General features: G+C 61.5%; 81 protein-coding genes, 1 tRNA gene and 1 pseudogene. 26 read left to right on the top strand and 57 right to left on the bottom strand.

The annotated features are described in order from the left end of the window. Window positions 1-429, top strand: a 429-nt coding sequence (locus tag RRF64_RS17865; protein ID WP_323847289.1) for a hypothetical protein, incomplete at its 5' end; no start/stop codon positions are given. On the opposite strand, the gene RRF64_RS17860 is transcribed toward RRF64_RS17865, so the two are convergent. From RRF64_RS17860 to RRF64_RS17805, 12 genes are all read right to left on the bottom strand, one after another. Continuing rightward, window positions 421-510: transfer RNA gene (locus tag RRF64_RS17860), tRNA-Ser, on the bottom strand. The two genes, RRF64_RS17865 and RRF64_RS17860, sit on opposite strands and share 9 nt — an antisense overlap. A 301-nt stretch (window positions 511-811) precedes the next feature. Continuing rightward, window positions 812-1,006 carry a carbon storage regulator CsrA gene (gene csrA / locus RRF64_RS17855; protein ID WP_091391203.1) on the bottom strand — a complete coding sequence of 65 codons (195 nt, stop codon included), beginning with the start codon at window positions 1,004-1,006 and terminating at the stop codon, window positions 812-814. Between the two features lie 213 nt (window positions 1,007-1,219). Then, window positions 1,220-2,467, bottom strand: coding sequence for an aspartate kinase (locus RRF64_RS17850; RefSeq protein WP_323847288.1), 1,248 nt, complete (start codon window positions 2,465-2,467; stop codon window positions 1,220-1,222). Window positions 2,468-2,602: 135 nt separating this feature from the next. Next, window positions 2,603-5,248, bottom strand: coding sequence for an alanine--tRNA ligase (gene alaS, locus RRF64_RS17845; RefSeq protein WP_323847287.1), 2,646 nt, complete (start codon window positions 5,246-5,248; stop codon window positions 2,603-2,605). Window positions 5,249-5,447: 199 nt separating this feature from the next. Continuing rightward, window positions 5,448-5,810, bottom strand: coding sequence for a histidine triad nucleotide-binding protein (locus RRF64_RS17840; protein WP_323847286.1), 363 nt, complete (start codon window positions 5,808-5,810; stop codon window positions 5,448-5,450). A 4-nt stretch (window positions 5,811-5,814) separates the two neighbouring features. Further along, entirely contained in the window at window positions 5,815-6,000 is a 186-nt protein-coding gene (locus tag RRF64_RS17835) for a Trm112 family protein (RefSeq protein ID WP_323847285.1), read from the bottom strand. A gap of 123 nt (window positions 6,001-6,123) precedes the next feature. Continuing rightward, window positions 6,124-6,963 (bottom strand): alpha/beta hydrolase, encoded by an 840-nt coding sequence (locus tag RRF64_RS17830; protein WP_323847284.1) that lies wholly within the window; start codon window positions 6,961-6,963, stop codon window positions 6,124-6,126. Window positions 6,964-7,043: 80 nt separating this feature from the next. Then, on the bottom strand, window positions 7,044-8,060 hold the full coding sequence (locus tag RRF64_RS17825) for a class I fructose-bisphosphate aldolase (protein ID WP_323847283.1): 1,017 nt from the start codon (window positions 8,058-8,060) through the stop codon (window positions 7,044-7,046). A gap of 48 nt (window positions 8,061-8,108) precedes the next feature. Continuing rightward, the gene (gene glpK, locus RRF64_RS17820) at window positions 8,109-9,599 is read right to left on the bottom strand and encodes a glycerol kinase GlpK (protein WP_323847282.1); all 1,491 of its coding nucleotides are present in this window, start codon (window positions 9,597-9,599) and stop codon (window positions 8,109-8,111) included. A gap of 110 nt (window positions 9,600-9,709) precedes the next feature. Further along, window positions 9,710-10,225: a regulatory protein RecX gene (locus RRF64_RS17815; RefSeq protein WP_323847281.1), complete on the bottom strand. Its 516-nt coding sequence runs from the start codon at window positions 10,223-10,225 to the stop codon at window positions 9,710-9,712. Beyond that, on the bottom strand, window positions 10,226-11,275 hold the full coding sequence (recA, locus tag RRF64_RS17810; RefSeq protein WP_323847280.1) for a recombinase RecA: 1,050 nt from the start codon (window positions 11,273-11,275) through the stop codon (window positions 10,226-10,228). Between the two features lie 286 nt (window positions 11,276-11,561). Continuing rightward, on the bottom strand, window positions 11,562-12,080 hold the full coding sequence (locus tag RRF64_RS17805) for a CinA family protein (protein WP_323847279.1): 519 nt from the start codon (window positions 12,078-12,080) through the stop codon (window positions 11,562-11,564). Window positions 12,081-12,174: 94 nt separating this feature from the next. Here RRF64_RS17805 and mutS point away from each other — a divergent pair, with 94 nt between their 5' ends. The 4 genes from mutS (at window position 12,175) to RRF64_RS17785 (ending at window position 16,466) form a co-directional block, all read left to right on the top strand. Next, on the top strand, window positions 12,175-14,805 hold the full coding sequence (gene mutS, locus RRF64_RS17800) for a DNA mismatch repair protein MutS (RefSeq protein WP_323847278.1): 2,631 nt from the start codon (window positions 12,175-12,177) through the stop codon (window positions 14,803-14,805). A gap of 209 nt (window positions 14,806-15,014) precedes the next feature. Next, window positions 15,015-15,338 carry a ferredoxin FdxA gene (fdxA, locus tag RRF64_RS17795; protein WP_323847277.1) on the top strand — a complete coding sequence of 108 codons (324 nt, stop codon included), beginning with the start codon at window positions 15,015-15,017 and terminating at the stop codon, window positions 15,336-15,338. A 95-nt stretch (window positions 15,339-15,433) separates the two neighbouring features. Further along, a complete protein-coding gene (locus RRF64_RS17790; RefSeq protein ID WP_323847276.1) occupies window positions 15,434-16,108 on the top strand; it encodes a polysaccharide deacetylase family protein in 675 nt (224 codons plus the stop codon). Between the two features lie 190 nt (window positions 16,109-16,298). Continuing rightward, window positions 16,299-16,466, top strand: a complete 168-nt coding sequence (locus RRF64_RS17785; protein WP_323847275.1) for a DUF1328 domain-containing protein — start codon at window positions 16,299-16,301, stop codon at window positions 16,464-16,466. Window positions 16,467-16,573: 107 nt separating this feature from the next. Here the strand turns inward: RRF64_RS17785 and RRF64_RS17780 are convergent, their stop codons facing one another. After that, window positions 16,574-17,113, bottom strand: coding sequence for a carboxymuconolactone decarboxylase family protein (locus RRF64_RS17780; RefSeq protein WP_323847274.1), 540 nt, complete (start codon window positions 17,111-17,113; stop codon window positions 16,574-16,576). An 88-nt stretch (window positions 17,114-17,201) separates the two neighbouring features. Here RRF64_RS17780 and dinB point away from each other — a divergent pair, with 88 nt between their 5' ends. The 4 genes from dinB to RRF64_RS17760 all read left to right on the top strand — a co-directional run bounded on the left by dinB (window position 17,202) and on the right by RRF64_RS17760 (window position 19,782). Further along, window positions 17,202-18,284 carry a DNA polymerase IV gene (gene dinB / locus RRF64_RS17775; RefSeq protein ID WP_323847273.1) on the top strand — a complete coding sequence of 361 codons (1,083 nt, stop codon included), beginning with the start codon at window positions 17,202-17,204 and terminating at the stop codon, window positions 18,282-18,284. Window positions 18,285-18,413: 129 nt separating this feature from the next. Next, the gene (locus RRF64_RS17770; RefSeq protein WP_323847272.1) at window positions 18,414-18,707 is read left to right on the top strand and encodes a DUF6116 family protein; all 294 of its coding nucleotides are present in this window, start codon (window positions 18,414-18,416) and stop codon (window positions 18,705-18,707) included. A gap of 98 nt (window positions 18,708-18,805) precedes the next feature. Further along, window positions 18,806-19,342 (top strand): RNA polymerase sigma factor, encoded by a 537-nt coding sequence (locus RRF64_RS17765; protein ID WP_323847271.1) that lies wholly within the window; start codon window positions 18,806-18,808, stop codon window positions 19,340-19,342. Then, entirely contained in the window at window positions 19,339-19,782 is a 444-nt protein-coding gene (locus RRF64_RS17760; protein WP_323847270.1) for a hypothetical protein, read from the top strand. The genes RRF64_RS17765 and RRF64_RS17760 overlap by 4 nt, the downstream gene beginning before the upstream one ends. A gap of 54 nt (window positions 19,783-19,836) precedes the next feature. Here the strand turns inward: RRF64_RS17760 and RRF64_RS17755 are convergent, their stop codons facing one another. From RRF64_RS17755 to RRF64_RS17715, 9 genes and pseudogenes are all read right to left on the bottom strand, one after another. Continuing rightward, complete coding sequence (locus RRF64_RS17755) at window positions 19,837-20,814, bottom strand: NADPH:quinone oxidoreductase family protein (RefSeq protein ID WP_323847269.1); 978 nt, start codon at window positions 20,812-20,814, stop codon at window positions 19,837-19,839. Between the two features lie 106 nt (window positions 20,815-20,920). Continuing rightward, window positions 20,921-21,055: pseudogene (locus RRF64_RS17750) on the bottom strand (acetyl-CoA C-acyltransferase); the annotation flags it as partial. A 97-nt stretch (window positions 21,056-21,152) separates the two neighbouring features. Then, window positions 21,153-22,076: an SDR family NAD(P)-dependent oxidoreductase gene (locus RRF64_RS17745; RefSeq protein ID WP_323847268.1), complete on the bottom strand. Its 924-nt coding sequence runs from the start codon at window positions 22,074-22,076 to the stop codon at window positions 21,153-21,155. 34 nt (window positions 22,077-22,110) lie between these two features. After that, window positions 22,111-22,569, bottom strand: a complete 459-nt coding sequence (locus tag RRF64_RS17740; protein WP_323847267.1) for a MaoC family dehydratase — start codon at window positions 22,567-22,569, stop codon at window positions 22,111-22,113. Window positions 22,570-22,616: 47 nt separating this feature from the next. Beyond that, window positions 22,617-23,390, bottom strand: a complete 774-nt coding sequence (locus tag RRF64_RS17735) for an SDR family NAD(P)-dependent oxidoreductase (protein WP_323847266.1) — start codon at window positions 23,388-23,390, stop codon at window positions 22,617-22,619. Window positions 23,391-23,392: 2 nt separating this feature from the next. After that, window positions 23,393-24,169, bottom strand: coding sequence for an SDR family oxidoreductase (locus RRF64_RS17730; protein ID WP_323847265.1), 777 nt, complete (start codon window positions 24,167-24,169; stop codon window positions 23,393-23,395). 112 nt (window positions 24,170-24,281) lie between these two features. Further along, on the bottom strand, window positions 24,282-25,331 hold the full coding sequence (locus RRF64_RS17725; protein ID WP_422732645.1) for a phosphotransferase: 1,050 nt from the start codon (window positions 25,329-25,331) through the stop codon (window positions 24,282-24,284). Between the two features lie 2 nt (window positions 25,332-25,333). Next, a complete protein-coding gene (locus tag RRF64_RS17720) occupies window positions 25,334-26,575 on the bottom strand; it encodes an acyl-CoA dehydrogenase family protein (protein ID WP_323847264.1) in 1,242 nt (413 codons plus the stop codon). Between the two features lie 24 nt (window positions 26,576-26,599). After that, window positions 26,600-27,283 carry a histidine phosphatase family protein gene (locus tag RRF64_RS17715; protein WP_323847263.1) on the bottom strand — a complete coding sequence of 228 codons (684 nt, stop codon included), beginning with the start codon at window positions 27,281-27,283 and terminating at the stop codon, window positions 26,600-26,602. Between the two features lie 107 nt (window positions 27,284-27,390). Between RRF64_RS17715 and RRF64_RS17710 the strand changes: the two genes are divergently transcribed. The 3 genes from RRF64_RS17710 to RRF64_RS17700 all read left to right on the top strand — a co-directional run bounded on the left by RRF64_RS17710 (window position 27,391) and on the right by RRF64_RS17700 (window position 31,188). After that, window positions 27,391-28,281 carry a LysR family transcriptional regulator gene (locus RRF64_RS17710; protein ID WP_323847262.1) on the top strand — a complete coding sequence of 297 codons (891 nt, stop codon included), beginning with the start codon at window positions 27,391-27,393 and terminating at the stop codon, window positions 28,279-28,281. 297 nt (window positions 28,282-28,578) lie between these two features. Next, complete coding sequence (locus tag RRF64_RS17705; protein ID WP_323847261.1) at window positions 28,579-30,609, top strand: NADPH-dependent 2,4-dienoyl-CoA reductase; 2,031 nt, start codon at window positions 28,579-28,581, stop codon at window positions 30,607-30,609. Between the two features lie 27 nt (window positions 30,610-30,636). After that, a complete protein-coding gene (locus tag RRF64_RS17700) occupies window positions 30,637-31,188 on the top strand; it encodes an isochorismatase family protein (RefSeq protein ID WP_323847260.1) in 552 nt (183 codons plus the stop codon). Between the two features lie 74 nt (window positions 31,189-31,262). On the opposite strand, the gene RRF64_RS17695 is transcribed toward RRF64_RS17700, so the two are convergent. Beyond that, a complete protein-coding gene (locus tag RRF64_RS17695) occupies window positions 31,263-32,546 on the bottom strand; it encodes an MDR family MFS transporter (RefSeq protein ID WP_323847259.1) in 1,284 nt (427 codons plus the stop codon). An 889-nt stretch (window positions 32,547-33,435) separates the two neighbouring features. On the opposite strand from RRF64_RS17695, the gene RRF64_RS17690 reads away from it, so the two are divergent. Both RRF64_RS17690 and RRF64_RS17685 read left to right on the top strand, forming a co-directional pair. Then, window positions 33,436-35,010 carry a carboxylesterase/lipase family protein gene (locus RRF64_RS17690; RefSeq protein WP_323847258.1) on the top strand — a complete coding sequence of 525 codons (1,575 nt, stop codon included), beginning with the start codon at window positions 33,436-33,438 and terminating at the stop codon, window positions 35,008-35,010. A gap of 13 nt (window positions 35,011-35,023) precedes the next feature. Beyond that, on the top strand, window positions 35,024-35,572 hold the full coding sequence (locus RRF64_RS17685) for a histidine phosphatase family protein (protein ID WP_323847257.1): 549 nt from the start codon (window positions 35,024-35,026) through the stop codon (window positions 35,570-35,572). 49 nt (window positions 35,573-35,621) lie between these two features. Here RRF64_RS17685 and pepN read toward each other — a convergent pair whose 3' ends face one another. Together pepN and ggt are read right to left on the bottom strand one after the other, a co-directional pair. Beyond that, complete coding sequence (pepN, locus tag RRF64_RS17680) at window positions 35,622-38,252, bottom strand: aminopeptidase N (RefSeq protein ID WP_323847256.1); 2,631 nt, start codon at window positions 38,250-38,252, stop codon at window positions 35,622-35,624. Window positions 38,253-38,561: 309 nt separating this feature from the next. Further along, window positions 38,562-40,202, bottom strand: coding sequence for a gamma-glutamyltransferase (ggt, locus tag RRF64_RS17675; protein ID WP_323847255.1), 1,641 nt, complete (start codon window positions 40,200-40,202; stop codon window positions 38,562-38,564). Window positions 40,203-40,384: 182 nt separating this feature from the next. Here ggt and RRF64_RS17670 point away from each other — a divergent pair, with 182 nt between their 5' ends. The 3 genes from RRF64_RS17670 to RRF64_RS17660 all read left to right on the top strand — a co-directional run bounded on the left by RRF64_RS17670 (window position 40,385) and on the right by RRF64_RS17660 (window position 43,966). Continuing rightward, on the top strand, window positions 40,385-43,351 hold the full coding sequence (locus RRF64_RS17670; protein ID WP_323847254.1) for an intermembrane phospholipid transport protein YdbH family protein: 2,967 nt from the start codon (window positions 40,385-40,387) through the stop codon (window positions 43,349-43,351). An 83-nt stretch (window positions 43,352-43,434) separates the two neighbouring features. Then, the gene (locus RRF64_RS17665; RefSeq protein WP_323847253.1) at window positions 43,435-43,629 is read left to right on the top strand and encodes a YnbE family lipoprotein; all 195 of its coding nucleotides are present in this window, start codon (window positions 43,435-43,437) and stop codon (window positions 43,627-43,629) included. Window positions 43,630-43,636: 7 nt separating this feature from the next. Continuing rightward, on the top strand, window positions 43,637-43,966 hold the full coding sequence (locus tag RRF64_RS17660) for a YdbL family probable chaperone protein (RefSeq protein WP_323847252.1): 330 nt from the start codon (window positions 43,637-43,639) through the stop codon (window positions 43,964-43,966). A gap of 91 nt (window positions 43,967-44,057) precedes the next feature. On the opposite strand, the gene rpoS is transcribed toward RRF64_RS17660, so the two are convergent. From rpoS to tilS, 12 genes are all read right to left on the bottom strand, one after another. Next, complete coding sequence (gene rpoS, locus RRF64_RS17655; protein WP_323847251.1) at window positions 44,058-45,104, bottom strand: RNA polymerase sigma factor RpoS; 1,047 nt, start codon at window positions 45,102-45,104, stop codon at window positions 44,058-44,060. A gap of 215 nt (window positions 45,105-45,319) precedes the next feature. Then, entirely contained in the window at window positions 45,320-46,165 is an 846-nt protein-coding gene (locus RRF64_RS17650) for a peptidoglycan DD-metalloendopeptidase family protein (protein WP_323847250.1), read from the bottom strand. A 113-nt stretch (window positions 46,166-46,278) separates the two neighbouring features. Next, window positions 46,279-47,244 carry a DUF368 domain-containing protein gene (locus RRF64_RS17645; RefSeq protein ID WP_323847249.1) on the bottom strand — a complete coding sequence of 322 codons (966 nt, stop codon included), beginning with the start codon at window positions 47,242-47,244 and terminating at the stop codon, window positions 46,279-46,281. Further along, on the bottom strand, window positions 47,241-47,912 hold the full coding sequence (locus tag RRF64_RS17640; protein WP_323847248.1) for a protein-L-isoaspartate(D-aspartate) O-methyltransferase: 672 nt from the start codon (window positions 47,910-47,912) through the stop codon (window positions 47,241-47,243). Before RRF64_RS17640 ends, RRF64_RS17645 begins: the two co-directional genes overlap by 4 nt. Window positions 47,913-48,050: 138 nt before the next feature. Next, the gene (truD, locus tag RRF64_RS17635; RefSeq protein ID WP_323847247.1) at window positions 48,051-49,031 is read right to left on the bottom strand and encodes a tRNA pseudouridine(13) synthase TruD; all 981 of its coding nucleotides are present in this window, start codon (window positions 49,029-49,031) and stop codon (window positions 48,051-48,053) included. Beyond that, the gene (ispF, locus tag RRF64_RS17630) at window positions 49,024-49,524 is read right to left on the bottom strand and encodes a 2-C-methyl-D-erythritol 2,4-cyclodiphosphate synthase (protein ID WP_323847246.1); all 501 of its coding nucleotides are present in this window, start codon (window positions 49,522-49,524) and stop codon (window positions 49,024-49,026) included. Before ispF ends, truD begins: the two co-directional genes overlap by 8 nt. After that, window positions 49,524-50,222 carry a 2-C-methyl-D-erythritol 4-phosphate cytidylyltransferase gene (gene ispD / locus RRF64_RS17625; protein WP_323847292.1) on the bottom strand — a complete coding sequence of 233 codons (699 nt, stop codon included), beginning with the start codon at window positions 50,220-50,222 and terminating at the stop codon, window positions 49,524-49,526. Before ispD ends, ispF begins: the two co-directional genes overlap by 1 nt. A gap of 32 nt (window positions 50,223-50,254) precedes the next feature. Beyond that, window positions 50,255-50,542 (bottom strand): septum formation initiator family protein, encoded by a 288-nt coding sequence (locus tag RRF64_RS17620; RefSeq protein ID WP_323847245.1) that lies wholly within the window; start codon window positions 50,540-50,542, stop codon window positions 50,255-50,257. A gap of 101 nt (window positions 50,543-50,643) precedes the next feature. Beyond that, window positions 50,644-51,930 (bottom strand): phosphopyruvate hydratase, encoded by a 1,287-nt coding sequence (gene eno / locus RRF64_RS17615; protein ID WP_323847244.1) that lies wholly within the window; start codon window positions 51,928-51,930, stop codon window positions 50,644-50,646. Between the two features lie 255 nt (window positions 51,931-52,185). After that, a complete protein-coding gene (kdsA, locus tag RRF64_RS17610) occupies window positions 52,186-53,031 on the bottom strand; it encodes a 3-deoxy-8-phosphooctulonate synthase (RefSeq protein WP_422732644.1) in 846 nt (281 codons plus the stop codon). Between the two features lie 63 nt (window positions 53,032-53,094). Beyond that, window positions 53,095-54,729 carry a CTP synthase gene (locus RRF64_RS17605; protein ID WP_323847243.1) on the bottom strand — a complete coding sequence of 545 codons (1,635 nt, stop codon included), beginning with the start codon at window positions 54,727-54,729 and terminating at the stop codon, window positions 53,095-53,097. A gap of 148 nt (window positions 54,730-54,877) precedes the next feature. Next, on the bottom strand, window positions 54,878-56,197 hold the full coding sequence (gene tilS, locus RRF64_RS17600) for a tRNA lysidine(34) synthetase TilS (RefSeq protein WP_323847242.1): 1,320 nt from the start codon (window positions 56,195-56,197) through the stop codon (window positions 54,878-54,880). Window positions 56,198-56,409: 212 nt separating this feature from the next. Here tilS and RRF64_RS17595 point away from each other — a divergent pair, with 212 nt between their 5' ends. After that, window positions 56,410-57,318, top strand: coding sequence for a DegV family protein (locus tag RRF64_RS17595; protein WP_323847241.1), 909 nt, complete (start codon window positions 56,410-56,412; stop codon window positions 57,316-57,318). A gap of 206 nt (window positions 57,319-57,524) precedes the next feature. Here the strand turns inward: RRF64_RS17595 and accA are convergent, their stop codons facing one another. The 6 genes from accA to RRF64_RS17565 all read right to left on the bottom strand — a co-directional run bounded on the left by accA (window position 57,525) and on the right by RRF64_RS17565 (window position 65,502). After that, window positions 57,525-58,481 carry an acetyl-CoA carboxylase carboxyl transferase subunit alpha gene (accA, locus tag RRF64_RS17590; protein ID WP_323847240.1) on the bottom strand — a complete coding sequence of 319 codons (957 nt, stop codon included), beginning with the start codon at window positions 58,479-58,481 and terminating at the stop codon, window positions 57,525-57,527. Window positions 58,482-58,748: 267 nt separating this feature from the next. After that, on the bottom strand, window positions 58,749-62,291 hold the full coding sequence (gene dnaE, locus RRF64_RS17585; protein WP_323847239.1) for a DNA polymerase III subunit alpha: 3,543 nt from the start codon (window positions 62,289-62,291) through the stop codon (window positions 58,749-58,751). A 224-nt stretch (window positions 62,292-62,515) separates the two neighbouring features. Further along, window positions 62,516-62,719, bottom strand: coding sequence for a DUF1289 domain-containing protein (locus RRF64_RS17580; protein WP_323847238.1), 204 nt, complete (start codon window positions 62,717-62,719; stop codon window positions 62,516-62,518). Continuing rightward, entirely contained in the window at window positions 62,719-63,249 is a 531-nt protein-coding gene (locus RRF64_RS17575) for a gamma carbonic anhydrase family protein (RefSeq protein WP_323847237.1), read from the bottom strand. Before RRF64_RS17575 ends, RRF64_RS17580 begins: the two co-directional genes overlap by 1 nt. Window positions 63,250-63,508: 259 nt before the next feature. Continuing rightward, complete coding sequence (locus tag RRF64_RS17570; RefSeq protein ID WP_323847236.1) at window positions 63,509-64,009, bottom strand: methylated-DNA--[protein]-cysteine S-methyltransferase; 501 nt, start codon at window positions 64,007-64,009, stop codon at window positions 63,509-63,511. Further along, window positions 64,006-65,502 carry an AlkA N-terminal domain-containing protein gene (locus RRF64_RS17565; RefSeq protein WP_323847235.1) on the bottom strand — a complete coding sequence of 499 codons (1,497 nt, stop codon included), beginning with the start codon at window positions 65,500-65,502 and terminating at the stop codon, window positions 64,006-64,008. The genes RRF64_RS17570 and RRF64_RS17565 overlap by 4 nt, the downstream gene beginning before the upstream one ends. Window positions 65,503-66,223: 721 nt before the next feature. Between RRF64_RS17565 and RRF64_RS17560 the strand changes: the two genes are divergently transcribed. After that, on the top strand, window positions 66,224-67,843 hold the full coding sequence (locus RRF64_RS17560) for a thrombospondin type 3 repeat-containing protein (RefSeq protein ID WP_323847234.1): 1,620 nt from the start codon (window positions 66,224-66,226) through the stop codon (window positions 67,841-67,843). Between the two features lie 588 nt (window positions 67,844-68,431). Next, window positions 68,432-70,642, top strand: coding sequence for a thrombospondin type 3 repeat-containing protein (locus RRF64_RS17555; protein WP_323847233.1), 2,211 nt, complete (start codon window positions 68,432-68,434; stop codon window positions 70,640-70,642). A gap of 241 nt (window positions 70,643-70,883) precedes the next feature. Here RRF64_RS17555 and RRF64_RS17550 read toward each other — a convergent pair whose 3' ends face one another. The 5 genes from RRF64_RS17550 to RRF64_RS17530 all read right to left on the bottom strand — a co-directional run bounded on the left by RRF64_RS17550 (window position 70,884) and on the right by RRF64_RS17530 (window position 79,949). Next, window positions 70,884-72,617 (bottom strand): dipeptidyl-peptidase 3 family protein, encoded by a 1,734-nt coding sequence (locus RRF64_RS17550; RefSeq protein ID WP_323847232.1) that lies wholly within the window; start codon window positions 72,615-72,617, stop codon window positions 70,884-70,886. 158 nt (window positions 72,618-72,775) lie between these two features. Beyond that, window positions 72,776-74,575, bottom strand: a complete 1,800-nt coding sequence (locus RRF64_RS17545) for an ABCB family ABC transporter ATP-binding protein/permease (protein ID WP_323847231.1) — start codon at window positions 74,573-74,575, stop codon at window positions 72,776-72,778. 185 nt (window positions 74,576-74,760) lie between these two features. Then, window positions 74,761-75,372, bottom strand: a complete 612-nt coding sequence (locus tag RRF64_RS17540) for an NUDIX hydrolase (protein ID WP_323847230.1) — start codon at window positions 75,370-75,372, stop codon at window positions 74,761-74,763. A gap of 108 nt (window positions 75,373-75,480) precedes the next feature. Beyond that, the gene (locus tag RRF64_RS17535; RefSeq protein ID WP_323847229.1) at window positions 75,481-78,657 is read right to left on the bottom strand and encodes an efflux RND transporter permease subunit; all 3,177 of its coding nucleotides are present in this window, start codon (window positions 78,655-78,657) and stop codon (window positions 75,481-75,483) included. 20 nt (window positions 78,658-78,677) lie between these two features. Then, window positions 78,678-79,949: an efflux RND transporter periplasmic adaptor subunit gene (locus RRF64_RS17530; protein WP_323847228.1), complete on the bottom strand. Its 1,272-nt coding sequence runs from the start codon at window positions 79,947-79,949 to the stop codon at window positions 78,678-78,680. A gap of 199 nt (window positions 79,950-80,148) precedes the next feature. On the opposite strand from RRF64_RS17530, the gene RRF64_RS17525 reads away from it, so the two are divergent. The 4 genes from RRF64_RS17525 to RRF64_RS17510 all read left to right on the top strand — a co-directional run bounded on the left by RRF64_RS17525 (window position 80,149) and on the right by RRF64_RS17510 (window position 85,084). After that, window positions 80,149-81,582: a basic amino acid/polyamine antiporter gene (locus RRF64_RS17525; RefSeq protein ID WP_323847227.1), complete on the top strand. Its 1,434-nt coding sequence runs from the start codon at window positions 80,149-80,151 to the stop codon at window positions 81,580-81,582. A gap of 27 nt (window positions 81,583-81,609) precedes the next feature. Beyond that, window positions 81,610-82,878, top strand: a complete 1,269-nt coding sequence (gene arcA / locus RRF64_RS17520) for an arginine deiminase (protein WP_323847226.1) — start codon at window positions 81,610-81,612, stop codon at window positions 82,876-82,878. Between the two features lie 157 nt (window positions 82,879-83,035). Beyond that, the gene (nhaC, locus tag RRF64_RS17515) at window positions 83,036-84,502 is read left to right on the top strand and encodes a Na+/H+ antiporter NhaC (protein WP_323847225.1); all 1,467 of its coding nucleotides are present in this window, start codon (window positions 83,036-83,038) and stop codon (window positions 84,500-84,502) included. A gap of 42 nt (window positions 84,503-84,544) precedes the next feature. Continuing rightward, window positions 84,545-85,084 carry an NUDIX hydrolase gene (locus RRF64_RS17510; protein ID WP_323847224.1) on the top strand — a complete coding sequence of 180 codons (540 nt, stop codon included), beginning with the start codon at window positions 84,545-84,547 and terminating at the stop codon, window positions 85,082-85,084. A 97-nt stretch (window positions 85,085-85,181) separates the two neighbouring features. On the opposite strand, the gene RRF64_RS17505 is transcribed toward RRF64_RS17510, so the two are convergent. The 6 genes from RRF64_RS17505 to RRF64_RS17480 form a co-directional block, all read right to left on the bottom strand. Continuing rightward, window positions 85,182-85,499 (bottom strand): YqfO family protein, encoded by a 318-nt coding sequence (locus RRF64_RS17505; RefSeq protein WP_323847223.1) that lies wholly within the window; start codon window positions 85,497-85,499, stop codon window positions 85,182-85,184. Window positions 85,500-85,759: 260 nt separating this feature from the next. Continuing rightward, complete coding sequence (trxA, locus tag RRF64_RS17500) at window positions 85,760-86,614, bottom strand: thioredoxin (protein ID WP_323847222.1); 855 nt, start codon at window positions 86,612-86,614, stop codon at window positions 85,760-85,762. Between the two features lie 120 nt (window positions 86,615-86,734). After that, window positions 86,735-87,115 carry an MmcQ/YjbR family DNA-binding protein gene (locus RRF64_RS17495; protein WP_323847221.1) on the bottom strand — a complete coding sequence of 127 codons (381 nt, stop codon included), beginning with the start codon at window positions 87,113-87,115 and terminating at the stop codon, window positions 86,735-86,737. 9 nt (window positions 87,116-87,124) lie between these two features. Beyond that, window positions 87,125-88,519 carry a hypothetical protein gene (locus RRF64_RS17490; protein WP_323847220.1) on the bottom strand — a complete coding sequence of 465 codons (1,395 nt, stop codon included), beginning with the start codon at window positions 88,517-88,519 and terminating at the stop codon, window positions 87,125-87,127. A 50-nt stretch (window positions 88,520-88,569) separates the two neighbouring features. Next, complete coding sequence (locus RRF64_RS17485; RefSeq protein WP_323847219.1) at window positions 88,570-89,976, bottom strand: flavin monoamine oxidase family protein; 1,407 nt, start codon at window positions 89,974-89,976, stop codon at window positions 88,570-88,572. After that, complete coding sequence (locus RRF64_RS17480; protein WP_323847218.1) at window positions 89,973-91,115, bottom strand: carbon-nitrogen hydrolase family protein; 1,143 nt, start codon at window positions 91,113-91,115, stop codon at window positions 89,973-89,975. The genes RRF64_RS17485 and RRF64_RS17480 overlap by 4 nt, the downstream gene beginning before the upstream one ends. Window positions 91,116-91,213: 98 nt before the next feature. Here RRF64_RS17480 and RRF64_RS17475 point away from each other — a divergent pair, with 98 nt between their 5' ends. After that, window positions 91,214-91,954, top strand: coding sequence for a Mut7-C RNAse domain-containing protein (locus tag RRF64_RS17475; protein WP_323847217.1), 741 nt, complete (start codon window positions 91,214-91,216; stop codon window positions 91,952-91,954). Window positions 91,955-92,110: 156 nt separating this feature from the next. Here the strand turns inward: RRF64_RS17475 and nhaA are convergent, their stop codons facing one another. Next, window positions 92,111-93,610 carry a Na+/H+ antiporter NhaA gene (nhaA, locus tag RRF64_RS17470; protein ID WP_323847216.1) on the bottom strand — a complete coding sequence of 500 codons (1,500 nt, stop codon included), beginning with the start codon at window positions 93,608-93,610 and terminating at the stop codon, window positions 92,111-92,113. Between the two features lie 268 nt (window positions 93,611-93,878). On the opposite strand from nhaA, the gene RRF64_RS17465 reads away from it, so the two are divergent. After that, window positions 93,879-94,643 carry a TlyA family RNA methyltransferase gene (locus tag RRF64_RS17465; protein WP_323847215.1) on the top strand — a complete coding sequence of 255 codons (765 nt, stop codon included), beginning with the start codon at window positions 93,879-93,881 and terminating at the stop codon, window positions 94,641-94,643. Between the two features lie 109 nt (window positions 94,644-94,752). Here the strand turns inward: RRF64_RS17465 and RRF64_RS17460 are convergent, their stop codons facing one another. Both RRF64_RS17460 and RRF64_RS17455 read right to left on the bottom strand, forming a co-directional pair. Then, window positions 94,753-95,214 carry an OsmC family protein gene (locus RRF64_RS17460; RefSeq protein ID WP_323847214.1) on the bottom strand — a complete coding sequence of 154 codons (462 nt, stop codon included), beginning with the start codon at window positions 95,212-95,214 and terminating at the stop codon, window positions 94,753-94,755. A gap of 118 nt (window positions 95,215-95,332) precedes the next feature. Then, complete coding sequence (locus tag RRF64_RS17455; protein ID WP_323847213.1) at window positions 95,333-95,563, bottom strand: DUF1272 domain-containing protein; 231 nt, start codon at window positions 95,561-95,563, stop codon at window positions 95,333-95,335. Between the last annotated feature and the right edge of the window lie 70 nt (window positions 95,564-95,633).

Here is a 95,633-nt window from a genome sequence, read left to right as displayed (position 1 = left end):
AACCGCGGGACGCGTATTCTACACATCCACTCTGCTGAAGCAAGTGCTTTTTGCAGACTTTTTCGAGGCTTCCGGTGCGACTCGAAAGCCTTCCGGACCCTCCGGATCACCGCTTCCGGCGACCCTCGAAGTGGCGCGCATTATAGCGACCGCTTCGACCTTGGCAAGCTCTTTTTTGAAGAGCTTTTCGCTTTCAAAAACACCTTTAAAAAGGCCTTTTTGGAAGCGGCGAATCCGTTGCCGGCTTCGCTCAAGGTGGCGCGCATTATAGCGAGCCTCTTCCTCCCCGCAAGCACTTTCTCAACTATTTTTGAGAGCCACTTGCGAGGCAGTTTGCAGAGTGGTCTTCCCGGCTCCGCGACCCGGAACCGATCGCCCCGAGTCAAAAAAAACACCCTCTCGAGAGAGGGCGTTTTTAGATGGCGGTGAGAGAGGGATTCGAACCCTCGATGAGTGTTAACCCATACGCCCTTAGCAGGGGCGCGCCTTCAGCCACTCGGCCATCTCACCTTGTAATCCTCTTGCCCCGCAGAGCTGATAACCAGCACCGGGAGCGACCTCACCTGGAGGTCTTGAGCCAGCGGACACATATTGGGTGACCGCTGAAAGTGGACGGCATCATACCAACGGCGAGACAAAAATCAATGGGGAATCAATAACTTTTTGACACTCGGCGGGCCGACAGCACACTTATTAAGCAATCCAAATGTGGCGGAGCGGCTGCCCTCGGCAGCAGGGAGAAATACCGGCTCCCCCGAGCCCCAAACAAAAAAGGCCGGGTTATCCCGGCCTTTTCTTTCAGTAAGCGCGACTACTCGTTGCCGCCCTCCTCCGAGGACTGCTTTTCGCGCTGGATACGCTGGTAGATCTCTTCGCGGTGTACGGCCACCTCTTTCGGCGCATTCACCCCGATGCGCACCTGATTGCCTTTTACCCCCAGCACGGTAACCGTCACATTGTCACCAACCATCAGCGTTTCGCCAATCCGGCGGGTTAAAATCAACATTACCTACTTCTCCTTGATCATCCTGTGATAGAGCGCAGCGGGATGCTCCCTGGGGCTGCGCTTATGGTCATCATAACCGGATGGCGGTGCAAAAGGTCAAAGTCTGCCCATCACACTATTGAGTATTGACCAGTCAATCAAAATCTCAACAGGTTGGACTCTACGCCAAATGACCGAATTGCTATGGAAGGCTCTTCCCCGCCTTAATTCTGGTTATAGTTTCTCTTTCGCTTCCCTCGGTTCCGAAAGCTCAAACTCGCTGTGCAGCGCCCGCACCGCCAGTTCCAGATATCGCTCGTCGATAATCACCGAGATCTTGATCTCGGAAGTGGTGATCATCTGGATATTGATATTGTCTTCACCCAGAGCGCTGAACATGCGGCTCGCCACATTGGCGTGAGAGCGCATACCCACCCCCACAATAGACACCTTGGCGATCTTGTCATCCGTGACCACCTCTCTGGCGCCCAGTTCCTCTGCCACCCGCTCCAGCACTTCCCGCGCCTTGCCCAGGTCGTTGCGGTGCACGGTGAAAGTGAAATCCGTGGTGCCATCGACAGAACTGATGTTCTGAACGATCACATCCACTTCGATATTCTCCGCGCCGATAGGCGCGAGGATACGGCAGGCGACGCCGGGGGTATCCGGCACCCCGCGAATGGTCAGTTTCGCTTCGTCGCGGTTAAAGGCAATGCCGGAAACGATTGGGTGTTCCATCTCGCTGTCTTCCTCATCCAGACTGATCAGTGTGCCCTCACCCTCTTCGAAGGTAGATAGCACGCGCAACGGCACCTTGTACTTGCCGGCAAACTCCACGGAGCGGATCTGCAACACTTTGGAGCCGAGGCTGGCCATTTCCAGCATCTCCTCGAAGGTGATGCGGTCCAGGCGACGCGCGCTGTCCACCACACGTGGGTCAGTGGTATAGACGCCATCCACATCGGTATAAATCTGGCACTCGGTGGCATTGAGCGCCGCCGCCAGTGCCACACCGGTGGTATCGGAGCCGCCGCGACCGAGGGTGGTGATATTGCCCTCTTCATCCACACCCTGGAAGCCGGCCACCACAATCACTTTGCCTGCGTCCAGATCCCTGCGCATACGCTCGACATCAATCCGCTGAATGCGCGCCTTGGTGTGCGCGTTGTCGGTGAGAATCTTGACCTGGCCACCGGTATAAGAGCAGGCGTCATAGCCGCGCTTCTTCAACGCCATGCTGAGTAGGGCGATGGTGACCTGCTCGCCTGTAGAGACCAGAACGTCCAGCTCGCGGGGATCCGGCTTTTCCTGGATTTGATAAGCGAGATCGATCAGGCGATTGGTCTCGCCGCTCATCGCGGACAACACCACCACCATCTCGTGCCCCTGGGCACGGAATGCAGCCACTTTATCGGCAACCGCTTCGATGCGCTCAATCGAGCCCACCGAAGTGCCACCATACTTCTGCACGAACAAACTCATAGGTTTCAGTGTTTCCTTACTACTGCCGTGTAATGCGCTCGCAGTACCAATTCGCGCAAGCCGCGCACTAAATCACCAAACTTTGGCGAAATCAACTTGACACCTGTCTCTTGGCGCCAACTTGGCCGAAATTAACTAGTTGAGATGCCCCTCAACCCAGGCCGGCACCTCTTTCAACATGGCCGGCAGTGCGGCCACATCAGTACCGCCACCCTGCGCCATATCCGGACGGCCGCCGCCCTTGCCTCCGAGCTTGCCAGCGGCAAACCGCATCAACTCACCGGCGGACACCCGACCGGTCAGATCCTTAGTCACCGCGGCCACCAGTGCGACCTTGTCTTCCGCGGGCGCCGCCAACAACACCACACCGCTGCCGAGCTTGTTCTTCATCTGGTCGGCCAGGTCGCGCAGGGACTTGGGATCGGCGCCGTCGATGGATACTGCCAGCAGTTTCAGGCCGGCCACTTCCACCGCCTGGCTGGAAAGGTCGCCGCCGGCGCCACTGGCCAGTTTGGTCTTCAGCTGCGCCAGTTCCTTCTCCAGTTTGCGGTTACTGGCGAGCAGCTGCTCGACCTTGTCCGCCAGGTTGTCCGGGCGCGTCTTGAGCAGGGTCGAAACATGCTCCAGTCGCTGCTGTGCCTGATCGAACAGTGCCAGTGCGTGGGCGCCAGTGACCGCCTCGATGCGCCGCTGGCCGGAGGCGATGCCGCTCTCGCCGACGATGCGCAGCAGGCCGATATCACCGGTGCGGTTGACGTGGGTGCCGCCGCAGAGTTCCACCGAGAAGGCGCTGCCATCGTCGATTTCTCCCATGGACAGTACGCGCACGCTATCGCCGTATTTCTCACCAAACAGGGCCATGGCGCCCTTTTGCTTGGCGGTTTCGATATCGGTTTCCTCGGTGTGCACCGGGGTATTGGCGCGGATCTGGGCGTTCACCAGCGATTCGATCGCGTGCAGCTGCTTGGCGGTAACCGCCTCCGGGTGGGAGAAGTCGAAGCGCAGGCGCTCGGAATCCACCAGGGAGCCCTTCTGCGTCACATGTTCGCCGAGCACCTTGCGCAGTGCGGCGTGCAGCAGGTGGGTGGCGGAGTGATTCAGCGCCGTCGCCTGGCGCACATCGGACGACACATCCGCACTGACCTTGTCGCCCACGGCGATGGCTCCGGCCAGCATCCTGCCCTCGTGCAGGTGGTGCGCACCCTGCTTGCTACAGTCGCGCACTTCGAAGCGGCTGCCGCCGGCGGGCAGAGCGCCCGCGGCTGGAGCGCAAGCGACTGACAAATAACCGCTGTCGCCGACCTGGCCACCGGACTCAGCATAGAAAGGCGTGCGATCCAGGACCACGGCACCCTCTTCGCCCTCTTCCAGGCGCGCCACCTGCTCGCCGCCCTTGATGATCGCGACGACGGTGCCTTCGGCCTCGGTAGTGTCATAGCCGAGAAACTCGGTGGCCCCCTCCAGCTCCAGGGCACCCGTATAGTCCTGTTTGAACTTGCCGGCGGCGCGCGCGCGGCTCCGCTGGGCTTCCATCGCCGCCTCATAGCCCGCCATATCCAGCGACAGGCCGCGCTCGCGGGCGATGTCCTGGGTCAGGTCGGTGGGGAAGCCGTAGGTGTCATGCAGGGTGAACACCAGTTCGCCGGGAATCTCGCTGCCCTCGAGGGACGAGAGTGCGTCTTCCAGCAGGGCCAGGCCCTTGTCCAGGGTCTTGGCGAACTGCTCTTCCTCCTTGCGCAGGGCGTTTTCGATGATCGTCTGTTTCTCGCGCAGCTCCGGATAGGCGTCGCCCATCTGCTCCGCCAGCGCCTCGACCAGCTTATAGAAGAAAATCTCCTGGTGCCCCAGCTTGTGGCCGTGGCGCACGGCGCGGCGAATGATACGGCGCAGCACGAAACCGCGCCCCTCATTGGAGGGCATGACGCCGTCGGCAATCAGGAAAGAGCAGGAACGGATGTGGTCGGCAATCACGCGCAGGGATTTCTCCTCCAGGTCGCCGCAGCCGACGATCCCGGCGGCGGCCTTCAGCAGCGCCTGGAACAGGTCGATCTCGTAATTGGAGTGCACCCCCTGCATCACTGCGGCGATGCGCTCCAGGCCCATGCCGGTATCCACTGACGGTTTGGGCAGCGGGTGCAGCTCGCCGTCGGCGGTGCGTTCGAACTGCATGAACACCAGGTTCCAGATCTCGATATAGCGGTCCAGATCGTCGTTGTCGGAACCGGGCGGGCCGCCGGGCACGTCCGGGCCGTGATCGTAGAAAATCTCCGAACTGGGTCCGCAGGGGCCGGTGTCGCCCATCTGCCAGAAATTGTCTTCATCCAGACGCGAGAAGCGCTCGGCACTGACCCCCACTTCCTTCAGCCAGATATCCGCCGCCTCGTCGTCGCTGATATGTACGGTTACCCAGAGGCGCTCCTGCGGCAGTTCGAGTACCTTGGTCAGGAATTCCCAGGCGAACTGGATAGCCTCGCGCTTGAAGTAGTCGCCGAAGCTGAAATTGCCCAGCATCTCGAAAAAAGTGTGATGACGGGCCGTATAGCCGACGTTTTCCAGGTCGTTGTGCTTGCCGCCGGCACGCACGCAGCGCTGGGAGCTGGCCGCGCGGACATAGGGGCGCTGCTCCTGGCCGAGAAAAGCGTCCTTGAACTGCACCATGCCGGCATTGGTGAACAGCAGGGTCGGGTCGTTGCCCGGTACCAGGGAGCTCGAGGGCACGACTGTGTGCCCCTGCTCGGCAAAGTATTTCAGAAAGGCGTCGCGTATCTGTGCGCTTTTCATCCGGCGTAATTCCACTTCGTTAGTCAATTTCAATTGGTTAATACTATTGGTAGTGCAGGCAGCCAGCTTCAAGTTGCCATCCATGGCGAGGCTATGCGTGTTCGATCAGGCTCCGGCCCCGCCAGTCCGGCCGCTCCATGCATTCGCGGCGCCTTCGGCCCCTGGCGGGTCGCCTGCCCGCGCACAAAGCTGTGCTTTGTCAGCGCGCGGCCAGGCCCTGCTCCGGCATTTCCTTCTGCGCCAGCAGGTGAATATGCAGGTGAAACACCGTCTGCCCCGCACTGCGGCCGTTGTTGACCACCAGGCGAAAGCCCTCGAGACCCAGCTTCCGGCCCAGTTCCGCCGCCACCCACATCAGGTGGCCAAGCAGCGGCTTGTCCTCCGTGTCCGCGTCGGACAGATTGAGCAGCGGCTTGCGCGGGATAATGAGCAGATGGGTCGGGGCCTGCGGGGAGCGGTCCGGGATGACGATGCACTGATCGTCCTCGTAGATGCGCTCGACCGGAATCTCTCCGGAGATGATCCTGCTGAAGACGCTGGGTTCAGGCGACGACTCGGGCATAGGACTACTTTTCCAGCTTTTCTTCGGTCGTCAGCTGGCGCGCCTCTGACTCCAGCATGACCGGGATGCCATCGCGCACCGGATAGGCCAGGCCGCTGGCCTTGCACACCAGCTCCTGGGTGTCCTCCCGGTACTCGAGCGGCGCCTTGCTTACCGGGCACACCAACAGGCTCAGCAACTTCTTATCCATGTTCCACCCCACAAAACCCCACAGCCCCGTGGCTGCGGGTCAAAAATGACCGCGTATAGTACAACGGTTGGTGGGGTTTTTCACCGTATCCGCGGCAGCTTCTGCGGTTTTGTCATGCCGCCGTCAGCTGAGCGCGGCCGCTTCCGGCATGCGCAGAAACGACTGGAGGTGTCGCACCAGGAGTTCGCGGGCACGGGCGCCTTCCTCCACCTCGTTGAACACCTCGTGGAAGGCCTGCGGGAAGACTTGCAACTGCTTGGCGCCGCTGCCGAGGCGATCGAACCAAACGCGGCTGGCGGCCGCGTCGACCAGCCGGTCTCCACCGGGCAGCAGCATCAGGCAGGGTACGCGGATCTGCTCCAGGCGCGTATAGAGGTGTTCCCGCTCGCGCAGGAAAGAATCGAACCACTGCAGCGACACACGCCCGTGCACCAGCTCATCGGCGCGGTAGGCGGCCACCACCGCATCGTCGCGACTGATCCAGCGGATATTCAGCCGGTTGGGGAGAGTCAGCCGCGGCACCAGCTTCACCAGCCGCTGCAGCAACCACAACTCCAAACCCCGCGGCTCTTTGCAGCCGCGAAACCCGGGCGCCGACAGGATAAGGCTATCGATAGCATCAAACCGAATGGCGCAGCCACAGGCGATGACACCCCCCATACTGTGGCCCAGCAGGTGCAGGCCGGTCTCCGGGTTATCCCGCCTGACCAGCCGGATAAACTGATGCAGGTCCTCACTATAGAGGGCGAAGTCATCGATATGGCCGCGCTTGCCGTCGGACTGACCGTGACCGTAGTGGTCCAGCGCGTAGACGCTGAAACCCGACTGATTCAGGTAGCGGGCCAGCTCGCGGTAGCGGCCGCTGTGCTCGCCGAGCCCATGGGAAATAACCACGACTCCCAACGCTTTCTCGACCCACCAGCGTCGGTAGTGGAGGCGGATTCCACGCGTGACAAATTCCATTACTCTCTCCTCATCAGTTTATTGTTATTGTTGTCTGCCGAAGTTTTGGGCCTGGTAATGCTTATTGCCGGGCTAATATCTCATTCCCGCTCCAGGCCGTCCCGATACTCCCCCAGCATCGCCAGGTGATTCAGCCGTGCCCGCTTCAGGAGGGCCTGCTGCGCGGCGGACCCATTTTCCGGCTTGCCTTGCCAGGCCTTGAGGGCCGGTTCCTGCAGAGCGCGACCGTAGGAAAAGCTCAGCTGCCAGGGTGCCTGCCACAACTGATTGAGCGCATTCAGATTGACCGTGGCCTCTTCCGGCCCCTGCCCGCCAGACAGGAAATTGATACTGGGTACGGCCGCCGGCACTGCGCGGCGCAAGCTGCGCACGGTGTATTCAGCCACTTGCTCCGGCGGTGCCTTGGCGCAATCCTTGCCCGGCGTCACCATGCTGGGCTTCAGGATCATCAATTCCAGCACCACGCCGTGCCGATGCAGGGCGCGGAAGACTTCATGCCACACCTGCTCATTCACTTCCGCATCGCGCTCGATACTGTGGTCGCCGTCCATCAGCACTTCCGGCTCCACGATCGGCACCACGCCGACCGACTGGCACACCGCCGCGTAGCGGGCGAGCATTTCCGCGTTGGCGGTCAATCCCAGCCGGGTCGGGTTATGCGCACTGACCGGATAGACTTCGCGCCACTTGGCAAAGCGTGCACCCTGCGCCTTGTAGCCGGCCAGACGCTCGGCGAGGCCGTCGAGGCCGTAGGTGATCATATCGCCGGGGCTGCCGGCCAGCGGACCCTTGCCCTTGTCCACCTTGATACCGGGGACGATCTTCTGCGCCGCCGCCACCTGCGGCAGCGGCGTCCCCTTCTCGTTCACCTGCCCCAGGGTTTCCTCGAACAGGATCACCCCGCTGACAAACTCGCCGAGCCCCTCAGTGGACAGCAGCGTCGAGCGGTAGAAGCGCCGGTTTTCCTCTGTCGATTCCACGCCAATCGCATCGAACCGCTTGGCGATGGTGCCACTGCTCTCATCTGCCGCCAGTATGCCGCGGCGGCCGTCCACCATATCGTCGATGGTGCTCTGCAATTCGTCATTCACGGACATGGTTTCGCCTCCATTCCTTTCCCTGGTTTAGAGAATAGGCGGCTGAGCTCAGAATGCGCGGCAGGCGGCAACAGCTCTGTGCCAGCCGCTGAGCAGCTGCTCCCGCTCCTGCTCGGCCATTTTCGGCAAAAAATCCCGCTCTATCTCCAACAGGCGCGCCGGCAGATCGTCGGCGCGCCAGATGCCGGCGCCGATACCTGCGAGCAGCGCAGCCCCCACGGCGGTGGATTCAATCTGCTTCGGGCGCTCCACGCGCAGCGCGGAGATATCGGCCTGGAACTGCATCAGGAAATTATTGGCGCTGGCGCCGCCGTCCACGCGCATGTGGCTGATCGGCAGCTCCAGGGCCTCGCGCATCAACTGCGCCAGCTCCTCGCTCTGGTAGGCAATGGACTCCAGGGTGGCGCGTACCAGTTCTGCACGGCCGGCGCCGCGACTCAGGCCGCATATAGTGCCGCGGGCCGATGGATCCCAGTGCGGCGCACCCAGGCCGCTAAACGCCGGCACCATGTATACGCCGCGGGTATTCGGCACGCTCTGCGCAATCATTTCGGTTTCTGCCGCCTCCCGGATCAGCCCCATCTCGTCCCGCAGCCACTGCACCGCCGAGCCGGCGGTAAATACGGCGCCCTCCACCGCATAGGCGGGACGGCCGGAGGCATCGCAGGCGATAGTCGCCAATAGTCCTCTCGGCAGCTGCGGCCGTTCCGCACCGGCAAAGGCCAGCATAAAACAGCCGGTGCCGTAGGTATTCTTGACCTCGCCCGGGCGGGTGCAGCCCTGGCCGAACAGTGACGCCTGCTGGTCGCCGGCCACGCCGCAGATTGGCACTTCGGCGCCAAGGAATGCCTCCGGATCGGTGACCGCGAAGTGGCCGGCGGAGGGCAGGATTTCAGGTAGCAGGCCCGAAACCTGGGGTTCGGGGCAGCCGAACAGCGCCAGCAGTTCCGGATCCCAGCTTTGCTGCTCGAGGTTGTACAGCAGTGTACGGCTGGCGTTAGTGTGATCAGTCAGGTGGGCGCGGCCGCCACTCATATTCCAGATCAGCCAGCTGTCCACCGTGCCGAAGCAGAGCTCGCCGGCGCGGGCGCGGTCCAGCAGCTCGGGCTGGTTGCGAAATAACCACTGCAACTTGCTGGCGGAGAAATAGGCATCCAGCACCAGGCCGGTCCTCTCGCGCAACCACTCGGCCTTGCCGGCCCGCGCGAGTTCCGCGCAGATGTCCGCTGAGCGACGGCACTGCCACACGATGGCCGGGCACACCGGTGCGCCGGTCTGCCGGTCCCAGAGGAGGGTGGTCTCCCGCTGGTTGGTGATGCCCACTGCGGTCAGCTCGGAGGCACGGATGCCGGCGCGCTCCAGAGCGGCCGCGCAGACACGCAGGGTCACCTGCCAGATTTCTTCGGCACGCTGCTCGACCCAGCCAGGCTTGGGGTAGTAATTGGGGAGTTCGGAGTAGCTGCGGCCTATCAGGGCGCCGCTGGTATCGAAGACGAAGGCGGTGGTGCCGGTGGTGCCCTGGTCGATAGACAGGATCATAGGGGCTTCTCGCGCTTATTATTGTTCCCTCATCATCCTGTAGGAGCGGCCCATGGCCGCGATCGGTGTTCGGGGCTATCCGAAAATCTGATCGCGGCCATGGGCCGCTCCTACAGATCCTGATCAGAGTATAAGTCGCTTTCCTTCACGTCCAGCGCCCAGTTAATGGCATCGGCGGGAAAACCGCGATAGGCGAGATAGCGACTGCGCCGCGCGCGCTCCTTGAGCTGCTGTGCCCGCGGCAGTGCAGCACTGACGGGTGTGCGAAACTTGCGCTGCATCTGCTCGGCAGCCAGCGTATACCAGTCGGCCTCGAGCTGTTCCAGCGCGCTGGCAATCAGGTCATTGCCGATGCCGCGCTGCTGCAGCTCACGGCGAATGCGCAAGGGACCCTGACCGCGCTGGACGCGCGAGCGGGCGAAGACTTCGGCGAAGCGCCGGTCAGACTGGTAGTTGAGTTCCTGTAAACGCGCGAAAAGCGCCTCGAAATCGGCACTGGGGAATTTGTCCGCGAGCTTCTGCCTCAATTCGAGGCGGGAGTGCTCGCGGCGGGAGAGCAGCTCAAGCGCCGCGCCGAACAGCGCCTGAGCCGAATCCGTGGTAAAGGAAAGGCCCGAGGGAGACACTTACTCTTCCGGCTCTTCCACGGCCTCTGCGGATTTGACTGCCGACTTGGCTGCCGGCGCCATATCGCCCAACATCTGCGCGCGCAGCTGAGCCTCGATCTCGTCGCGGATTTCCGTGTTCTCCTTCAGGAACTTGACCGCATTGGCCTTGCCCTGGCCGATCTTGTCGCCCTTGTAGCTGTACCAGGCGCCGGCCTTGTCGACCAGACCCAGCTTGACGCCGTAGTCGACGATCTCGCCCAGCAGGTTGATGCCCTCGCCGTACATGATCTGGAACTCGGTCTGCTTGAACGGCGGCGCCACCTTATTCTTGACCACCTTCACGCGGGTCTCGTTGCCGACCACCTCATCGCCCTCTTTCACCGAACCGATACGGCGGATATCCAGGCGCACGGAGGAGTAGAACTTGAGCGCGTTACCGCCGGTAGTGGTCTCCGGTGAGCCGAACATCACGCCGATCTTCATGCGGATCTGGTTGATGAAGATACACAGGGTGTTGGTGTTCTTGATGTTGCCGGTCAGCTTGCGCAGGGCCTGGGACATCAGGCGCGCCTGCAGGCCCACGTGGGAGTCGCCCATCTCGCCCTCGATCTCGGCGCGCGGGGTCAGGGCCGCCACCGAGTCGATCACCAGCACGTCCACGGCGCCGGAGCGCACCAGCATATCGGCCACTTCCAGGGCCTGCTCGCCGGTATCCGGCTGGGACACGATCAGCTCGTCGACGTTCACGCCGAGCTTCTCGGCATAGATCGGATCCAGCGCGTGTTCGGCGTCGACGAAGGCACAGGTGCCGCCCTTGCGCTGGGCTTCGGCAATGACCTGCAGGGTCAGGGTGGTTTTACCGGAGGATTCCGGACCGTAGATCTCGACAATACGGCCGCGCGGCAGACCGCCGATACCGAGGGCCACGTCCAGCCCCAGGGAACCGGTGGAGATCGCGGGAATACGCTCGCGCCCCTTTTCCCCCATGCGCATTACCGTACCCTTGCCGAACTGGCGCTCGATCTGCGAAAGCGCCGCCTGCAGTGCCTTGTCTTTGTTGGAATCCATGACCCTACCCGTGTGTTTGAGCGTTGTAAGTTGGGGGCAAGCTTAGCGAAGGATTACTGTATAAGCAACCAGTGATTTGAGATTGGGATGGGGGATAACCACCTTGTGGAAGCCAGCCCGGCTAACGAAACGAACCCCACTGGCAACGCCGGCCCAATCGCCTGCAGGGCAGGCTCCCACAACAGCGTCGAGGCCACTGGAGCATTGTGGGAGCCGGTCCCGCCGGTATCAGGACGCTGCCGGCAACACCAACCCGATCGCCTGCAGGGCAGGCTCCCACAGCGCGTCAGGGTACGGGGTGGGCCCGCACCAGCTCCAGTATCCCCTTCAATGCCTCCGCCACCGTCTGCCGCTGAACCGCCGCGCGGTCGCCGCCGAAGTGGAAGCGCTTGGCATCGATATCCACGGGCTCCTGCCCCTCCGAATGTGCCCAGGCGATCCAGACAGTGCCCACCGGCTTCTCCTCGGTGCCGCCGTCCGGGCCGGCGATACCGCTGACCGCCACCGCCACATTGGCGTCCATCAGCGCCAGCGCGCCGCTGGCCATCTGCCGCGCCACCTGCTCGCTCACTGCGCCAAATGTCTCCAGGTCCTCTCCCGACACCCTCAACATGTCGCGCTTGATACGGTTCGCGTAGCTGACCACAGAACCCTCGAACCAGTTTGACGCGCCGGGCACCGAGGTGATCGCCGCGGCTATACCACCGCCGGTACAGGACTCCGCGGCCGTGACATGCCAGCCGCGCTTTTCCAGCTCTTCGCCGAGCGACTGTGCCAATTGAAAAATCTCCGAGTTTTCAGTCATCTATTTAATCTCTGCCAGTGGACTCGCTAGAATAGCGCCTTGGCGACACCACCATCAAAACACACACGAACAAGTCAGAAGAAGTAGCCCCTCCATGCCGCAAGCCGCGACCGCCGACAGCAACAACTCCCAGGCCCAGCACACCCCGATGATGCAGCAGTACCTCCGCATCAAGGCCCAACACCCACAGGAGCTGGTGTTCTATCGCATGGGCGACTTTTACGAACTGTTCTACGACGACGCCAGGAAGGCGGCGGAGCTGCTCGATGTGACCCTGACCGCCCGCGGCAAGTCCGGCGGCCAGCCCATCCCGATGGCGGGCATTCCCTACCACGCCGCCGAAGGCTACCTGGCGCGCCTGATCAAGGCCGGTGTTTCTGTGGCCATCTGCGAGCAGATCGGCGATCCGGCCACCAGCAAGGGGCCGGTGGAACGCCAGGTGGTCCGCATCGTCACACCGGGCACGGTAACCGACGAGGCGCTGCTGAACGAGCGCCGCGACAATTTGCTGGCGGCCACCGCGCTGCTCGATGATACATTCGGCCTGGCCCTGCTGGACCTGGCCACCGGCCGCTTCGTGGTGCAGGAAGTGGACAGCCTCGAAGCCCTGGCGGAACAGGTGCAGCGCCACAGTCCCGCGGAACTGCTGGCGCCGGAGGACCTGAGCCTGCCCGCCGAGATCGAGCGCCGCCCCGGCCTGCGCCGCCGCGCGCCCTGGGAGTTCGAACGGGAAACCGCGCTGCGCCTGCTGAACCAGCAGTTCGGCACGCTCAATCTGGAGGCCTTCGGCTGCAGTCATATGCACGCGGCGGTGGTCGCGGCCGGCTGTCTGCTCCAGTACGCCCGCGACACCCAGCGCACCGAACTGCCCCATATCCGCAGCCTGCAGACGGAGAGCAGCGACGACACCGTCGCCCTCGACGGCGCCAGCCGCCGCAACCTGGAGATCGACCAGAACCTGAACGGCGGCGACCAGCACACCCTGCTGTCGGTGTTCGACAGCTGCAAGACGGCCATGGGCAGTCGCCTGCTGCGCCGCTGGCTCAACAACCCGCTGCGCCAGCTCACCACATTGAACAGCCGCCAGGGCGCCGTCGCCACCTTGATCGACGGATACCTGTTCGAGCCGCTGCGCGAGGCGCTCAAACCGGTGGGCGATATGGAGCGCATACTCGGCCGTCTGGCACTGCGCTCCGCCCGCCCCCGCGACCTGGCGCGGCTGGGCCAGTCGCTGGCGCAGTTCCCGCAGATCCAGCAACAGCTGGCGGGAACAGACGCAGCCCTGCTGCAGGCGCTGACGCGGGAGATCGGCGAATGGCCGGAGACCGTCGAACTGCTGGAGCGCGCGCTGGTGGAGAACCCGCCGGTGGTGATCCGCGAAGGCGGCGTGATTGCGACGGGTTATGACAGCGAGCTGGATGAGCTGCGCGCCATCAGCGAGAACGCCGGCGACTATCTGGTGCAGCTGGAGATCCGCGAGAAGGAGCGCACCGGCATCCCGACCCTGAAGGTGGGTTACAACCGCGTACACGGCTACTTTATCGAGATCAGCCGCGGCCAGAGCGACAAGGCCCCAGCGGACTATATCCGGCGCCAGACGCTGAAAAACGCCGAGCGCTTCATCACCCCGGAACTGAAAGAATTCGAGGACAAGGCGCTGTCCGCCAAGAGCCGCGCCTTGGCGCGGGAAAAGGCCCTGTACGAGGAACTGATCGACCAGCTGAACCAGTCCCTCGCAGAGCTGCAGACAGCGGCGGCCGGGGTATCGCAACTGGACGTGTTGGCCTGCCTGGCCGAGCGCGCCGACAACCTGCGCCTGTGTCGCCCCGAACTCGGCACCGGGCCCGGCCTGCATATCAATGCAGGCCGCCACCCGGTGGTAGAACAGGTACTGGACGAACCCTTCGTCGCCAACGATATCGAACTGCGCGACGACCGCCGCATGCTGGTGATTACCGGCCCGAACATGGGCGGTAAATCCACCTATATGCGGCAGACCGCGCTGATCGCCCTGCTCGCCCACGTGGGCAGCTATGTGCCGGCGGACTCGGCCAGGATCGGCCTGCTGGACCGAATCTTTACCCGTATCGGCAGCGCCGACGATCTGGCCGGCGGCCGCTCCACTTTTATGGTGGAGATGACCGAGACGGCCAACATATTGCGCAACGCCAGCGAACACAGCCTGGTGCTGATGGACGAGATAGGTCGCGGCACCAGCACCTACGACGGCCTGTCCCTGGCCTGGGCCTGCGCCCACTACCTCGCCGACAAGGTGCGCGCCTTCACGCTGTTCGCCACCCACTACTTCGAGCTCACCGATCTGCCGAACCAATGTCCCGAGGCGGCCAATATCCATCTGGACGCCACCGAGCACGGCGACACTATCGTCTTCCTGCACCGCATCCAGGAGGGCCCGGCATCGAAGAGTTATGGATTACAGGTGGCCAAGCTGGCGGGAATTCCCGGCGACGTGCTGGTCGAGGCGCGGGTGCGCCTGCAGGCACTCGAGGGCGGCGACAGGCCGGTTTTCGATCGCGCTGAGGAGCTGGCACCATCGGCGCACGCGGTCAAGCTGCAGCCTCCGGCGCCCGCCTCACCCCAGCAGGTGGACCTGTTCGGTGCTCCGAGCCACCCGGCTGTTGATGCGCTGGAGGAGCTGGATCCGGACGATCTGACGCCGCGGCAGGCATTGGAGAAGCTGTACGCGCTGCGGAAGTTGCTCTGACTCCCGCGGTGCGCACGGCGCACCCTACTGGCTCCGAGGTAGGGTGCGCCGCGCGCACCCTACTCCGATCACGGCCTTGGGCCGCGGCTGCGACGCTCCCGGCGGTTATAAGCACCCAACCAATTCGACTCAAAACTCACTACAATTCGCGCCAGTAATTGCTAAAATCCGCTGCTTCACCGAAGCAGCAGGACTATCGAGGGACAAGCATGACATTCGTAATTGGGGAAAATTGCATCAAGTGCAAATACACCGACTGTGTGGAAGTTTGCCCGGTGGACTGCTTCTATGAAGGCCCCAACTTCCTCGTGATCCACCCGGACGAGTGTATCGACTGCGCCCTGTGTGAACCCGAATGCCCGGCCAACGCCATCTACTCCGAAGACGAGGTGCCGGAGGACCAGCAGGAATTTATCGAACTGAATGCGGAACTGGCGGAAATCTGGCCCAATATCACCGAGAAAAAAGAACCGCTGCCGGACGCCGAAGAATGGGATGGCAAAAAAGGCAAGCTGGACCTGCTTGAGCGCTGACCGATTCATTGAGTAAAAAGCCGTCACTGACGGCTTTTTTATTGCCGACTCGGGCATGCCCGCCCACGGGATAAAGAACAGTTCACCAGACCCCCATGAAAATCCTTCGCATTCTGCTGCGCCGCACCCTGGCTATCGCCCTGCTCAGTGTGCCCACCGAAGTACTGCCTGGCGAAGACAGAAAAATAGCCCTGACCTTCAGTGACAATTCGGTGCCAGGCACTTCCGAGACACTGCTCGACGAGCTGGACAGACTGCAGATCAAGGCAACCTATTGTCCCGACGACGAGCAGAAGCGCGTCCAACAGCCGTCGCGGGCAATCGCCGACGCCGCCCGCGGTGCCGTCAAAAAGGGCGACGCCCCCCTCGGCCTGGTCGAGTTGGCGACACCCCAAGGCCGGGAGGTCATTGCCGGTGCCGCCCGCATCCTGCGCGAACTGCATTGCGATGACCTGACGCTGGTCCACTCTTCTTTCAGCTTGCCGCCGCTCCCGGGGACGCAGGTTGGTGCGGGTATGCCGGCGGAGGAAGGGATTCTGCCACCTGACGTCGACACGGCGATGGATGATCCTCAGGCCATCGCCGACTATTTGACGGAAAATGCCTTCCCCGGAGCCATAGTGCTGTTGCAGCCTGTGAATGGCCAGCGGCGGCAGGCCGCGAACGCCCTGCCGCTGATCCGAGAACGACTGCACGCCGAGGGCTACCGGTTCGTCACCCTGTCGGAACTGATTGAAGAGGATAGCGCCGGGACGGCCGGCGATGGATAAATGGCGAAAGTGGCCCCTGGCAACTGCTGGCGATTAATTCCCCTACGCCAGCGGCAAAAAAGTGGCAAACACTGCAAAGTAACCCTATAAATTAGAACGATTGGCTCCGCCCGTCGGTTGGCGGCGTCGGCCATTGGTGACCGGGCCAGCAGCGCCCGGTTTTTTCCCTGATGCCACAGGAGACAACACCATGTTGCGCTGGGCCATTATCTTCTTAGTCATCGCCATAATCGCCGCATTCTTCGGGTTCGGCGGCATCGCGGGAACAGCGACAGAAATCGCCAAGATCCTGTTCTTCGTGTTTCTCGTGCTGTTTGTGCTGGCACTGATTTTCGGCAAACTCCGCCCCCCAAAGTAGCCGGCCCTGCATGCGCTGAGCATTCCGTTCACAATCAGAACTGGCGGCCATAGCCGCCAGTTCTGATTTCCCGCAAAATCCAGGCTAGCCGTTACAACCTGGGTACGTCATTCCTCCCGGTCTCTCTGCGGATCCAGTCCGAGTATATCGGCCGTATGGTTAAAGCCCGCCACCAGCTCGCTTACCCCGAGGGCCTCGACGATTTCATCATCCCGCGCTCCCAGTTTGCGCGCCGCCGCAATCAGGCGTTCGCCGTGGTCATCGGGGGACGAATTGGCGTGACGGGCCAGGTCGAACAATGCCTGCTCCTTGGCCGAGAAGTGAATATGCTTCGGGTCGACACGGATTCGCATCACCTCTTTGGGATCCACACCCAAGTTCTGCAGGGTGACGCTGTGGTGGTAGATGCCGTAGTCGCAGTGATTGTCCGCCGAAATCACCAGTCCCATACCCTCCTTGAGCTGTGGCGACAGGCAGCCGTGGATCATCAGCGCCTTGAACTTGTGCCAGTTGGCCTCCAACAGCGCCACGTGCTGGGCATAGGCGCGGAACAGGCTCGGGACTGCCCCTAGTTGATCCTTGATCTCGGCGAAGAGCTGCAGGGCCCGATCTTCTGCCGGAGTATCCACCAGTGGAATACGGCTCATAATTTACCTACCTGACCTGTTTCCAGCGATTTCCGCATCCCTCGACAATGGCTATCCGCAAGACCGGGATACTGTATATAATCCCAGCATGAGAAAGATCATCCACTGCGATTGCGACTGCTTCTACGCGTCGGTCGAAATGCGCGACGACCCGAACCTGCGTGGCCGTCCGCTGGCAGTGGGTGGCGCCAGCGACCGGCGCGGGGTTATCTCGACCTGCAACTATGAGGCGCGCAGCTATGGCGTGCGCTCCGCCATGCCGACTGCCCAGGCGAAAAAACTCTGCCCTGATCTGATTGTAGTACCCGGAAACATGAAAAAATATCGAGAGGTCAGCCAGCAGATCCGCGATATTTTCCTGGAATACAGCGAGACAATAGAACCCCTGTCCCTGGACGAAGCCTACCTGGATGTCAGCGACAGCGGCCGCTGCCACGGCAGTGCGACGCTGATCGCCGAAGAGATACGGCGCCGGGTGCGCGAGAGTCTCGGCATTACCATTTCCGCCGGCGTGGCGCCGAACAAGTTCCTGGCCAAGATCGCCAGCGACTGGCGCAAGCCCGATGGCCTCACGGTGATCACGCCGGATGCCGTCGACCAGTTCGTGTTGCGGTTGCCGGTGGCGAAGATTCACGGTGTCGGGCGTGTCACGGCGGAAAAGATGCACCGTCAGGGCATCCATACCTGCGCCGACCTGCGCCGCTTTTCCCAGATTGAACTGATTCAGGCCTACGGCAAGTTCGGCCGCCGACTCTTTGAACTGTGTCGCGGCGTTGACGAGCGACCGGTCGACAGCGAGGGTTCCCGCAAAAGTGTCAGTGTTGAACACACTTTCAGCGAGGACCTCTGCACGCTGGACGAATGGCGGGAACAGCTCACAACCCTGTATATGCGCCTGCTCGAGCGGCTCGAGAATCTGGATCCGCGCTACCAGATCAGCGGCGCTACGGTAAAGGTGAAATACGCCGATTTTTCGATCAGCACCCAGGAGCGGGCCAGTCAGGCGGGCCGCATCTCGGAGTTCAGACAACTGCTACAGCAATGTTGGGACAGACGACCAGCCCCAATCCGCCTGCTGGGCGTAGGCGTGAAACTCAGGGATTTGCGCGCCGAGCTGGGCCCGGAACAACTGCCCCTGCCGCTGCCGGAGTGGAAGCGCCTGTCCGCTTAGCATCGGACACCCCCAAGAAACCCTTCTGTACTTGCTAGTCAGCAAATCTGGCGTCGCCCCATACCCATATTCCGGAGCCGGGTGTAGCCGCCGTCTATAATCCCCAAACCGACGGCGAAGAGCGGGCCGATGAAAAGAGTGCTGCCCAGTGCCCTTGTTGGCTGGTTCCTGAATTACGCTAAGAAACTGGAACACCCGCAGCTGTTCAAGTGGATCTGCGCGATATTTCTTGTGGATCTGTTTATCCCGGACCTGCTGCCGTTTGTCGACGAGCTTCTTCTGGGAATGGCCACTCTCTATCTGGGAAGTAGAAAAAAGAGACGTTCTGACAGTCACCATCAGCAGTCTAACGAAAAGTTTGCTGGCAGAGGTAAAGGCGAACGGGTTAAGGACAGCCCAGACGCCGAGAATCGCGGTGAATAGCCGCACCGCGAATTAGATCAAAATATTAACAGTTCAAATAATGCTCGCTGTGTTCAGCCGTTCGAACCTGTATCACCCCCGCATGGAGGCGCGACGTTTTGTCACCCAACGACTTTCAGCACCTGAGCGACGAGGCACTGCTCGATTTTTATCACGCTACGCGGAATATCAACGCATTCCGCCAGCTGTATCAGCGCCACAAGGACGTCCTCTATCGCTACTGCTCTCAGATGAACTTCGCCGGTGCTAGTGGTGTACTGCAGGCGCTGTGGAACAACCTGCTCGAACAGCCGCCGGAACTATCGGGCCGTCAGCTCCGCAGCTGGCTATTCATTCAAGTGAACAGGCTGTTGCGCAATTGTGCCTCCCAGGACCCGGACGCCCAACAACAGCTGGCCGACCCGGAAAACAGAGTGCTCGCGGGCATCCAGCGGCTGTCCCGTATTGAACGCAATATCTTACTGCTGTACACGGACTGTCAGTTGCCGCTGGCCACGGTGGCGGACATCGAAAAAATATCGCTCAAGAAGTGCAGAGAGTACTACCGTACTGGCAAGGAAAAGCTGGAAGAATTTTTATATGGACCGCAAAGACAACCCTGGCGCATTGCGGAAGTCGAAGAGGTAAGCGTATGAGCGTTCTGGAGCATCAGTATCGGGAAGCGGTAGCGGGAATCACTTCCCCGGGATCTCTCGATGAAAAAATCCTGCAATATGCCCGGCAATTCAAACCAGCAAGATCGGACAACCTCTGGCTTTCCAAGGCCGCAAGCAGCGGTGCCGCGGTAGCCATCGTAGTGCTGCTGATTCATCCCGCCCAGTATCTGGGTGCCCTGACCCCGAGCCTGCACCCCGCCGATGCATCTCGACAGAGACCACTGACCAACTGGCAGCAGGAGCCCACCCATCCCGCGCCGGCTGTCGATCCCTGGTTTCATCTGCGCAGCCAGGTGGAGGCCGGCAGCTACGTAGAACTCTGCCACGTGTGGCGCCGGCAGCAGCGCGGATCGGTTTCAGAAAAGCTGCCGCGAGACCTGGAAAGCAAGGCGCGCAAACACTGTCGGCTGCTGCCCTGAGCAAAGCGAGAAAACGGCCTCCATCGAGGCCATCGAATTTCGTATTGACCGACGCTAGCCCAGGGTCAATATCACCTTGCCGCGTGCGCGTCGCTCGGTAATCGCGGCAAACGCGGCTATGTACTCTTCAAACCGGTAGATTTCGGTCGTGAGCGGGTTCAGTTTACCTTCTTCCACCATCTGTAACAGCTCGGCAAAATTCTGCAAATTGGCCTCTGGGTCCCGCTGTGCCCAGCTGCCCCAGAAAATGCCCATGATATCCCCGGCTTTCAGCAGCGGCAGATTCAGTGGCAGTCGGGGAATATCCCCGGAGGCGAATCCGATCACTAGGTAGCGTCCGCTCCAGGCGATGGAGCGATAGGCTTCCTCGGTGTAATCCCCGCCCACCGGATCGAAGATTACATCGGCACCTCTACCCCCGGTGAGTTCCTTGATACGTTCCTTCAGGTTCTCTTGCGAATAGTTGATCAGTTCGTCCGCACCGACTTCCCTGCAAAACTGCAGTTTTTCCGCGGTAGAGGCACAGGCGATTACCCGGGCACCCAGCGCTTTACCCAGCTGAATTGCCGTCACCCCGACACCGCCGGCCGCGCCCAGTACCACCAGCGTTTCGCCGGCCTGGATGGCCGCGCGCTGCTTGAGTGCGTAGTAGGAGGTAGCGTAGGTAATGCAGAAGCCCGCCGCCTGTTCAAAACTGAGCTTGTCCGGCATGGGTACCAGCAGCTTTTCCTTCACATGGACCTGCTCGGCAAAGGCGGCCATACCGGGCATAGCGATCACCCGATCGCCAACCTTGAAGTGCTTGACGTTATCACCAACCGCACTGATAACTCCGGCGCATTCGCCACCGGGAATAAACGGCAGAGGCGGTTTTATCTGGTACTTGCCGGCAATCACCAGCGCATCGGGGAAATTAATCCCGGCAGCGCGAACATCGATGCGCACCTCGTCGCTTTTCAGCTCTGGCAGCGCCCTATCTCCGATAATGAGCAGCTCGGCCGAGCCATACTCGACACAAATCAACGCGCGCATAGTTTTCTCCAGATAAGTGTCATACCGTTTACTGATCGCCAACGAAATCCGAGCGCCGACCGTGGCCGCACCTTGTTATTTCTTTATAGTGAATCGGGAAGCGGTATTACACCACTTCAAACAGACCGGCCGCGCCCATACCACCGCCCACACACATGGTGACTACCGCATACCGGACACCCCGGCGTTTGCCTTCCAGCAGCGCGTGCCCGACCATGCGCGCACCGCGTGCGTCGCCAGGCTTGGCCCTTCCAGATTGTTGAAGGCACCGCGATAGGCCTTGCCGATCGGGGTGCGCGCGGTGGAGACAATAACGGCTTCTTTCATTTTTCCGCTCCTCATCCCAGCTCTACGTCCAGCGCCTTGGCCGCCTTCTGCACAAACTTGACGGTCTGGTTCAGGCCACCGATCAATTCCTGCTGCTGGCTGTCTTCGCTGATCACATCCAGGTTGGCCAGCACCATCTCTGGTGTCTGTTGTTCCGGTGGCAAGTAGATACCCTCGGTTTCCACAATACGCGCGCGTGCAAAGGCGCCGGCACCGGCACCGAGGATAAAGCGGTTGGGGGCATGCTCAGCGACCAGTGCCACCAGGCCAGCGGTGACCGATTCCGGCGTCATCAGATCCAAAATTTTCGGGTCCGGAATAATGTCTTCGGTCATACGCGTACGCGCGGTGGGCGACAGGCAATTCACCTTGATCCCATTCTTTTCACCCTCGAGACAGAGGGTGTTCATCAGGCCGACCAGTGCAGTTTTTGCCGCGCCGTAGTTCGACTGGCCGAAATTGCCGTAGAGACCGGAAGAGGAAGTGGTCATCACGATACGACCGTAATTCTGCGCGCGCATCAGATCCCACACCGCCTTGGTGCAGTTGACTGCGCCCATCAGGTGCACTTCGATCACCAATTTGAAATCATCCAGATCGGCCTTGGCGAAAGTCCTGTCGCGCAGAATGCCCGCGTTGTTGACCAGGATGTCGACGCGCCCCCAGAGCTCCACCGCCTGCTGCACCATGGCTTCCACTTGGGCGTAGTCGGTGACATTGGCACCGTTGGCGATCGCCTCGCCACCGAACGCCTCGATCTCCGCAACCACCTGTTCCGCGGCGGTCAGTGACGCACCGGAGCCGTCCCGCGCGCCGCCCAGATCGTTGACCAGCACCCTGGCACCGCGGCGCGCCAGTTCCAGTGCATGGGACCTGCCGAGACCGTTACCCGCCCCGGTGACAATCGCTACCTGGCCGTCGAATCGAATACTCATATCGCCTGCTCCCGTGTCTCTATTTACACAACAGTTACACAAACTGCATAAACAGCCATTCGGCGATCAGCGCCGGTTTCAGTTCGCCTTCTATTTCCATGGTCACTTCCAGCTTCAGCTGGTACTGGCCCAGGTTCTTTTCCCGAATGTCCAGAATTTTTGCCCGCACCCGCACCTTGCTGCCCACTTTGACCGGGTTGATAAATCGAACTCTGTCCAGACCGTAATTCACGCCCATCTGCACCCCCTCGATCCCCAGCTGTAACTGCTCGGCAAAATAGGACAGAAGCGACAGCGTCAGGAAACCGTGCGCAATGGTGCTGCCGAAAGGCGTGCGCCTGGCGGCGTCGGGATCCACGTGAATAAACTGGCGATCGAGGGTGCATTCGGCGAATACATCGATGCGATCCTGCTCAATGTTGAGCCAAGCGGTGGGTTCGGTCTCGAAGCCGATGAATTGCCGAATCTTGTCGCGGGGGATCAGTGTGGGCATGTCGAAATCCTGTTCTTATCTTCTGGCGAGGAGCCTTGGCTAGCCTGCTAGAAAGCGGAGAGACCGCCATCCACGGCCAGTGCCTGTCCGGTGACATAGGTCATTTTCGGTGAAAGCAGCATCAACATCGCAGCGATAACCTCCTCGGGCTGTCCGAGGCGCTTCATCGGGCAGCCGGAGGCGAGAAATGCCTGGAAGTCCTGCTGGCTGACGCCGGGAGATTCGATACCGGTCACCATGGGCGTCAGGGTAAAGAAGGGGCAGATCGCATTCACGCGCACGCCGTACTTGGCGTTCTCCACCGCCGCCGTCTTCGTCAAACCGATCACCGCGTGCTTGGCCGCCGCATAGGAGGCGATTTTCGGCGCGCCGCCGAGGCCCGCCATCGAGGATACATTGAGGATAGCCCCACCTTTGCCCTTCATCAGCGGCAGCTGGTGTTTCAGTCCGAACAGCACCCCCTTCAGATTGACGTTGTACTGGCGGTCCATCTCGGCCTCGGTGGTTTCCTCCACCGCCATCATCGGCGGTGCGATGCCCGCATTGTTGACGGCGATATCCAGCCCGCCGAACGCCATCTGCGCCAGCTCGGCCAGCGCCGCGCAGTCCGGTTCGGAGGACACATCGCAGCGCTGCGCGCGCACGTCAATCCCCGCGCCGCCCAGCTCGTCCGCCAGTGTCATCAGGTCCGCCTGGTTGATATCGCCGAGCACAAGCTTCGCGCCCCGCGCGCCCAGTTCGCGCGCCAACAGATTGCCGAAGCCACTGGACGCGCCGGTGATCAGTGCCACCTTGCCCCTGAAATCGAGAATCGGATCCATCGTTAGATACCCCCGCAGGAAGTCATACCACCATCCACGACCACGCACTCGCCGGTGGTATAGCTGGACGCATCGGAAACCAGATAGAGCACGGTACCGGCCATCTCCTCCGGCTCGGCATGGCGGTGCATCGGGATATGGCCGATCGCCGTGTTGTAGATTTCCTCGTGCGTGAACAGCGCACCGGCAAACCTGGTCTTGGTCAGACCCGGCAGCAGTGCGTTCACGCGGATATTGAACTGCGCGCACTCCTTGGCGAAGGCCTTTGTCATGTTGACCACCGCCGCCTTGGTGATCGAGTAGATGCCCTGGCCGACACCTGGCTGCAGTGCATTGATCGAGGCGGTATTGACGATGCAGCCGCCACCCTGCTCGCGCATCAGTTTGCCTGCCTCGACCGACATGAAGAAGTAACCGCGGATATTGACGTCGACGGTTTTCTGGAAAGCGCCCAGGTCGGTATCGAGGATGTGGCCGAAGTAGGGATTGGTCGCGGCGTTATTGACCAGGATATCCAGGCGGCCGTGCTTCTGGCGAATGTCCGCGAACGCGCGCTCTATCTCCTCCATACTGCCAATATGGCAGGGCAGCGCCTCGGCCTTGCCACCGGCATCGACAATCGCATCGGCGACCGCCTGGCAGCCCTCGATCTTGCGGCTGGAAACCAGCACATGGGCGCCCTGCTCCGCCAGCAGTTTGGCGATGGCTTCGCCGATGCCGCGGCTCGCGCCGGTAACCAGGGCGATTTTTCCAGTCAGGTCAAATAAATTGGTAGCCATAAAGATCCTCGAAATTCTTCTTCATTAATCGAAACCAAACTCGTAGGGTGCGCCGTGCGCACCAATATTAGCGGAGCGTATATCGGACGCGGATCGGTGCGCACGGCGCACCCTACGCCGTGTCGATAACGTCCAGCGCCAACAGCGCCAGCGGCTCGACAAAGGCGCCGAGGCGCGCTGCGTTCTTGTTGGATGCATTGCCGTCATGTGCGCGCTTGGCCACCCCTTGAATGATGGCCGCGAGGCGGAAGAAGCTGAACGCTAGGCAAAAAGCCCAGTTATCGATGCGATCGATGCCCATACGCTCACAGTAGCGCGCCACATACTCCTGCTCCGACGGAATACCGAGTGCGCTCCGGTCCACGCCCATCAACCCGGAAATATTGCCGGACTCGGCGGGCATGCGCAGCTGCATGCACTGGTAGGCCAGGTCCGCGAAGGGGTGACCGAGCGTTGACAGCTCCCAGTCGAGCAGAGCGATGGCGCGACTCTCGGTGGGGTGGAACATGATGTTGTCGAGCCGGTAGTCGCCGTGTACCAGTGCCACGCGGCCATCGTCCTCCGGCAGTGCACCGGCCAGCCAGTCGATCAGCTGGTCCATGGCTGCAATGTGCTGCAGCTCGGAGGCGCGGTACTGGCCCTGCCAGCGCTCGAATTGCCGCTCGAAATAGTTGCCCGGTTTACCGTAATCGGAAAGGCCGGTGGCCTCCAAGTCCACGCTGTGCAGCGCCGCCAGTACCCGGTTCATTTCCTCGTAGAATTCGCCGCGCTGGCGGTTGTCGAGCTCCGGCAGGGCGGCATCCCAGTAAATGCGCCCGTTACAATATTCCATCACGTAAAACATGGAGCCGATCAGCTCGCGGTCATCGCACAGGTGCAGTACCCGCGGCACCGGCACTTCGGTATCGGCCAGGGCGCGCATCACTCGGAATTCCCTGTCCACCGCGTGCGCGGACTTCAACAGTTTGCCCGGCGGCTGACGGCGCAGCACATAGGTAGCGGAGGCAGTCTGCAATTTAAATGTCGGATTGGACTGCCCACCGGAAAACTTGCTGACCGTCATCGGGCCGCTAAAGCCTTTGATGTGTGCAGCGAGATACTTCTCCAGCTGCTCGACCGGCAGCTGCTCTACGGAATTGCGCTGGTCTGACACAGTATCCACCGTTATCCCCTCCCTCGGTTTTTCTCAAGGGATTGTTGCTCTGCGCCGTAGCGCGCGGCCAGGTTGCGCCCCAACTGCATCATATGCACCTGATCGGGGCCATCCGCCAGGCGGATGGTGCGGGCATAGGCATAATGCTGTGCGAGACTGTAGTCCTGACTCACACCGGCGGCGCCGTGGATCTGAATCGCGCGGTCGATCACGGTACAGGTCATCTGCGGCGCGACTATCTTGATCATCGCGATCAGATCCTTGGCCGCCTTGTTGCCGTAACGGTCCATCTGATCCGCGGCTTTCAGGGTCAGCAGGCGCGCCTGCTCGATTTCACAGGCGGACTTGGCGATGTCCTCGCGCACCGAACCCTGCTTGCTCATCGGCCGACCGAACACGACGCGCTGCTCGGCGCGCTTCGACATCAGTTCCAGCGCGCGCTGGGCCTGACCGATCAGGCGCATGCAGTGGTGAATGCGACCCGGTCCCAGGCGCCCCTGAGCGATTTCGAAGCCGCGCCCCTCACCCAGAATCAGGTTGCTCGCCGGCACACGCACGTTGTCGAAGATCACTTCCGCGTGCCCTTCCGGCGCATCGTCGTAGCCGAAGACGGTCATCGGCCGCAGAATTTTCACTCCCGGGGTATCGGTGGGCACCAGGATCTGCGACTGCTGCTGGTGGCGGTTCGGGTTGTCCGGATCCGTCTTGCCCATCACGATCATGATCTTGCAGCGCTTGTTCATCAGGCCGCTGATATAGAACTTGTGGCCGTTGATCACGTAGTCGTCACCATCGCGCACTATCGAGGTCTCGATATTGGTGGCGTCGGAGGATGCGACCTTCGGCTCGGTCATCGCAAACGCCGAGCGGATTTCCCCGTTCAGCAGCGGTTTCAGCCACTGCGCCTGCTGCGCCGGACTGCCGTATTGGGCCAGCACCTCCATATTGCCGGTATCCGGCGCGCTGCAGTTAAAGACCTCCGAAGACCAGATGACCTTGCCCATCTCTTCCGCCAGCGGCGCGTACTCCAGATTGCTCAGCCCGGCGCCGAAGCGCGCATCCGGCATAAACAGATTCCACAATTCCGCCTCGCGCGCCTTCGCCTTCAGTTCCGCCAGAACCGGCGGCTCACCCCAGCGGTCCTCAAGCAACTGCTCGTGAAAGGTCTGCTCCGCCGGATAGACATGGTCATCCATAAAGCGCTGCAGGCGCTCGAGCAGGGCTGTCACCTTGTCTGAATATTCGAACTCCATGATCGGCCGCCTCTGGTATTTGTTTCAGCTGTAGGTAATGAAGTCATGCCGCCCCTCTGTCTCCAGGTGCGGTACGTGATTGAAGCTGTGCAGGCTGATACTGCCCGCACCGGCAAAGAAGCGGCTCACCGCCGTATTTTTGATCTGCATATTGAGCTTGGTTACCGTCTCCGCCTGCGCACCGAGCACCTGGCGCACCATCATCGCGATGGCGCCGCCGGAACTGACCACCAGGGTTTTGCTGCCTTTGGGGCTGTCGCCGATCAAATCCAGCGCCTCGCCGATACGCTGCTCGAATTCGCTCCAGCTTTCCGCCGGGCTGATCTCGCCCTCGGACCAGGCCAGCATCGCCTTCTTGAGAAAGCGGTAATAATCGGAGCGGCTGGCGTCCCGCGCCGGCACCGACTGCGGATCCAGCTCGCCGAAGCTCTGCATCACGCTGTGGAAGTCGAACTCGTTCAACTGCGGCACTATTTGCACCTGGGCCTGCACCTGGGCGGTATCCAGCCCCATTGCCTCGCAGATACCCCGCGCGGTTTCCCGATGGCGCAGCAGGCTGCCGCAGAGGATGCGGTCAAATTGCATACCGGCCGCATGCCAGTGCCCTCCCAGCCAGCGCGCCTGGCGCCAGCCCAGCTCCGACAACTTGTCGTAATCGGCGGCGCCGAATGAGGCCTGGCCGTGGCGCACCGCGTAAAACTCTGCCAATAGATGTCCCCCTTGCTTGAGCTCTTACCCTAGCGCCGGGCATTGAATCATCAAAGTTTATTATGCGAATATCCGAACATTCACATTGATTATGCTTGGTGACACCCGTGCAGCTGCAAAAGATGGACATGAACCTCTTCCTGGTGCTGGAGGCGATATACAACGAGCGCAACCTGACCCGCGCCGCGGAGCAGTTGCATATCACCCAACCGGCGGTCAGTAACGCCCTGGCGCGCCTGCGCCGCACCCTGGATGACCCACTGTTCATCCGCAGCCCGGCAGGCATGACACCCAGCCCGCTGACCGAGAGCATCATGCCCAGGGTCCAGCAAGCGCTGGCGCTGCTCGGCGGCAGCTTGAATGAACAGCGCCATTTCGACCCGGCCACGGTGCAAAAGACGCTGCGCCTGTCGATGAACGACATGGCGGAGACGCTGCTGCTGCCGCGGCTGCTGGAGCAGCTGCAACGGATGGCACCGGGAATCGCTGTCGAGTCCTACTATGTGCCCCGCGACCAGCTCGTGAAGGAACTGGCAGCAAACACCCTGGATTTCGGCCTCGACATTCCGCTCGCCACCGCTACCCAGCTGCAGCAACAGCGCCTGATCAACGACCGCTACCTGTGCATGCTGCGCGCGGACCACCCGCTGGCGCAGCAGACCAGCCTGACCCTGGAACAGTACCTGCAGCTGGAACATATCCACGTATCCAGCCGCCGCAGCGGCCCGGGGCTGGTGGATATCGCCCTGAACAAGCTGGGCCGGCGCCGCAATATCAAGCTGCGGGTGCAGCACTACCGGGTCGCGCCGCTGGTGGTGTTGCGCACCGATCTCGCGCTCACGGTACCGGCCAGCCTGGCCAACCAGTACCCGGCGCAGCTGTTCGAACTGCCGTTCCAGATTCCGCAGATGGACTGGCATTTGCTGTGGCACAAGAACCAGCACGACGACCCGGCCAATAAGTGGTTGCGGGGGCAGTTGATAGAATTGTTTGCGTAGAGCCGGGACTCGGAACTCGAAAAGGAACACTGAAGCCCGGCGCGAAGGCCCTGCTTCCGCTGCCCAACCGGCGAAAGCGCCCGCGGCCGGCAAACAGTACCGATCAGGTTTTTCGCCGGGTGGCTACCGGCAGCAGGGCCGCCCAGAGCTAGCAGGCCAGGACCCGTCCGACCCAAACAGGCCAAAGAATTCGACCGGAATGGTCACTGCCCGCCACCCACGCCCTTGCTATTCTTCGCAGCAACCATATGCAACTCTTTGCATATATCTTGTCGGTCACAAGAAGAGAGAATTGCCATGTCCCACGCCTACCCCCACCTGTTGGCCCCGCTGGACCTGGGCTTCACCACCCTGAAAAACCGGGTGCTGATGGGCTCCATGCACACCAACCTGGAAGAACACGCCGGCGGCTTTACCCGGCTGGCGGCCTTCTATGCCGAGCGCGCGCGCGGCGGTGTGGGCCTGATCGTGACCGGCGGCATAGCGCCCAACGAGGAGGGCGGCGTGTTTATGGGCTCCGCCAAAATGACCACCCCGGAAGAAGCGCAGCAGCACCGGGGAATCACCGACGCGGTGCACGCCGAGGGCGGCAAGATCTGCATGCAGATTCTGCACGCCGGCCGCTACGCCTATAATCAGAACCTGGTCGCCCCCTCGGCCGTCCAGGCACCGATCAACCCCTTCACGCCGCGCGAACTGACCGGCGACGAGATCGAAGGCCAGATCGACGACTATGTGCGCTGCGCCACCCTGGCCCGCGAGGCCGGCTACGACGGCATCGAGATCATGGGCTCGGAGGGCTATTTCATCAACCAGTTCATCGTGTCGCGCACCAACAAGCGCACCGATGAATGGGGCGGCAGCTTCGAGAATCGCACCCGCCTGCCGATCGAGATAGTGCGCCGGGTGCGCGAAGCGGTCGGCACAGATTTCATCATCATCTACCGCCTCTCCATGCTCGACCTGGTCGAAGACGGCAGCACCTTTGACGAGGTTGTTACTCTGGGCAAGGCCATCGAGGAAGCCGGCGCGACCATCATCAACACCGGCATCGGCTGGCACGAAGCGCGCGTGCCCACCATCGCCACCAGTGTGCCCCGCGCCGCCTTTACCGAAATCACCGCCAAGGTGAAGCAGCACCTGAGTGTGCCGGTAGTCACCAGCAACCGCATCAACATGCCGGAAGTTGGCGAAGAAGTACTTGCGGCCGGGCACGCGGACATGATCTCCATGGCGCGACCCTTCCTCGCCGACGCCGAGTTCGTCAATAAAGCCGCCGAGAACCGCGCCGACGAAATCAACACCTGTATCGGCTGCAACCAGGCCTGCCTGGACCACACCTTCGAACTGAAACTGACCTCCTGCCTGGTCAACCCGCGCGCCTGTCACGAAACGGAACTGCAATACCTGCCGACCGATGCCCCGAAAAACATCGCCGTTGTCGGCGCCGGCCCGGCCGGCCTGGCCGCCGCGACCGTAGCCGCGGAGCGCGGCCACAATGTCACGCTGTTCGAAGCGGAAGGAATAATCGGCGGCCAGTTCAATATCGCCAAGCAGATCCCGGGCAAGGCCGAATTCGAGGAAACCCTGCGCTACTTCAAACGCCGCCTGGAAATCACCGGCGTCGAAGTCAGGCTCAACACCCGCGCCACCGCGGAAGATCTGCAGGCTTTCGACGAGGTCATCATCGCCACCGGCATTAAGCCGCGCACACCGCCGATTGCCGGCATCGAACACGAAAAGGTGCTGAGCTATCTGGATGTGCTGAAGCACAAGAAGCCAGTTGGCAAGAAAGTGGCGATCATCGGCGCCGGCGGCATCGGCTTCGATGTCGCGGAGTACCTGGCGCACGAGGGCGACAACAGCGGAGAACTGATCGCCAGCAGCAAAGCCGAATTCTTCGACGAATGGGGCGTGGATATCCGACTCGAAAATCGCGCCGGCCTGAAAAAGCCCAGTGCGGTAACGGCGCCGCGCCAGGTGACCCTGTTGCAGCGCAAGGCGTCCAAGGTCGGCGCCGGTCTCGGCAAGACCACTGGCTGGATCCACCGCACAAGCCTCAAGCACCGCAATGTGGAGATGATTGCCGGTGCCAGCTATGAGAAGATCGACGACATTGGCCTGCATATTCGTATTGGCGATGAGCAGCATCTGCTGGAAGTGGATAACGTAGTGATCTGTGCCGGCCAGGAACCTGCGCGGGCGCTGTACGATACGCTGCAGGCCAGCGAGGTAAAAGTCCATTTGATTGGCGGCGCCGACGAGGCGGCCGAACTGGATGCGAAGCGGGCCATCGATCAGGGATCAAGACTTGCGGCCGTAATTTAACCGGCATTAATGAGAAAAAGCGCCGAGATGATTAAAACCGACAATCCGGCACTACTGGTGATCGATGTGCAGCAGGCCATCGATCACTTCTCGCCCCACCCACGCAACAACCACGTGGCAGAACAGCGAATCGCCGCCCTGCTGGAACACTGGCGCACCCTCGAGTGGCCGGTTGTGCATATCCGTCACTCGTCCCACTTCCCCGAATCCCCCTATTACGCAGATTGTCCGCACTTTGCCTTTAAGCCGGAGGCCGAACCCCGAATAGGCGAAACAGTGCTGACCAAACGGGAGAACTGTGCCTTTATCGGTACCGAGCTCGATGAAATACTCAGGCGGCGCGGTATTACGGAACTGGTGGTAACCGGAGTCGTGATCAACCACTCAGTGGACGCTACGATCAGAGTGGCCGCGGCCCTGGGTTACCGGATTCTGTTACCGGAAGATGCTACAGCCGCTTTTGCGAAGCCGCTTCGCGATGGCTCTCTGCTCGCAGGGGAAAAATTGCAGCAGATATTCCTCAGCAACCTGGATGGAGAGTACGCCCAGGTCTGCCACAGCCGCAACCTTCTCCAGTAGGATGCGCTACTAGTACCTTCTCTTGAGACAATGAACAAAAATGGCCCCGCAAGGGGGCCAAAAACAGAGGGCGACTATTGCGGCTGGGGCGACTCTGTCTCTAAACGTACTACCTCTACATTTACCGCCTCTTCCAACACCTGCCACTGCGGCCTGGAGAGAGAATCGGTCAGGCGATAGAGAGCAAACACCAGACCGCAAAGACCGAACATCATCCAGTAGAGTGTGGCCCCACTCCACCACTCGATCACTATACCGCCCACCAGCGGGGCTACCGACCAACCCAGTGAGTAAAAGGACGAGGCACCGAAGTAGCTGCCGCGCAGGTGGTCCGGTGCCAGCCGGTCGATCTGCACACTCATGGTCGGGAAGAGCACCGCCTCCGCCAGGCTGACAACAAATGTCGCCCCCAGCCAGCCCGCAAACCAGTCCACCGGATTGAGCGCAAACCACAGCTGCCCCAACGCGAGCACCGCCAAGCCGATAACGATGCGCCCGTTGACATCGATATCGCGCATCATCTGCAGCAGTGGAAACTGCAGCAGTACTATGGTGGTGGCGTTGACCAGGATCATGCTGGAAATGAGCTCGACCAACCTGGGCGCCTCCGCCCGGGTCAGGTATTGCACCAGACTCGAGTCCATATGGGCATAGATAAACAACGTCAGCACATTGGCGATAATGACCACCAGAAAAACCTGGTCCTTGCGCAATACCGCCAGAGTATTGCGCAGCGTTACCGTTGCGTCCCGACGCTTATGCGCCTGGCGCCCAGCCTCCGTGTGCGCGAAGCCCCACAGAAACGCCAGACTCAGCAACAGGTAGCTGAACGCCGTGAGTCCAAACGTCGACTGCTGTGCGCTGAGGCCGGCCCAGACGCCAACAATCGGACCGAGCGCGGCGCCCACATTGATCAGGAAGTAACGAAACTGCAATGCAAGTTCGCGGCTCTGCTTATCCGGAATCAGATCGCCGATCAACGCACTGGCCGGCGGCTCCCATATGGCGCGGCCAATGGAGCAGAAGGTCATGGCGAGAATAAATACCGGCAGTGTCTGCGCGACAGCCAGAAGCGCAAAAGCAAAAAAATTGATTGCCGTTCCGACCAGCAACACATTGCGGCGACCGTAACGATCCGACAGGGATCCTACATAAAATCCCAGCAGTGCCGCCCCAACCGCCGAGGCACTGAGAATCAAGCCGATTTCCGCCGCCCCCAGCTGGAATTTCTCATACAACAGAATCGCCAGAAACGGCCACACCATAAAATAGGTACCGCGACCGAAGAAACTGCCGATCAATATTATCCAGATTAAGGGCGGAAAGCTGTGCAACCGCTGCCACCACTGCCGGTCCATTTCACACTACTCCTTGTCGATAGTTACTCTCTTCGTAAATTTCCAGCAAAAAAAAACCCGGAAGGTCAGCCTTCCGGGTTTTTCTCAGGAGGAAGGCAATACACCTTCCAACGCCTAAGCTTTGTCAGGTGTGCTAGGTGATCATTGCGAACACCGGACGCGTCTTATAGACAGTCTTGCAGACAGTCTCGCGCGCGACGCATAGGGAGTGGGTTTCCAGAACACCACACCACAGGCGAGCGGCGGCCGGCAGCTGTCGCTGCTTGGCAGAGCGCTTACGCGGTGATAGATGGAGATTCGGGGTGCTCATCGGAAACGGTTTCTAGTTGACTCTATGACGTTAATAGTATCCGAGTAATCGGCGTTTGCAAGCGGAAGTTTCGCTAATTTTCCAGCATTCTCTCCTTTTCCAGAAAAAGCGGAAAAAAGTGGGAGAGAGGTCATAAAGCGCACCGCTGGCAGGCAGGCTCCATCCGCCATTTCTGTCGACCTAACAGCAACCGCAAAAAATCATCGAGGCCGACAACCACCTTGAAAAGCCTCCCGGTGCCTGTGTTGGAACTATCTATTTTCCAGGGTGCGGTCACGCGCGATGAATCACCGTGCAACCTCGCATCTCACTCGGAACATTTCTGTTGCGCGGCGGCGAATATTCAACTTCACCGGCCGAAATAACTCTCCCTTCGTAGACAATCGGCCAGTTTCATCGTCATCAGTTTAAGAGCGTCTATGGATGGAGGGACCTGTAGAGCCCACCGAAAATTCGGCAGCCTCGAAAGACCAGCCTTTACGGCGATGACTGAAAATGCCGCGCCTGCAAAGGCAAAATTGGCGCCAGCTATACTCAATGGGTTAAGGAACAAATTGCGCAAGGATCAGGGCGCCATCGATGACAAGCGACGCGAGTATCGGCCTCCAATTTAACAATAGCCGGCATACCACACCCATCGCAGAAACCCCTGCCGGACCAGTCATTGGCACAATCGACGAGGCGACCGGCGTGCGTCGCTTCCTCGGCATCCCCTATGCCCTGCCGCCGGTGGGTGACTTGCGCTGGCTGCCGCCGCAGCCCCTGCCACCGCGGCAGACGCCGTTACGCGCCCTTGCCTATGGCATGCCGGCTGCGCAGAATCCTTCGGCATTGATCGAGGTCCGCGGGCCCAACGGCGAGCCACCGGAGAGCGAGGACTGCCTGTATCTGAATATCTACGCGCCGCCGGTCGCGGGCGACAAGAAGTTGCCCGTCATGCTCTGGCTTCACGGCGGGTCCTTTTATATGGGATCCGGCTGTCAGGACATCTATAACGGCGGCTTCCTGGCAGCCAGCGGGCGGGCAATCGTCGTGACCTGCAACTACCGTCTCGGCGCGCTGGGCTTTTTGCGTTTGTGCGATATCACCGACATTCCCTCCAGCGGCAATGAGGGACTGCTGGACCAGATAGCGGCGCTGAAGTGGGTGTCCGCCAACATCGCTGCCTTTGGCGGAGATCGTGACAACATTACCCTGTTCGGCGAATCTGCCGGCGCGATGAGTATCGCCGCCCTGATGGCGGTTCCGCGCTGTAACGGGCTCTTCCACCGCGCAATTGTGCAAAGCGGCAACCCGGCCGCCATCCATAGTCGAGACAGAGCCAACCATCTGGCGCAGGCATTCGTCGAATTTCTCGATAAGTTCAACGACAGCGGGTCACTGCGCGAAGCCAGCACACGATCGCTACTGCAGGCGCAGCAGGCAGTGTTATCGGACCAACGTATGGAGCGGAACTGGGGGCAGTTGCCGTTCAAACCGGTGTACGACGGCGAATTGCTGATAGCTGAGCCGTTAAAGGCCCTGAAGAGCGGCACTGCACAGTTGTCCCTGATGCTAGGCAGCAATCTGGACGAGTGGAACCTGTTCAGTGCCATCAATCCACAGAGTTTCACCCTCGACAACCGGCAGATCCGTGAACGGCTGGAGTGGCTGTTGCCACGGAACTTACTGGATCCACTGCTGGACCACTACTACCGGGTAGCACAGTCACTGAACGGCAATCCCTGGCCGGAATGGAGCCGCACCTGGAATCTGCTGCTGACGGATATGGTATTCACCCTGCCCGGCCTGCGCCTGCTGGAGGCACACGGCGGCAGTGGCTTCCACTACCACTTTGCCCAGCCACTGGCGGCGCACCCGCTGCTCGGTGCCTGCCACGCAGTGGAACTGGGCTATGTATTCGGCACCCATGGTGCGCCATCACTGCAATCTCTCTATGGTGGCGAAATCAATGCGCATCTATTGAGCAACAGCATACGCGAAGCCTGGCTGAACTTCGCCGAGTGCGGCGATCCCGGTGGCGGCTGGCGCACTTTCAGCGAAAGACACAGTCGCAGATTTGGCGAACATCCGGCGGGAAGGCCTTTCGACACGACAGAGCTCGCGGCCTTGTGGCAACATATACCGGACGAACTATTAACCGGTTATCTATAGAGTTGGCAGGCGAGTGACGAAGATTTTATTGGTGCGCCATGGTGAGGCGGCGAAGGGCCCCTCGACACCGGACCCGGCGCTTACGGCTCTCGGACAAGAGCAGGCGGAAAAGCTTGCGCGGCAGCTCGCCGAATCGCAGCCGCTGTCTCTGATCAGCAGTCCCAAAATGCGGGCCCTGCAAACGGCGCAGCCGCTGGCAGACCTCTGGCAGTGCCCGGTCAATATTGAAGAAGCCGTGACCGAGATCCCTTCGCCGGAGGGAATCCCGCTCAGCCAGCGCGGCCAGTGGATTCGCTCACTGCTCGACAGAGACTGGGACGCGCAGGACACAAATCAGATGGCGTGGCGACGCGGCATCGTCGATTATCTGTTAGCGCTGCGGGAAGATACGGCCGTTTTCTGCCATTTTATGGTGATCAACTCCGTCGTTGCGCATATTCGCCATGATCGCCGGATACAGCAGTTTCGCCCCGATTATGCGTCCGTTACCGAATTGCGTCTCGAGGGCAATCGACTCGAACTGCTAAGGCTGGGGGAGGAGCGCCGCAGTCATATCTTATAGGGCGGCCCCTGCTCCTCCCTTCAGCAACGCAGCATCCCCGCGCAGAGCACTAAACCAGGCTCTTGCTGACGACTTCATAGAGGTCTGCCGACAGCTTGCCCGTGTCCATAATCGATTGAAGCGCCTGCTTCATCTGCAGACCCAGTTCACCCAAGTACTTTTTCCAGCGGGTGAGCGGAATAACGAGGCGCGCGGCAATCTGAGGATTGAGTTTGTCCAGGACGACAACCTGTTCCGCCACAAACGCAAAACCACTGCCGTCGGAACAGTGGAACTGGGTAAAGTTGCGATTGGCGAAGCCACCGATCACCGCGCGCACCTTATTCGGGTTTTTCAGTTCGAAGGCCGGGTGCTGCATCAGTGCGCGCACCTTATCCAGTTTGCCCCACTTCGCACTGGAGCTCTGCAGACCGAACCAGAGCTCTATCACCTGGGTGTCCTGCTGCCAGCGCTGATAAAAACTATCCAGCGCACTCTGGGCGACAGCTTCGTCGCCATGGTTAACCAGCCCCGCCAGTGCCGCCGCGCTGTCGGTCATATTGGCCGCATCGCGAAACTGTTCCTGTGCCAGAAGCAGGGTATCCGCCCTGCCAGTAGCACACAGGTAGGCCAGGCAGGCATTTTTCAGGCTGCGCTCGGCGATATCGGCGGCGTCGGGGCTGTACGGCTTTTCGGTGTGCAGCCTGCGATAGCACGCCAGCAGGTCGTCGTGTAGCGCCTCCGCCAGCGCTTCCCGGGCGAATCTGCGCGCGACGATAATGGCCTCGGCATCTATCTGTTCACCCTGCTCGGCCAGCGTCTGCTCGCTCGGCAGCGACAGCATTTCCGCAACCAGGGCCGGATCCAGGTCGCGGTTCTGCAACACGCTGCGGTAGGCCTCGACCAGTTCCGCTTGCAGTTGCAACTTGTTCCCCTCGCGGTAATCGCGCTGCAGCTGCTCCAGTGCCATCAGTGCCAGGCGCTGGCTGGCATCCCAGCGGTTGAATTCGTCCGAGTCACAGCGCATCAGAAACAGCAGTTGCTCGGTGGAGTAACCGTAGCGCACCTTGACCGGTGCCGAAAAACCACGCAGCAGCGAGGGCAGAGGTCTTTCCGTCAGGCCGCTGAAGCTGAACGTCTGCTCCGCCTCGGTAATTTGCAGGACCATTTGCGTAGTGCCCGCGGCATCCAGCGGCAGGTCGCGGCCGTCCGCGCCCAACAGACCGAACGCCAGTGGAATATGAAACGGCAGTTTCTTTTCCTGCCCCGGTGTCGCCGGGCATGTTTGCTTGATAGTCAGTGCATAGTTGCCGCTGGCGCTGTCGTAGGCATCGGTCACTTCGAGGACCGGTGTGCCGGCCTGGCTGTACCAGCGGCGGAACTGGCCGAGGTCGACGCCATTGGCATCCTCCATCGCCTTGATGAAATCCTCACAGGTAACGGCGCGGCCGTCGTGACGCTCGAAATAAAGATCACTGCCCTTGCGGAATCCCGCACCACCCAGCAGGGTGTGTATCATGCGCACCACTTCCGCGCCTTTCTCGTAGACGGTCAAGGTGTAGAAATTGGAGATCTCCATATAGGAATCCGGGCGCACCGGATGCGCCATCGGACCCGCGTCCTCGGCAAACTGGGTGGTACGCAGCAGCGAAACATCCTCGATTCGCTTGACCGCGCGGGAATTCATATCGGCGGAAAACTCCGCATCGCGGAACACGGTAAAGCCCTCTTTCAGGCTCAGCTGGAACCAGTCCCGGCAGGTGACGCGGTTGCCGGACCAGTTGTGGAAGTACTCGTGGGCGACAATGGATTCAATGCGCTGAAAGGCGCTGTCGGTAGCCGTTTCCGGACTGGCCAGCACGCAGGCGGAATTGAATATGTTCAGGCCCTTGTTTTCCATCGCCCCCATATTGAAATGGTCTACCGCGACAACCATAAAAATATCCAGGTCGTACTCGCGCCCGTAGACCTCCTCGTCCCAGCGCATGGCCTTTTTCAGCGAGCGCATCGCGTGGTCGCACTTACCGATATTCTTCGCCTCGGTAAAAATCTGCAGTTTCACCTGACGCCCGCTGGCTGTGGTGTAACTGTCCTCCACGTGCTGCAGGTCGCCGGCCACCAGCGCGAACAAATACGACGGCTTGGCAAAGGGGTCCTCCCAGGTGACGAACTGGCGGCCGTCCTCTGTAGTGCCCCGCGCGATTTCATTGCCGTTGGACAAGAGCACCGGGTACTGCCGCGGCGCCACTATGGTGGTCGTGAAACGGGACATCACGTCCGGGCGATCCGGATAGTAGGTGATCTTGCGAAACCCCTCCGCCTCGCACTGGGTGCAGTACATGTCGTTGGACAGGTACAGCCCCTCCAGCGAGGTGTTGTCCTCGGGGTTGATGCGGTTGTGGATCTCGAGCACAAACTCCGGCGCTGCCACTGGAAGCGAAAGTCCGTCCGGCAACTCCCGGTAGCGGCTGGCCGGAACCAGTTCGCCGTCGATGGAAACGGAAAGCAGCTCCAGTTCCACGCCGTCTAACTGCAGGGGCGGCAGCCCCTCCCCGGCCTCGGGGTTGCGCCGGATCTTCAGCTGCGACCTGACCAGGGTGGCCTTCGGCTGCAGCTCGAAATGCAGGTGGACAGTGTCCACCAGGTAGTCCGGTGCGCGGTAGTCCTTCAGGTAAACGGTATGGGGTTGAGCGTCTTTCATGATCCGAAACTTCCTCTGCCAGCTAAGCCGCGTCCCGTTGCCGTTCTAAATGAGACGCGGCGCACAAGTTATCACTCCCGGCAAAATTCACAAGACTCCGATACCGCATTGCACCAAAGCTGTCACTTGGAGCCGACAAGCGGACGGGACGAGCCGAATTTTAGCCGACCCGGAGAGGTTGATCGCCAGCGCCGGATGCGCGGGCGCTCGCGCAGAGCGACCGGGTCGGGAAAAAGAAGCAGAAAGATCTGCGCGAGGCAGCGGGCGCTGCCGACCAGCAAGCACCCGGGAATGGAAAAGGACCGCCGGTCAGTAGCCCGCGGCATGCCCGTCTTTGCGACTTTCGGAGGCGCCGTGATAGACGCCATTCCCATCGCGCTTTATGCCCTGATAGCCACCGTAGGGGCCGCTTTCAAAGCGCACCTGGTGTCCCATCTGTACCAGGCTGCGGCGCGTCTCCATCGGGAAGCCGTCCTCGAGGCTGATATAGCCGCCGTCCTGCATCATTTCGTCGGTCGGCTGGCTGGAGCCCGTATGCAGTATGCGCGGTGCATCTCCCGCCTCCTGGACATTGAGGCCGAAGTCCACCATGTTGATGACGATCTGCGCGTGCATCTGCGGCTGGGTGGCGCCACCCATTACGCCGAAGCTCATGAACGGCTCACCGTCTTTGGTGATAAAGGCCGGGATAATGGTGTGGAAGGGGCGTTTGCCCGGCTGATACTGATTGAAATGCCCTTCCTTCAGGCTGAACATCTCGCCGCGGTCCTGCAGGATAAAGCCCAGCTCCCCCGGGGTCATACCGGAGCCCATACCGCGGTAGTTGCTCTGGATCAGCGACACCATATTGCCGTCTTTGTCCGCCACCGTCAGATAGATAGTGTCCCCGTGGCGCAGGGCGACACTGCCCGCATCGTAACGTTTGGCCGCTCTATCCAGGTTGATCAACTGGCGTCGCTCGGCCGCGTATTTCTTCGAAATCAGCTGCGCGACGGGTATCTTGTTGAAGGCGGGATCGGCGTAGTATTTCGCCCGGTCTTCGAACGCCAGTTTCTTCGCCTCGACAAACAGATGAACGTACTCCGGGCTGGTGCGCCCCAGCTTGGCCAGGTCATACCCCTCCAGAATATTCAATATCTGCAGTGCCGCTATGCCCTGGCCGTTGGGCGGCAGCTCCCACACATCGTAACCGCGGTAATTGGCCGAAACCGGCTCCACCCACTCGGACTTGTGCGCCGCCAGATCCTCGGCAGAGAGGAAGCCGCCATTGTCTTTCATATAGGCCGCGATCTCTTTCGCGATAGCACCCCTGTAGAAGACATCGCGGCCGCCTTTGGCAATCCGGCGGTAAGTCTCCGCCAGGCGCGGATTGCGAAAAAGCTCGCCCTCCTGCGGCGCCTTGCCAGCGGGCATAAAGGTGTCGCGGAAGCCGGGATATTTTTCCAGTACCGGTACCGAGCGGTTCCAGTAATAGGCGACCAGTTGGGTGACCGGGAAGCCCTTGTCCGCGTACTCAATCGCTGGCGCCAGCAGGTCTTGCATTGGCAGCCGGCCAAACTTGTCGTGCAGCTCGAACCAGCCGTCCACCGCGCCGGGCACGGATACCGGCAGGGGCCCGTGAGAGGGGATCTTCGACAGGCCGTTCTGCGCAAAATATTCAAATGGCAGGGATTTGGGCGACCGCCCACTGGCGTTCAAGCCGTAGAGCTTGCCCTCCTCCGCATTCCAGACGATCGCAAACAGGTCACCCCCGATACCGCATCCGGTCGGTTCCATCAGTCCCTGGGCGGCGTTGGCGGCGATCGCCGCGTCGACGGCGCTGCCACCGCGCTTGAGAACATCGAGCGCAATCTGGGTCGCCAGCGGTTGGCTGGTGGCCGCCATTCCCTGGGTCGCCAATACCGGGGAGCGGCTGGCGAACCCCTCACCGGTCACTCGATCGTAAGCCACGGCTGCCCCCCCGCCCGTCAGGGCCATGAAAGTGAATGAGATATTGAGGAAGGTTCGTATCGCATTTCTCACAAACAGCGCCTCTCTTATTATTGTTCCAGGCCGGTTACACTGAAATCATATTGGTGGTGCCAGTTTCCATATTTACCCGGCAATCGCAAGTCAGCTTCAAGAGGTCCAGCGTGCGCAAGTCCCGCCTTATCCTAGTCACGGCAGTCCTGCTGGTACTGGCGGCCTGCTATTGGGCCTGGCGGGACAGGGACCGCGTAGCGCTGACGCTGATCAACCCGTTGCTAAAGGGCAGCAGTATCGAGCAACTTCAAGGCCTGCAAATCGGCGTCGGTCGCGTCTCCATTGAGCGGCTTAATATCGGCCTGGATAGCAATGCAGAACTGCAATTGGAAAATGTGCGGCTACTGAACCCAGTGAGCCTGCTATGGGCGGGGAGCCGGAACCGAGCACAACTAACGATAGATAAGTTGCGCTATACACCGCGGCCCATTGCAGTCTCGACAATCCCCCAGCCAGACCACTCTGACGTTCCCCCTGCACGAGACTTGAAACTCAGTGAAATGGTAGAGCCGCTGTACCGGTATCTGCCGGAGAAACTGCAAATCGCTGAATTGCGTTGGGGGAAAGAAGCAACACAGATTGGCACCCTGAATCTGCGCCGTGACAGCGAGCAACACTCGGTCCACGCCGATTTCTCAAGCGGCGGGCAGCGCCTTTCCGTGTTAGTTCGGGCACCGGAAGGTCGGGCCAGGTTCGTCGCTCACCTGGGTACAGAAGGTCAGGACCCGGCACTCTCACTGACTGGCGAGCTGACACCGGGCGATAGCGGGACTTGGCGGGGTACCGCGAAGCTGGAATCCGACCTGCAGCAGGTTACCGACCTGCCCCTGTCCGAGAATCTGAACGATATCGCCGCGAGCGCCTCGGGAAAACTCGCCGCCAGTATTGAAATGCTGGTGCCGGACCGGGTATTGCAGCTGCAGGATTACCGTCATGTCAGCGCGAGACTCCAGAGCGAGTCACTATACCTCACCCTACCCGCCCAACTACTGGGTGCCGCGATACAGTTGTCGCTCTCCACCCGCGACCCTGTCGTCGTCAAGCTGGCTCGGCTTCAGCCACTGCAGCCGGAAGCGATCAGCGGCTCCGCGACCTTGAAACTGACACCAACCAAGCAACAGGCACCGGCCAAGGCACAGGCGCCGATGCTCGAGCTGCAGGTCGACAGCGGCACCGAACAGGGAAGGAATTCACTCACGGTTACAGGCAGTCTGCATCTCGACCGAGCCAGAGCAGTGCTGCAGGCGCCCCGATGGCAGCAAAAGCTAGCGCCATTTTCCATCGATTCACCCGACGGCTCAGTCCTTTTCCGCGGTAACGCCAGCCTGAAGCCTCCGGGCGATATCCGGAACAGTGAGCGGCAGTGGCTGTCCGATATCAATTTATCGTTCCTGCCGGAAAGCCGTATCAGTCTCGACGTTGCGAGGGCCGAGACGCAGGGATCACAGCCGGCACAGATGGGCTGGCAAAAAGGCAAGGTACAACTACAGCTCGAGGAAGTACTGACACTGCGAATCGATCAGTGGCCCGGCGATATTCAGGTAGCCGGAGGACCTGTGGTGCTGGGGGCACTCTCGGACAGCGGAGACATTAATCTCGATAGCCAGTTACAGCAGATTGCGTGCACGATTGCCAGGTCGACCAGCTGCTCTATGACCCTGGAAATATCTTCCGAGAAAATCACACAACCGGCAATAAACCTGGTCGTTCACAAGCCAGCCATTCATACACAGGTGAACGTCATGCTGGAAGGAAGCCGGCAGCGCTTGCAGTTACAGGACATGGAGCTCTCGGCCGCGAAAATAGTCCGCGACGAAACAACAGCAGAGAATACATTGCTGGTTTCACCGCAGGCCGAGTGCACACTCGCCGACGGAGAACCTGTTTGTATTGCGCAGCAGCTGACCGCAACGCTTTCCATCCTGAAGACCGGCGAACTGACTGCGTCTGGTTCCATGAAATTTGGGGATGTGCAGTTCAATCGGGCAAACAGACAACCGCAACTCAGCAGCAGATTCCGTTCCGAAAATTTCAAGCTTCAGATCCAGGGAGGCTATCAACTGGAACCGCAACTGACCGGCACCCTCAGTTTGAATGGCGATCTCCTCCGCGGCGACGGTCAGATCCTGGCAGGCCCCCTGCAGATGCAGTCTCAGTGGCATCACAACCTGGACAGCGCCGAGGGAAGTACAGAGTTTACCCTGTCAGAGGCAGCGTTCAGCCAGCGGCAGCCGCTCAGCCAATCTGTAACGGGCCTCCCCATGGACATAGTCGCAGGAACCGTTTCCGCCAAGGGACACTTGTCCTGGCCGCCGACTCAACGGGATTTTGCCAACCTGGAACTGGCCGATGTAGCGCTGGTCTTTGGCGATAGCTTCGCGACCGGCGTCAAGGGGCAGTTCGCCCTGCAGAGGCCAGGAAAACACTGGCAAACCGTCAAACCACAACCGGTGCAAATCGACACCCTGGATGTAGGGCTGCCAGTCGAGAATATTCACTTTTTACTGTCACTCGATGAGAATCAGGACGTAAAGCTGGGCAATTTGAGCGCAGAACTGCTTGATGGGCGGCTGGAGTCACAGGCATTGGTATGGAACCTCGTCGGCGCAGAGCGCCGAAGCCAGGTCTCCGTGAGCGGAATCTCCCTCAGGGAACTGACCCGCGAGATGGAGACGGAGAACTTTGCCGCCAGCGGCATCCTCGATCTGCAAATACCTCTAATTACGAGCGCGGAAGGGGCGACCGTAAAGCAGGGAACCATCGAGGCCCGGCCGCCGGGCGGCCGGCTGCGCTATTACGGCGCCTTCTCTGCCGAAGTGCTGTCCAACAACCCGCAGCTCAAGCTGATTGCCGGAGCCCTGGAGGACTACAACTACCGCGAGCTGAGCGGCACGCTGGAATACCCGCCCAGTGGCGACATGCAACTACAGCTCAAGCTGGTCGGTCGCAGCGCATCGGTGGATGCCAACCGGGATCTGATCATCAACCTGAACCTGGAAAACAATATCCCCGCCATGCTGCGCTCGCTCCAGGCCAGCCGGGATCTCACCGAAGCCCTCGAAAAGCAGATTCAGTGAAACCCGTCCGGCCAAACAGGTTCAGATTAGGTTAAGCTAGCCCCGCTACAATGATTCCGAAGTGAAACCCCGAGGAGCGTCAGATGACGACCACCAGACTGACTCCTGTACTGTTACTCTGCGCTATCGTTACTGCAGGGTGCACGCCGACGGTTGCGGTACAGGCCCCCAGTGAGCCCATAACCGTCAACCTGAATGTAAAGATTGAGCATGAGATCCGAGTAAGGGTCGACCGCGAGCTGGAAGACCTGTTCGAGGACAAAGAAGGCATTTTCTGAGGAGCGAATGATGAAGCTTGTTAAGACTGTCCTGCTCTTTTTGAGTCTGGCGATTGCACTGCCGGCCATGGCGATCACCTTAGACACAGCCAAGAGCCAGGGCCTGGTAGGCGAAGCGAATAGCGGCTATATCGCCGTAGTCGGCGAGAGCTCGCCGGAGCTTGAACAACTGATAGCGGAAGTAAACTCCAAGCGCAAGGCCGAATACGCCCGCATTGCCAGTCGCAACAATATCGATATCGCCCAGGTAGCAGCGCGTGCGGCGGAGAAGCTGGAAGCGCGTGTGGCCCCGGGAGAGTTCTATCAGGACAACCTGGGTCGCTGGGTGCAGAAGTAGGACTTGAACAGTATTGCTGCCGGAACGCCGTAAATAAGAAAGCCTGCGAAGATGGCATCTCCGCAGGCTTTTATCTATTTACCGGGTTGCTTTAAAGATTGCCAAACAGGGATTGGCCGTCGAGGCCCTGCTTCTCCATCACTTCGCGGAGACGTTTGAGCGCATCTACCTGTATCTGTCGTACGCGTTCGCGGGTGAGGCCGATTTCCCGCCCTACTTCTTCCAGCGTGCTGGCTTCAAAGCCGCGCAGGCCGAATCTCCGGGATACCACTTCGCACTGCTTGTCCGGCAGTTCGCCCAACCAGCGGTTGATGCTTTCGAACAGGTCACTGTCCTGAAGCAGTTCCGCCGGATCCGACTCGTGCTGATCCGGAATGGTATCCACCAGCGTTTTTTCCGACGACGGACCAATGGGCGTGTCTACGGAGGTAACGCGTTCGTTGAGACCCAGCATCCGCTCGACATCTTCCACCGGTTTTTCCAGCAGCCTGGCGATTTCTTCTGCGGAAGGCTCATGATCCAGCTTTTGTGCCAATTCGCGGGATGCGCGCAGGTAGACATTCAGCTCCTTGACCACATGGATCGGCAGGCGAATGGTGCGGGTCTGATTCATGATGGCCCGTTCGATCGTCTGGCGAATCCACCAGGTAGCGTAGGTCGAAAAGCGGAATCCGCGCTCGGGATCAAACTTTTCCACTGCGCGAATAAGACCCAAGTTACCCTCTTCGATAAGATCCAGAAGCGCGAGACCGCGACTGACATACCGGCGGGCGATTTTCACTACCAAGCGCAGATTGCTTTCGATCATGCGCTTTCTCGCCGCCACGTCGCCACGTAACGCCTTGCGTGCATAGTAGACTTCTTCTTCTGCAGTCAGCAGAGGAGAAAAGCCGATTTCATTGAGATATAACTGCGTGGCATCGAGGTTTTTCTGCAAATGGTTTTCACCATCCAATCTGCGTACTCGAGCCTTCAGGGGGGTGGGTTCAGAGTTTTTTTTTGCCGCTGTTCTCCGGATACGGCCGTTGGTATAGCCCTCTTTGTCGTTTATTCGATGTTCTTTCTGATCTGCTGCCAACTCAGGAGGAAGATCATCTGCGTGGCCAGTCAGCAACTGGTCTTGCCGTTGTGCTTCCATTTCCCCTACTCCTTGTACTTTGCCAATATCAGCCGCACTGCACCTGGTTCGCGCCAAATTTGGCTACCACCAGCTGCTTTACCGTCTGTGCGACAGCCTCCGGATCGGCGGACCTTGCGATCGTCACGATTCCGGTGACTACCTCAAGTGGTACAAATTAAAAATCCATTTTTATTTGCAGAGCTTTCTGACGCTCACTCGGGTTATGGCCTCGGTTAAGGCAAGTGTGCCAGGGGGTCAACAGGCTGCCCGTTTCGGCGAATTTCAAAGTGGAGCTTGTTGCGGTCGGTACCACTTGAACCCAGTTCCGCTATCCTCTGCCCCGCTTTGACCTCGCTGCCCTCTTTCACAAGCAGCTTGTGATTGTGGGCGTAAGCACTCAGGTACTCCTCACTGTGCTTAACGATCAACAGTTTTCCGTAGCCTCTCAGCGCACTCCCCGCGTAGATCACGGTGCCATCGGCTGCTGCGAGTACAGATTCTCCCTTTTCTCCGGCGATATCAACTCCCTTGCGCAAAGGGTCACCTGCACTGAACCGGCTGATGACTTTTCCCTTTGCCGGCCAGCGCCACCGGATGGAGGAGCCCGACGCCGCAGGACGCGGCTGGCGCGACCCACTTACCGTTGAGGATTTTGAACTCTTGGCGGTTGCCTTTCTCTTCGGCAGCGTCGTTACCTTGGGCGCTGGATCGCGTTTGCTTACCACCGCGGGCGGCTTGGCTGCAATTGGGCGCCCCGCCAGCTGCAGGCGCTGGCCGGGATAGATCTGATAGGGAGCAACTATGCCATTGATAGACGCGAGCTCACGGAAATCCTTGCCATAGCGCCACGCGATCGAATAGAGGGTCTCCCCCTGGCTTACCGTGTGATGTTTGAGCCAGATACTCGGCGGCTGGCCCAGGGAACTGGTCGGAGCGGGGTGACTGGCACAGGAAGCCAGCGCGAGGGACAACAGCGCCGCGCTAAAAATTTTTAACACCACCGAAAAATAATGACCGGAAACAGGGCAATTGTCCCGCCATAAAGGGTGCCAATTATGTTGAACGAGGCGACATTCCATTATTCTCTTTTTACATCAGCCGTTCGCATTTATGGGAAAAGTGTCTAAAAAAAAGCTCTACGAAATCGCCGAAAACCTTCATAAAAAGCTGCCGCTCCGACCTTTGGCAGATCTTACTGCGGCGAGGCGCAAGATTTGCCCTCTCGGTAGTTTCTGCCGAGCGAATCCACCACCAGCACAAGCGCCATTGCGACGACAGCGGCAGCGATCGCCGCGCCCAGGTAGGCGCTGTTACCTGTCTCGGCGGTGAAATTGGACGGCGACGTATTGGACATCAGCGGCGCCAGTTTATTCACGGCATCCCCGCTCCCGGCGAGTGGCAATTTCCATGGCCAGATAATCTTCAGGCTGCCCAGCAGGATACCGGCGAGAAACGCCAGGGTGCGGGCGATGTAATTGTGCATTAGCCAGGAGAGCAGCCGACTGAACAGCAGCAGTCCGGTGGCTGCGCCAGCGGCAAAACAGAGCAGGTTCAGCAGCTGCATTTCGTGCACCGCGGCCAGTACACGCGGATAAATGCCGATCAGCAGCAATATGAAGGCTCCCGAAATGCCGGGCAGGATCATGGCGCAGATGGCCAGAGCCCCGGAGAGGAAAAGTGTCAACGGCGTGGCCGGGATCTGCCCCGGGCGCAGCTCACTGATCACCACTGCGGTGGCAATGCCGATCAGCAGAAATAAAACCACCGACAGGGACCAGCGGGGGATACTCCGCAGAATCGGCACCGCCGATGCCAGTACCAGTCCGAAAAAGAATGCCCAGACTACGATCGGGTAGGTGTGCAGCAAGTGACCGATCAACCTGGCCAGACTGAAAATACTGAGCAGCACGCCGGAGAAAAGTGCGAGCAAGAAACTGCCATTGATGTATTGCCAGGCGACCACGACACCGTGGCGCCGCAATATGGTAATGCAGTGCGGACCGATGCGGCTCAGCGAATCGAGCAGTTCCTGATAGATACCGGTGATAAAAGCGATAGTGCCACCGGAAACGCCGGGAACCACATCGGCAGCCCCCATTGCCATGCCGCGCGCGACCACGCCGAGATAGCGGCTTTTCAGGAAATCTAGCAACTTCATCGGACAACACCACTGAGCAGCGGCACGAAGCGCACTGCCTCCATTCTTTCGATATCAAATTGGTCAGTGTCTTCACGGCGGGTGACGACATTCAGGTACTGGCGCTCGGAGCCGACTGGAATTACCAGCACGCCATTGGGAGCCAGTTGCTGCTTCAGTTCATCCGGAATGGACGCCGGCGCGGCGGCGGCCAGAATCGCATCGTAGGGGCCTTTCTCCGGCCAGCCGAAGCCGCCGTTGCTGAGCTTGAACTCGACATTGCGGAAATCCAGCTCCCGCAGCCGCCGGCGCGCCAGGTCCAGTAGGGGTTCGATACGTTCCACGGAGTAAAGATGGTCGACGAGACGCGCGAGAATGGCGGTCTGGTAGCCGGAACCAGTGCCCACTTCGAGCACGCGGTGCAATGACTTGGCGCGGCTCAGCAGCAACTCGGTCATACGCGCGACGATATAGGGCTGGGAGATGGTCTGGCCGTACCCGATGGGCAGCGCCGTGTCCTCATAGGCGCGAAGGGCCAGTGCTTCGTCCAGAAACAAGTGCCGAGGAGTGGATGCCATTACATCCAGCACCTCTTCGTTGCTGATTCCCTCGTCCCGCAAGCGCTGTATCAGGCGGTTGCGGGTACGCTGGGAGGTCATCCCCAGACCTTCACGTTTCAAGCGATCCATATTCTTCTTATTCCGACTGCTCCGGCGCGTATGGCGCACCCTACGTGACTGTACGCAGGATTCCGCTTCGCTACATCCGGCCCGATTACCGGCACCAGGCCGTAGGGTGCGCCGCGCGCACCATTTCAATCCCGAATTCTATGTGGCGCCGGATACATTGGCCAGCTCCGCCACCTCGCGCAGCAGCGCGGTCGCGAAGGCGCCGCCCGGCAGAGCGAACTCCAACAACAGGTCATCATTTGACCACTCATAGAAAAATGCTTCCGGCCGCAGCACCAGCGGGCGCCGCTCCTGCTTCAGTCCGCAGTGCTCCAGCCAGTCGCACCAGGGCCGCCAGGGGTCCAGAACCCGCGCTTCCAGCTCGCCCAGGGCATCCGTGGCCAGGTTTCTGCCCCGCCCCCACAGCGGGCCTGTGGGTTCTGACTCGGGCTCGCCCGGCAGCGGTGACTGCCAGCTGTCCCCGCGCACACGCTCGGCGAGCACCTGATTGAACAGCCAGCTGCGCGCAGCCGACATCGCGAACGCCTTTTCACTCTTGCGACAGCGGCCGTTTTCCTCGGCCAGCCTGCGCACCAGATCCAGATTGCCGCCGTCGCGGCCGAAACGCTGCTCACCGAAGTAATTGGGCACTCCGCCGGCGAGCTGCGCCAGTACTGATTCGGCCCTGTCCCGATCGCCGCGAGTATTGCGCAGACGTATCCGGAAACGGTTGCCCGCATGCTCGCCGCGACGCAGCTTACGCGGTCCGCGGTGATGCTCCAGCAGCACTATTTCGTCGCTGTTGATCAACCGCCAGTCCGCTTCCGGCTTCTGTCCCAGCCAGACGCTGAACCACTGGGTCGTCACCGCGTGGCGGTCCTTGAGGCCGTAGAAACCGATATCCTGCGGGCGCACACCGGCGAGCCTCGCCAGTTGTTCTGCCACCCAGGCGGTGTTGGCACCGCGCTTGCGCAGCAACAGATAGACGTGCTCGCCAATTTCGGCAACTGGCGGTGCCGCCAATTCGTCTACAACAAAATCTTCCGGGGCGCAGCGAAAATCCCCGGTAATGGCCGCGCCGCCCAGCGCGCGCGGCCAATCCAGCGCCCGCAGCCAATCGAAAGCAGGAGTATCAGTCATGGCGGCACTCGAGCAGAACGGTCGCCTGGGCGGCAATGCCCTCGCTGCGACCGGTAAATCCGAGCCTTTCGGTGGTCGTGGCCTTGACGCTGACCGCATCCAACTCCACCGCACAGTCCGAGGCAATGTTGGCTCGCATGGCGTCGATATGCGGGGCCATCTTGGGCGCCTGGGCGATCAGGGTGCAGTCGGCATTGACCAGGCGGTAGCCGCGCTCGGCAATCAGTGCGACCACATGCCGCAACAGCACCCGGCTGTCGGCACCCGCATAGCTGGCATCGGTATCGGGGAAATGGTGGCCTATGTCTCCCAGGGCCAGCGCGCCCAACAGCGCATCGGCCAGCGCGTGCAACAGCACGTCGCCGTCCGAGTGCGCGACCAGCCTGCGCTCATAGGGGATACTGATACCGCCAAGCACGACATGGTCACCGGGGCGTTTTTCATCAAAGCTAAAGGCATGTACATCGAAGCCCTGGCCGACTCGAAAACTCACTATCTCTTATCCTCTGTGGATGCATGTCGCAGGCGCAGTATGGTTTCGGCCAACACGATATCGGAGGGATGGGTAACCTTGATATTGTCACGCCGCCCCGGCACCAGCTGGGGCGCATGGCCGAAGAGTTCGAGCGCGCTGGCTTCGTCGGTGATGTCCGCACCCTGCTCCAGTGCGCGGCGCAGGCAGGAGTGCAGCAGGCTCAGGGGCGCGCGCTGGGGCGTCTGCGCCAGCCAGATGTGGTTGCGGTCCAGGGTTTTATCGACCACCGGCCTGCCCTGTTCGGCACGGCTCTGTTTGACGGTATCGCTGGCGGGCTGCGCCAGCAGCGCGACCGGAGAAACATCTTCGCCAAGCAGCAGCGAAATATCCTCCAGGGCTACGCAGGGACGCGCGGCATCGTGCACCAGCACCGGGGTCTCTCCGCTTTCCCGCGTCGCGAGAAAGTTCAGTGCGGCCAGTACCGAATCGGCGCGCTCGGCACCACCGGTGACCCTGTGTACCTGCGGATGCTTCGCTTCTGCCAGATGGGAGAAATAGGCATCGTCCTCGGACAGGGCGACGACTATGCCGGCAAGTCCCGGCCAGGTAAGGATATTGCGCAGGGTGAGGGACAGCAGCGGGCGCCCCAACAGCGGTAAATACTGCTTGGGCCGGTCTGCGCCCATGCGCTTTCCCACCCCGGCCGCGGGGACCACTACCCAATAACCGTTAACGAGTGAACTGCTAATCACTCTTTACCCTCGTCCGCGTCGAGAAAGATAAACAGGGTTTCCCCTTCTTTGATCAGGCCGAGATCGTACCGCGCCTTTGCCTCGACACCGTCGGTGCCCTCCTTGAGGCTGCGCACTTCGCGGAGCAGCTGGCGATTCTCCCGCGCGAGCGCGGCATTCTTTTCCTGCTGCTGGGCCAACTGGCGTTTCAGGCGTGTGGCTTCGGCGAGGCTGCCCTCACCTACCCAGAGGCGGTACTGGGTGACGAGCAGCATTGCAGAGAGGATTACCAGCAGCCATTTCATGGGAAATCACGCTTTCTAGCGGCCATTCGGCCGGTTGCCGAGCTGGAGCTCGGCGCTCCCAGGGCGGAGCCGGAGCTCCGCGTTCCGGGGTCCCGACCAGCTTATTTGAATTCCGCGCGACCGCGGTACGGTGCGGAACCGTTCAGCTCGGCCTCGATACGCAGCAGGCGGTTGTACTTGGCCACGCGGTCTGAGCGGCACAGTGAACCGGTCTTGATCTGGCCTGCGGCAGTGGCTACTGCGAGGTCCGCGATGGTGGTGTCTTCGGTTTCGCCGGAGCGATGGGAGATCACCGCCGTGTAACCGGCGTCCTTCGCCATCTTGATCGCATCCAGGGTTTCGGACAGGGAGCCGATCTGGTTGAACTTGATCAGGATGGAGTTGCCCACGCCCTTCTCGATGCCCTGCTTCAGGATCTTGGTGTTGGTTACGAACAGGTCGTCGCCCACCAGCTGCACCTTGTCGCCGATCTTGTCGGTCAGCACTTTCCAGCCGTCCCAGTCGCTCTCGTCCATGCCATCTTCGATGGAGAGAATCGGGTAGTTGGAGGACAGATCGGCCAGGTAGCTGGCAAAGCCCTCGCTGTCGAACTGCTTGCCCTCACCGGCCAGATCGTACTTGCCGTCCTTGTAGAATTCTGACGAGGCGCAGTCCAGCGCCAGGGTGATGTCGTCGCCCAGGGTGTAGCCGGCTTTTTCCACCGCCTCGGCGATCACTTTCAGCGCGGCTTCGTTGGACGGCAGGTTCGGCGCGAAGCCGCCTTCGTCGCCCACCGCGGTGTTCAGGCCATTGCTGGACAGAACCTTTTTCAGCGTGTGGAAAATCTCCGCGCCCTGGCGCAGCGCTTCGGCAAAGCTGGTCGCCTTGACCGGCTGGATCATGAACTCCTGAATATCCACATTGTTGTCGGCGTGTTCGCCGCCGTTCAGGATATTCATCATCGGCACCGGCATGGTGTACTGGCCGGCAGTGCCATTGACTTCGGCAATGTGCTGGTAGAGCGGTACTTTCTTGGAATTTGCCGCGGCCTTGGCAGCCGCCAGGGACACCGCCAGGATGGCATTGGCACCCAGCTTGGCTTTGTTCTCGGTGCCGTCGGCCTCGATCATCGCCTGGTCCAGGGCGCGCTGGTCGGTTGCGTCCATACCCTTGAGCAGGTCGGCAATCGTGGTATTGATGTTCTCGACGGCTTTCAGCACGCCTTTACCCAGGTAGCGGCTCTTGTCGCCATCGCGCAGTTCCAGCGCCTCGCGGGAACCGGTGGATGCGCCGGACGGTGCACAGGCTGAACCGATGGAACCGTCTTCCAGAATCACATCGGCCTCGACGGTGGGGTTACCGCGGGAATCCAGCACTTCGTAGGCCTTTACGGCGACAATCTTGCTCATTAACAAGGGCTCCATGTTGTTAACTGTTGATAAATGGCTAAATAAAATTCTTTCAGGCGGCTTCCGGGAATAAATCCCATATTGTGGCGGCGCTGCTACCGGTGGCGATTTTCGGGACACGGGCTAGGCGCCCCCCTAAATCCATCCCTGGAGGCTTGTCTGCGAGATCCCTCTCGCAGACAGTCCCGAAAATCGCCACCGGCATCATCGCCTTCGCATTGCGCCTATCACATTATTCAATATCGGATCCCAGTATCACTTGGTATCCAGCGGCTCGAAGCCTTTGACCAGATCGTCCACCGCTTTCATCTGCGCGAGGAACGGCTCCAGCTTGATTAGCGGCAATGCGCTCGGGCCGTCGCACAGTGCCTTGTCGGGATCCGGGTGGGCTTCCAGGAACAGACCGGCGATGCCGATGGCCAGGCCGGCGCGGCCCAGTTCGGTGACCTGGGCGCGGCGGCCGCCGGAGGCGGCGCCTCCCGGGTCGCGCATCTGCAGCGAGTGGGTCACGTCGAAAATCAGCGGCGCTCCGCCGGAGGCATCGATCATGGTGCGGAAGCCGAGCATGTCGACGACCAGGTTGTCATAGCCGAAGCAGGCGCCGCGCTCGCACAGAATGATCTTGTCATTGCCGCACTCGGCGAATTTCTCCACCACATTTTTTACCTGGGGCGGGCTCATGAACTGCGGCTTTTTCACATTGATCACGGCACCGGTGGCGGCCATGGCGGCCACCAGGTCTGTCTGGCGCGCGAGGAAGGCCGGCAGCTGGATAATATCCACCACTTCCGCCACCGGGGCGGCCTGCTCGGGCTCGTGCACGTCGGTGATCAGCGGCACGTTGAAGGTCTTCTTGACCTCTTCGAAGATCCTCAGTCCCTCTTCCATGCCCGGCCCCCGGTAGGAGTGGATGGAGGAGCGGTTGGCCTTGTCGAAAGACGCCTTGAACACGTAGGGGATTCCGAGCTTCTCGGTCACCTTTACGTAATGCTCGGCAACCTGCAGGGCCAGGTCGCGGGATTCCAGTACGTTCATGCCGCCGAACAGCGTAAATGGCTTGTCGTTGGCGACCTGAACTTTTCCGACTTCGATGGTTTTCACTGTCAGTTCCCTCTCCCTTTCGCCCCGGCCTGAATTGGCTGGGGCGACGGGTTCAAATTAATCTCAACCCTGGCTTTCGTGCTGTTTCATCGCCGCGGCGATAAAGCTTTCGAACAGCGGGTGGCCATCGCGCGGCGTGGAGGTGAATTCCGGGTGGAACTGGCAGGCCACGAACCAGGGATGTTCCGGCAGCTCGACCATTTCCACCAGGGTGTCGTCCGCGGACCAGCCACCTATCTTGAGGCCGGCCTTCTGCAGGCGGTCGACATAGTTGTTGTTCACCTCGTAGCGGTGGCGGTGGCGCTCGACGATAACGTCGGAGCCGTAGATTTCCCGCGCTTTGCTGTCCTTGGCCAGGCGACACTCCTGACCACCGAGACGCATGGTACCGCCCAGGTCGGACTGCTCGTCGCGCTTCTCTACCTTGCCTTCACTGTCGATCCACTCGGTGATCAGGCCGATCACCGGGTTTGCGGTATTGATATCAAACTCGGTGCTGTTGGCGTCTTTCAGGCCCAGCACGTTGCGCGCGTATTCGATCACTACCGACTGCAGGCCGAGGCAGATTCCGAGGAACGGGATATTGTTCTCGCGCGCATAGCGCACCGCTTCCAGCTTGCCTTCCAGACCGCGCTCGCCAAAGCCACCGGGAACCAGGATCGCATCGGCGCCCTTGATCAGGTCGAGGCCATTTTCACCTTCCACATCTTCCGCATTGATAAAGTCGATATCCACCTTGCAGCGATGTTTGATGCCGGCGTGGGTCAGGGACTCGATCAGGGATTTGTAGGCATCCAGCAGCTCCATGTATTTGCCGACCATGGCAATCTTCACTTCGTGCTGCGGATTCAGCTTGCCGTCGACGACCGCGTCCCACTCGGACAGGTCCGGGGCGTCGCATTCCAGCTGCAGCTTGTCCACGACGATATCGTCGAGGCCGTGGCTGTGCAGCAGGCGCGGCACGCTGTAGATGGTCTTGGCATCCGGCAGCGGCACCACCGCGCGTTCTTCCACGTTGGTGAACAGCGCGATCTTGCGGCGCGAATCCTCATCGATTTCGCGCTCTGAGCGACACAGCAGGATATCCGGCTGCAGGCCGATGGAGCGCAGCTCTTTCACCGAGTGCTGGGTCGGCTTGGTTTTGGTCTCGCCGGCGGTGGCGATATAGGGCACATAGCTCAGGTGGATCAGCAGGGCGCGGTTCAGGCCCAGCTCAACGCGCAGCTGGCGCACGGATTCCAGGAACGGCTGGGATTCGATGTCGCCCACGGTACCGCCGATCTCGACGATGGCCACATCCACGTCGCGACCGCCTTCGAGGACGCGGCGCTTGATCTCGTCGGTGATATGCGGAATCACCTGCACGGTGCCGCCCAGGTAGTCGCCGCGGCGCTCTTTGCGCAACACGGTCTCATAGACCCGGCCGGTGGTGAAGTTGTTGCGCTTGGACATGCGCGTGCGGATAAAGCGCTCGTAGTGGCCCAGGTCCAGATCCGTCTCGGCGCCATCTTCGGTCACATAGACCTCGCCGTGCTGGAAGGGGCTCATGGTGCCGGGGTCCACGTTGATGTAGGGGTCCAGCTTCAGGATGGTGACCTTGAGGCCGCGGGCCTCGAGAATGGCGGCCAGGGAGGCGGAGGCGATACCTTTCCCCAACGAGGAAACCACGCCACCAGTGACAAAAATATAGCGCGTCATGCAAAACCTTGGTCAGTTGAATGCCCGATGGAATCGGGGTGCGGGGTTGGCCCGGGCGGACTTTTCTGAGAACTGCCCTGGAGGCTGTTCCTGCCCGTCCCGGTGCCTTTGAGATGGGACGCCAGACTACCAGAAAGGCGCCTGCCGCTCAATCGCCAATCCGCCCCGGGCACCTTGTCGCCGCCTGCTCGCAGGCCCCGCCGCAGCGCCACTTGAGCGCCCCTTCTGAACCGTCACCGCACAGGAACAAATCGCCCACGGCGAGCAACTCCTCACCCCGGTAGACCAGCGGCACCAGGTCGCGCAGCCAGGGTTCCAGGTCGGCCTCCTGCAGCAGCTTCTTAAGTGTCTGCGAGTGACGGCGGTGCGCCGGCCTGGCGCGCTCGCCGCCCTGGCGATAGCGGACCCGGTAGCGCCCTTCCGGCCAGCCGGCCGCCGCCGCCAACTCCCAGCCACCGGGCAGCTCGAGAGGGGTGTGACCATCCCACTGCCACTCGACATCCCCCGCCACCTCCGGCAACGGCGGAGTCAGGTACAGGCGATCGCGAAAGCGGCGCGCCACCAGGCCAGCGAGCGCGACCTCCATCTGGCTGTCGTGGGCGGCCCCCAGCGCCTGCTGGAGCGCCTGTTGCAGATGCGTCGCGTCGGGCATATCGTGCCCGCGGTCAGCCAGCCAGCGGCGCAGCAGGTTTTTCTGCCGGCGCGCCGGCAGCGTTCGCAGCGCCTCCAGGCCGACACTTTCACCGAAGCGCTCGCGGCGGCGGTCGCAGTGCTGCAGGTCCGCATCACCCAGGTCCGCGAGCAGCTCCGCCGCCTCGCGCAGGTTCTCCACCGCCCGCGATACCCGCGCGCGCAGCGGCCAGCGCTCGCTCAGCAGCGGTAACACCGTCGCCCGCAGGTAATTGCGATCCAGGGACTGGTCCGCATTGCTCTCATCCTCGATCCAGCGCAGGCCCTGCGCCCGCGCATACGCCTCCAGCTGCGCGCGCCCGACACCGAGCAGGGGACGCAACACGGTCGCGCCGCCCAGCGGGCGCCGTTCCGGCATCGCCGCCAGGCCGAGGGCGCCCGCCCCCCGCAGCAGGCGCAGGAAAAACGTCTCCACCTGATCGTCGCCGTGCTGCGCCAGCAACAGCTGGTCGCCGGGCTGCAGTATCTCGGCGAACACCCGGTAGCGGGCCGCGCGCGCGGCCTGTTCGAGGCCGCGACCGGCGGCGTCGATCCGCACGCGCCGCGCGACAAAGGGCACATCCAGGGCGCAGGCCACCGCCGCGCAGTGGGCCTGCCAGGCATCGGCATTGGCAGACAGGCCGTGGTGGATATGTAGCGCACGCAGCTCGACGCCCCGCTTGCGCAGAAGATGCAGCAGCACGGTGGAATCCAGTCCGCCACTGAATCCCACCCAGCGGACACCGCCAGCGTAATGACGCGGGACCTGCTCGGCTACTTTTGCCGCCCAATCATTCAAAGTCGTTCCCAATCCCCGCACCGGTTATACCTGTCACCTGCGGCCAATCGCGCATGTGCCGCACATCCCGGAAGCGTTGCCGCCATCGGTGCGACTGCGGCAGCCCCAATTAAAACTATTGTGCCATTTTGTTCTGTCGTGCCCTGGCGCCAGGTGATAGATTTATCAGCCTGAATTTGATCTGACTCAAAGTTGTACAAAAAGAGCACAAGATGGTCCAGTTAGTTGTCGATTCCGGATGTGACCTGCCGGATGATTTTCTGCGCAAATTTACCATTCCCGTACTCCCCCACTCGGTCGGCGTAGGCGAGGACACCTTCGGCGATCAGCGCAATCCGGCGAAGATGAACCATTTTTATTCCATGTCCCTGGTTGACCGCTCGCGCCACATAGTCACCGGACCGGCGCCGACCGAAGAGATCGGCTCCATCCTGCGGAGCCTGGTAAACAAGGGCTGCAAAGATATAGTGGTGCAGACCATCAATGGCACCAACAGCCCCACTTACAAGAATGCCCGCACCGCGGCGCGAGTGCTGCTCAACAGCGACGACGCCGGTGACGATGTGGCGATTCACACCGTAGATTCGCGCACCCTCTTTTCCGGCCAGGGGCTTCTCGCACTCTATTCATTGATGCTGATACGCAAGGGGCTGAGCGGCGCGGAAGTCGCCAACAAGGCGGAGGAGTTCAGCCACAGGATTCACGGCTATGCCGCGATCAACGATGTCTATTATGTGCGCGAGCGGGCCCGCAGCAAGAACGAAAACAGCATCAGCTGGCTCAAGGCCACCGCCGCCCGCCACCTGGATCTGCACCCGATTCTGTCGATGCACCGCGATGGCAGCACCGTGACCGATACGGTGCGCGGCTACGACAACTGTACCGAGGCGCTGTTCAAGCTGGCGATCGACAAGATCCGTGCCGGGGAATTGCAGGTACCCATGGTGGTAGTGAGCATCGCCGGCCGGCTGGAAAACCTGGAGCAGGTGCCGGGCTTTGCCGAGCTGGAAAAGGTTGCCGGGGAGCACAACGTGAAGGTCTACCGGTCGGTGATGAGCCTGTCCGGGGGGATCAACCTGGGTCCGGGGACTGTGGCCTTAGCGCTAGCGAGCAAGGAATAAGGCGCTGGCCGCGAAGGAATAAAGTGGATCTACGGGCGCGGCCCTGCTACCGGTGGCTGCTGCGCATTGTGCTTCGGTACTCTTCCAAACCGGCCCGCAGGGTGCGCCGCGCGCACCGCCAGTTCGCTCGGTGCGCACGGCGCACCCTACTCGAGCCCCGAGCCCCGAGCCCCGAGCCCCGAGCCCCGAGCCCCGAGCCCCGAGTATCAGGCAACGATATTGCCGTAACTCATCAGCCGCTGGTAGCGCTTCTCCAGCAGCTCGTCGATGGGCACATTGCGCAGCTGGTCCAGCTGCGCGCTGAGGCGCTCTCTCAGGCGTGCGGCCATGGTATCCGGATCGCGGTGGGCGCCGCCGAGCGGCTCCGGGATGGTCTCATCCACGATGCCCAGCTCCTCCAGCACACTGGAGGTCACCCCCATGGCCTCGGCCGCCAGCGGCGCCTTCTCCACGGTCTTCCAGATGATATTGGCGCAGCCCTCCGGTGAGATCACGAAGTAGGTGGAGTACTGCAGCATGTTCAGCTGATCGCCGACGCCGATGGCCAGGGCGCCACCGGAGGAGCCCTCGCCGATCACGGTGCAGATGATCGGTGTGCGCAGGCGCGACATCACCGCCAGGTTTTTGGCGATGGCTTCACTGATTCCGCGCTCTTCGCTGTCGATGCCCGGGTAGGCCCCGGGGGTATCGATCAGGGTCAGCACCGGCATTTTGAAGCGCTCGGCCATTTCCATGACGCGCAGCGCCTTGCGGTAGCCCTCGGGCTTCGGCATGCCGAAGTTGCGCGCCACCTTTTCATTGACGGAGCGGCCCTTCTCCTCGCCGATCACCGCTACCGGCACGCCGTCCAGGCGCGCGATGCCGGCGATGATGGCCTTGTCGTCGCCGAAATGGCGGTCGCCGTGCAGTTCGTCCCAATCGGTGAAAATGCGCTCGATATAATCTTTCGAATAGGGGCGCTGCGGGTGGCGCGCCACCTGCACCACCTGCCAGGGCGACAGGTTGGAGTAGATGGATTCGGTCAGGCTCTTGCTCTTTTCCCGCAGGCGGGCCACCTCGTCGGCAATATTCAGCTCGTTGTCATCGCCCACGTGCTGCAGCTCTTTTATCTTGCCTTCCAGTTCAGCAATCGGCTGTTCAAATTCGAGAAAATTGAAATTCATGAAATCCGCGCCTTGAATCTGTTTCGTATCTGCCGGGAGCGTCGCGCTCTGGCGCCGCTCAAAAATCTCTCACTTACCGCCAATCTCGTCGTCCCGGCTCAGAGCCTCTGCCGGGCGTGATCCGCTACCGGAGCCCAGGGTCAGGTTGGTTCTGGATTCCGGCGCTCGCCGGAATGACGACGTCGGGGCGCAACACACCCCGCGAAAACGGCTATTTTAAAATGGCGGCTAGCTTACCTATATAGAACTGGCTAGTCGAGCCCGTCTCTATCTATTCCGCTCAGTGTAGTTTAGCGCTACACGCTCTCTACCCAGCAGTTCACGCAACGACTGCACCAGCTGATCATTTGGCTCCACGTTCCACTCCGCCGGCAGCCGGTAGACGCCGCGGGCGTCGCTGCGCAGTACTTCCAGGCTGACGCCGCAACTGCTGGCTGGCCCGCCGGTGTAGGGCTGCAGACAGGCCGCCAGGCGTCTAACCAGGCCCGGTGTCGCCGCAGCACTTTCCAGCTGCAGGCGCACGCCATTCACACTGCGCTGGCGCAGCTCGTCCAGCGTGGAGACGCTGTTGACGGTCATCTTCAGACCGCCGCTGTAGTCGTCGTGGGCGACGGGGCCCTCCAGTACCAGCAGTGCGTCCTTGGCCAGTTTCTCTCGACACTCTCCAAAGGCCTCGCTGAATACCGCCGCCTCGATGCGGCCGCTGCGGTCGTCCAGCGTGACGATCGCCATGGTATCGCCGCGTTTGGTCTTCATCACGCGCATGGCCACCACCAGCCCGGCTACCTTCTGCCCCTCCTTGCCGGCCCTCAGATCGGCGATGCGCGCCTTCACCAGGTGCTTGAGCTCGTCCTCATACTCGTCGATCGGGTGGCCGGTCAGGTAGAGGCCCAGCGTGTTCTTTTCCCCTTCGAGGCGCTCGCGAATGCTCCAGGGGCGGGCGCGGCGGAATTCCGCGTAGACATCGCCATCCGACGCCTGGGGTACCACCTCACCGAACAGGTCCATCATGCCGGCACTGGCGTTCGCCGCCTGCTGCTCGGCCGCCTTCACTGCCTCGTCCAGTGCGTTGAACAGTACCGCGCGGGAGTAATCGAGGCCGTCCGCACCGCCGACATCGGGTCCAATGCTATCCAGCGCACCGGAGCGTACCAACGCTTCCAGGGCGCGCTTGTTGACCTTGCGCGGATCGATTCTCGAACAGAAATCAAACAGGTCGGTAAATGGTCCGCCCTCTTTGCGCACCGCGATGATGTTCTCGATCGGCCCTTCGCCGAGCCCCTTGATCGCACCGAGGCCATAAATAATGCGGTTGTCGCCATTCTCGGAGACAGGCACCGAGAACTGGTAACTGCCCAGATTCACATCCGGCGGCACCAGGTCCAGCTTCATGGCCCGGCACTCCTCGATAAAGGTCACCACCTTGTCGGTCTTGTCCATATCCGAGGACATGGTCGCAGCCATAAACTGCGCCGGGTAGTGAGCCTTGAGCCAGGCGGTCTGGTAGGAAACCAGCGCGTAGGCGGCGGAGTGGGATTTGTTGAAGCCGTAACCGGCGAACTTCTCCACCAGGTCGAAGATCTTGATTGCCAGCTCAGGGTCGACGCCCTGCTCTTTCGCGCCGTTTTCAAAAGTAGCCCGCTGCTTGGCCATCTCCTCGGGTTTTTTCTTACCCATGGCCCGGCGCAGCATGTCCGCGCCGCCGAGCGTATAGCCCGCCAGTTCCTGGGCGATCTGCATCACCTGCTCCTGGTAGACGATGACCCCGTAGGTCGGCTCGAGAATCGGCTTCAGCTTCTCGTGCTGGTATTTCGCATCCGGGTAGGCCACCTGGGCGCGGCCGTGCTTGCGGTTGATGAAGTCGTCCACCATGCCCGACTGCAGTGGGCCGGGGCGGAACAGGGCCACCAGGGCGATCATGTCCTCGAGGTTGTCCGGCTGCAGGCGCTTGATCAGGTCCTTCATGCCGCGGGATTCCAGCTGGAACACCGCGGTGGTCTCGGCCCGCTTGATCATCTTGAAGGTTTCGTCATCGTCCAGCGGTAATGCCTCGATGACCAGCGGCTCCAGACCATCGCGCGCGCGCTGCTCGTCCACCATGCGCTTGGCCCAGTCGATGATGGTGAGCGTGCGCAGGCCGAGGAAGTCGAACTTCACCAGGCCCGCGTCTTCCACGTCGTTCTTGTCGAACTGGGTTACCAGGCCCGCGCCGGTCTCGTCGCAGTAGAGCGGCGCGAAGTCGGTCAGTTTGGTCGGGGCGATCACCACGCCGCCGGCGTGCTTGCCGACGTTGCGCGCCACGCCCTCGAGCTGCAGGGCCATCTCCCAGATCTCCTGGCCCTCCTCGTCGGATTCGAGGAATTCCCGCAGTACCTCTTCCTGCTCGAACGCCTTCTGCAGGGTCATGCCGACGTCCGGCGGGATCATTTTCGACAGTTTGTCGGCGAGGCCGTAGGACTTGCCCTGCACCCGCGCCACGTCGCGCACCACCGCCTTCGCCGCCATGGTGCCGAAGGTGATGATCTGGCTCACCGCCTGGCGGCCGTAGTTGTCGGCCACATAGCCGATTACCCGGTCGCGCTTCTCCATACAGAAGTCGACGTCGAAGTCGGGCATGGACACCCGCTCCGGGTTCAGGAAGCGTTCGAACAGCAGATCGTATTGCAGCGGGTCCAGGTCGGTGATGTCCAGCGAGTAGGCCACCAGCGAGCCGGCACCGGAACCCCGCCCCGGCCCCACCGGGATGTCGTGGTCCTTGGCCCACTGGATAAAGTCCATCACGATCAGGAAGTAGCCGGGGAAGCCCATCTGGATGATGATGTCCAGTTCGAAGCGCAGTCGCTTCTCGTAGACGGCGCGGCGCTCGGCGTAGTCCGGGGCAGACCTGTCGAGGATTTTTTCCAGGCGCCGCTCCAGTCCGTCGAAGGAAACCTTCTCGAAGAACTGGTTCTCGGTCATGCCCTCGGGGATCGGGTACTCCGGCAGGAAGTATTTGCCCAGCTGGATCGGCGCGGAACAGCGTCTGGCGATCTCCACGGTGTTGTGCAGCGCTTCGGGAATATCCGCAAACAGCTCCCACATCTCTTCCGGCGTGCGGAAATACTGCTCCGGCGAGTAACGGCGCTCGCGGCGCGGGTCGTCCAGCGCGCGGCCCTCGTGAATGCAGACGCGCACTTCATGGGCCTCGAACTCGCTCTCCTCGAGGAAGCGCACATCGTTGGTGGCGACCACTGGCAGACCCAACTCCTGGGCAAGCGCGATCGCGGCGTGCAGATATTCCTCGTCGCCGGGGCGGCCGGTGCGCTGCAGCTCCAGGTAGTAGCGGCCGGGGAAAATCTGGGCCCACTCGCGCGCCAGCTCTTCGGCCTGGGCGCGGCGCCCGGCGATCAGCGCGCGGCCGACATCGCCGTATTTGGCCCCGGACAGCATCAGCACGCCCGCACTGTAATCCTGCAACCACTCGCGTTTTACATAGGCGTTGCCGTGGTACTGGCCCTCCATCCAGGCACGGGAAATCAGCTCGGTGATATTGCGGTAGCCGTCGCCGTTCATCGCATAGAGGGTGATCAGCGTGGGCTTGTCCTCACCGCCTTCGCTGAGCCAGAAGTCCGCGCCGGTGACCGGCTTGATGCCGGCGCCGAGACAGGCGCGGTAGAACTTGATCTGGCCGTAAAAGTTGGTCTGATCGGTGAGCGCCAGCGCCGGCATCTGCAACTCCTGTGCACGCGCCGCCAGCGGCTTGATCCGCACCAGGCCGTCGATCAGGGAGAATTCGGAGTGGACTCTTAAGTGGACAAAGGGTTGGGTCATGTTATTTCGTATTCTGTTGGAGGCCTCGCCCCGGGAGCCCTATTGCGGGCTTCCGGGCGCCCCTGCTGCCGGTGGCCTTTCGCCAGACACGCTGTAAATACGTCCCTGTACGCTCTCCACGGCCATCCATGGCCGTGAAAGGTCTGGCGAAAGGCCCCCGGCATCAGAGGCTTCGCATCGACCCTAGTGGCTCACCGAACGATGCGGCTTCAAATTTTTACGTTTTACCAGATGCGGCCCATCTGCCGCGCGCGCTCGGTGCAGCTTTTCAGTACCGCACGGCGCTCCTCATTGCTCATTGTGCCCCAGCGGCTGATCTCCATACCGCTGCGGAAACAGCCCTCGCAGAGATCCTGCGCATTCAGCGCACAGACGGAAACACAGGGGGATTTTACGGGCTTTTCGACCGCCACTGCTTTTTCTGACATCACGATTCTGAAACCGGTGCCAGTTCTTCGGCAAAGCGCTTGCCGTTGGCCGCGTAATGGTCGCTGCTGGCCTTGAGCAGCTCGAAAGTGGATTCGTCCAGGGTTCTGACTATCTTGCCGGGGCTGCCCAGCACCATGGAGTAGTCGGGGATCTCGGTATTTTCGGTGACCAGGGCATTGGCGCCGATGATGCAGCACTTGCCGATCTTCGCGCCGTTCAGCACCACGGCATTGATGCCGATCAGGCTGTAATCGCCGACGGTGCAGCCGTGCAGCATCACCTTGTGGCCGATGGTCACGCCGGTGCCGATGGTCAGCGGGACGCCCGGGTCGGTGTGCAGCACCGAGCCGTCCTGCACGTTGCTGTACTCGCCGATGGTGATCAGATCGCAATCGCCGCGCACCACCGCATTGAACCATATGGAACTGTGACTGAGCATTCTGACATTGCCGATCACCTGGGCACCGGGCGCAATATAGTGGCCCTCGCCCTCCAGTCGTGGCTGCTGGTCTCCCAGTCTGTACAGCATTTGGCCTCCGGCTCTGAGTTGGTGCGAGCCGGCTATTATCCCGGTCGGAGGGGGCTGTGGCTAGCGGATGGTTCTTGCGTTCTGGCCGGCTGATCTGCGGCCCGCTTGCCGAGCTGGAGCCTTCAGCGCTTCGAGCTTACGGCTCGGTTGACCCGCGCCATCCCAGGCGCTCGCCCTTCGGGCGCCTTCGGCGTCCAAATCGGCTGTTCCGGCCGCTCCAGGTGTTCGCGGCGCCTTCGGCCCTGCCCATTTGTCCCGGCTACAGCAGTTCCGCCTGTTGTACGAAGCGGGCGCCCTCCAGGGTCAGCAGGCGGGCCTTCATGTCCAAGCCGCCGGCATAGCCGGTCAGGGTGCCGTCGGCGCCGATCACCCGGTGGCAGGGGATCACTACCGCGATACGGTTGGCGCCGTTGGCCCGCGCCACCGCGCGAATCGCCTTCAGGTTGCCGAGCGACCCGGCCTGCTGGCGGTAGCTGCGGGTCTCTCCGTAGGGGATGCGCAGCAGTGCATCCCAGACCCGGCGCTGGAACTCGGTGCCACGCGGGTTCAGCGGCAGGTCGAAGTCCCGGCGCGCGCCGGCGAAATACTCCTCCAGCTGCCGGGCGGCCGCATCGGTCAGCGCCGTGGAACCGCGCTGCCAGTCCGGTTCCAGGCGCAGCGGGCGATCACCACTGTGAAATTCCAGCGCAACCAGCCCCCGCTCGTCGGCCGCGATACCGACATCGCCAAAGCCGGTGGGATAGATCTCGTAATTGGTCATTGTGCTTCTCCCGTATTCCTGGTGGCAGCCAGCGACTGCCACAACAGCAGTGCGCCGTAGGCCCGCCAGGGGCGCCAGTTTTCGGCCCTCGCCAGGGCCTGTTTCGGTTTTGCCTTTTCGCCGTCGCCACCTTTCTCCGCCTCGCTTCCCAGGGCCTGCAATATGCCCAGGTCCGAGGCCGGAAAGGCGTCGGGCATGGACAGACCGCGCATGGCGATGTAATGCGCGGTCCAGTCGCCGATGCCCGGCAGCGCGGTCACCTGCTTACACCACTCGCCCAGTTCCGGTTCGGCGAAGTTCACCCGCCCATCGAGCGTCGCGGCGACGAACGCCCGCAGTGTCTGCGCCCGCGCCCGGGTCAGGCCCAGACCGTCAAACTGCGCATCTGCCAGCTGCGGCGCGGTCGGGAACAACCACTGCTCGCAGCCGTCGTTGTCGATAAACGAATCGCCGTAGCGGGCCACCAGACGCCCGGCAATGGTGGTGGCAGCCGCGACAGAGATTTGCTGGCCGAGAATCGCGCGCAGCGCGTACTCGAACGGATCCCAGGCGCCCGGCAGGCGCAGGCCCGGCGAGCGCGCGAGCTGTGCCGCCAACAGCGGGTCCCGGGACAGTACTGCGGCAATTTCGTCCGTGTCCGCATCCAGATCGAACAGGCGTCGCAACCGCTGGTTGACCAGGTACAGCACTGCACCACTGCCCTCACCGCTGACTTTCACTTCCAGGCGGTGTCTGTCCGGCTGATGGCGCACCTCGAGCACGCCGCGAAACTGCTCCAGGGCGATGCTGCGCCGATAGACCTCGCCGTCCACCTGCTCCACTCCCGCGAGCGCGCGGGCACTGAAGAATGCCAGCAGCTGCGGCCAGTCCAGCGGCGGCCGGTAATCGAGATACAGGCGGACCGTCGCGCCCTTCGCGCCCGGGGCCTCGCCGGCCACCCGCTCGCGGCGCACTTCCGACGGCGTGCGCCGGTAGATCTGTTTGAACACGCTGTTAAAGCGGCGCAGGCTGTTGAAGCCCGCCTCGAACGCGATATCGCCGATCGGCAACGCGGTGTCGCGCAACAGCCGGAACGCAAACAGCGCGCGCTCCGCCTGCCACACCGCCAGCGGGCTGACACCCAGGTATTCCGCGAACAGACGCCGCAAGTAGCGGCTGCTGACGCCGAGGCGCTCCGCCAGCACCTCCACGGACTGCACCTCGCGCTCGCTGCGCATCAGCTTCAGCGCGCGCTGTACCGTGGTGGACACCAGCCCCCAGGCCGGGCTGCCCGGCGCCGAATCCGGCCGGCAGCGCAGGCAGGGGCGGAAACCGGCATTCGCCGCTTCCGCCGCGGTGGCAAAGTAAGTGACGTTGCGCTCGAGCGGCGGTCGCGCGGGGCAGATGGGGCGGCAGAAAATGCCGGTGGTCTTCACCGCGGTAAAGAAACGGCCGTCGAAGCGCCGGTCGCGCGCCAGGCGCGCGCTGGAACAGATTGCCGGGTCGAGCTGCACGTGATCCTCCTCTCTCTGGCGGCCAGTTTAGGCGCAGGCGCCGCTCCATACTAGTCATATTCGGAACTGACAAGTTTCCTCTCCGCACCGATCGCCCCACCCCCTCCAGGGCCTGCGCACGCCGACTTAGGGGGCAGCACCGCGGTGCGCAATAAAGTCAGAAGTTCCGGCGCCAGTTGGTTAGACGCGGGCCCGGGAGTCGCCTACACCTTAATAGCGAACCTCAGCATTCGTACCGAGATGGACCTCGGTTTCCACTTGCGGAGTCGGAGATCTGACATGGCGAGACAGGGACGTCTAGCCACGCCGGATTCGATCGGATTCGCCGCCGGCATCTTCGGGGAAAGTGTTCGCCGGAACAGCCCCCCTTCCATCTGGATCGGTCAGTGTCGATCCGGTGTTTGCCTGACTGGATATTTCCAACTGCGCAACGCCCTGGCTAAAAGGTCGCGCTCCCCGCTGAAAATTCCTCCACAAAGCGCAAACTTTTCCGTCTAGTTTTTCGACAACGCGGACAGTCACTACTAAAAGATTTCTTATCCAGAACTAATTTCAAGAATTAAACGTTCTGGACAGCGGCCATTAGCGGAAAACTACTCATCGCAGTGCGCTGGAAAATACCGGCATCACTGATTTCCGCCTCAGCTCCCGAAGTGTTACGCAATAAAAATTTTGATGGCGCGATGCCTCCAACTAGCGTTGCACCATCTGGATATAAAGTATGAATCGTCTCTTTATCGTGCTCCTGGTTGCGCTACTGGCGCTTAATGTCGGCTGCGGCTCGGATAACAATCGGAACAGCCGCAACATCGACGAAGACCCGACCAACAATTCGAACACTTCCGATGACGATCCCGCTGGTGATGAAGACAGCGACGGTGTCGTCAATGGCGAAGACAATTGCCCAAGCGACGCCAATGCAGAACAGGCCGACCAGGACAACGATGGCTCCGGGGACAGCTGCGACGAAGACGTGGACGGTGACGATATTGCCAACAGTCAGGACAACGCGCCGCTGGCGGCCAACCACGAGCAAACTGACAGCGATGGCGACGGCGAAGGCGATGTCAGCGACAACGACATCGACGGCGACGAAGTGACCGATTCCCTGGACAACTGCCCGAGGGTTGCGAACCCTGATCAGGCGGATTCCGACAACAGCGGTGCCGGAGATGCCTGCGAGCCGAGCGACGATGCAGACGCAGACGGCGTGGACGAGCACTTGGACAATTGCCCCGACCAGCCGAATCCGGAACAGCTCGACCTGGACTCAGACCATATCGGCGATGTCTGCGACAGCGACGACGACGGCGACGGCATCGAGGATGCACAGGACAACTGCCCACTCCAGCCAAACAGCGAGCAGGCCGACAGCAATGGCGACGGACTCGGCGATGCCTGCGGTAACGACGCCGATAAAGACGGTATCGAAGACGAGAGGGATAACTGCCCGGAAATTCCCAATCCCCTGCAGGACGATACGGACAGCGACGGTGCCGGCAACTTTTGTGATAATGACGACGATGGCGACGGTGTCGAGGACGGGTTCGACAACTGTCAATTCGCACGCAATCCGGATCAGTCCGATTGGGACAACAACGGTGTCGGCGACGTCTGTGACGGCGACCTGGATGGAGACGGCATCGTCAATGAGATGGACAACTGCCCGCTGAAGCCCAATCCGGACCAGCGCGATACCGACGGTAACGGCATCGGCGACGTCTGTCACGGCGACATCGATAGCGACGGCGTCGCCGACGTCGGTGACAACTGCCCCTCCACGCATAACCCTGAACAGGGAGATGAGGATGGTGACGGTTTCGGGGATGCCTGCGACAGAAACATTGTGACGTGCGAACCCGGCGGCCTGTTTGTGCCGATTGTTCAGCCGCAGGCCATCGTCAGCAGCAATAACAACAGCACAGATTGCCCGCTTTGCACGGTCACCGACGAAGACAAGGTGGTCGATAATATCCCGACCAATGCCGCGCAGATGTCAACACCTCTCGGCAACGGGAACAGCACTTATGTCCGTGTCACCGATACCGACACAATCTACAGTGGCACCCTCAGAGCCGGGTTCATCGTAGAGAACCCACAATCACCGCTGGGCCAGCTGTCACTGCAGAGTATTACGATTTCCACGCTGCTGAATGGCCAGCTGGCGGAGAGTGCAGGTGGCGCGAATCTGCTGCAATTCGGACTGCAGGACGGTGGACAGCGCAGACTGCTGGCCATCGCCACCGAGCTGGAATTCAACGAAGTCCAGATTGGCCTCGGTGCCCTGGATACCCTGGTAAATCAGCTGGATGTCTACCAGGCCTGTATCGCACCACATTAGAAAAGCCCGGTGGCTTCCGTGCAGTCAAGGCCGCTCTGCGCGGCGCCATCTGAGACCTATAACAGTCGGCATTCTCTCGGCAATCGGCCTTCGGCGCCCAGGTCCTCTCGGGAACAGCGCCCCGTCCGACAACGAACTCCACCCGCAATATATCTGTGCAACAGAACTGACTCTGCGCCACGGCGCTGTTCCTCGTGGATATTGTGTGGAAATGCCGGCGCAATTGGCCGTCCAGATTTTCGGTTCACCCGCGCCCTGATCCGTTGAACCGCATGCCATTGCGTGTTGTCCAGTACGCCTGCCAATCTATTACTTGACCAATCCCACGCCAATATTTAGCCACAAGTCACATTTTGCATTAGAACTCAGTCTGTAAAGAAGTATAAAAGCGTCCGGCACCCTGGGCCGCAACTAACGGGCGTTCAATAAAACCCGATAGCGGCAACCGGGCCGGTCCTACAGGGAAGTAGGTGGTGGAAGTACAGCGCATAAAAAAAACCGCTGCACTTCCGTCTGCTTGATATGCACAAGCACACCTCGCTGCTCTGGCAGATAACAAAAAGGAAATTTGTTCCGGAGAGTCCATTCATGCGTCGTTTACTCCTCGTATTGTTCAGCGCCATGGTCCTTACCTTGACCGCCTGCAGCGCGGATACCAAGAAGGGCAGAAAATTCAGCACAGCAACAGCACAAGCGACCACCGCTACCGTTGTCGATACCGATAGCGATGGCGTCACCGACAGCGGTGACAACTGTCCAGAGGCCGCCAACGCCGACCAGGCCGACACGGACAGCGACACCGTCGGTGACGCCTGCGATGCCGACATGGACGGCGATGATGTCGGCAATGACCAGGATAATTGCCAGTTGATTGCCAACCATGAGCAATCGGATATTGACGGCGATGGTATCGGCGATGCCTGCGATAACGACCGCGACGGCGACGGCATCACTGACAGTCTCGATAATTGCCCGGATATCGCCAACCCGGATCAGGCCGATCAGGACAAAGATGGTATCGGCGACGCCTGCGACACGGACAGTGACACCGATGAAGACGGTGTCGACGATGGCGACGACAACTGCCCCACTGACGCCAATTCCGACCAGACGGATACCGACACCGATGGACAGGGTGACGCCTGTGACAGCGATGACGATGGGGACGGTACTGGCGACGGCAGCGACAACTGCCCACAGACAGCCAATAGCGACCAGGCGGACCAAGACGACGACGGTATCGGCGACGCCTGCGATGGCGACCGCGACGGCGATGGCGTCGACAACGACGGCGACAACTGTAAACTGATCAATAACCCCGACCAGAAGGACGTCGACGGCGACGGTATCGGCGATGCCTGCGACGACCTGATCGACAGTGACGATGACGGTGTTGGCAATGACGAAGACAACTGCCCGTCCCATCCCAATTCCTCGCAACAGGACACGGACGGCGACGGCATCGGCGATGCCTGCGACGATCTGACCGACAGCGACGACGACGGCGTCGAGGACGACACCGACAACTGCCCACTGGTGACCAACCGCGATCAGCAGGATAGCGACGGCGACGGCACCGGCGACGCCTGTGACGATGATGACGACAATGACGGTATCGGCGACGGTGACGACAACTGCCCTCTCGACCCAAATGCGGGTCAGGAAAATACGGACCAGGATGAACTGGGCGATGCCTGCGACGACGACCGCGACGGCGACGAAATTCCCGACGAGGGTGATGACTGCCCGCTGGATCCCACCAACGCGTGCGATCAAGGAGACAGCGACGGGGACGGCATCGACAACGGCGAAGACAACTGCCAAAACGTTGAAAATCCGGACCAGGCAGATCTGGACAGAGATGGCCTTGGCGACCGCTGTGATGATGACGCGGATGGCGACGGCGATTTCAACGACGACGACAACTGCCCGATGACCGCCAATGCCGATCAGCTCGACACGGACGAGGATGGCATCGGCGATGCCTGTGACGAAAACCTGGATGGCGACGGAGTCAACGACGACGTCGACAACTGCCCGCTGACACCGAACAGCGGCCAGGAGGACAGCGACGGCGACGGTATCGGCGATGCCTGTGACCCGGATCAGGATGGCGACGGCTATGCCAAAAACGACAACTGCCCGACCATCCCTAACCCGGATCAGGCGGATTCGGACCTCGACGGCATAGGCGATGCCTGCGATCCGGACCTGGACAATGACGGAGTAGCCAACGAAACCGACAATTGCCCGCAGACAGGGAACCCGGATCAGGAGGACAGCGACGGCGACGGCATCGGCGATGCCTGCGACTACGGTAACGGTTTCAGTTGCTTACTGTCCCCTGACATCCAGGTGGATGACGGGATCGTTGAACCCTGCACCGGCTGCGACGTCATAGGCGTTGAACGGCTGATCGACGGCAAGTTCGGCAACGCCGCGCGCATCCAGGTGGCAATGGACGCAGGCGGCAACGCCTACATCGACGTCAACAGGAACTCGATCGCAAACGGCAGTTACTGGATCGCATTCCTGGTGGGGTCGGCTTCATCTTCATCGCCGCTCGATGAGGAAATGCTGGACACCATCACTGTCAGTACCCTCCTGAACGGCAGTCCCACCGGCGACAGCGCGACAGGAAAATCACTAGCACTCTTCAACCCTGACGGCGCACCGAGACTCCGGCTGCTGCAACTTAACTCGACGCAGGAATTCAACAGCGTCCGTCTGAGTCTGGGCAGTCTGCCGACGGAAGTAAACCAGCTGGATGTGTATATGCCCTGTCTGATACCGCGTTAACATTGGGAAGTGACGCGATAAGCCAGCCCCGGCCAAAAGCCGGGGCTTTCTTTTGGCGGTCACTCTGGCCGCGGGAAAATATCCTGTCCCAGTCCGGCCCTCGGTGGATGAGCACATTGCGATCTAACGCAATTTATAAATCACTTACCCCACGGCAAACACTTGAGTCAAAAGTGCAAGCACCGGATAAAAAAACCCGGCCTGGGCCGGGTTCTTTAGGGTTTGAAAGGTATTCGCCGGACTATTTCAATCCCAGCACTTCCTTGCCCTGAATAAAGGTCACATCCACCGGAATATCCGCTTCCGCCAGGCGATCCAGGTCGGCCTGCAGTTCGGCACCGATCACGCCCTTGCCTTCCAGCAGTTCCTTCGCCCTGGCGTAGTCGCCGTCGCCCTGGATAGTCAGGATCAGCTTCGACAGCTCAGCCATGGCTTTTTGCATCTTCTCGAAGTTCACGCGGTACTGGCCGCTTGCCGGATCGCGGGTGAAGGCACCCTGCTCCTTGAAGAAGTTGAAGCGCATCATGTTCGCCTTGCCGTGGGCGCTGGCGGCGCCGAAGCGCACGCTGCGGAAGATGCTGGCGAGGAAGGTGACGTAGTTGTCCATCAGCTCGCCCTCTTCGATCTCGCCCTTCTCATGCAGACGGGTGACCATGTACAGGCCGAGGATGTCCGCCTTGCCCTCTTCCAGTGCGGAGGAGGTTTCCTTCAGTGCCTGGCGGACGTTGCTGCCATCGGTCACGGTCTTCTTGATGCCCAGGCCGTGCGCCACTTCGTGGAACATGGTGTTGGCGAAGAAGGCCGGGAAGGTGATGTGCTTGCGCTGGTCCTCGGCGATCAGCACTTCGCTGATCGGCACCAGGATCTTGTCGAACTTCGCGCGCATCGCATTCTTCAGCTGCAGGCGGCGGGTGCCCTTGGCCAGCTGCACTTCCTCGTCGTTCGGCAGGTTGATGGCGATGGTCTTGGAGCCGGCGTTGCTGTGGCCCGCGTAGTAGAGCACATCGTAGGCGTTCAGATCCGAGTCGGTGCCCGGCGTCTCCGCCTTGTATTTTTCGTCGACCGGCAGGCCCTTCTGCAGCTCCGGCAGGAAGGCGGCGAACTTGGCCAGTTTTTCGCTCCACTCCTTGTCCTTCAGCAGCACATAGGCCTCGTAGGCGGTGCGGTAGGCAAACAGCTGGTCTTCGTAGTTTTCGATCGGGCCGATAACCACGTCGATTTCGTTGTTCTTCATGTCCATCCAGGCCATGTCGCTCGGACGGAAATCATCGCTGACCAGGGCGTCCGCGCGCATGCGCAGGTAGCCGCCAAACTCCTCGTCCTCGGCCAGCGCTGCGGCCTCGCGCAGGATCTCGGCAGCGCGGGTCAGGTCGGTCTTGTAGGCCTCGCTGTATCGGATCAGCTCCAGCTCGCCTTTGTCGTTGCGGCGCACCAGCGAATAGAGACCGTCCTTACCCGGCTGGTTCCATGCTTCGAACTCGGCCTTGGTCATATCCGCCGGATAGAAGTTCGCGCCGAGCGGCTTGGGGCCGTAGCCTTCGACAAACGGCTTGTTGTCGTTCAGGCGATCCCAGGGGCCGTAGTTGATCTTGGCGAATTCGCGCTTGCGGTTGTCATCGATACTCCCCAGCAGCTCTTCCGCGGGGCCGTAGGACTGCAGCCAGAACAGGCGATCCATGATCTGGCTGGCATCGATCAGCAGGCCGATCATCTGGCGTTGGTCATCGGAGAGATCGCTCAGGTCCGCATTCAGCTCTACCGGCACGTAGATATCGAAGCGCGTGTCGGCGTCTTCCACCGGCTGATCCGCCGGCGCAGGGACGGTTTCCGACTCCACGATCTGCGCCTCGGCCTCGGCCTGTGCGGTTTTTTCTTCCTGCTTGTCGCGGGGAGCGCAGGCGCTCACCAGGGCCAGCGCCAGCAGCGCGGCGATGATCTTTGCCGATTTCAACGGCGATAGCATAGGGATCGTCATAGGAGGTTCTGCCTATCGTTATCTTTTGTCCGGCGCCACATTAGTCTGGCTGCGCGCAATTATCAAGGCGCTGGGAGCGCCGAGCCGTCTACCCTGGCTTAAGGCTCCGGCTCGGCTTGCGAAGCGCACGCCCGCGCGGGCGAACACAAGTTCCATCCCTACACGGTCGTTTCCGGGCGGCGCTCCTGCTGCTGCAGGCGCCAGAGCGTCGCGTAATGACCATTCTCCGCCAGCAGCTCAGTGTGGGCGCCCTGTTCCACGATACGCCCCTGCTCCATTACCAGGATCACATCGGCGTCCACTACTGTCGACAGGCGGTGCGCGATCACCAGCGTGGTTTGCTCGCGGGCGATTTCCCGCAGGGATGCCAGGATCCCCTGTTCGGATTTGCTGTCGAGAGACGAGGTGGCCTCGTCGAACACCATGATCGGCGGCCGCTTGAGCAGGGCGCGGGCAATGGCAACCCGCTGCTTTTCACCGCCGGACAGCTTTAGGCCGCGCTCACCGACCAGGGTTTGCACACCCTCCGGCAGCTGCTGCACGAACTCGTGTAACTGCGCGTGGCGAATCGCCTCCATGACGGCTTCGTCGCTGGCGTCCACGCGGCCGTAGCGGACATTTTCCAGAATCGACTGATTGAACAGCACCGCATCCTGGGGCACCACGCCGATGGCGCCGCGCAGGGATTCCTGGCTGACGGAACGGATGTCCTGGCCGTCGATCAGAATGCGGCCGGCGGTGACGTCGTAGAAGCGGAACAGCAGCTTGAACAGCGTGGACTTGCCCGCGCCACTGGCGCCGACAATGGCGACCTTCTGTCGCGGTTCTACCGCGAAGCTGATACCCCGGAGAATTTCCCGGTTCTGGCGGTAGGCGAAGTGCACATCGTCAAACTCGATGCGCCCTTCTCTGATATCCAGCGCCGCGGCGTCGTCCGCATCCTGCACCGCCGGCTGCACCGTCAGCAGCGAAAACATCTTCTCGATATTCGCCAGCGCGCCCTTCATTTCCCGGTAGACGAAGCCGAGGAAATTCAGCGGGATAAAGATCTGCATCATAAAGGCGTTGATCAGCACAAAGTCGCCGATCGTCATCTGCCCCCTGGTGACATTGAACGCTGCCAGAATCATGGCACCGCACATGGCAATGGCGATGATCAGTGCCTGCCCGGCGTTGAGCCCGAACAGCGACAGCCGGTTCTTGCGCCGCGCCTGCTCCCACACCGCCAGTTCGCGATCGTAATGGCCGGCCTCGTGCTGCTCGTTGCCGAAATACTTCACGGTCTCGTAGTTCAGCAAGCTGTCCACCGCACGGCTGCTGCTCTCCGATTCCGCCTGGTTCAGCTCGCGCACAAAGCGCGTGCGCCACTCGGTGGCGACGACGGAAAAGCCGATGTAGACGACCACTGCACCGAGCACCAGCGCGGCAAATGCCGCACTGTAATTCCACCACAGTAGTCCGGCGACCATCGCGATTTCCACCAGCGTCGGCACTATGTTGAACACCATAAAGCGCATCAGGAAGCCGATGCCGGCATTGCCGCGCTCGATATCCCGCGACAGGCCGCCGGTGCGGCGGTTCAGGTGGAAGTCCATATCCAGCTTGTGCAGGTGTTGGAACACCTCCAGGCCCACACGGCGCTGGGCGCGCTCGGTCACCCGGCCGAATATCGTGTCGCGCAACTCGCCGAACAGTGTGCTGGCGAAACGCACCGCGCCGTAGGCGAGCAGCAGGCCCAGCGGCAGCGCCATGGCCTGGGCCGCGCCGCCCGCGGCGTCCAGATCGTCGACGATATGCTTGAGGATAAACGGCAAGCCCACGCCGGCGACCTTGGCGCCGACCAGGCACAACAGCGCGAGTGCGACGGCGCGCCGGAATTCGAGCAAGTAGGGGAACAGCGTTTTCAGTGCGCCCCAGTGCACTTCGTCCAGGGCAACGGCGGATTTGGGTCTGGGCATGGTAAATCTCGGAGGTCTCCGGCGGGAATTATACATGCCGGGACTCGGGGTTCAGCGCTATGCGGGGTGCGCCCTGCGCACCGGCGGGGTCGATGGGCGCGCAGCGAGGTCGAAGATGCGCGCGGCGCACCCTGCGGGCACTGGCGGAAATTATAGCGCGGCCTGGTGGGAGCCTGACCTGCCGATTAGCTCAGCGCCCGCAGCGGCACATCGTCGCGGTGACCGATCGAGGCACCGAGTATCTTGACCAGGAACTCGGTCAGCACACCGGCGGTAAAGCCCCAGATCTCGTAATCGCGGAACTGGTAGGCGGGCAGGTAGACGGGGCGCTTGTCGATGGTCACGCGATCGGTGCGGATGCGCGGGTCGGCGAGAAAGAAAGACAGGGGCACACGGAACACCGCGTCCAGTTCGCCCGGGTTCGGCGTCACGGCCACATCCGCCGCCACGACACCGAGCCAGGGCGTCACCTGCACCTGCCAGCGGGTGGTGCGCCGCCACAGCGGCCCCAGTAAGCGGACCTGATCTGCGGGCACCCCGATCTCCTCTTCGGTTTCCCGCAGTGCGGTGAACTCCAGCGATGGATCAGTAGCGTCCCAGCGGCCGCCGGGCAGCGAGACCTCGCCGGAATGGGTGGACAGGTTGGCGGATCGCTTGGTGAGGATGACTTTCGGGTCTGGCTCATCGGTCAGCGCGAGCAGCACCGCGGCGTGACCGTGCAGATCCGGCCCGGTGGGCACCTGCGCCTGTAACTGGTCCCGCAGACGGGAAATTTTTTCCTCAATTTGCGCCAACATATAACCCGATTTACACCTCTGCACCCGACTTCCTCATATTTTACTCAAACTACTATCAAGTCCCCTGAGGCGCCAGTCCTAATTCGGACTGGGGACAGCCTCGCCGGTTTATCCGCCTTCCCGCTCGCTGCCCGGCTGCGCCCCTTCCGCACGAAAAGTCGGCGTGTGGCCGCCCTTCACTTTCTCACGCAAGGACTGTACCAGCGCGTAATAGACCGGCACCAACAAGGTGGCAAACACGGCCGCGGCGGTCATGCCGCCGAATACCGCCAGGCCCAGGGAGATACGACTGGCGGCGCCGGCGCCGGTGGCCAGCAGCAGTGGAATCACGCCCAGCACGAACGACAGGGCCGTCATCAGCACCGCGCGAAAGCGCAGCTGCGTTGCACTGATCGCCGCCTCGGCGACCGGCTTGCCTGCGTCGCGCTCGAGGCAGGCGAACTCGACGATCAGGATGGCGCTCTTGGCCGCCATGCCGATCAGCAATACCAGCCCGATCTGGGTGTAGAGATTGTTGACCGCGCCCATCAGCCAGTTCACCAAAAGCGCACCGGCAATCGCAATCGGCACGCACAGCATGACCGCGATCGGAATGACCCAGCTCTCGTATTGCGCGACCAGGAACAGGTACACGAACACGATGGCGAGCGAAAACAGGATCGGCGCCACATTGCCGGACGTGATTTCCTGCAGACTGGCGCCGGTCCATTCATAGCTGTAACCGGCGGGCAGGCGCGCGGCGATTTCCTCCATGGCTTGCATGGCCTCGCCACTGGAATAGCCCGGCGCCGGCGCGCCGTTGATGGTGACGCTGTTGTACAGGTTGTAGCGATCGATGGTCTGCGGCGCCACGGTGGGTGAGATTGCGGTGACCGAGGTCACCGGCACCAGTTCACCGCTGTTGGCGCGCACGAAAAAGCCGGCCAGGTCCTGTTCCTCGCGACGAAACTGCTGGTCCCCCTGCACCATGACCCGGAAGACCTTGCCGAACAGGTTGAAGTCGTTGACGTAAAAGCCGCCGAGCTGCGTCTGCAGCGTGGCGTAGACATCGGTCAGTGGTACGCCGAGGGTGTGCGCCTTGTCCCGGTCGACGTCGAGTTCCAGCTGGGGCGTGCTGGCCTGGAAACTGGTAAACGCCTGGGCGATTTCCGGCCGCTGGTTCGCCTCGCCCAGCACGTCGTACATGACACCCGCCAGCTCCGCGGCATCGCGCCCCATCAGATCGGTGAGGATAAATTCGAAGCCGCCGATGGTACCCACACCCGGCAGCGGCGGCGTGGGAAACACCATGACGCGGGCTTCCGGTATGCCCGCCACCTTCTGCTGCACGCGCCGCATCACCGCCATCTGGTGCTGCGACCGTTCCGGCCGGTCTTTCCACGGATGCAGGATGCCGATCATAAAGGCCGCGTTGGAGCTGACATTGCGCGCCAGCACGTTGAAGCCCGGCACCGCCATCACGTGCGCGATTTCCGCCTCCTCTTGCATCATGCCCGCGATCTGCTCCACCACCGGGCCGGTGCGCGTCAGCGAAGCGCCCTCGGCCAGCTGCACATGTACCAGGAAGAAGCCCTGGTCTTCGTCGGGAATAAACCCAGTGGGCACGCTGGTAAACAGCCAGTAACACAGCGCCACCAGGCCGGCGATCGACAGCAGGCCCATCCAGGGGCGGGCCACCCAGAATCGCACCATGCCCATATAGGAATGGGTGAGTTTGTGCAGCGTCTTGTTAAACCAGCCGAAGGGTCCGCTCTCCTTGATGCCGGCGACGTCCCCGCCTTCGCTCTTTTTCAGCAGGGTGGCACAGAGCGCCGGGCTCAGCGTCAGGGCGTTGATGGAAGAAATGACCACCGCCATGCTGATGGTGATCGCGAACTGCTGGTACATGCGCCCGGTCAACCCGGGCATCAGCATCACCGGCACGAACACCGCCAACAGTACCAACGTCGTGGCGATGACCGGGCCGGTGACCTCCTCCATCGACTTCAGTGCCGCATCCCGCGGCGACAGGCCCTCCGCCATCAGTCGCTGGGTGTTCTCCACCACGATGATGGCGTCGTCAACGACGATGCCGATGGCGAGGATCAGCGCAAACAGCGTGACGGTATTGATGGTCATGCCGAATGCCAGCATCAGCGCAAAGGTGCCGATCAGCGACACGGGTATGGCGATGGCGGGAATCAGGGTGGAGCGCACGTCCTGCAGAAACACAAAGACCACCAGTATCACCAGCACCAGGGCGATCAGCAGTGTCTCCACCACCTCCCGGATCGAGGCGCTGACGAAATCGGTGGTGTCGTACAGAATGTCCGCTTCCAATCCCTGCGGGAAACGCTCCGCCAGCACGGCGACGCGGTCCCGTATGCCCTCGGCGACGCTGAGTGCGTTCGCATCCGGCAGCTGGTAGACCGCAATCACCGCCGCAGGCTTGCCATCGAGCCGCCCGTAGGCGCTGTAAAACTCGCTGCCCAGCTCCACACGGGCGATATCTCTCATTCGCACCATGCCGCCGGCGGGATTGGAGCGAATGCTGATGTCCTCGAATTCCGTCGCGTCGACCAGGCGGCCCTGCGCGAGAATGTTGTACTGGAACTGCTGACTCTTCGCGATCGGCGGCGAGCCAATCTGCCCGGCGGCCACCTGCATGTTCTGTGCGCGGATAGCGGCGATGACATCCTGCACCGTGACGTTCAGTGACGCCATTCGGTCCGGATTCAGCCAGATACGCATGGCGTAATTCAGCGAACCGAGGATTTCCACGTCGCTGACCCCGGGCACCCGGGCCAGCTCGTCGCGGATAAAAATTTCCGCGTAGTTGGCCAGGAACAACTCGTCAAACTTTTCGTCCGGGGAAACGAGGTTGACCACCAGCAGCATGGTATTGGATTGTTGGCGGACAATAACGCCATTGCGGCGCACCTCTTCCGGCAGGCCAGGGGTCGCCTGTTGCACGCGGTTTTGCACATTGACCTGGGCAATGTCGTCGTCGGTGCCGGTCTCGAAGGTCACCGTGAGACGGTAACTGCCGTCGTTGCCACTGGAGGAAGCCATGTACAGCATGTTCTCCACGCCGTTGACTTCGCCCTCCAAGGGCACTGCCACACTGTCGCGCATGACTTCCGCACTGGCGCCCGCGAAGCGTGCAGTGGCGGTGACCGTGGGCGGCGTGATATCGGGAAACTGGGCGACAGGCAGAAGTGGCAGCGACAGAAGTCCCGCCAGGGTGATCAGTATGGAAATGACGAAAGCAAAGCGCGGTCGCCGGATAAAAAATGCACTGATCAAATATTTAAACTCCCTGTGCCCTATTTGCTGCCCGGCGGCATATCCTGCTGGCGACGTTCCTCTTGGCGCTGCCTTTCCCGGCGCTGGTCCGCGGCGCCCCCGGACTCCCGCATCTCGGCTTCCGCGGCCTTTCGCTTAAGCTCTTCTTCGTACGGGTTGCGGGCCGAGCTTTGCGGTGCCACTGGCTGTTCCGCGATCACGCGCTGCAGACCGTTGACGATCACTGGCTCGCCGACTTGCAGTCCCTCCTCCACCGCCCAGAGTTCGCCCTCGCGCTGGCCCAGCTTCAGGTAGCGGCGGTGCGCAATATTGTTTTCATCCACCACAAACACATAGCGCCCCTGCATGTCCTCCAGCACCGCCGACTGGGGCACCAGGGGCCGGAGCTGCTCCGGCCCGCCGTAGACGCGCACCGACACCCGGGCAAACTGGCCCTGGATCAGCAGCTGGTTCGGATTGGGGAATTCCACCCGCACCGCCACGGATCCGGTATTCGGATTAACCTTGTTGTCGACAAAGGCGATGGTACCGGGAAAGGGGTAGAGCGTGCCGTCTGGCAATTCGATGCGGATGTCGCGCCGCCCCGGCGGCAGTCCCTCCAACCGGCGCTGTGCCTCTTCGACCTGGACGGAAAAAATGCGGTCCTCCGGCACCTCAAACAGCAGCCATACCGGATCGGTATTCAGTATCGTGGCCAGCGGCTCCGACTGGGGGCCGACCAGCGCGCCCTCCGTAAACGAGGAGCGGCCGATGCGCCCGGTCAGCGGGGCGTAGATCCTGGTATAGGAGAGATTGAGTTCGGCGCTGTTCACGTCGGCCAAGGCCGCCTGCAGACCGGCCTGCGCCTGCTCGAAATCCCCCTCCAGCTGGTCCATGGTCGACTTGCTGATAAACCCCCGTGGCGCCAGTCCAAGGCCTCGCCGGTAGTTGCGCTCCGCCACGTCCAGTGCCGCCCGCGCGCGGGATTCGGCAGCGCGGCGGTTTTCAAGTGTCGCCACAAATGGCTGAGGATCTATCTCGTAGAGCAGTTCCCCCTGCTTGACCAGACTGCCCTCCTCGAAATAGCGTCCCTGGATATTACCCTCGACCCGCGGCCGCACATTCAATTCGTCAGTCGCCTGCACGCGACCGACATATTCGAAACGGGGAATTACCGGCTGCTCCCGCACGATCAACACCTCAACCGGGGGCGGTGGCGGCTCGTACGCCTCGTCTCCGCGATCACCGCAGGCCGCGAGCACCAGCAGGACTGCCGCGCCAATGGCCGAATTCAGACGGAAGGGTTTCAACATCGTTTACAACATACGGCCAATAAGTCGGAACTCATGTCACAAATATAGATGGTGCGACTGGCGCGAATCAGCGCCAGGAGCAAGCCGACGCCACAATCGACAGCGGTCACCGGTGGAGTTGCGGAAAAAGAAAGGACAAAAAGACAGATAAGGGGACGCGTCTACACTGAACAAAACAGTGTCAAGCAGACGGATCGCGATGACCGCTGAAGCCGAACGCAACCTCACCCGCACCACCATGATGGGCATGGTGGTCGGCTCCATGGTCGGCGCCGGCATATTTTCGCTGCCGGCCACCTTCGGCAATGCCACCGGACCCTTCGGCGCCCTGATCGCCTGGGCCATTGCCGGTACCGGTATGCTGATGCTGGCATTCGTGTTCCAGTTCCTCGCCGTGCGCAAGCCCGACCTCGACGCCGGTATCTTCACCTACGCCAAAGAGGGCTTCGGCAACTACCTCGGCTTTATCGCCGCTTTCGGCTTCTGGGCCGGCAGCTGCCTCGGCAACACCACCTATTTCATCCTGATCAAGTCGACGCTGGGCGCGGCGGTGCCCGCCTTCGGCGAGGGCAACACCATCCCTGCCGTGGCAATCTCGTCTGTCATTCTCTGGTCGATCCACTTTATGATCCTGCGCGGCGTCAAGCAGGCCGCAGCCATCAACAAAGTGGTGACCATCGCCAAGATAGTGCCGATCATCATTTTCATCATCATCCTCGCGTTTGCATTCAAGAAAGACCTGTTCGCCGAGAGTTTCTGGGGCGGGGGCGATTACAACTTCGGCGATGTGATGGGCCAGGTCCGCCGCACCATGCTGGTGACCGTATTTGTGTTTATCGGCGTCGAGGGGGCCAGCGTCTTCTCCCGCTACGCCAAGAACCGCGCGGATGTGGGCTGGGCCACGGTGATGGGCTTTATCGGCGTGCTCTGCCTGATGATTCTGGTGACGCTGCTGCCCTACGGCGTGATGCTGCGCCCGGACATTGCAGATTTGCGCCAGCCGTCGATGGCCGGTGTGCTGCAGGCGGTGGTCGGCACCTGGGGCGCCGTGTTTATCAGTATCGGGCTGATCGTTTCCGTGCTCGGCGCCTATCTTGCCTGGACCCTGCTGTGCGCGGAGGCCCTGTTCACCGCCTCCAAATACGAGCTGGTGCCCAGGGTATTCGGCCGCGAGAACAAAAACGGCGTACCGCATATCGCGCTGTGGCTCACCAATATCCTGGTGCAGATATTCCTGATACTGACGATTTTTGCCCAGTACGCGTTCGACCTGACACTGGAGATGACCAGTGCCATGACGCTGATTCCCTATCTGCTGGTGGCCGCCTACGGCTTCAGGCTGGCCTTCACCCGCGAGACCTATCTCAGCGATCCGGTCAGCCTGCGCAACCGCGAACTCTTCTTCGCTCTGATAGCCTCCCTGTACGCCCTGTTCATGATTTTCGCCGGCGGCCTGGAATATGTGCTGCTCGGCTGCATCCTGTTTGCGCCGGGCACCCTGATGTTTATTTTTGCGCGGCGCGAACGCGGCTTGTCCACTTTCACCAAACCCGAGCTGCTGCTGTTTGCGGCCACGGTGATCGGGGCGATTATCGGCATCTATGCACTGGCCACCGGGGCCATAACGCTGTAACAAGGGCTTGAAACGGAGCAGAAACAGATGGCAAAAGCCAAGTCGAATTCTGGCGCCACGCTGGGCGTGCACTCTGAGGTGGGCGTACTGCGCAAGGTGATGGTCTGCGCTCCGAGCCTGGCGCATGCGCGCCTGACGCCGACCAACTGCGACGACCTGTTATTCGACGACGTGCTCTGGGTGCAGAATGCCAAGCGCGACCACTTCGATTTCATGACGAAGTTGCGCGAGTTCGATATCGAAGTGCTGGAGATGCACAACCTGCTGGCGGAAACCGTGGCCGTCCCGGAAGCAAAAAAATGGCTGCTGGACCGCAAGGTGACGCCGAACAATGTGGGGCCGGGCCTGATGGAGGATACCCGCGCTTACCTGGAGAGCCTGGAACCACGCAAGCTGGCGGAGTTTTTGATCGGCGGTCTGTCGGTACTGGACCTGCCGGACGAATTCTCCAAATCCGAATTCATGGAACTGGCGCGGGAAGCCCACGGCGCGACCGAGTACCTGCTGCCGCCGCTGCCGAACACGCTCTACACGCGCGATACCACCTGCTGGATATATGGCGGCGTGACCCTGAATCCGCTCTACTGGCCGGCGCGCAAAGAGGAGACCTTCCTCACCACCGCCATCTACAAGTTCCACCCGGATTTCACCCGGGAAACCTTCAGCGTCTGGTGGGGCGATCCCGATACCAATTTCGGCCAGGCAACGGTGGAAGGCGGCGATGTGATGCCGGTGGGCAACGGCGTGGTGCTGATCGGCATGAGCGAGCGCACTTCCCGTCAGGGTATCTCGCAGCTGGCGGCGGCGCTGTTCGAGAAAGAGGCCGCGAGCCAGGTCATCGTCGCCGCCATGCCGAAACTGCGCTCGGCCATGCATCTGGACACGGTGTTCACCTTCGCCGATCGCGATGTCGTCACCCTCTACCCGGAGATCATGGACCAGGTGCACCCGGTGGTGATGCGTCCGGGCGAAGGCAAGGCCCCGCTGCATATCACACTCGAGAACAAACCCTTTATTGATGTGGTGGCCAGGGCGCTCAACCTGAAGAAGCTGCGTGTGGTGGAAACCGGTGGCGACGCCTATGCCGCCGAGCGGCAGCAGTGGGACAGCGGCAACAACCTGGTCGCCGCCAAGCCCGGCGTGGTGTTTGCCTACGACCGCAACACCACCACCAACACCCACCTGCGCAAGGAGGGTATTGAAGTGGTGACCATCGTCGGCGCGGAACTGGGGCGCGGCCGCGGCGGCGGCCACTGCATGACCTGCCCGATAACGCGCGATCCGATTGAATTCTGAAGCGCGGCCTCATCGCGACAATTGCTTTGTGCAACTGTCGGGTAGCGCCAAAAATTAACTTCCCGTCACCCCCGCGAAGGCGGGGGTCCAGCAATCATGGAGTTTCTGGATTCCCACCTTCGCGGGAATGACGATTTTTTCATACCGGTAGTCAGCGGTGACCAAGCAAATTACCGAACGCAGGATCCGCGAGCCGTCCCTGGTCGATGCGCTGATTCCCCTGGCCACACTGACGCTGCTGATCGGTGGTGCGCTGGCACTGTTCGGACTGAATGCCCTCGACGGCCCGATTCAGGCGGCCATGGTGATCTGCTGCATGGTCGCGGCGTTGATCGCACTGAAGAATGGCCATACCTGGGAAGCAGTGCAGAAGGCCGGCCAGGGCGCCCTCGCCTCGGTCACCAGCGCTATTTTCATCCTGCTCGCGGTGGGCGCGCTGATCGGTACCTGGAACCTGTCCGGCACCATTCCGACCCTGGTCTACTACGGCATCCAGGCGCTGTCACCGGCCTGGTACTATGTCGCCACGGCGCTGATCTGCGGCGCCATCGCCATGTCGATCGGCAGCTCCTGGACCACCGCCGGCACCATCGGCGTGGGTCTGGTGGGCATCGCCCTGATGATCGGCGTCTCGCCGCAGATCACCGCCGGCGCGGTCATTTCCGGCGCCTATCTCGGCGACAAGCTGTCACCCCTGTCGGAGACCACCATCCTCGCCTCCCAGATGGTGAAGGTCGACGTCTACACCCATATCCGCAACCAGGCCTGGACTTCGGTACCGGCCTTTCTGATTGGCGCGGTGATCTTCACCCTGCTCGGCCTCGGCCGCGTCGACGCGGAGTACCAGACCGAATTACAAGAGGCGGTCGAGCTGGATGCGCTGAACGGCATCTACCACATCGGCCTGCTCAATCTGCTGCCGCTGGCGCTGCTGGTCGCGCTGTCGATCCGCAAGACGCCGGCGTCCCTGGCGCTGCTGATCTCGGCGCTGTTCGCCGGATTGCTGGGGATTTTTCTGCAACCGCAGGTCTACGCCGATTTCGCCGGCACCGAGGGCCTGACGTTATCCGGCGCTGTGGCCGCCATCTGGCAGGCGCTCGCCAACGGTTTCGAGATGAATTCCGGCATCGCCGACGTCGACCGGCTGCTGTCCCGCGGCGGCATGTCGAGCATGCTGCACACTTTATGGCTGATCATGGGCGCCGTGACCTTCGGCGCGCTGCTGGATGAATTCGGCCTGATCAAGCGGCTGATTGATCCGCTGATCTACCGCGCCAAGTCCATCGGTGGACTCTTTTTCGCGGTATTCGCCAGCGCCTTCGGCCTCAATGTGGTGGCCGGCGACCAGTACATAGCACTGGTACTGCCCACGCGCATCTATCGTGCAGAATTTGCCAAGCGCGGGCTGGCCCCGCAGAACCTGTCGCGGCTCGCCGCCGACTGCGGCACCGTCACCTCGCCGCTGGTGCCCTGGAATTCCTGCGGTGCCTTTATGGGCGCGGTGCTCGGTGTGCCCACCCTGCTCTATCTGCCCTTCTGCTTCTTCAATATCGCCAGCCCGCTGCTGAGCGTGCTCTACGGCTTTACCGGCTTCAAGATCGTCAGGCAGGAAGATACCGACTAATCCGCGACTGACGGTCGGCGCCGCCGCGAGTATACTGGCGCCATGAAATTCTGCAGTCACTGTGGCAGCGATGCCGTTACATTCGCCATTCCCGAAGGCGACGACCGCCCGCGCCACCTGTGTGGCGGTTGCGGCGCTATCCACTACATCAATCCACGCGTGATCGTCGGCTCACTACCCTATCTCGGCGACAAGGTGCTGCTGTGCAAGCGCGCCATAGAACCGCGTCTCGGGCTCTGGACCCTGCCGGCGGGTTTTATGGAGAACGGCGAGACCAGCGAAGAGGGCGCGCTGCGGGAATCCTGGGAGGAGGCGCGGGCCAATATCCGCGTCGACGATCTCTACACCATCTACGACATACCGCATATCAACCAGGTCTACCTGATGTATCGCGGCGAGCTGACTGACACCAATTTCGGCCCCGGACCGGAATCCTTAGAGGTGGCGCTGTTTCGCGAGGACGATATCCCCTGGGACGAGATCGCCTTCCCGATCATGCGGGAAACGCTGGAGCACTATTTCACGGACTGTAAGGCGGGGCGCTTTCCGCTGCACCGCGGCGTGATTCATCGCAAGCTGTAGTTTCGGGGCTCGGGACTCCGGATTCCAGTAGGGTGCGCCGCGCGCACCGCGCTACCTGAGGTGCGCATGGCGCACCCTACGGGCAGATGGAGGGGATTCAACCGCAGCGCCCGTCCAGTTTCCACAGATCGAAAGCCGGCTCCTCGTAAGGGTGCGCGCCGCGCAGCGCCGCCAGCGCCGCGTCGACAAGCTCGTCGGCACACACCATCTCCACCCGGTACTCCGCCACCCGCTCCACCGCGCCGGTCTGGCCGATAAACGGCTGGCTGCCCTCGAGCGGGCGGAACTGACCGGCACCCAGGACCTGCCAGCAGCAGGAGTCGTAATCACCGATGCGCCCGGCGCCGGCGGCGAACAGGGCGCCCTTGACGGTTTCGAGGTGGGATTCGGGGATATAGACGCAGAGTTTGTACACGGTTTCTCCATGTCCCTTTTAGGAGCGGCGGGGCGGCCGTCCGCCGGTGGCCGCGATCGGGTGCGGGGAGGTTCGCCAAATCAATCGGCTAACGCAATGCAAGGCCCTGCTGCCGGTGGCCGCCCGGGAAATATTTACCGATCAGGTTTTTTCTCGGGCGGCCACCGGCAGCGGGGCCGACTGGAGCCCGCGTCTTTCCGGGCATCGATCGCGGCCATGGGCGGATGGCCGCCCCGTCGCTCCTACAAAAATGAATTCGGTTAAAACAGCAGCGTCATCAGCTTGCGCTGGTACTGGGCCGCCAGCGGGTCGCCCGCACCGAGGCTCTTGACGATGTCCAGGAAGGCCTGCTTCGCCGCGCCGTCGGCGAAGCCCATATCCTTGCGCAATATGTCCAGCAGCAGTTCCAGCGCGTCCTGGTGGCGGCTGTTCTGGCTGTACTGCACCGCCAGCTTGTAGGCGGCATCGTAATCCTGCGGATTCTGCTCCAGTGCCTGCTGCAGCGCCTTGATCTCCGGCGACTCCGCCGCCTGCAACTTGAGTTCCAGCTGCGACATCAACTGCTTATAGTCGCTGTCCTGATCCGCCAGCATAATCTTGCCGAGCACCGCTTCCGCCTCGGGGGTGCGGTTCTGCTCCAGCAGTACCGCCGCCAGCTGCTTGGCAATATCGGCGCGCTCGGAGGACTCGCTGTAGGCCTGGCGCAGCAGCGGCAGCGCCTCATCCAGCTTGTTTTCCGCCACCAGCGCCTGGGCCCGCTGCAGCTTGATATCCCAGGGTTTCGGCAGGTATTTGTCCAGCATCTCGCGGATCTGCTTCTCCGGCTGCGCGCCGGCAAAGCCGTCCACCGGCTGGCCGTCCTTCAGCACCATCACCGTCGGCAGGCTGCGCACACCCAGCTGGGCCGCCAGCATCTGCTCGCTGTCCGCGTTCACCTTGGCCAGCAGGAACTGGCCGGCGTATTCATTGGCCAGCTTCTCCAGCACCGGCATCAGCTGCTTGCACGGCTCGCACCAGTCGGCCCAGAAATCCACCAGCACCGGGCGCTTCATGGATTCATCGATCAGTATCTGCTGGGCGTTCTGCGCCGTTACCTCGACAATAAATTCGTTCACAACCACTCCCAAAATAATCTCATCAAATCGTGTGTTCGCAGGATGGCCGAAGGAGCGAAGCCACGCGCCCGCCAGCCGGGTTGATGGGCATACCAGGCTCTGTCCATCCTGCGGAATTTGCTAGCGATATATGGTATCAGCACCATGTGCGAATTCGAGCGCCTCGCGTTCCACTTTGCGCAGGCCCTTGACGATCAACCCGTAGGACCTGTCCATCATCCGCTCGATTTCGTAGTCGGGCACTGTGCCATCCAGCAACACCGTATTCCAGTGTTTCTTATCCATGTGGTAGCCCGGAATGACACCGGGAAAGATATCCCGCAGCGCCTGGGCCTCGTCCGGGTCGCACTTGAGATTGACGCTGTCCACGCCTTCGCGATGGCCGAGCAGAGCGAACATCTTGCCCCTGACCCTGAACACCGCCACTTCGGGGCCGAAAGGGAAGTCCTCAATGGCCTCGGGGCGGGCCAGCAGGTGTTCGCGCACTGTCTTGCGGTCCATGGCCAATACCTACCAGTTTAATGAAGACGGCAACCGCGGCGACGACAGCAGCTTGCCGAAGCGCTGCCAGCGCTCGTCCTGGGAGTCAGCACCCTCTTCCACATACTCCCTGACCAGTTGCTTGCCCCAGTTGTAGTTGATCACATAGGCCCCGTAGGCATCGACGAAGCGCTTGCGCTGTTTGGCCTTCTCCGGGCTCATCAGCGTGTACTGCTGGAACAGTTCCACCGCTTTGTCGCCGTCGATCTCACCGTCGATATACTGGCGGGCCACTTCGTTCTCGGCAAACTTCAGCTCGGCCAGCAGATCCAGCACGCGGTCGTATTTCTCGGCGTCGGCCGGATCCAAGCCGGCCAGCGGATAGAGCACTTCCCTTTCGAACCTGAGTTTTTCCTCGCCGGGGAATGCCAGGTCGATGCCGTAGTTGGCGCTGCCCTCGGCAATCAGGGACTGCGGGCTGAACAGCGGATAGACGCTGTACTCGACCCAGCCGCGCTTGTTCGCCAGCTCGTCTTCCAGCAGCGCATTGTAGGTATGGTGACCCGGATAGCCCTCGTGGCAGCCGAGGTCGATGGCGCGATCGATCATGATCGGCAGCTCGGTGTTGACCTGGATCAGGCTCTGGGCCTTACCCTGGTACCAGTTGTAGCCGCTCCAGGGTTTGTCGGTGACATACTCCAGCACGAAATTTTCGTCGGCCGGCAGCTGGATATGTTTTTTGGTGCGCTCGCGGCAGGCATCGATAGCCGCATCGAACACGGCTGCGAGTTTGTCCGCGGGTATTTCAAACTTTTGTTGGAATTCCTGTACGCGCAGGTGCAGCGGTTTTTCGCCGGGCAGCAGTGTATCCAGTTCGGCCAATACCGATTCGAACTCGGCAAATGAATGCCTTGGCGGCCGAGTGTCATAGAGCAACTGCGCCTCGCGTTCGAAACTGCGCTCGCCGCCGTTGGCCAGTGCCTCCGCGTGCGCCTGTACCGCGCGCAGCTGTGTTTTCAGGTAGTGGGCGCGCAGGTTTTCGATGGCGCCGTCCGCGGGAATATCCGCCGGCAGCTGTTCCTGTAGCTGTTTGGCGCGCCGGGCGATGTCCGCCGGTGTCGCATCGCTGCCGGCCGCAGCGTGTTTCCATTCCGCGGGGCCATAATAGGCGTCGACATAACTCTGGTCGTGATTACCCAATTGCAGTACCAGCTGCACATATGCCTTTGCCACGGCATCCATATCCGCCGCTCCATCCACGTCTTCAGCCGCCTCGCCGGCATCGGTGCCCTGCGAGCTTTCTACCACCGCGGATTCCACCGCGGCGGTTTCCCCGCCTGCTTCCTCCTTTTTGCCGCCGCAGGCCGCCAATAGCAGCAGCACCGCCAGTGGCAGCATTCTCGAAAATGTGTACGTTAGGTCCATTGCGATTCCCTTACTTGCAAATAGTGATGTTCTGCTTGTCGCTCCAGCTTTCACACCGGTGCTAATAGATGGAGACGCCGCTCGATCTCGCCCAGCGCGTGTTCGACTTCCGCCGCGGCGCGCTCGGCGGACTCCAGTGCGCCCTCCATATAGCCGAACCACTCGACCGCGAACTCGGTGCCGGCCCAGTGGATGCTGCCATTCTGCTCGCGCAGCCGCGCGCCATAACCAGTCCAGGTGCCCGGCGCCATCAGGGCCGCGTAACAGCCGCGGGTCCAGGCTTCGCTGCTCCAGTCCTTGTCGACGTATTCCAGCGGCTGCCGGGCGCGCTCGCCGAAAAGCTGCGCAAAACAGTCCAGCACCGCCCCGCGCCGTTCGTCGGCGCTGACGTTGCTGTAGTGCCGCGCCACATCGCCCTCGAGGAATCCCATCAGCAGACCGGACTCCCGCCCCGCTTCCGAATTGTCGAAAGTCACCCGCACAGGGCCGGCCGGGCTCGCCGCCTGGCCGGACAGCTTATCCTCGCGCCAGAAGGGTTTTTCGTAGCGGGCGACACACTTGATACAGGCGCCCGCCGGCATGCGCTGCAGCAGCTGGTCGCGCCAGGCCGGCAGCTGCGGCTCGAAGCGGATGCGCAGTGCCTGGTTCGGCGGCAGCGCGACGATGACCCGCTCGCAGACGAGAGAACCGGCCAGGTGGCGCAGCCGCAGGCGGCCGTCGGGCAGCTGCTCTATTGCCTCCACCGGCGCATTCAACTGCACGCGCGCCCCCAGCTCCCGCGCCATCTTTTCGCACAGGCCGGCCGTGCCGCCGTGCACCCGGTCCTGCTGGGCACCGCCGGTCACCGCCAGCAGGGTTTCCAGGGAATCGCCGGAGCGCGCGTAAAAGAGCGCGTGCAGCAGCGACAGCTCCCGCGGTTCGGCGGCGAATACCGCACCGATAGCCACCGCAAACAGTTGCCGCGCCAGTTTCGTACGGCAGTTTTTCTGCAGCCAGGAGTCGAGTGTCATCGAATCCCAGTGTTCCGCCTTGGCGTGTGACCAGGGTGCCGCCGGATCGATGCTGCGCGCCATGGATTCGAAGCGCGCCATGGCAATGCCCAGATCCGCCAGCGCCAGCGGATTGATCCTGGGAATGGTGCCGCGGTAGCGCCGCAGGCGGCCGTTCAGCTGCAACAGGTTGTCACCGCTGTCGTACAGCGGCCAGGTGCGCGCGCCAAGCTCCTCGATCAGCCGGTACATGCGGTGCTGCCCGGGCCCCACCCACTGGCCGCCGATATCGACGGTATCGCCACTGGCAAAGCGGTGGTTCTGCAGGCGACCGCCGACCCGGTCACGCGCCTCGAGGACTTTCACCGAGTATTTTGCCTGCAGCAGGCGGGCCGCCTGCAGGCCGGACATACCGGCGCCGATAATCGCTACCTGTACCTGATCCACCAACATGTCGCTCTCACTCAATGCGCTTTATTTTTTTCTGATAACCACAGGCTGGAAATCACCGCGCCGTCGCGGCGCTGCCCCTGAACGACGTCGCCATTCAGGATCGCGGTGGTCTGGCCGTCGTCGCCCAGATCCCACAGCTCGCCGCGGAAAAAAGTATTGATCCCCGCGCGCAGATGCCCGCCCCGCCCGCCCAGGGCATATTTGCGCCAGGCCTCGCCCTCGCTGAGCGCGCCTATGTCTTTGTTATCGACATCCGCCGGGGCCGGGGCGCCGTTGTAGCCGCCCCAGGGTCTGGCCCAGATACCGTTGGGGGAGGAGAAGGACGGCACCGCGACCAGATCCGCGGCCGCTATCTGCCGCCAGTTGTCCGGGTACCAGCTGTCCGCGCAGATCAGCACGGCCAGGCGGCCGAGCGGCGTATCGAAAACCGGCAGTGGCTGCGAAGCCGGCTGGGTAAACGGCAGTTCGCTGTCGATCGGATAGCGCTTGCGCACCGGGCCCGCCACCGCGCCGTCGGCGAAGAACACAAAGCTGCTGTTGTAGATGGGACCGGTGCCAGTGCGGATGTGGTTGTCCTCGACCGCGGGATCCGGCATCGCGATGGAGCCGGCCACCAGCGTCACCCGAAACTCCCGCGCAAGCCCGGCGAACAGCTGCTGGTACTGCGCGGCCATACGCGCGGCCTTGCTTTTGAACAGCGCGGCGGCAAAGGGATCGGCGGCGGACTCGCCGCTCAGGTGGCGGGCAAAGGCGGGCAGGTTGCCGAGGGCCGCCCACAGCATGGCAGTGCCGGTGCTGTCGGCGCGGATAGACAGGAAGCTCTCCCCTTCCGCCACCAGCCAGGTGCCGATATGTTCCGGAAACACCACCAGGCTCCTCTCGCCCAACCAGCCGGCCTGCCGCGCCTTGTGCAGATAGCCGCGCAGCTTGCGCTGCAACCGCTCGGCGCTGGCGTAGTCGGCGCTCGTCAGGTAGGGCTGGATGGACACCAGGTTGGCCGCACCGGGCCGGACCCGGTTGAGCGGCTCGAGCAGTAGCGGCGGATCTGCCTCTATGCCGGCGTCCCGCGACGGCGGAATCTGCAGCAGTATCGCGAGCGTCACCACACCCAGCATCAGACCCAGCAACAGGCCGGAAAACAGCTTTTTTATCATTATTCTGCACTGTGAAATTTCACCAGTGGCTACTATAGCGGCTAAGGGAATCTCTAAGTAAGTCCATTTGCAACCAACCTGCCCGCCCGGGGACCCGTATGCGCCGCGTCACCTTCCGCTTTTACCGGGAGCTGAACGATTTCCTGCCGCGACACCGGCGACAGCGGGATTTCGAGCAGGATTTCCTGCTGGCCGGCTCGATCAAGGACGCCATCGAAAGTGTCGGCGTGCCGCATACCGAAGTGGACCTGATACTGGTCAATGGGGCATCGGTGGATTTCGGCTACCAGCTGCGCGACGGCGATCGTATCAGTGTCTACCCGGTATTCGAGGCGCTGGACATCGCATCGGTGACCCGCCTGCGCCCCCACCCGCTGCGCGAGCCCCGCTTCGTGCTCGACTGCCACCTGGGGCGTCTTGCCGGTTATTTGCGCATGCTGGGCTTCGACAGCCTGTTTCGCGGCGACTATCACGACGACACCCTGCTGCGCATTTCTGTGGAGCAGCAACGCATACTGCTGACCCGCGATCTGGAATTACTGAAGCGAAAACAGTTGCAGCGCGGTTACTATGTGCGCGCCACCAAGCCGCGCCAGCAGGCGGCCGAGGTAATCCGGCGCCTGCAACTTGCGAGCAGCATCAGGCCCTTTTCCCGCTGCATCGCCTGTAACGGCACGCTGGAGAATGTGCGCAAGGAGGAGATCAGGGCCCTGCTGCCGGAGAATACCGATCGGTATTTCGACGAATTTATCCAGTGCCGCGACTGCCTGCGGGTCTATTGGAAAGGTAGCCACTACGAACGCATGCAGCGGCTGGTGAAGCAGTTCACCGGTGCATAGTGGTCCAAGCGGTAAATTCTGTAACCGATCTCTTCGCCACAGACCCCAGTGCTGCGTTGAAAAAGCTTGAATTAGCCCTGCTAGTCCTGCGCTTTTTCGCCTTGCCCTGGAACCTGTGGCTGTGAGCTTTAGTTACCGAATTTACCGCTTGAACCACTAGCCACCTCCGCCCAGGGGCCCGCCCCGCCGCACCCGCTCGTCCGCAGCCGCCTCCTCGGCGGCTGCCTGGACTTCCCTGGCCTCTGCAATGGGGTGCTGCTCGGCGCCGGCCACATCAAACTCTTCGGACACTGGCGCCCGGCGCAGCACCAGGAAGCCGGCGATACCGGCAATCACCGATGCCAGCAGCACACCCGCCTTGGCCTGGATCAGCAGCTCGTACTGCTCGTAGAAGGCCAGCTCGGCAATAAAGATGGACATGGTAAAGCCGATACCGCCGAGCAGCGCCACGCCGACGATGTGGTGAAAGGTCGCAGCCGTGGGCAATTTGCCGAGCCCGAGCTTCCACCCCAGCCAGGTGGCGCCGACGATACCGACCAGCTTGCCGAACACCAGGCCACAGATCACCCCCAGTGTCACCGGATTGAATACCGCCGTGGAGCTGGTGAAGCTGTCGATCGGAATGCCGGCATTGGCCAGGGCGAAGATCGGAATCACCAGGAAGGCCACGGGCGTGTGCAGGCGGGTTTCCATTCTCTGCAGCGGCGACTGGGCCAGGTTGACGCCGTTGCCCAGTGCCATCACCCGCGCGCGCAGTGCGTCGTTGGCGATGATCTTGTCGCCGGGGCGGAAGCAGCGATCGAAGCTGCGGATAATATCCTTAACGAAAGTACTGAACGCGACGGGATCGTATTTCGGCCGCGCCGGCAGCGCCATGGCGGTAATCACACCGGCGATGGTCGCGTGCACACCGGCCAGGTGGAGTTCGTACCAGAGCAGCAGGCCGACGAATACGTAGGCGGGGGAGCGGCGCACGCCGGCCGCCTTCAACAGCCACATGATCACCACCAGGCAACCCGCGGCAATCAGCGCGGTCATGTTGACCTGCTCGGTGTACCAGATGGCGATCACCAGAATCGCGCCCAGGTCGTCGACGATGGCCAGCGCCACCAGGAAGGTGACCACGGCCCGCGGTACGCGGTTGCCCAGCAGGGCAATGCAGCCGACTGCAAAGGCAATATCGGTCGCCATGGGGATACCCCAGCCGCGCTCGCCCGCGCCGCCGGCATTGAAGGAGGCGTAGATAAGCGCGGGTACCACCATACCGCCGATCGCAGCCATGACCGGCAGCACCGCCTGTTTCAGGTCCGACAGCTCGCCCACCAGAAACTCGCGCTTGAGTTCCAGGCCGACGAGGAAGAAGAAGATGGCCATCAGGCCGTCGTTGATCCAGTGGTGCAGACTGAGAGAAAACTCCCAGTCGCCGGCACTCAGGCTGATGGGAATATGCAGCAGGTGCTTATAGGCCTCCTGCAGCGGGGAGTTGGCGATGATCAGCGCCGCCACGGCGCACAGCATCAGCAGTATGCCACTGCTGCTCTGGCGGTGGATAAACTCTTCGAAGGGGGTGACCAGGCGGCCGAAGGCGCCCTCTAATGGCGCCTCAAACACCGTTCCCTTGCGAACCTTGAACTTGTCCAGAACGCCTTTCGCCATCGACCGCCGACCTCCTTGCTGGGGGAACCCCTAAAAAACGTAACGAGCGGGCGGTTGGTGGTGGCCGCCCGAGCGCAGAAAGCGGAGTGTACATGGCAGTACATGAACATTCGACCGGGCTGGCGCACCAGCACCGCCGGCCGCCGCCAGGCGCACGCGCAGTAGTTTTTCAGGAGTTCCCTAAAGAATAGAGCTTCAACCCAAAGGGGCCAGAGGTTAGCATGGCATCCGCTTCCTCCACCATATTTTTAGAACTATAGTGCCATTCATGACCCGTCTGGACCTTTTGTTAGTAGAGCGTCAGCTGGCCAACTCCCGCACCCACGCCAAGAAGCTGGTGGACGCCGGCAGAGTACTGCTGCGCAGCGGCGGCGAGTGGCAGCCCGCGCTGAAGTCGAGCCAGGCCGTCGGCGAGGAGTGGGAGCTGAAAGTGGCGCCCCTGCCGGAAGATCGCTATGTGTCCCGGGCTGGCCTCAAGCTGGCGGCAATCCTGGATCACACCGGGCTGGACCCACGCGGCTGGCGCGCGCTGGATGTGGGCTGCTCCACCGGCGGTTTCAGCGACTGTCTGCTGCAGCGCGGCGCCGAAATGGTAGTTGGTGTGGATGTGGGCCGCGATCAGCTGGCGCAGAAACTGCGCGACGATCCGCGCATGCATCTGTTCGAGGGCGTCAATGCCCGCAACCTCACCGCATCACAGCTGTCCCCCTACGGCGACGCCGGCTTCGACGCAGTAGTGATGGATGTCTCCTTTATCTCCCAGACATTGATACTGCCGCAGCTGCCGGCACTGCTCCGCCCCCATGGCCAGCTGCTCAGTCTGGTCAAACCCCAGTTTGAAGTGGGCCCCGAGGGTATTGGCAAGGGCGGTCTGGTGCGGGACGCAAAGCTCTACCCGCGGGTGCAGGAGAAGATCACCGCCCTGTGCCGGGAATTGGGGCTGGAAGTCAGGGACTATATCGAGAGCCCGATCAAGGGCGGAGACGGTAACCGGGAATTTCTGCTGTGGGCGGTCCGCGGCCCAGCCGCCTAACTCGAATTTACCCTGTGGGAGTCTGCCGTGCAGAGGATTTTGGTCGAAGCCGATGGCTATCGCCTGCGGGGCAGGCTCACACAGTATGCTGCGCTTCCCCGGCGAACCGTCACAGTAGTTCCGTCACTACCTCGGTCTTGACCGAATTGGCGATAAAGCACTGCTCGTGAGACTGGTGGTGCATCTGCTCCAACTGCTCGCGGCTCGGCTGTTTGTCGCCGGAAAACACCACCTGCGGCCGCAGCGTCACCCGGGTCATGGCCATCTTGCCGCCGTCGGTTTTCTCCAGTATCCCCACCGCCGCGTCGCGGTACTCGTCCACGACGAAACCGCGCTTGGCGGCGTAGGCGAGAAAAAACAACATATGGCAGCTGGAAAGCGAGGCGATAAAGGCCTCTTCCGGGTCGACGTTTTCCGCCACCGAATAGGGCAGCGGCACTATGTGCGGAGAGGCGGACGCCGGCACAGTGAGGCCGCCGTCAAAATGCCAGCTGTGGCCGCGGCTGTACTTGTTGTCGGTGAATTGTTCGCCGTGGCGACGCCAGAGCACTGTGGAAAAATACTCGGACACTATTTATCTCCGCACTATCTCCGCACTATCTCCGCACTATCTCCGCACTATCTCCGCACAGCATTAGCGTTACGTCCGCGCATCGTCAATCTCTGTGCGGCGTCAGCTCGCCACATCGTCAGCGCAGGAGTTTCTCGAGTTTGGCTTTGAAGCGCTGTGGCTGGCCCTCTGTCGGCGAACGCGTGCGGGTCGGTCGCAGCACCAGATGCCCCTGACAGTTCGGACAGCGCTGATGCAGCTGTTCCGCACACTGCGGGCAGTAAGTACATTCAAACGAACAGATGAAAGCCTGATCGGTGAGCCCCAGCGAGGCGCCGCAGCGCTCGCAGCTGGACTTCATTCGTAGCATGGCAGTCCCGTAATATTCCTGTCCCGGCGCCCAGTGCCCTGTAAGGTACTAGATGCGCCCAATTGAGCGG

It is taken from the genome of Microbulbifer magnicolonia (assembly GCF_035117725.1).
Taxonomy (GTDB): Bacteria; Pseudomonadota; Gammaproteobacteria; order Pseudomonadales; family Cellvibrionaceae; genus Microbulbifer; species Microbulbifer magnicolonia.
The sequence above is the reverse complement of the archived record's forward strand: the minus strand, read 5'-3'. Positions and strand labels throughout refer to the sequence as shown.

Excerpts from the sequence above, each read along its gene's own strand:
- RRF64_RS17620 (WP_323847245.1), bottom strand. The coding sequence starts at position 50,542 with ATGAAATGGCTGCTGGTAATCCTCTCTGCAATGCTGCTCGTCACCCAG.
- RRF64_RS17605 (WP_323847243.1), bottom strand. The coding sequence starts at position 54,729 with ATGACGCGCTATATTTTTGTCACTGGTGGCGTGGTTTCCTCGTTGGGG.
- RRF64_RS17760 (WP_323847270.1), top strand. The coding sequence starts at position 19,339 with ATGAGCGTTCTGGAGCATCAGTATCGGGAAGCGGTAGCGGGAATCACT.
- alaS (WP_323847287.1), bottom strand. The coding sequence starts at position 5,248 with ATGAAAAGCGCACAGATACGCGACGCCTTTCTGAAATACTTTGCCGAG.
- RRF64_RS17745 (WP_323847268.1), bottom strand. The coding sequence starts at position 22,076 with ATGAGTATTCGATTCGACGGCCAGGTAGCGATTGTCACCGGGGCGGGT.
- RRF64_RS17465 (WP_323847215.1), top strand. The coding sequence starts at position 93,879 with ATGACCCGTCTGGACCTTTTGTTAGTAGAGCGTCAGCTGGCCAACTCC.
- RRF64_RS17770 (WP_323847272.1), top strand. The coding sequence starts at position 18,414 with ATGAAAAGAGTGCTGCCCAGTGCCCTTGTTGGCTGGTTCCTGAATTAC.
- RRF64_RS17835 (WP_323847285.1), bottom strand. The coding sequence starts at position 6,000 with ATGGATAAGAAGTTGCTGAGCCTGTTGGTGTGCCCGGTAAGCAAGGCG.
- truD (WP_323847247.1), bottom strand. The coding sequence starts at position 49,031 with ATGACTGATACTCCTGCTTTCGATTGGCTGCGGGCGCTGGATTGGCCG.
- RRF64_RS17545 (WP_323847231.1), bottom strand. The coding sequence starts at position 74,575 with ATGCCCAGACCCAAATCCGCCGTTGCCCTGGACGAAGTGCACTGGGGC.
- RRF64_RS17840 (WP_323847286.1), bottom strand. The coding sequence starts at position 5,810 with ATGCCCGAGTCGTCGCCTGAACCCAGCGTCTTCAGCAGGATCATCTCC.
- RRF64_RS17540 (WP_323847230.1), bottom strand. The coding sequence starts at position 75,372 with ATGTTGGCGCAAATTGAGGAAAAAATTTCCCGTCTGCGGGACCAGTTA.
- RRF64_RS17495 (WP_323847221.1), bottom strand. The coding sequence starts at position 87,115 with ATGGACCGCAAGACAGTGCGCGAACACCTGCTGGCCCGCCCCGAGGCC.
- RRF64_RS17550 (WP_323847232.1), bottom strand. The coding sequence starts at position 72,617 with ATGACGATCCCTATGCTATCGCCGTTGAAATCGGCAAAGATCATCGCC.
- accA (WP_323847240.1), bottom strand. The coding sequence starts at position 58,481 with ATGAATTTCAATTTTCTCGAATTTGAACAGCCGATTGCTGAACTGGAA.
- RRF64_RS17695 (WP_323847259.1), bottom strand. The coding sequence starts at position 32,546 with ATGGACCGGCAGTGGTGGCAGCGGTTGCACAGCTTTCCGCCCTTAATC.
- dnaE (WP_323847239.1), bottom strand. The coding sequence starts at position 62,291 with ATGACCCAACCCTTTGTCCACTTAAGAGTCCACTCCGAATTCTCCCTG.
- RRF64_RS17850 (WP_323847288.1), bottom strand. The coding sequence starts at position 2,467 with ATGAGTTTGTTCGTGCAGAAGTATGGTGGCACTTCGGTGGGCTCGATT.
- glpK (WP_323847282.1), bottom strand. The coding sequence starts at position 9,599 with ATGATCCTGTCTATCGACCAGGGCACCACCGGCACCACCGCCTTCGTC.
- RRF64_RS17790 (WP_323847276.1), top strand. The coding sequence starts at position 15,434 with ATGAAAATCCTTCGCATTCTGCTGCGCCGCACCCTGGCTATCGCCCTG.
- RRF64_RS17595 (WP_323847241.1), top strand. The coding sequence starts at position 56,410 with ATGGTCCAGTTAGTTGTCGATTCCGGATGTGACCTGCCGGATGATTTT.
- RRF64_RS17730 (WP_323847265.1), bottom strand. The coding sequence starts at position 24,169 with ATGGCTACCAATTTATTTGACCTGACTGGAAAAATCGCCCTGGTTACC.
- fdxA (WP_323847277.1), top strand. The coding sequence starts at position 15,015 with ATGACATTCGTAATTGGGGAAAATTGCATCAAGTGCAAATACACCGAC.
- mutS (WP_323847278.1), top strand. The coding sequence starts at position 12,175 with ATGCCGCAAGCCGCGACCGCCGACAGCAACAACTCCCAGGCCCAGCAC.
- pepN (WP_323847256.1), bottom strand. The coding sequence starts at position 38,252 with ATGAAAGACGCTCAACCCCATACCGTTTACCTGAAGGACTACCGCGCA.
- RRF64_RS17555 (WP_323847233.1), top strand. The coding sequence starts at position 68,432 with ATGCGTCGTTTACTCCTCGTATTGTTCAGCGCCATGGTCCTTACCTTG.
- RRF64_RS17735 (WP_323847266.1), bottom strand. The coding sequence starts at position 23,390 with ATGGATCCGATTCTCGATTTCAGGGGCAAGGTGGCACTGATCACCGGC.
- RRF64_RS17700 (WP_323847260.1), top strand. The coding sequence starts at position 30,637 with ATGATTAAAACCGACAATCCGGCACTACTGGTGATCGATGTGCAGCAG.
- RRF64_RS17580 (WP_323847238.1), bottom strand. The coding sequence starts at position 62,719 with ATGTCAGAAAAAGCAGTGGCGGTCGAAAAGCCCGTAAAATCCCCCTGT.
- RRF64_RS17645 (WP_323847249.1), bottom strand. The coding sequence starts at position 47,244 with ATGAAGTTGCTAGATTTCCTGAAAAGCCGCTATCTCGGCGTGGTCGCG.
- rpoS (WP_323847251.1), bottom strand. The coding sequence starts at position 45,104 with ATGGAAGCACAACGGCAAGACCAGTTGCTGACTGGCCACGCAGATGAT.
- RRF64_RS17755 (WP_323847269.1), bottom strand. The coding sequence starts at position 20,814 with ATGCGCGCGTTGATTTGTGTCGAGTATGGCTCGGCCGAGCTGCTCATT.
- csrA (WP_091391203.1), bottom strand. The coding sequence starts at position 1,006 with ATGTTGATTTTAACCCGCCGGATTGGCGAAACGCTGATGGTTGGTGAC.
- RRF64_RS17720 (WP_323847264.1), bottom strand. The coding sequence starts at position 26,575 with ATGGAGTTCGAATATTCAGACAAGGTGACAGCCCTGCTCGAGCGCCTG.
- RRF64_RS17575 (WP_323847237.1), bottom strand. The coding sequence starts at position 63,249 with ATGCTGTACAGACTGGGAGACCAGCAGCCACGACTGGAGGGCGAGGGC.
- RRF64_RS17475 (WP_323847217.1), top strand. The coding sequence starts at position 91,214 with ATGCGCCGCGTCACCTTCCGCTTTTACCGGGAGCTGAACGATTTCCTG.
- RRF64_RS17805 (WP_323847279.1), bottom strand. The coding sequence starts at position 12,080 with ATGACTGAAAACTCGGAGATTTTTCAATTGGCACAGTCGCTCGGCGAA.
- RRF64_RS17830 (WP_323847284.1), bottom strand. The coding sequence starts at position 6,963 with ATGGAATTTGTCACGCGTGGAATCCGCCTCCACTACCGACGCTGGTGG.
- RRF64_RS17665 (WP_323847253.1), top strand. The coding sequence starts at position 43,435 with ATGACGACCACCAGACTGACTCCTGTACTGTTACTCTGCGCTATCGTT.
- nhaA (WP_323847216.1), bottom strand. The coding sequence starts at position 93,610 with ATGGCGAAAGGCGTTCTGGACAAGTTCAAGGTTCGCAAGGGAACGGTG.
- RRF64_RS17455 (WP_323847213.1), bottom strand. The coding sequence starts at position 95,563 with ATGCTACGAATGAAGTCCAGCTGCGAGCGCTGCGGCGCCTCGCTGGGG.
- RRF64_RS17825 (WP_323847283.1), bottom strand. The coding sequence starts at position 8,060 with ATGTCCGTGAATGACGAATTGCAGAGCACCATCGACGATATGGTGGAC.
- RRF64_RS17530 (WP_323847228.1), bottom strand. The coding sequence starts at position 79,949 with ATGTTGAAACCCTTCCGTCTGAATTCGGCCATTGGCGCGGCAGTCCTG.
- RRF64_RS17560 (WP_323847234.1), top strand. The coding sequence starts at position 66,224 with ATGAATCGTCTCTTTATCGTGCTCCTGGTTGCGCTACTGGCGCTTAAT.
- RRF64_RS17740 (WP_323847267.1), bottom strand. The coding sequence starts at position 22,569 with ATGCCCACACTGATCCCCCGCGACAAGATTCGGCAATTCATCGGCTTC.
- RRF64_RS17660 (WP_323847252.1), top strand. The coding sequence starts at position 43,637 with ATGATGAAGCTTGTTAAGACTGTCCTGCTCTTTTTGAGTCTGGCGATT.
- recA (WP_323847280.1), bottom strand. The coding sequence starts at position 11,275 with ATGGATTCCAACAAAGACAAGGCACTGCAGGCGGCGCTTTCGCAGATC.
- RRF64_RS17650 (WP_323847250.1), bottom strand. The coding sequence starts at position 46,165 with ATGGAATGTCGCCTCGTTCAACATAATTGGCACCCTTTATGGCGGGAC.
- RRF64_RS17525 (WP_323847227.1), top strand. The coding sequence starts at position 80,149 with ATGACCGCTGAAGCCGAACGCAACCTCACCCGCACCACCATGATGGGC.
- RRF64_RS17570 (WP_323847236.1), bottom strand. The coding sequence starts at position 64,009 with ATGACCAATTACGAGATCTATCCCACCGGCTTTGGCGATGTCGGTATC.
- RRF64_RS17490 (WP_323847220.1), bottom strand. The coding sequence starts at position 88,519 with ATGGACCTAACGTACACATTTTCGAGAATGCTGCCACTGGCGGTGCTG.
- arcA (WP_323847226.1), top strand. The coding sequence starts at position 81,610 with ATGGCAAAAGCCAAGTCGAATTCTGGCGCCACGCTGGGCGTGCACTCT.
- RRF64_RS17705 (WP_323847261.1), top strand. The coding sequence starts at position 28,579 with ATGTCCCACGCCTACCCCCACCTGTTGGCCCCGCTGGACCTGGGCTTC.
- RRF64_RS17780 (WP_323847274.1), bottom strand. The coding sequence starts at position 17,113 with ATGAGCCGTATTCCACTGGTGGATACTCCGGCAGAAGATCGGGCCCTG.
- RRF64_RS17690 (WP_323847258.1), top strand. The coding sequence starts at position 33,436 with ATGACAAGCGACGCGAGTATCGGCCTCCAATTTAACAATAGCCGGCAT.
- eno (WP_323847244.1), bottom strand. The coding sequence starts at position 51,930 with ATGAGCAAGATTGTCGCCGTAAAGGCCTACGAAGTGCTGGATTCCCGC.
- RRF64_RS17785 (WP_323847275.1), top strand. The coding sequence starts at position 16,299 with ATGTTGCGCTGGGCCATTATCTTCTTAGTCATCGCCATAATCGCCGCA.
- RRF64_RS17510 (WP_323847224.1), top strand. The coding sequence starts at position 84,545 with ATGAAATTCTGCAGTCACTGTGGCAGCGATGCCGTTACATTCGCCATT.
- dinB (WP_323847273.1), top strand. The coding sequence starts at position 17,202 with ATGAGAAAGATCATCCACTGCGATTGCGACTGCTTCTACGCGTCGGTC.
- RRF64_RS17480 (WP_323847218.1), bottom strand. The coding sequence starts at position 91,115 with ATGATAAAAAAGCTGTTTTCCGGCCTGTTGCTGGGTCTGATGCTGGGT.
- RRF64_RS17640 (WP_323847248.1), bottom strand. The coding sequence starts at position 47,912 with ATGGATCGCTTGAAACGTGAAGGTCTGGGGATGACCTCCCAGCGTACC.